The sequence below is a fragment of the Halopolyspora algeriensis genome (genome assembly GCF_003337235.1).
In the GTDB taxonomy this organism is placed as follows: domain Bacteria; phylum Actinomycetota; class Actinomycetes; order Mycobacteriales; family Pseudonocardiaceae; genus Haloactinomyces; species Haloactinomyces algeriensis.
The window spans coordinates 226,937-331,851 of sequence record NZ_QPJC01000004.1 but is presented as its reverse complement, the minus strand read 5'-3'; the positions used below and the strand labels follow the sequence as shown (position 1 = coordinate 331,851).

The following is a 104,915-nucleotide window of genomic DNA, read 5'->3' as shown; positions in this document are numbered from 1 at the left end:
CAGCGCCGATGGTACTGCACCCCCGCGGGTGTGGGAGAGTAGGACACCGCCGACCCCCACCTCTTCGAGAGAGTGTGTGCCCCCAACCCCCACCCCGGGGATTGGGGGCACACCCATCACCACCCCCACCACCACGGCTGATCACCTCCCACGGCGACACGCCCACGAACCATTGCGGACTAAGCTGGGGGTAGTCCGTTTTCACCGTCGCAGGAGGTCTGGTGTCCGGTTTCGAGGACAAGTACGGCGATGATCGCCGCGGGTCCGGTAGCAGCCGAGGAGGCCCGGAAGGACACCGCTCCCGCAACCGCAATGCCGGAGAGCCGGGTGTGGGGCGTGATCACGGTGGTGATCGACGCTCTGGTGGCCGCTATCCGAAGCGGCGAAACGAGCGAAAGCCGTCCGGTGGTTCTCAGGGTGAAGGCCAACGCGGGCAGACCCGTGGCGGGCGAGGGCCACGGCCCGATGGCGACGACTCCCGCCGCACCCCGTCCCGGCGTACGCAGGGAGGGGAGAACCGAAGCAGCGGGCGGACAGGCGGCCGCAAGGGTGGCGGTGACCGCACCGACCGCCGCGGCTACTCCGACGGAAAAGAACACCGGGAACGTCCTCGTGGAGAGGATCGCCGCTCCGGTGGCGCTTCTTCGGACAGGTCCACGCAGCGAGGATCCACTCGTGGAGGGCGACGAGACGAGCAGCGGGATCGCAAGCGGCCGGACACGGGCCCGGGCAAGGCCCGGCACCACGGCAAGCGCGACGATGAACGCTCGACGAAGCAGGCGAAGGCGCGGGATCGGCGCGAGAAGAACGAGTCCGCCGAGACACCGCCACGGCCCCAGGAGCCGGAACTTCCCGAAGACGTGCAGCCCTCGGAGTTGCACGGGGATGTCCGCAGGGAACTCCGCGGTCTCCCCAAGGCACTGGCGGATCAGGTGGCCGGCCACCTGGTTGCCGCGGGCACGCTGATGGAGTCGGACCCGCAGCAAGCGCTGACACACGCCCGCTTCGCACGTCGCCGTGCCGCCCGAGTGGCAGCGGTGCGGGAGGCCAACGGACTCACGGCTTACCACGCCGGGGAGTGGAGCGAGGCATTGACCGAGCTGCGCGCTGCTCGTCGGATGTCCGGTGGTGCCGGACACATGGCGATCATGGCCGACTGTGAGCGTGCGCTGGGACGTTCGCAGCGAGCAGTGGAACTGAGCCGCAGCCCGGAAGCCGCGGAACTCGATGCCTGGCAGGCGGCCGAGCTGCGCATCGTCGTGGCCGGAGCGCGCCGCGATCTCGGACAGATCGATGCTTCCGTGGTCGGTTTGCAGACCCCGGACCTCGATCCGCAGCGCCAGGATCCGTGGAGTGCCCGACTGTTCTACGCCTATGCCGACAATTTGCTCGCGGCCGGCCGGGTGGAAGAGGCGTTCACGTGGTTCGTGCACGCGGCACACGCGGACGACGAGGGCGAGACCGACGCCCCGGAGCGGCTCGACGAATTGGTCGTGCGACTCGGTGGGCCCGATGCGGCCGAGGAACTCGTCGCGGAAGCCGAGTCCCGGGCCTCTGCGGGCACGGCTGTCCAGGGCTCCGAGGAGCCGTGGAACACGCAGAGCGGTGTGCTCGACGACGACTCCGCCCGAGGTGAGGACCACGACGGTGGTGATGAGGGGGGCTTCAGGGCATCGTGACGGCCCCACTCGTCGATCATCATGACGCCGTGCTGCTGGATCTGGATGGCACGGTCTACCGGGGCAGTCGGCTGGTGCGCGGGGCGAAAGAAGCGATCGACGAAGTGCACCGGCGCAAGGTCGCCCTGCGCTACGTGACGAACAATGCCTCCAAACCTCCTCGGGCGGTCGTCGAGCATCTCGGCGGTCTCGGGTTGTGTACGGACACCACCGAGATCAGTACGAGCGCCCAGGCCGCGGCCGAGGTCCTGGCCGAGCGCCTGCCTTCCGAGGCGCGCGTGCTGGTGGTGGGGACGGATGCTCTGGCGGCCGAGATCGAAGCGGTCGACCTGCGACCGGTCCGGCGCAGTGCGGACGCGCCGGCTGCGGTGGTCCAGGGACATTCGCCCGATACGGGGTGGATCGATCTCGCCGAAGCGTGCCTGGCGATCGACGGCGGAGCCGTGTGGGTGGCCTGCAACAGTGACGCGACATTACCGGCCGAACGGGGCGAGCTCCCCGGAAACGGTGCGATGGTGGCCGCACTGCAGACGGCGACCGGCCGAACTCCGCACGTGGCGGGCAAGCCACAGCCGCCGCTGCTGCGCCGTGCGGTCGACTCCGCGCGGGCGAGCCGGCCGCTGATGGTGGGCGACCGGCTGGAGACCGACATCGCAGGCGGGGTACGAGCGGCCATACCGTCGCTGATGGTGCTGTCCGGAGTCGGTACTCCGGAGGAGGTGTTGAGTGCCCCCGCCGAGCTCCGCCCGGACTACGTCTCGGAGGATGTGACCGCACTGCACCGCCCTCCTGCGGATTCGCTGATCACCGAGCAGTCCTCGTTCGCGGTCCGCGTGGAGGATTCGACGCTGGTGTTGGCGGCCCGTGGCGAGGGTGTCGGGGACCTTCCCGACAGCCTGTCCGCGCTTCGGGCCCTGTGCGCGGCGTGGTGGCCCATCGGCTCGGGACCGGTGCGGGTTCGGGGGGACGATGATCAGGCCGAAACGGCGCTGACCCGGCTGGGATTGGCATGAGAGAGACCGATCGGCGCGCAGCGCACCGTGGACTGCGCGATGGTGGTGTTCGGCGACGGAGTGGCATGTCCGATAGCGTGGACCGTGTCGTCGCGCATCGTTCGATCGGCGTGGCCGATGGAAGTGAGAGACAATGACCTCGCCAGGTCAGCACAGTAGTAATGCACCGGTACCGGATTCGGGGGGATCTGCCGGGGTGGGCGGCTCGCAGGAGCGCAATCCCACCGAGCAGGCCATCGAGCAGGCACTCGCTCGGCTCGACAACCTGGCCGACATTCCCGTCTCCGAGCACGTCGAGCGGTTCGACGCCGTGCACACCGCACTGACGGAGGCGTTGAGCACGGCCGAGAACATGCTGTCCGGTCCGAGCAGCAACGGGAGTTGACGCGGTGCCACGGAAGGCGCGGCTGGACGCGGAACTCGTTCGCCGGGGACTCGCACGCTCACGGGAGCAGGCATCGGAATTGATCGCCGCAGGTCGGGTGAGTGTGCGTGGCATGGTCGCCGCCAAGCCGGCAACCGCGGTGGAGACCGACGTGGCGGTCGTTGTTGCCGATGATGTCGAGGATCCCGGCTGGTCGTCTCGCGGCGCCCACAAACTGCTGGGGGCGTTGGAGGCCTTCGAGCCCGGTGGACTCGCCATCGCCGGCCGCCGTTGCCTCGACGCCGGTGCTTCCACCGGTGGATTCACCGACGTGCTGGTGCGGCGCGGAGCACGAGAGGTCGTGGCCGTGGATGTCGGCTACGGTCAGCTCGACTGGAAGCTGCAGACCGATGAGCGGGTGCGGATATACGACCGCACCAACGTGCGTGCCCTGTCGGCCGAGGACATCGGTGGGCCCGTCGATCTCGTCGTGGCCGACCTGTCCTTCATCTCGCTGCGGCTCGTCCTGCCCGCGTTGCTGGCGTGTACGAACGACAGTGCCGATCTCGTCGTCATGGTCAAGCCGCAGTTCGAGGTCGGTAAGCAACGACTCGGTTCCGGTGGTGTCGTCCGTGACGCGGGACTGCGCGCCGAAGCCGTGCTCGAGGTGGCCAACGCCGCCGCCGACGGTGGTCTCGGACTGCGCGGCGTGGTCGCCAGCCCCCTGCCGGGACCGTCCGGCAATGTCGAATACTTCCTGTGGCTGCACGGTCGCGAGCACGGTGACCTGCCCGATCCCGAAGCCGTGGTCATGGACGCCGTTCGTCGGGGCCCGCAGGCGCCTGCCGGGAACGGTGCTGGACGTGGCGGAGATCGGCAACGCCAAGGGGGTGCCGGGTGACCCGAGAGGTACTGCTGGTGATACACACGGGCAGGCAGTACAACCTGGGTACGGCCGAGAAGGTCGCCGGGCAGCTCATCGGTGCCGGAATGCGCGTGCGGGTGCTGGCAGAAGAAGCCCCCGAGCTCAGTCCCGAGTGCTATACGCAGGTGGTGGCGCCGGGACCACAGGCCGCCGACGGTACCGAACTCGTCCTCGTGCTGGGCGGTGACGGAACTCTGCTGCGTGCCGCGGAACTGGCCCGGATGGCCGGAGTGCCGGTGTTCGGAGTCAATCTCGGCCGCGTGGGTTTTCTGGCCGGAGCGGACTTCGAGGCGCTCGACGACGCGGTCGAGGCGGTGATCGAGGGGCGCTACCACGTCGAGGAGCGCATGACCATCGACGTCACCGCCCGGCTGGACAACGAAGTGCTGGCCACCACGTGGGCGCTCAACGAAGCCAGCGTGGAAAAGAGCAGTCGGGAACGCATCCTGGATGTGGTCGTGGAGGTCGACGGCCATCCCGTGTCCGCGTTCGGCTGCGACGGGGTCCTGTGTTCCACTCCCACCGGTTCCACCGCGTACGCGTTTTCCGCCGGGGGACCGGTGGTCTGGCCGAGGGTGCAGGCTCTGCTGGTCGTTCCGAGCAACGCGCACGCGTTGTTCGCTCGTCCCCTGGTGGTTGCGCAGGATTCCCTGCTGGCTCTGGAAGTCGATCAGAACGGGCACGAGGCGGTCCTGTGCTGCGACGGGCAGCGGCACTTCGCTCTTCCCCCGGGAGCTCGGGTGGAGGTCGTGGCGGGGACGAGCCCGCTCAGGCTCGTGCGGCTGCACGACACGTCGTTCACCGACCGGCTGGTGCGCAAGTTCGAGTTGCCGGTGCAGGGATGGCGCGGACCGGTCACCGGTTGAACGCTCCCTTGGGGTTGAGCGTTCTGACCGGCCTGGCGGGAAGCCACCGGTTGAGTCCGGCCGCTAGGGTGCGGACTGTGTTGGCGGAGATGCACATCCAGGGCTTGGGCGTGATCGATGACGCCACGCTCGACCTGCACCCCGGCCTGACCGTGGTGACCGGTGAGACCGGTGCCGGGAAGACGATGGTGGTCACGGGACTTCACCTGCTCGGAGGGGGCAGGGCGGACAGTTCACGGGTCCGTTCGGGCGCAGCGCGTGCGGTGGTGGAAGGACGGTTCGAGACAGCGGAGGACTCGCCTGCGGCCGAGGTGGCCGCGGACGCGGGAGCCGACCTGGACGACGACAACGGACTGATTGCCGTACGCAGTGTCAGCGCGGATGGGCGTTCGCGCGCGCACCTGGGCGGGCGTTCGGTGCCCAACGCGGTGCTGTCCGAACTGGCGGAGCAGGCGCTGGCCGTGCATGGTCAGAACGATCAGCTTCGCCTGCTGCGCTCCGCCGAGCAGCGGGCGGTCCTGGATCGTTTCGCCGGTTCCGATGTCGCCGGCCCGCTGGCGGAGTACCGCCGGGTTCGTGCCGAGTGGGCGGATACGGTTCGAGAGCTGACCGAGCGTACGGAGCGTTCCCGCGAGCTGGCCAGGGAAGCCGACCTGCTGCGGCACGGGTTGTCGGAAATCGCAGCGGTCGCGCCCGAGCGAGGCGAGGACGCCGCTCTGGTCGAGGAGGCGCGCAGGCTGGCCGATGCCGATCAACTGCGCGACACCGCCACGGGAGCCCAGACCGCCGTGAGCGGCCTCGCGGAGGCGGATCCCGACTCGGTCAGCGCGCTCGGGCTGGTCGGTGAGGCACGCCGCCTCCTCGGCGGTACCGAGGACCCCGTGCTGCGGGATCTCGAGTCGCGGCTGGCGGAGTCGGCTGCCGTACTCGCCGATGTCGGTGCCGAGCTGAGCGGTTACTTGGACCGATTGGATGCCGATCCGGCACGCCTGGAGCAGGTACTGGCTCGGCAGGCCGAGTTGAAGCAGCTCACGAAGAAGTACGCGGCCGATGTCGACGGGGTGCTGGCCTGGGCCGCCGACGCCGAGGAGCAGCTTGCCGGAATGGACACCTCGGAGGAGGCTCTGGCGGCCCTGGCCGCACGGCGTGACGAGCTGGCGGCCGAACTCGCCGGGCATGCTCAGGACGTCTCCGATGCTCGCCTGCGGGCAGCCACCGAGCTGGCCGCGGCGGTGACCGAGGAACTCGCCGGGTTGGCGATGGCTCAGGCCGAACTCGACGTCGTGGTTCACCCCAGGGAGACCGACGAGTCCGATCCTGCGGCATTGACCGTGCGGGGGCGGAGGTTGCACGCCGGTCCCGAGGGGGTGGACGAGGTCGAGTTGCGGCTGATCGCGCATTCCGGCGCGCCACCGCTGCCGATCCACAAGGGTGCTTCCGGGGGTGAGCTGTCCCGGGTGATGCTCGGCCTGGAGGTGGTGCTCGCCGACGCCGACACGGTGCCGACCCTGGTCTTCGACGAGGTCGACGCCGGAGTCGGCGGCCGGGCCGCGGTGGAGATCGGCCGACGTCTTGCCCGGTTGGCCCGGACGCACCAGGTGATCGTCGTGACACACCTTCCGCAGGTGGCTGCGTATGCCGATCGTCACCTGGTGGTCGACAAGGGATCCGGTGAGGGCGGACTGACCCGCAGCGACGTGCGCATGGTCGCCGATGAGGAACGAGTGGTGGAACTGGCCCGGATGCTGGCGGGACTCGAATCCACCGAAACCGGGCGGGCCCACGCGGAGGAACTGCTCGAAACGGCCCTTGCCCACAAGGCCGAGCGGCAGGTGTCGGGCCGGACCGATCAGGACGGTAAGCGATCCGGTGGCGCAGCGGCAGGCCGGCGGAGACGTTCCTGATCGCGGACACCCTCTGCGGTGCCTGTGCAAGGGTGCGAACGGAGCAATGTTCTCGGCGTGGCGGAGCAGCATTCGGTGATCGCTTTGTCACCATCGGTGTATGAAGATCAGTGGTCTGCTCGGTAGTCGGGATGCGAGTCTGCCCGGCGTGGTCGGCACTGCCCGGGTCCAGCGGCGGTCCGGCGATCTGCTGCACAGACTCGGCGCCGGCGACATCGCCGTGCTCGATCAGGCGGACCTGGATCGCCGGACCGCGGAATCTCTGGTCGCCGCCGGTGTCGCCGGGGTCGTCAATGCCGCCCCCTCGATCTCGGGGCGGTTCCCGAATCTGGGCCCCGAAGTTCTGGTTTCGGCGGGCATCTCCTTGATCGACGGAGTCGGCGTGCAGGCTCTGCGCGAGATCAAGGACGGCGCCAGGATCCGCTTGTACGGCGGCAGCGTGTTCGTCGGGGACCGGGAAGTAGCAGGCGGGACCGAGCAGGACGCCGACTCGGTGGCCGACCTGATGATCGAGGCGAAGGCCGGCATGTCGGCGCAACTGGAGGCGTTCTCGGCGAACACGATCGAGTTCCTGCGCCGGGAGCGCATGCTCGTACTCGACGGGGTCGGGGTGCCCGAGCCCGCGGTGTCGATGGAGGGCAGGCACGTCCTCGTCGTGACAGCGGGCTACGGACACACCGATGATCTCGAGCGGCTCAAGCGCTACATCCGGGAGTATCGCCCGGTTCTGGTCGGAGTGGAGGCCGGGGCCGAGTCGATGTTCAAGGCCGGATACAGCCCCGATGTGATCGTCGGTGACCCCCGGGGCATCGGCACCGAGACACTCAAGAGCGGAACGGAAGTGGTCGTTCCCGCCCATGTCGACGGCCATGCGCCGGGGTTGGAGCGGATTCAGGACCTCGGTATCGGTGCGGTGACGTTTCCCGCCTCCGGCAACCCGGAGGATCTCGCCTTGTTGCTTGCCGACACGCACGGGGCCGAGTTGGTCGTCACGGTCGGTTTTCAGGCCACATTGCGCGAGTTTCTCGACCGGGGACGCTCGGGATCGAACCCCTCCACCTTCCTCACCCGGCTACGCCTCGGGGGGAAACTCGTCGACGGTAGCGCCGTTGTGGCCCTGCAGCGCCGCAGCGTGCCCACCGGTGCGGTGTTCGCCCTGATCGCGGCGGTGATCGCGGTGGCCGTCGTGGCACTGGCGGTCTCCGGTCTGGGGGCGTCGTATTTCGATGTGGTCGCCGATACCGGCCGTGTTGTTCTCGACTACCTCGGAGGGGTGCTCCCATGATCTCGTTGCGCTACCACACCGTGTCGATCGCGGCGGTGTTCTTGGCACTGGCAACAGGTGTGCTGCTCGGGTCCACCTCGGTGAGCGAACACCTGCTGTCCCGGCTCGGCAATGAACGGGATTCGTTGCGAAACCGGGTGGAGAACCTGCATGCCGAGCGCAATGCCCTCCGGAGCAAGGTCGAGAACGCTCACCGTTTCGGCACAGCGATCGGGCCACTGGTGGTGCAGGGACAGCTCGATCGGCACAGCGTCGTGCTCGTCACGACTCCGGAGGTGAGTGCGCAGGACCGGGAAGCCATGGCCGGAATGCTCGGAGCGGCCGGTGCGGATGTGACCGGGACGGTGCGGCTCACCGAACGCTTCACCGACCCCGAACGGGCCGGGCAGTTGCGGGATGTGCTCACGCGCCTGTTGCCTGCCGGTGTGCAACTTCCGGTCGCTTCGGCCCCGGGAACACTGGCGGGTGGTTTTCTCGGGCCCGTGACACTGCTGGATCCGCGGACCGGCGAGGCCAGGGTTTCCGCTGCCGAACGAGCGGCGGCGTTCGGAGGACTGAGCGAAGGCGGGTTCGTCCGGGTGTCCGAAGAGCTACGGCCCGCCGAACTGGCGGTGGTGTTGACGGGTGACCGGGCACACGGCGACAACGGCACGTCCCCGGCGGCGATGATCGCCAGGTTCACGGCTCAGATGGATCGTTCGGGAGCGGGTGCGGTCCTGGCCGGGTGGAGCGGTTCGGCTGCGGGAAGCGGTGCGGTGCAAGCAGCACGCTCGGATTCGGGGATCTCCTCGGCCGTGTCGACTGTGGACAACGCTGACGTCGCAGCGGGGCGGGTGGCCACCGTGCTGGCCCTCCGCGAACAGCTCGAGGATCGAACCGGTCATTACGGGGTCGGCGGGAACGCGCAGGGCCCTGTCCCGCGTCCGCAGGGGTGACCGCCGTGCGGTGCGGTCCCGTCGCGCCCGCCGCGTGCCCGGCCGGGGATCCGCCGGATGACTGCCGGGAGAGAGCCACGTGTCGCCGTCGGTGTTTCCTCCTCGCAGGGGTGCCGGAAGTCGGTCGGCACGACATGACCGAATGGCGGATTGACCTGTGAAGGACTCCCATCCTCATCGAGGACGCCAACCTGCGTTCGTGCGGAGGCGTGGGATAGACTGGAGTCCCGTGGGAGCGGCGGCGCCGTGAGAGTGCGGCAGCCGTCCTGCCAGCGCACAATCATCAGCCCGGCGACGGCGTTGACCACGGGGAGCCTTTTTGGTGCCGCAAGCACGCACGATCAAGCACGTGTTCGTTACAGGGGGCGTGGCCTCCTCACTCGGTAAGGGTCTCACTGCTTCCAGTCTGGGGGAACTGTTGACCTCCCGCGGCCTGCGGGTGACGATGCAGAAGCTCGACCCCTACCTCAATGTGGACCCGGGGACGATGAACCCGTTCCAGCACGGTGAGGTGTTCGTCACCGAGGACGGAGCCGAAACCGACCTGGATATCGGCCATTACGAGCGGTTTCTGGATCGTGCCCTGACTCGCAATGCCAACATCACCACCGGCCAGGTGTACTCCGCGGTGATTGCCAAAGAGCGCCGGGGCGAGTATCTCGGCGACACCGTCCAGGTGATCCCCCACATCACCGACCAGATCAAGGGCCGGGTCCGGGCCATGGCCGAGCCGGACGAGGACGGGCGGACCCCGGACGTCGTGATCACCGAGGTCGGCGGCACCATCGGCGACATCGAGTCGCTGCCGTTCCTGGAAGCGTGCCGGCAGCTCCGGCACGATGTCGGGCGCGACAACTGCTTCTTCCTGCACGTGTCCCTGGTGCCGTACCTGGCCCCCTCCGGGGAGCTGAAGACGAAGCCCACCCAGCACTCGGTCAAGGAACTGCGCAACATCGGCATCCAGCCGGATGCCCTGGTCTGCCGGGCCGATCGGGACCTTCCCGAGGAACTCAAGAGCAAGATCGCGTTGATGTGCGACGTCGATTCCGATGGTGTGGTGGCCTGCCCGGACGCCCCGTCGATCTACGACATCCCGCGTGTGCTGCACTCGGAGGGGCTTGACGCCTACCTCGTGCGGCGGCTGGGTTTGCCGTTTCGCGACGTGGACTGGTCGGTATGGGGGGACCTGCTCGATCGTGTACATCAGCCCACCGAGCAGGTGCGGATCGCGCTGGTCGGCAAGTACGTCGATCTGCCCGACGCCTACCTGTCGGTGACCGAGGCTCTCCGGGCCGGTGGGTTCGCGCACCACGCGAAGGTGGAACTCAAATGGGTGCCCTCGGATTTGTGTGAAACCGAGGCGGGAGCAGCGCACGCGCTTTCCGGCATGGACGGAGTGCTGATTCCCGGAGGCTTCGGGGTGCGCGGCATCGAGGGCAAGGTGGGCGCCACCCACTACGCCCGGACCCACGGAATCCCGTTGCTGGGGCTGTGTCTCGGCCTGCAGTGCATGGTGATCGAAGCAGCACGCAATCTGGCGAGTCTGGAGCGGGCGAATTCCACCGAGTTCGAGGAGCCCTGCCAGCATCCGGTGATCAGCACCATGGCCGACCAGCACGCTGTCGTCTCCGGTGACCGGGACATGGGAGGCACCATGCGGCTCGGTTCGTACCCGGCCCACCTGCGCGAGGGTTCGATCGTGGCGGAGGCGTACGGGACCACGGAGGTGGCCGAGCGCCATCGCCACCGCTACGAGGTGAACAACGAGTACCGGGAACGCCTGACCAAGGCGGGCCTCGTGTTTTCCGGCACCTCCCCGGACGAGCGCCTGGTCGAATTCCTCGAACTGGCACGGGAGGACCATCCGTTCTTCGTCGGCACCCAGGCTCATCCGGAACTCACCAGCAGGCCGACCCGGCCGCACCCGCTGTTCGCGGCCTTCGTCCGGGCAGCGCTGGATTACCGGGCGGCCGAACGGTTGCCCGTCGAGCTCCCCGCCGGAATGCACGCCTCGGCCGCGAGCGTGTGATCACCGACAGCGTTTCGATCACGTCCTAGAGTGGGCGCTGTGCAGATGAGCGGAAACGCCGACGGCGGCGGCGAGGTGGCCCGTACCCACGGGCGGCACGAGTTCGCGACGGTGTCCAGCACCGATGTTCATGTGGGCAGAATCTTCGCGGTGCGAGCCGATGAGGTCCGCATGCCGGGGGACACCACCTCGCGGCGCGAGGTGGTGGAACACCCGGGAGCGGTGGCCGTGGTCGCGATCGACGACGCGGGACGGGTGGTGCTGGTTCACCAGTACCGGTACCCGCTCGGCCGCAGGCTGTGGGAGCTTCCGGCGGGCCTGCTGGATGTGGCCGGTGAGGATCCGCTGTCCACCGCGCAACGCGAACTCGCCGAGGAAGCCGGCATCGCCGCCGAGCAGTGGTCGGTGCTGGTCGACGTCGCCTCATCGCCGGGGTTCACCGACGAGTCCGTGCGAGTGTTCCTGGCGCGGGGCCTGTTCGACGCCGAGCGGCCCTGCGCGGGGGCGAACGAGGAAGCCGATCTCGTGCTCGATCGGACTCCGTTGAGCGAGGCCGTGAACATGGTGTTCTCCGGTGAGATCGTCAACGCTCCCGCCGTGTCCGGTCTGCTGGCAGCCCAGAGCGTCAGTGGGGGATTCGCGCAGCCCCGCGCACCGCAGGCGCCGTGGCGGGACCGGCCCCGGCGGTTTTCCGCTCGCTTCGGCGACCGGGCGGGGGGAGAGCCGGCGGGGTAGCCGCCCGCAGCGTCCGACAGGCGATCATCGTGGCCGTGTCCGACCTTTCCGGGCGGCTCTGCGGGGAAAGCGGCGAAGGAGGCCGAGGTGCGGGACTTCGAGGATCTTCCCGAGAGGTTGCGTGTTGTGGTCACCGGTTACCTCGACCACCTTGCGGTGGAGCGTGGAACCGCCCGCAGCACCCTGGATTCCTACGCGCGTGACCTGCGCCGCTATGCCGACTGTCTGCGGGAGGCGGGGATTTCCGACCTGAAGGAGGCCAGCGCGGACGAGGTCGCCTCGTTCCTGGCGGACCTGCGGGAAGGTGGCCGCGGACGCCCTCCGCTGGCGCGGTCCTCGGCGGCCCGGGCACTGGTGGCCGCACGCGGCCTCCATCGGTTCGCGTACCTCGAGGGGTTGGTCGAGGTGGACGTCGCGCGGGAGGTGTCCCCGCCCAGCCCGCCGCAGCAGCTGCCCAAAGCGCTCCCGGTGAGCGAGGTGCTTCAGCTGCTGGACGGCTGCGGTGGGCACGGAGTTCGCGATCTCCGGGACCGGGCACTGCTGGAACTGCTGTACTCCTCCGGGGCACGGATCTCCGAGGCCGTGGGTCTCGACCTCGACGATGTTCACACCGAGGAACGTACGGTGCTGCTGGACGGCAAGGGAGGGCGGCAGCGCCTGGTTCCCGCGGGGCAGCCCGCGCTGGAGGCCTTGGATGCGTACCTGGTGCGTGCGCGGCCGGTACTGGCAGCACGGGGGCGCGGCAGTCCGGCCGTGTTCCTGAACTCCCGCGGCGCGCGATTGTCCCGGCAGAGTGCCTGGAACGCGCTGAAAGCGGCCGCACAGCGAGCGGGCATCACCACGGACGTCTCGCCGCACGTGCTGCGTCATTCCTTTGCCACCCACTTGCTGGAAGGAGGCGCCGATGTCCGGGTCGTCCAGGAACTTCTCGGTCACGCTTCGGTCACCACCACGCAGGTGTACACCTTGGTCACGGTGAACACGTTGCGCGAGGTGTACGCGACGGCGCATCCGCGCGCACACGGATAGCGGCATCCCGGCGGGGATCACGCGGTGACCGCCCCGAGCACCGCCGTGGGCGCCTGCCGTGGCGGGAACCACCGGCAGCACATTTCCGACACGTCGGCGATGCGCGTTGCCGCTGGTATTGCCTGCCACTTAGGCTGCGCGCGACTGCATCAGGCCCCACCGCCACCAGCAGACAAGGAGTCGGATCGTCATGTCGACACCGCAGCCCTCCGCCGACGGGCGGTCCCGGGGCGCGGTCGACCTGAGTATCGCCCCGGACAAGCCCGGCGCGCCGAACGAGGACGTCGACACCTCCCAGGACGTCTCGTACGACGACGTCGGCCCCACTGGCAGGCCGCGCAGGCACATTCCCGAGCCGCCGATGCTGGACAAGCACGGGCCCGCGATGGTGTTGGCCATGTGCAACCAGAAGGGCGGTGTCGGGAAGACCACCTCGACGATCAATCTCGGTGCCGCGCTGGCGGAGTACGGCCGACGGGTGCTGCTGGTGGATTTCGATCCGCAGGGTGCGCTCTCGGTCGGCCTCGGCGTGCAGCCGCACCAGCTCGACCAGACGATCTACAACGTCATCATGGAGCGGTCGGTCACTCTCGACGATGTGGTGCGCCGGACCACGGTCGAGGGGATGGATCTGCTGCCGAGCAACATCGACCTGTCGGCTGCCGAGGTGCAACTCGTCGCGGAAGTCGGCCGGGAGCAGACACTGGGACGTGTGCTGCACCCGGCGATGTCGGAGTACGACTACGTTCTGGTGGACTGCCAACCGTCGCTGGGATTGCTCACGGTCAACGCGCTGGCCGCGGCCGACAGTGTGATCATTCCGCTGGAGTGCGAGTTCTTCAGCCTGCGTGGGGTGGCGCTGCTGATCGACACCATCGAGAAGGTCCGGGAACGGCTGAACCCGAAACTGGAGATCAGCGGGATTCTCGCGACCATGTTCGACCCGCGTACACTGCATTCCCGGGAAGTCATGGCCAGGGTGGTCGAGGCGTTCGGCGACATCGTGTTCGACAGTGTCATCAACCGCACCGTCCGCTTCCCGGAGACCACCGTCGCCGGGGAACCCATTACGCGCTGGGCGCCGAGATCGGCCGGCTCCCGGGCCTACCGCGCGCTCGCCCGTGAGGTGATCGCCCGCTGACCGAAGTGCGTGCGGCGCGTGCCGCTTCGCGTGAGCGATCGATCCGCGCAGGGCCACCGGCGAGCAGCTGCTCGAGCAGAGCCCGATTCGCAGGAGAGGTGACGTGAGCGAGGCGGAAGCCGCGGAGGTGACGCCTGTCCCGGGCGGGGAACTCGATCCGGTTCCTGCCGACCGGGAATTGTCGTCCTCGAGGCGTTTCACGGTGCGGCTGGACAATTTCGAAGGCCCTTTCGATCTGCTGCTGCAGCTCATCTCGCAGCACCAGCTCGATGTGACCGAGGTGGCGCTGCACCGGGTGACCGACGAGTTCATCGCCTACACCAAGGAACTGGGTGAGCGCTCGGAGCTCGACGAGATCACCGAGTTTCTCGTGGTCGCGGCGACCCTGCTCGACCTCAAGGCCGCACGGTTGTTGCCCGCCGCCGAAGTCGAGGACGAGGAGGATCTCGCACTTCTGGAAGCGCGAGACCTGCTGTTCGCGCGGTTGCTGCAGTATCGTGCGTACAAGCAGGTGGCGGCGCTGTTCCGCGAGCTGGAAGCCGGTGCGTTGCGCCGATATCCCAGGTCGGTGTCTCCGGAGGACCGCTTTGTCGGGTTGCTGCCGGAGGTTGTCCTGGGAGTGGACCCGGCGGGATTCGCCGAGATCGCCGCGGCCGTGTTCCGGCCGAAGCCGCCGCCGACGGTGTCGCTGGAGCACTTGCACCAGCACCGGATCTCGGTGCGGGAGCACGCGGCGGTGCTGCGCGTGTTCCTCGCGGAGAGGGGAAGTGCGCGTTTCGCCGAACTGGTCGACGACTGCGAGCACACGCTCGAGATCGTGGCGAGATTCCTGGCCTTGCTGGAGTTGTACCGGCAGACCGTGGTGCTGTTCGAACAGGAGGACCCACTGGGGGAGCTGGTCGTGCAGTGGGTCGGTGGCGACCTGCAGCAGGCACGTGCCGATGCCGAGGCGGACCGGGCCGGTGTCGAGGAAGAGGAGTACGGGTGAGCGAGCACGGTGCGACCGAGGGGGAGGTCATGTCGCAGGACCCGGATGCGGCGGACGAGGGTTCGGAGTCCGGGACGGGGCACTCCGACCCCTCCGGGGCGGCGAGCCCGGCGTCCGAGCGGACGGCTCCGGATCTCGGCTCGGACGAGGCGTTGGAAGCGGCGCTGGAGGCGCTGCTGCTGGTGGTGGACGTCCCCGCCGGGGAACAACTGCTCGCGGACGCGCTGGAGCAGCCGGTCGAGCGGGTCGGGGCAGCACTGCGCCGGCTGTCCGAGAGCTACACCGGGGCCGGGCGGGGCATCGATCTGCGGCAGGCCGGCCAGGGATGGCGCTTCTACACCCGGGAGACTTATGCGCCCTACGTCGAGCGCTACCTGCTCGACGGGCAGCGCGCCAAGCTGAGCCGGGCGGCGCTGGAGACGCTCGCGGTGATCGCCTACCGCCAGCCGGTCACCCGTTCCCGGGTCGCGGCGGTACGCGGTGTCAACGTCGACGGAGTCATCCGTACCCTGTTGGCACGCGGCCTCGTCGAGGAGGCCGGAAACGACCCGGAAACCGGCGGCGTCCTGTACTGCACGACCGAGCTCTTCCTGGAACGGCTCGGGTTGTCGTCGCTGCAGGACCTGCCGCCGCTGGCTCCTCTGTTGCCCGAAGTGGATGCGATCGATGATGTCTGAGTACCGTGACCCGACCGGCTCGCCCGCCACGGGCGAAGGCGTGCGCCTGCAGAAGCTGCTTTCCCAGGCCGGGGTGGCCTCGCGGCGCGCGGCCGAGCAGATGATCGCCGAGGGGCGGGTCGAGGTCGATGGTGACATGGTCACCGAGATGGGCAAGCGGGTCGATCCGGAAACTTCCGTGGTTCACGTGGACGGCACCCGGGTGGTGACCAACCGTGCGGCGACGCACCTGATGCTGAACAAGCCACCGGGCATTCTGTGCACGATGTCCGACGACCAGGGTCGGCCGTGCATCGGTGACTACCTGAGTGAACGCCAGGGGCGTCTGTTCCATGTCGGCAGGCTCGACGTCAACACCGAGGGGCTGCTGCTGATCACCAATGACGGCGAGCTCGCGAACCGGCTGATGCACCCGTCGTACCGCGTGCCCAAGACGTATCTGGCGGAAGTGCCGGGCCCCATCCCGAAGGATTTGGGGTACAAGCTCAGGTCGGGATTCGACCTGGACGACGGGCGGGCCGCAATCGACGAGTTCCGGTTGGTCGATGTCAACGGCAACCGTGCGCTGGTCGAGGTGGTGTTGCACGAGGGCCGCAAGCGCATCGTGCGCAGGCTGCTGGATCGCGCGGGGCACCCGGTGCAGCGGCTCGTGCGCACCGCCGTCGGTGACGTGCGGCTGACCAACGAGCGGCAGGGAGCCATCCGCCCGCTCAACCGTAAGGAACTGGGATCTCTCTATCGCGCCGTCGGTTTGTAAGCATCAGGCCCGCACCGGGGCGCGGTGTTGGATGAACCGCTGGGCGACCGGCTCGACCGCTCGCGCGACAATCGGACCGATCATGGCCATGAGCAGTACGTAGGCCGTGGACAGTGCGGCGAGGTCTCCGGTGACGTCACCGGAGGAGACCACCAGGCCGGCGATGACGATCGAGAACTCGCCCCGGGCCACCAGGGCCGCGCCCGCACGGGCACGACCCATCCTGCGCACGTTCTGCATGCCTGCCGCGAACCATCCGGTGGCGACCTTGGTTGCGGTGCTGACCAGCGCGAGCAGCAGTGCTGCCACCAGCACCGGCGGGATGGCCGAGGGATCGGTGTTGAAGCCGAAGACCACGAAGAAGATCGCCGCGAACAGGTCGCGCAGCGGTTCGAGCATGCGGCTCGCGGTCGTGGCCGTTGACCCCGAAATCGCGATGCCCAGCAGGAATGCGCCGACGGCGGCGGAGACCTGCAGTTGCGAGGCGATCCCGGCGACCAGCAGGGCCGCTCCGAGCACCCGCAGCAGGAACACCTCGGGGTCGGAGCTGTATACGACCGCCGAGACGTACTTGCCGAAGCGAAGCGCCAGGATCAGTACCAGGGTGACCGTGAGCAGGGAGATCCCCACGGCGCCGAGGCCACCGAGGAGGCTCACCCCGGTCAGCAGCGCGGTCAGGACCGGCAGGTAGACGGCCATCGCGAGGTCCTCGAAGACCAGCATCGACAGCACCACCGGCGTTTCCCGGTTACCGAGCCGCCCCAGGTCCCGCAGAACCTTCGCGACGATCCCCGAGGAGGAGATGTAGGTCACGCCCGCCATGGCGAGCGTGCCGACCGGCCCCCAGCCCAGCATCCAGCCCGCGAGCGCACCGGGAGTGGCGTTGAGCACGATGTCGATCAGCCCCGCCGCCCAGGAGCGGCGCAGTCCGGTGACCAGTTCACCGGCGGAGTATTCCAGGCCGAGCAGGAACAACAGCAGGACAACGCCGATCTCCGAGGCGACCTGGGTGAAGGGCTCGATTCCCTCCAGGGGAATCAGACCACCTTGGCCGAAGGCGAGGCCGCCGAGCAGGTAGAGCGGGATGGGGGAGATTCCGATCTTCCAGGAAAGCCTGCCGAGTATGCCCAGACCGAAGAAGACGGCACCCAGTTCCAGGAGAGGAAGCGCCGTGTCGTGCACCCGCTCAGCCCTTTTCGAGGATCTCGTTGGCCGACCGCAGGCCTTCCACGGTGCCGACCATGACGAGGAGGTCCCCGGCGGTGAACTCGAAGTCGGGCCGGGGGGACGGGTGCGCGGTGCCTTCCCGGACGATGGCGACGATGGAGACCGAGGTGCGGGTGCGCATCTCCGTGTCACCGAGTGCGCGACCGTCGTACGGCGATCCCTGTGTGATGGGCAATTGCCAGGTGGTGATTCCGGTGACTTCGCGCTGCTGTTCGGTGAGCTGGGCGACGAGTTGCGGCGCACCGAGCAGGTTGGCCAGCGCGCTCGTCTCCTCGGTGGTGAGCTCCACCGAAGCCGCGACTTTGTCCGGGTCCTGTGGACCGGACACGATCAGTTCGAGCCTGCCGTCGCGATAGCTGATCACCCCCACTCGGTGGCCGGAGTTGGTGATGAAGTCCTGCTGTGTACCGAGCCCGGGCAGCGGTGTCACTGTGACGTCCACGCCTCGATCCTAATGTTGAGCACACAATCCGCGGTCCGGCCTTACCTGCCGGAGGGGTTTTCGGGGCCGGACCTTGCCGTTCTTCGGCAACGGTCTCTTGTGCAGTGGTGGTTCGGCGGTCCCAGAGCCGCGGTCCGGTTCCGGTGGGATGCGCTTGGGACCGGCATGTCGGTGGCAGGCAGAATGGACGGTTGGTCCGGTGTTGCTGCCGGTCGTTCGTGCAGTGAAGGAGGTCATCCGAGGTGGCACAGTCCGTGCTCCGCGGCACCGTGGCGCTCGACGGTCCATCGGGAACCGGAAAATCCACGGTGGCCCGCCGGTTGGCGTCCGAGCTGGGGGCCGCCTACCTGGATACCGGCGCGATGTACCGGGCGGTCACGCTCGCCGCTCTTCGTGACCGAGTGGCGGTGTCCGACGTCGAGGCCGTTGCGCTCGCCGCTCGCTCGGTGGACCTGGAGATGGGAACCGATCCCGGGCATCCGTCGGTGTCGCTGGCGGGGGAGAATGTGGAGCACGAGATACGCGGCCCGGCCGTGACCGGTTCCGTCTCGGCGGTTTCGGCCGTCCCCGTGGTGCGGGAGCTGCTCGTGGCCGAGCAGCGGCGGTTGATCCGGCAGTCCGCAGAGCAACCGGGCGGCATCGTCGTGGAGGGCCGTGACATCGGCACCGTCGTCGCGCCGGAGGCGGGTCTGAAGGTCTATCTCACGGCCTCGTCCCACGCTCGTGCGCAGCGGCGTACCGCGCAGGATGCCGCCTTCGGGCACGGTACCGACCTCGAACGGACCCACGCGGACGTGCGCAGGCGCGACAACCTGGACTCCAGCCGGGAGAGCTCGCCGTTGCGGATGGCCGGTGACGCTGTGGAGCTGGACACCACGGAGCTGGACGTGCCGGGCGTGCTGGCGCAGTTGCACAAGCTCATCGAGCAGCGTGGCCTGTTGGACCGGGAGAAACGGACGATCCTGTGAACGTCGAGGGCAGTCACAGCAGGGATGCGGCGGTCGCCGGGACATCGGCGGCTGCGGACGGTATGCTGCCGGAAGGTGCCTCGCCGGGACTGCACCGGCTGGGGCGGTGGATCGGGGCCACCTTCGTCCGGTGGCCCTACCGCGTGACCATCCACCACGGTGAACGAGTGCCGAGGTCGGGTGCCATCGTGCTGGTTGCCAACCACAGCTCGCTGGTGGACGGGCCGTTGCTGTTCGGCATGCTGCGGCGCAGCGCCGTGTTTCTGGTCAAGTACGAGATGTTCCGCGGCCCGCTGGGCTGGTTTCTGCGCAGGATCGGTCAGCTTCCGGTGCGTCGGGGTGAGGCCGATCGCACACCCTTGATGGCCGCGATGCGCGTGCTGCGTGCCGGCGGCCTGGTCGGTGTGTTCCCGGAGGGAACCCGCAGCGACGGGGCCGTGGCCAATGCCCAGCACGGTGCCGCCTGGCTGGCCCGCACCGCCGGCGCGCAGGTGTTGCCGGTCGTCTGCCGGGGGACACGGCGCCCGGAGGGGCGCAAGCGCAGGTTCCGGCCGAAGGTGGACGTACTGTTCGGTGAACCGGTGACCTTGCCGACCGGCAAGGGGCGTGCCGGTCTGAACGCCGCCACCGAGCAGGTTCGTACCGAACTGGTTGAGCTGCTCGGCGAGCTGGACCGGCTGGTCGGCGAAGGGCGCGACGATCGCCATGAGCGCGACGACGATGTGAGAGGGAACCAAGCGTGACCGAAGATCCGCTGGCCGACGCCGGCGACGGGAGTGAGCTGGACGGGACCTGGTTCGACGAGTCCGAGTGGTCGGCGTTCGACGAGGCCGAGGATGCCGTCGAAGACGGCTCGGACGGCGACAGAACGCCGCAGCCGGTGCTGGCGGTGGTCGGTCGCCCCAACGTGGGCAAGTCGACACTGGTGAACCGGCTGCTGGGGCGCCGCGAGGCCGTTGTCCAGGACACTCCGGGGGTCACCCGGGACCGGGTGGCCTATGACGCCTTGTGGAACGGTCGGCGCTTCACGGTCGTGGACACCGGTGGCTGGGATCCGGGGGCGCAGGGACTGCAGGCGGCGGTGACGGCGCAGGCCGAGATGGCGATGTCCACCGCCGACGTGGTCCTGCTGGTCGTGGACGCCCAGGTCGGGGCGACCGAGACGGAAGAGGCGGTGGCAAGGGTGCTGCGCCGCTCCGATCGCCCGGTGCTGATGGCGGCGAACAAGGTCGACGACCAGCGGACCCAGGCAGAGGCGGCGGCACTGTGGTCGCTGGGACTGGGGGAGCCGTACCCGGTGAGTGGCTTGCACGGCCGGGGTTCCGGCGACCTGCTCGACAGGGTCCTGGAAGTGCTGCCGACCAGTCCCCGCGATCAGTTCTCGACCACGGGCGGTCCGCGCAGGGTCGCCCTCGTCGGCAAACCCAACGTCGGCAAGTCCAGCCTGCTCAACCGCCTCGTCGGAGAGAAACGCGCCGTGGTCGACGAGGCGGCGGGAACCACGGTCGACCCGGTCGACTCGATGGTCGAACTCGACGGCGAGGTGTGGCGCTTCGTCGATACCGCCGGGTTGCGCAAGCGGGTCAAGTACGCCGGCGGTACCGAGTACTACGCCTCGCTGCGCACCAAGGCCGCGATCGAGGCCGCCGAGGTCGCGATCGTGCTGGTGGACGCCTCCGAACCGCTGACCGAGCAGGATCTGCGGGTCATCGGCATGGTGATCGAGGCCGGGCGGGCCCTGGTGATCGCCTACAACAAGTGGGATCTCGTCGACGACGAGCGCAGGCGCAAGCTGAACAAGGAGATCGACCGGCAGCTGGTGCGTGCTCGCTGGGCGCAGCGTGTCAACGTCTCGGCCGCCACGGGGCGTGCGGTGACCAAGCTGGCGCCCGCGTTGCGCGACGCCCTGGAATCGTGGGACAGGCGAGTGCCCACCGGGCAGCTCAACGCCTGGCTGTCCGACCTGGTCGCCGCGCAACCACCACCCGTGCGCGGTGGTAAACAGCCCAAGATCCTGTTCGCCACCCAGGCGCATCCACGTCCGCCGACGCTGGTGCTGTTCAGCACGGGATTCCTGGAAGCGGGCTACCGCCGGTTCGTGGAACGCAAGTTCCGCGAGACGTTCGGGTTCGAGGGCAGTCCGGTCCGCGTCTCGGTCCGGGTGCGTGCGGGCAAGGACCCGAAGGGATCCCGCCGCTAGGACGACGTCGCGCAGTGTTGCCGGCGCAAGAGGCACTCCCGCCGGGCCTGCTCGATCTCGTAAGCTGTGCGCACGCTCGGCACGACCTGGTGGCCCCGTGTGCGAAACGGAGTGTGCGAGACGATGCGGCACCTGCGGCTTCCCTGCGGTGAGAACCTGCCCGTATTGGGGCAGGGCACCTGGGGCATGGGTGAGCGCGGAGCGAACCGTGCGGCGGAGGTGGCGGCTCTGCGGCACGGCCTCGACCTGGGGCTCTGCCTGCTGGACACGGCCGAGATGTACGGCAGTGGCGGTGCGGAGGAAGTCATCGGGGAGGCGATTTCCGGTAGGCGCGACGAGGCGTTTCTGATCAGCAAGGTGCTTCCGCACAACGCGAGCAGGCGCGGAACCGTCGAGGCATGCGAGCGCAGCCTGCGCCGCCTGGGCACCGACCGGTTGGATCTCTACCTGCTGCACTGGCGCGGTGGCACCCCGCTGGAGGAGACGCTGGAGGCCTTCGGAGAGCTGCAGGCCGACGGCAAGATCCGCCATTTCGGCGTGAGCAACTTCGATCCCGATGACATGCGGGAGCTGTTCTCCTCCGAGGCCGGGCGCCGGGCCCGGACCGACCAGGTGCTGTACAACCTGACCCGGCGCGGAATCGAATTCGACCTGCTGCCCTGGTGCCGTGAGCAAGGCCTGCCGGTGATGGCGTACTCGCCGATCGAGCAGGGCCGGCTGCTCGGCGACCCGGTCCTGCACGAGATCGCCGAGGAGCACGGCGCGACCCCTGCCCAGGTGGCCCTCGCGTGGGTTCTGCACCAGGACGGTGTGTGTGCCATTCCGAAGGCCTCCTCCACCGGGCACGTCGAGCAGAACCGAGCCGCACTGGACCTCTCACTGTCGGCGCAGGACCTGTCCCGCCTCGACGCCGAGTTCCCGGCGCCCCGGCGAGCCACTCCGTTGGAGATCCTGTGACCCGACCACTGCGGTGATCGGGCGAGCCTGCGGGTGGCCCGCCGACCGGGAGGGCCGTCAGGCCGGTTCGCGGCCCCCGTGTGCGTCACCGAGTGCCCGATGCAGGAAATCGAGCTGAAGCAGCAGCAGGTTTTCCGCCGTGGTTTCCTCCGTTGGTACGTGACTGACCCCCGGCAGTGGAAGCAGCGTGTGCGGCCGGGACGCCGCCGTGAGCGCGGCCGACAGGCGCAGGGAATGCGCGGGGACCACGTTGTCGTCGACAGTGCCGTGCACGATCAGCATCGGGCGCTCCAGCTGTGCTGCCGTGCCGATCAGCGAGTTCGATTCGTACACCTCGGGTACGTCGGCCGGGTCGCCGAGGTAGCGCTCGGTGTAGTGGGTGTCGTAGAGCCGCCAATCGCACACGGCGGCACCGGCGATCGCCGCGTGGAAGACATCCGGCCTCCGCAGCACGGCCAGGGCGGCCAGATACCCACCGAACGACCATCCCCGGATGGCCACCCGCCCGAGGTCCAGCTCGCTGCGTTCGGCAGCGATCGCATGCAGCGCCTCGACCTGATCGTCCAGAGGCGGCCCCGCCAGATCACCCGCGATCGCGCGGTCCCATTCCGGCGTGCGCCCGGCCATGCCGCGGCCGTCGGTGATCACCACGGCGAAGCCCTGATCGGCGAACCACTGGGACGTGAGGTAACCGTACTGCCGGGCCAGCACGCGCTGGGCTTGCGGGCCACCGTACGGGTCGAGCAGCACGGGCAGCCGGCCGTGCTCGGGGCGGTACCCGCTGGGCAGGAGCAACGCGCTGCGCAACTCGCGTTCCCCTGCCCACAGCAGTTCCACGTTGAGCCCGAGGGTGGGGGTGTCGGCTCGGGAGCCGATCTCGGCGATCCGTCGGGTGCCCTCGAGGACCCGCATCCGGGTGCCCGGTTCCTCGAGGCCGGACGAGGACAGCACCATGGTGGCACCGGAGCGGGTGGCGGTGTGCACGCCGGCGCCGGTGGAGAGGCGTTCGATTCCGTGCGGCCCTGCTCGATACACGTGAACCTGTGCCGGATCCCGTTCCGAGGCCGACAGCAGGATGTCCTCGTCACCGATGTCCAGGATGGCGCGGACCTGCACGTCGTCACCGGTCCGGTCCCGGTCGCCGACCACGAGCCGGTAGGCGCCCTCGCGGGCGTCGACCCGGACGAGCTGCCCGTCCGGTGTCCACGCGGGCCATCCCGGCCTGATCTCCACCCAGTGCGGGTCGGTGTCCCGGTGCAGTTCCCGCGTTTGCCCGCTGCCGGGATCGAGTGCGAGAACGAGCTGGGTGTGCTGGTCCCGGGTCTGTACGGCCAGCAACGGCGCCCCGTGCGGTGACCAGTGGACGGTCACCAGGTAGGGGAAGGCCTCCCGATCCCACGAGACATCGGTGCGGTGCGCATCGAGTCCGATCAGAGCCAGCGTGACCTCGGCGTTGGCGGTTCCGGCAGCCGGATAGGGCATGGTGGTCGGTGGTTGTGCCGGATGAGTGGGGTCGGCGAGGTACCACTGCTGTACCGGTGTCTCGTCCACGCGCGCGGCCAGCAGCATCGTTCCATCGGGTGACCACCAGTAACCGCGGCTGCGTCCCATCTCCTCGGCCGCGATGAATTCGGCGACGCCCCATTGAACCCGCTCGTGCTCGGGCTCGGCGAGTGCTCGATCACCGGAACCGTCCACGCCGATCACCCGGAGCTGTCCGCGGGATGTGTAGGCGATGTGCCTGCCGCCGGGGTCGGGCCTCGGATCGGCCACAGGGGACTGTGCCGGAAGTTCCCGCACGGTCCCGGTGGTGAGGTCGGCCAGGAAGAGCTGCCCCGAGAGGGTGAATGCGGCCGTGCGGACCGCTCGGTCGGTGGCATACCCGGTGATGCCCGCGGCGCGCTCGCGGGCACGTTCCCGGCGGGCCTGCTCCTCGGCGGAGACGGTTTCCTCACCCTGCAGGGTGAGCGGGTCGGCGAGGCACTGCTCCGCACCGGAACGGGTGTCCAGCATCCACAGCGCGTTCCTGCGATCGGTCCCACCGGCGGAGCGGAGGAACAGCACGGTTCCCCCGTCGGGAGCGACGGTGGCGTTCCTGGGAGCACCGAGCGTGAATCCCTGTGTTCGGGCGCTGTGGCGGGGAAAGGATCGCTCTGGCGGTGTGGCGGGTGAGGACATGCCTGCAGCCTGCCAAACCACGCGTCGACCCGGGCCGGGTGGTGTGCGTTCCGCCGGTGCCGCAGCCGGATCCGCCCTACACTGGGAGCCACTTGCCCGCCGCCGGCGGGAAGTACCGCTGTTCACCGGCTGCCCGCCATCGTCGGTGCCCCGGACCCGTGGCAGCAGGGAGGGATGGGCGTGTGCCGAGGGCGCATCCTGAGCGTGCTGATCGCTCTTCCTCTGGTGCTGGCGATGGGGCCGGTGTTCGCGATGGAGTGGGGCGGCGGCCACCGAGCCCCCCGTGATGGTGCGGGTGCTCGCACGCTGTCGACCAATGCGACCCACGGCAACGCCGCTGCAGTGCCCGGAACCGACCCGCACGTCCTCCACGACCGGGACAGCGGTTACTACTACGCGTACTCCACCACGGGCGCCGATCCCGGCTACCGCTTCGCCGTCCACCGCTCGCCGGACCTGACGACCTGGGAGCGACTTCCGGGCGGTGCACTGGCCGTCGACGACGGGGACCGGTGGGGTCGTGACCGGTTCCGGGCGCCGGAGGTCTACCACAACACCGAGACCGGTCTGTACTACTTGTTCTACTCCGCGCGGGCGGAAGGCGATACCGCCGGAGGTCGGGGGGAACCGGCTGCCGAGCCGCTCGGCCGGATCGGTGTCGCGGTCGCCGAATCACCGCGGGGACCGTTCCGTCCCGTCGCCGACGAGCCGCTCGATTACCATCCGTACGTTCCGGATCGGAACGGTGCCGACCGCACCGGGCGCCTCGGACACAACCGCCCGACGGAGACCTCCGCCGGGCGGCGGACGGTGCCGTCGGGCACCCGCCTCTCGATGGCCGACCCCCATGTCCTGTTCGACAGCGGCCGTACGTACCTCTACTTTTCCGGCAGCCCGCACCGTGTCCGAGGGCGGGATCACGGCACGGATCGGGGCAGCGATCCCTCGGCCGTGTACGCGGTCGAGTTGACCACGGGATGGTGGCACGACCCCACCGGGCGGACGATGCCCACGATCCGTCCTGGCTACGTCGATGCCAACCGGGCGCCCGAGAGCTCCGCCGAGGTGCGTCGGGACGGGTTCACCCCGGTGCTCGGACACCGGGCGAACGCGGGGCACCGGGAAAGTTCCTCCCGCGGCGGGGATGCCGTACCGGGTGGCGCCTCTCCGGACCCACACCGGCCGGCCGGTCCCACGGTGGTCGTACACCACCGGACCGACAACGGCAGGCGTGTTCCCGTCTATTACCTGCTCTACTCGAGCACGCACGGCAGGGGCGGCAACCGGATCGACTACGCCGTGTCGGACAGCCCGCTCGGGCCGTGGAATCCGAGTGCGGGTACCCCGATCCCGAAGCAGGACGGCAGCAAAGGCCTGTCCGCGATCGGTCAGGGCAGTGTCGTGGCGGCACCGGACGGTTCGCAGCTCTACTCCGTCCATCATGGCCGCACGGAGCCCGACGCGCCCCGAACCCTGATCACCGCCCGAGTGCGCTTCCTGCCCGGCGACACCGATGCGCGGGGAAACCCCTCCCTGCGGATCGACCCCACGATCGGCGACGAGCCCGTTCCACCGGGGGTGGCACCGTATTCGCTGACCACCGACGCCCGGCTCATCGACCTGGGAGGGCAGCGGGCGGGCACGCTGCGCTGGACAGTGACCGGCACGACCGGAGCGGCGATGGACCTGTCCCGGCCGGTGAACCGCGTCAGGGCCACACTGGATCCTTCCGGCCCGGTCACGGTGGCGCTGCGCGGCGACAGGGCGACGTTGACCGGCCACCAGACCGGTGTCGCGGCATTGCACGTGCAGTACCAGCGCAGGCGATCCCGTGGTGCCTACGTCGACATCGCCAACATCAGAACCGGGGGCGGCAGGCGGGTGAGTCGCGAACCCGTGGCGGCCACGGTGGCGGTGGCCGGATGCACGTCCACGATCACGGGGTCCCATCCCGGGCCGCTGCACGTTTCCGCCGGCGTGGCGTGCCTGCGTGACGCTGTCGTCACAGGACCGGTGCGGGTGGCCCCGGAAGCCTCGCTGGTGGCTGTGCGCTCCGCGATCGCAGGGCCGATCGAGGCACACCGCCCCGGGGCGGTGTGGCTGGCGGGGGGAACCGTGTCCGGGCCCGTGCGGATCGACCGTGCGACCGGCATCGTCCGCCTGGACGGCACGACGGTCTCGGGCCGGGTCTCGGTCACCGGCTCGTCCGGAGGCGTCACGGTCGTGCGTTCGGCACTGCACGGCTCGGTGTCCGTGCACGGCAATGCGGGGACACGACCGATCGTCGTGGCGGGCAACAGGATCGCCGGCGCGCTGGCATGCACCGGCAATGTTCCGCTCCCCGCGGGAGACAGGAGGCTCAACTCCGTTCGGGGAGCCACATCGGAGCAGTGCACGTCCCTGCAGGAGCGGTACACGCGGTAGCCGGAGCTTTCCGTGCTCATCGGGACAACCGCGACCACGGAAAGCTCCGGCCCGGCCGGCTGCGGATTCCCGCCTCAGCCGATGAGCATGCCGGCGATGGTCGCACTCATGAGGTTGGCCAGCGTGCCCGCGAGCACCGCCCGAAGAGCGTACTTCGCGATGAGCGGTCGGCGAGACGGCACGAGCCCGCCGAGCCCGCCGAGCAGGATCCCCAGCGAGCTGAAGTTGGCGAATCCGGTGAGCGCGAAGGTGATGATCGTGGCCGTCTTGGGGCTGAACTGGTCGGCAACCGGGCCGAATTCGGCGAACGCGACGAACTCGTTGAGCGCCAGCTTCTGCCCGAGGAAGCTGCCTGCTTCGATGGCCTCGTTCCACGGAACCCCGATGGCGACCATGATCGGAGAGAAGATGTAGCCGAGAATCTTCTGGAAGGTGATGTCCTCCAGCCCGACCAGGCCCCCGAGCCCGCCGATGATCAGGTTGAGCAGCGCGATCAGCGAGATGAAGGCGAACAGCATGGCGCCGACGTTCAGCGCGAGTTTGAGGCCGTCGGAGGCTCCGACAGCTGCCGCATCGATGACATTGCGCGGTTTCTCCGAGGTTACGTCCTCCTCGGCAGAAGGCTGATCCGCACGCCGGTCTTCGGTCGGCGCCTCCTCGCCGGACGAGCGCTCGGCGTCCGCGTCACCGGTGTCCGGACGGTCGGCAGAGCCCACGCCCTCGGCGGTGCTGTCTTCGCTCCTCCGCGGGGTCGTCGAGGCCGTGACCGCCTCGTCGCTGAACGTCTGCTCGGTTTCCGGAACGATGATCTTCGCCATGAGCAGCCCGGCAGGGGCGGCCATGAAGCTCGCCGCGATCAGGTAGTCCAGCCGTGCCCCCAGCAGGGAGTAGCCGACCAGGACCGTTCCGGCGACCGTGGACAGGCCACCGGCCATGATCGCGAAGAACTCCGAGCGCGTCATCGTGGTCAGGTAGGGGCGGATGACCAGGGGAGCCTCGGTCTGGCCGACGAAGATGTTCGCCGTCGCGTTGAGGGATTCGGCCCTGGTGGTGGCCAGCACTTTCTGCAGACCACCACCGATGATGCGCACGACCCACTGCAGGATGTTCCAGTGGTACAGCACGGCGGTCAGAGAAGCCACGAACACGATGAGCGGCAACACCTGGAAAGCGAACAGGGTGCCCTCTTCGGGCAGGATCGGGCCGACCATGAACTCGATGCCCTCGTTGGCCGAGTCGATCACCTTGCCCACACCGTTGGCGAGTGCCTGCAGGACCCGCTGGCCGACCGGCCACTGCAGTACGAGGATCGCGAAGATCACCTGGAGGAGCAGCGCGCCGAGCACCGTGCGGGGTTTGACCGAGCGCGGACTGGTCGAGAACGCGAACGCGATCAGCAGCAGCAGGAGCATGCCACCGATTCCCCATAACACCTGCACGAGCACCACCCTTTCCACAGAGCCGACGGGCACGGGCCGACTCTTGCTCACGAGCACGATCGCAAGCGCTGTTGCTTGCTTGATCGCGAATGCTCGCACTCGAATGGTGTCCGCGGACAGGTGATCGCGCCATTTCGTTGTTTTCCCGCGACGGGTTTCCGCTGAGTGGAAGGCGAGGGCTCCCGCGGGAAGGTGCCACGACCGCCGTCCGGGTCAGTGCCCCGTCTTGTCGGTTGCTCCCGCTTCCTCGTCGATCCACGACAGGTATCCGTCGTGGCCGCCGACGATCGGAGTGGCGATGATTTCCGGGACGTCGTAGGTGTGGTTGGCCTTGATGTGTTCGATCAGGGCGTCCAGGCGAGCCGCCGTCGTCTTGATCTGGAGCTGCCACTCCGGGTCGTCCTGGACGGCGTCGTCCCACCGGTAGAAGCTGCGGATGGGCACCACCTGCACGCACGCTCCGCCGCGCGCCTCGACGATGCCGCGGGCCAGCGTCGCCGCGGCCTGTTCCGAATCCGTGGTCGTCACGACCTGAACGTAGTCCGCCATGCCGTCACGGTATCGGCATCGCCGTCCGCCCGGTCCCGCACGGGGAGGCCGGTGGCGCGCACGGTCGTGTCACTCGGCGTTCGCGGCCCGCGCCGCGTGAACTCGAACAGCCGCCGGTTCGGACCCCGAAGAAAGGTGGCCGGTGACCGAATTCGCCCGGTTCCGCCAGAGGGATAGAAGATGCCTATGTCTTGTATCGGAAATTGGTCTACATTCTTTCGATCAGTCCGATGAACAGGCCGGATTGCTATTTCGATGTGTTCCACACCTCAGGTGGAAGCGCCCGAAGAGCACGGTCGGGGGTTGCACATCCGATGTGCGCCACTAGCATCCGGGAGCCAACAGAATGGTTCCGCAATCACGAGATTTCGGGTGAGTGCGTCCGGCTGTGCTCCGATGAATTCGGGTGTGCCGGAAATACGTGCGAGACCGCTTTCTCCGTCAGGAGGTCGAGCGTGGCCGAGGCCGCCATGAACCGCGAACAGTTACCGATTCCCGATGCCGTCCAGCCTTCCCCCACCTCGCTGGACGTGCGCGATCAAGCTCCGGCTTACGAGCCGCCGCAGCCGTTGCGGGCGCCGGAGGGTGCCCCGAACGTGGTGGTGGTCCTGCTCGACGACATGGGATTCGGCGCGCCCAGCGCGTTCGGCGGGCCGTGCGAGATGCCCACCGCGGACAGGCTCGCCCAGGGCGGGCTGCGTTACACCCGGTTCCACGTGACCGCTGTCTGCTCGCCGACCCGGCAGTCATTGCTGACCGGCCGCAATCACCACTCGGTCGGGATGGGTGTGACCACCGAGATGGCGAGCGCCTCACCCGGCTACAGTGGGGTCCGTCCGCTCAGCGCCGCCACGATCGGTCAGGTACTTCAGGGCAACGGGTACAACACGGCGGCGTTCGGGAAGTGGCACCAGACCCCCGCACGCGATGTCAGTGCCGCGGGACCGTTCGACCGGTGGCCCACGGGAGAAGGCTTCGAGAAGTTCTACGGTTTTCTCTGCGCCGAGATGAACCACTGGTATCCGGTGCTGTTCGACGGCACGACACCCGTGGAACCCTCCCGTACGCCCGAGGAGGGCTACCACTTGTCCGCCGACCAGGTGGACCAGGCCATCGACTGGGTGCGCAACCAGCACTCGCTCAAACCGGACAACCCCTTTTTCACCTACCTCTCGTTCGGTGCCACTCACGCGCCGTACCACGTGCCCGAGGAGTACCGGGACAAGTACCGGGGCTGCTTCGACCACGGGTGGGACCGTCAGCGCGAGATCACCCTCCAGCGCCAGAAGGATCTCGGTGTGGTCCCGCAGGACGCGGAACTGGCGCCCTGGGCCGAGGGTGTGCCGCACTGGGACGAACTCTCCGACGCCGAAAAGCGGTCGGCGGCCTCGCTGATGGAGCTGTACGCGGGCTTCGCCGAGCACACCGATGTTCAGCTCGGGCGGTTCGTCGACGCGCTGGAGGAGATCGGAGAGCTGGACAACACGCTGTTCGTCTACATCCTCGGGGACAACGGCGCGTCGGCCGAGGGGGGTCTCGGCGGCACTCTCAACGAGCACCGCATCGCCAGCGGTATCACCGACAGCGCCGAGTTCATCAACGAGCACGCCGAGTCCCTCGGTGACGCGACGACGCACGCGCACTACCCGGTCGGCTGGGCACTGGCGATGAACACGCCGTACCAGTGGACCAAGCAGGTCGCCTCCCACTTCGGGGGAACGCGGGACGGGATGATCGTGCACTGGCCGGCCGGTATCGCCGAGCGTGGCGGGATCCGCAATCAGTTCCACCACGTGATCGACGTGCTGCCGACGGTGCTGGAAGCAGCCGGGCTGCCACAGCCTTCGGCCGTCAACGGGGTTACCCAGCAGCCGGTCGAGGGCACCAGCATGCTCTACAGCTTCAACGAGGCGGCCGCCGCCGACCGGCACCGCCTGCAGTACTTCGAGATGGTGGGAAACCGGGGCATCTACCTCGACGGATGGATGGCGGTGACCCGCCACGGCACCCCGTGGGAGATGGTCCAGGAGGGTGAGCGCCACTACTTCGACGACGACCGCTGGGAGCTCTACGACACCAACACGGACTGGACGCAGGCCCGCGACATCTCCGCCGAGCATCCCGGCAAGCTGCGTGAACTGCAGCAGCTGTTCCTCGTCGAAGCCGCCAAGCACCAGGTGTTCCCGCTGGACGATCGGATGACCGAGCGGGAGAACCCGACCGAGGCGGGGCGGCTGGACCTCATGGGCGATCGCCGGTCGATCACCTTCCACGCCGGTGCCCAGCGTCTGACCGAGGAGACCGCCCCCAACGTCAAGAACCGCTCGCACTCGATCACCGCCGTGTTCGAGGTGCCCGACGGCGGGGCCGACGGTGTCCTGGTCGCTCAGGGGGGCCGGTTCGGCGGCTGGTCGCTGTACCTGCACGAGGGACGGCCGTGCTATGCCTACAACTACTTCGGTCTGGAGGTCTACAAGGTCCGGGGCGATGTGCTGCCCGCCGGACGGCACGAGGTGCGGCTGGACTTCGACTACGACGGCGGCGGTGTCGGCAAGGGCGGAGATGCCTCGCTGCACGTCGACGGATCCCTCCTCGGCAAAGGCCGTGTCGAGGGCACGATTCCGTACTACTTCGCCTTCGACGAGACCTTCGACATCGGCGTGGACCGGGCCTCGCCGGTCACCGAGGACTACGCGCCGGTGGACAACCGGTTCACCGGGCGCTTGGAGTCGGTGCGCATCGACCTGAGCGGCGAGAGGCACAGCGACCGGGAGGCCGACGAGGGACGCGAGCGATTCCGGACAGCACATGAGTGACATACCCACGGGCGGTGGTGGCTGCTGCGCCCCCTCGACCGGACGAGGGGGCGGGCAAGCCTCCGCCACGAAACACCCGATTTCCGGAAACCCCGGCAGCACCGAGGGAATGGTGTTGCTGGGCGGGGATGAGTTCCTGATGGGCAGCGAGGATTCGCGTGCCTACCCCGACGACGGGGAGGGCCCGGTTCGCCCGGTCGCTGTCGATGCCTTCTGGATCAGTGCCACAGCGGTGTCCAATGCCGACTTCGCGGCGTTCGTGGCCTCGACCGGTTACCGCACCGAGGCCGAGCGGTTCGGATGGTCGTTCGTCTTCGGTGGGCTGCTGCCCGACGACTTCCCGCCCACGCAGGGCGTCGCGGCGGCACCGTGGTGGCGGGTCGTCGAAGGATCCGACTGGGCGCACCCGGAAGGGGCACAGTCGGATGTGCGGAACCGCCAGGACCATCCAGTGGTGCACGTCACCTGGGCCGACGCTCAGGCCTACTGCGAGTGGGCGGGGCTGCGCCTGCCGACCGAAGCGGAGTGGGAATACGCTGCGCGGGCAGGGCTGCAGGGGTGTGCCTTCCCCTGGGGCGACGAGCTGGAGCCGGACGGCGACCACCGGATGAACGTGTGGCAGGGAACGTTTCCGCAGCACAACTCGTGCGCCGACGGTTGGTACGGCACGTGCCCGGTAACGGAGTTCCCGGCGAATGCCTACGGGCTGTACAACATGACCGGCAATGTCTGGGAGTGGTGCCACGACCGGTTCCACGGCACTTCCCCCGCGCTCGAGCACCGGACGGATCCGGGCGGATCCGATGACGAGCTGCGGCGGGTTGCTCGGGGCGGTTCCTACCTGTGCCACGAGTCGTACTGTCGGCGTTACCGCGTCAGTGCGCGGCAGGGGATCACACCGGATACCTCGATCGGCAACACGGGATTCCGCTGCGCCCGCGACGAATGAGATCCGAGCGGACGGGCCGACCAGGAGAGGGGCAGGCGATATGGAACGCCGGGAGCTGGAGTACTTCCTGGCCATCGCCGAGCACGGGAGTTTCACCGGTGCGGCCCAGGCACTGCGGGTGGCACAGCCGTCGCTCTCGCACGCGATCGCCACGCTCGAGCAGAAGCTGGGTGGGCGCGTCTTCCACCGGCTGGCGCACGGTGTGGCTCTCACACCGGCGGGCGAGGCGCTGCGGGAGCCCGCGCGTCAGGTGCTGCGGGACCTGAGCACGGCGACCGACTCGGTGCGCCGGGTCCTGGACATCACCGCAGGCCAACTGGACATCGTCTCGCAGACGACGTTGGCGGTGGACCCGTTGGCCTCTCTGGTCGGGGAGTTCCTGCGGGCGCATCCGAAGGTGTCGGTCCGTGTCTCCGACCCGGAACTCGGATCGGATGTGACCAGTGCGGTGCGCGCGGGTGAGTGCGAGCTCGGCATGGTCGATTCTCCGGCTCCTGTCCGCGAGATGGAGAGCATCGTCCTGCGAGGGCGCGAGATCCATGCCGTGCTCCCACCCGAGTGGTCGTCCTCCGAGCGTGCCCGGTTGAGCATCGCCGAGCTGGCTGCCCTGGACTTCGTGACCACTCCGGAGTCGACGGCGACCCGGGAGGTCATCGAGGACGTGGTGGGCACGCTCGACGTGCGTCCCCGGATCGCCGTCGAGACGGCGCATCAGGCCATGGTCGTTCCTCTGGTGCTCACCGGGGCGGGCGCCACCCTCCTGCCGAGGTCGATGGCCCGGGATGCCGCACAGCAGGGAGCGGTCGTGATGCCCCTGCGGCCCCGCGTGCTGCGTCGCGGTGCCCTGTTCTGGCGCTCCGGGCCGCTCTCGCCTGCGGCGGAGGAGTTCGTCGCCCTGGCGCGCCGATTCGCATCCGAGTCCGACGGTCCGGAACCGGAGACGTGAATCGGACCGGCCGCCCTCTGTTGCGCCGATTCGGAATCGACCTGCGCGGATTCGCGCCGGTGTGTTGACCATTCGAGTTTCGGGATGCAATCGTGCTCTTGAGCATAATTTCATTTTGTTCGAACGGGCCGCGGACGATGTCGCGGCAGTGTCTCCGTGTTTGCCGACCGGTCCGCGGAACCGATCTGCCGGCGCGCCGAAAATCGCTCTCACGAACGCTTTCGAAAAGCACGGAGCCACGCTCAACACTTCCGGAAAAACGCCCTGATCATCGTGGTCAGGGTGACGAGAACTGGTATGTACAGATGTACGCAGGATATGTTAACTTCTGCCAACAGCAATGATTTGCCATTTTGACGGAGGAGGTCGCCCCGGTCTCGAGTCCGCGTGGATGGATGCCTTCCCGTGCTCGTCGAACCTCTCTGATCCCCTCGGGTCGGGTTCGGCGATCACGCCGGTCGACTGTATCGGTGTTTTTGGCACAGCGTGACCCAGGGGAGGACGACGGGTGACCGAGTTTGCACGTATCGGAACCCCGGTCGCCCCGCGAGGAAGTCGACGATCTGTCGAAATTGCGAGTGGCGCTGCCTCGAACGGATCAAGAGTTTCCTCTGTCACAATACGATTACGGTGAGTGCGGTATGAAATTCGTGGTGAGCCGGATACGGCTTTGCTGCGTGTATCGGGTCATCGTGACCCCGGGTCGTCGACAGCGTCCGCTTTGTCCGCACGTCTCCAACCTCAAAAGATAGTGGTTTCTATGCGAACATCAAGAAGGAAGCAGACCACGATCGGAGCCGTCTTCGTCGTCTCCGTCATGGTCTCGGCACTGATCGTCCTCTGGGGTGGGGTCGCGCCGACGAACTTCAGTGTCGTCACCACTCGACTTTTCGACTACGTCGTATCACACTTGAGCTGGTTCTTCCTGCTCGCGGCGAACCTGTTCCTGGTCTTCGTCGTCTACCTGGGGATGAGCAGGTACGGCAGGATCAAGCTCGGAAAGAAAAACGACAGACCCGATTTCGGCCGTCTGTCCTGGTTCGCCATGATGTTTCAGGCGGGCATGGGGCCTTCCATCATCTTCTGGGGCCTGGCCGAGCCGCTGTCGCACTACGTCAACGTGCCGTTCGGCCTCGCCGGGCCCGGCTCCGAAGAGGCCGCCGGGGTGGCTGTTCAGTACTCCTTCTTCCACTGGGCGCTGCACCCCTGGGCGATCTACGCCACCGCCGGTCTGGCCGTGGCCTACTTCACCCACCGCAAGGGTGAAAAGGCACTGCTCAGCACCATTTTCCGCCCCCTGATCGGCGACCGCGTCGACGGCCCCGTGGGAAAGACGATCGACATCCTGGCGGTGCTGGCGGTGGTGTTCGGCATCGCCGTGGCCCTGGGGCAGGCCGGACTGCAGATCACGGCCGGACTCGGTCAGACGTTCGGGCTTCCCACGGTGGTACTGGTGCAGCTCGTGGTCCTCGGACTCACCACGGCGGCGTTCATGGTCTCGGCGACGACGCGGATCGAGCACGGCATCAAGTGGCTCGCCAACATCAGCATGCTCATCGCCCCGCTGTTGCTCGTGTTCTACTTCGTCGTCGGACCGACCATCACACAGCTCAACGTCTTCACCGAAGGAGTCGGCAACTACCTGAGCAACCTCGTCCCGATGAGTTTCCGGCTGGACGCGTTCAGCCCGAACACGGAGTGGTTGGGGAGCTGGACCGTGTTCTACTGGTCCTGGTGGATCGCCTGGGCCCCGTACGTGGGAATGTTCATGGCCCGCATCTCCCGCGGACGCAGCATTCGCGAGTTCGTCGTGGCCACCGTTGTCGTCCCCAGCGTGGTCAGCATGATCTGGATCGCCGTGTTCGGCGGAGCGGCGCTGCAACTGGCCCGCGGCGGACAGGCCTCCGATATCGCCAAGACCGTGGAGCAAAGCCCGGCTGCGGGGATGTTCGTCTTCATTCAGGAGTATCCGCTGCCCATCCTCCTGTCGATCATCACGCTGGTGGTGCTGTGGGTGTTCTTCGTCGCCGGCGCGGACGCCGGTACCGTTGTGCTGGGCGAACTGTCCACCGGTGGCTCTCCGAACCCCACAACCTGGGTCCGGCTCCTCTGGGGACTCCTGCTGGCCGGCGTCGCGGCGGTCCTGCTGGTTTCCGGCGGACTCGGCGCGCTTCAGAAGGCCTCGGTGCTCATCGGGACACCGTTCGTGATCATCCTGGTCGCCATCTGCGTGGCCTTCTCCAAGACCCTCGCGAAGGAGAACGGCTCCCACTCGGAGGAGTCCTCGTCCCTGTCGGAGGAGCACTCGTGCAGCCGACCCACCGAATCCGAAGGCCGGGTGCGAGAAGCATTGGAACGATGAGTGCGCTTGTGTCGTGCTCTCGGCGGTGCGGTCGTGGCGTGGTACCTCGGTGCGGTGCTCACCGACGGCGTCGGATGCGCCTCTCCGAGATCGCCAGGCCCAGTGGCCGGCACCACGCGCCGCGGCGCGGAGGTGGCGTCAGCTCAACCGCCGGGACACGAGCGTGCTCCACCGGCCGGCGGCGTCCTCGATCCGTTCGAAACGGACTTCGGCGCCGGACCCGTGCAGATCCAGCACGCCGACCATGTTGCCGAAGTACGGCCCCGCCGACTTCGACCATCGCACGGGCAGTGGCGCCACTCCCGCTCGGCGGGCCAGCAGGCGGAAGCATCCTGCCAGTACCGGTGACCAGGCCATCCGGAGTGGCCCACGGAGGGTGTGGGAGACCGCGTTGTGCACCGGTGAGCAGGTCACCTGCACCACGGGCGCGTGGGCACCGCGGTACCGCGCCTCGGCGAGGTAGCTGTGATGGACATCCCCGGACAGCATGCACACCGTGGACGGTGCGGTGCGGGTATCCGGTGCGGGCGTGGCCGTGCGGGAACGCGTTCCGGCGGCCGCTGCGACGAGGCGGGACAGCCGGTCGAACGAACCCCGAAACGCCGCCCAGTGTTCGAGGTCGCCAAGTTGGCGCAGCCATTCCCCCAAGCGGGCCCACCGGCCCCGGCCGCGGCACACGGCCTCGTTCCAGGACTGCGCGTGATGGATGGCGTGCGGCAGTAGCCACGGCAGCGAGGAGGCCAGCAGCAGATGCTCGTGCGGGGTGTCGATGCCACGCTCGAGCCATTCGAAGTCCTGCTCGGAGAGCATGGCGCGCTCGTGGGCATCGAGGATGCGGCCGGCCCGGGAGTCGATCACGATCAATCGGGCGGGCCCGAGGTCACGTCGGTAACTCCATCGCATGCCCTTCACGTGGCCGCGTTCGGCCTCGGCCGTTTCGGCGAACTCGCGCAGTACCGGCATGGCATCACCGGACCGCCCCGCCTGCAGCACCTGCTGGTAAAGCTCGTCGCGCTCCAGCTCGTCGGGGCCGAGATTGCCGATGTGCTGGTAGAGCCAGTAGGAGATCAGCGCACCGGCAAGGCGCTCGGACCACCAGGGCAGGCGCGCCATGTGCGCGCGCCATGCGCGCGAGATGTTCCAGTCGTCCCGGACGTCGTGATCGTCGAAGATCATCATCGTGGGCACTGTGGACAACATCCACCGCAAGTGCGGTTCGTTCCAGGAGTGCCGATAAAGATAGGTGTATTCCTCGAAGTCGGCGACCTCGTCGGCCGGTGGGCGGCCGGGACCACGAGGACGGCCGAGCGCGCGCCGTGCACTCACCTGCCGCTGTACTTCGGGAGTGAGCTCGTCGGCATAGACCTGGTCGCCGAGCAACAGCAACGCGTCCGGCCACGTGCTCTCGGCCCGACCGGCCATACGCCGCCCGTAGGCGGCGAGCGCGTCGATGCCGAGAGTCGCATACTTCTTCGGATCCTCGGTCCCGCCGAAGTGGCACGAACCGAACAGCAGGCGCAGCGCGGTGTCATTGCGGTGCGGAATCGTCCTGATCGTGCTGGGTGGGAAATCGTGTCCGCCGGGTGGCCACACCGCCGTGCCGTCGAGGTGGACCTCGTAGGCCGTGCTCGAGCCGGGAGGCAGGCCGCGCACGGCGACGAGCGCGTAGTGATGACCGGCGACGTGGAAGGTGCGTGCGGAATGTCCGAGTACTTCCACGGTGCACGCAACATCGGTTTCCACCCACACCGTTGCGCACGTGTCGTCGACATGGCGAAGCAATGGTCCCAGCAGCAGTTCGGCCACAGACCATGCATACCCGACGGGCCGCGGTGACGACATCACCACCTCGACGACATGGTGATCGACCTCGTGGACGCCCCCGGCCGCGTCATCCGGGGGCGTCGGGTGTGAGTGACGGCTGCACGGGTAGTCCGAGGAGGACCCGGCGTGTCCACCCGTGAGGGCGGACCACCGGAGCGGCACGAGCGCTACGATGATCACGTCGAGGAGAACGACGGTGACCGATTCGGACGAACGACGTATCGCGAAGGCCCTGCAGGGCCTGGAGTTTCCTGCCGCGGAGTCGGATCCGGGACCCTACGCCGAGGACCGCGGAGTTGCCGAGCGGGCCCTGCGGACGCTGGGATCGCTGCCGGAGGACGGCCACGGCAGCAGCGAGGAGGTCGAGCGAGCCGTGCCGCAGCGTCCCGGCGAGGAACTGCCGAACTGATCCGGTCGGTGACTGTTCCCGCTGTCGTTTCCGAAACCGCCCGCGATGAAGAATGGAGGACCTCGTGCCCGAGCTGCTGGACCGAGACACGATCGACAACCGGTTGACCGAACTCCCCGAGTGGGAGTACAGCGACGGCGTGGTGCGCAAGACGTGGCGACTGAAGGGCTTCCTGGCGACGATGACCTTCGCCAACGCGATTGCGCACCTGGCCAACGAGGCCAACCACCACCCTGATCTGAGTGTGCACGACTACAACCACCTCACGGTGCGCATCACCACGCACTCCGCGGGTGGAGTGACCGAGAACGACCTGGGTCTGGCCGACCGGATCGAGGCTCTTCGCGCGACGCCCTGAGCCCGGTCGGCGCAGGCAGCACCCGGTTCACCAGCGGGTGCGCAGCAGGTGATTGATCAACAGAGCCAGCAGGGCCTGCGCGGCCAGCCACCACTTGACCTGGCGCTGGGGGAGCAGGGCACAGGGCAGGACGAGCCACAGCGAGAACGGCAGCCAGATTCGCTCCACCTCGGCCTTGCTCATCCCGGACAGGTCGGCGATGGCCACGGCCAGCACCGTTGCCGAGGTCAGCAGGCGGGCTCCGATCGCCAGACTGCGGGGCGCTGCGGCGAGCCGCCGCAGCCCGGCCAGCACAGCGGGACCCGTGGCCAGCACGAGGCAGGCGAGATTGGCCCAGACGAAGTAGCTGTACGGGCGATCGGACGCGATGCCCTGGTAGTAGCGAACCGTCAGCAGCTCGTAGCCCTCCCACCACCGGAAACCGGCAGCGGTGAACAGGCCTGCCACCGTGAGCACACCGAGCACGGCGGCCAGGCTCGGTCGCAGCCTGCGGGTCAGTGCGAGCACGGCCAGCGGAAGCAGCCCGGCCAGGACGAGACCGTACGACAGGTACAGCGTGAGGCCCAGCAGCAGACCACCGGCCAGCGCCGCGAGATCTCCGAGGATCCCGCGGCGGGTCGTGCCGCAGGCCAGCAGTGCCACGCCCGAAGCCAGGACACCGGCGAACAGCCCGTCGGTGGAGACCCCCACCCAGACCACCCCGGGCATCAGGACCGTGAACGGCAGCACCTTGCGAGCCACGTGCTCCTCACCGAGTGCGCGCAGAGTCGCACCGATGCCGACACCGACCGTCGCCCCGACGAGCACGCACAGTGCGGCACCGGCGACGACGCCGCCCAGGCCGATGCGGTCCATCCAGACGTAGACCAGCAGCGCGCCCGGGGGGTGACCGGCGACGTGCACCGCCCACGACCCCGGCCCCAGCAGGATGTTGTCGGTGAAGTTCGACAGCATCACCGGCACGCTGTCGACGCGGTCGATCTCGGCCAGGTAGTTCTTGTTGCCCGCGAGCTTGTCCAGAACGCCGTGCCGCCACCCGTCGATGAGGGTCATGGCGACCGTCCACGCCAACGTGGTCAGGTAGGTGACCACCAGCAGCGGCGCCCAGCGCAGACGTGCGGCCACGGCCGGGCCGCCCAGGACGACGGTGAGCGCGAGCAGGATCGCCGGGATCGTGCCGGGGCCGGTGTGGGGAGCCCAGCTCGCGAACAGCGGAGGGAAGTCGAGGAACAGGTTGACGCCCCGGTCGAGCAGCCGTTGTCCGACGACTCCGGCCTGCCACACCAACCAGGCCCCGGCGAGCACCACGGCCAGGTCGGCGAGCAATGGGCGGACATGCCGCCACCGAGGACGCTCCGAGCGGTGCTCCGGCGCTTGGCTCAGCTCCGTGCTCACCTTCCTCACGGTACGGTGCTGCTGCGCGCCGGCAATTCCCGGAGACGGTGGTGCGGCGTCAGCGGCGGGTCGGGAACTCGTGCAGTTCGGTGTGTCCGCGTACCTGCGGATCGAAAGAGACCTCGGAGAAGCAGCCCGCTCCGGTCCTCGTGTTCCGGGACCGGGGCGGGCCGCGGATCTCACCGGGTCACGGCCGCTCGCTCTCCTGTCCGGAGGACGGTTCCGCCAACGGCTCCACCGGACCGATGTCGGGGTGGCGTCCGTGTCGGAGCCGGGCGTGCTGCAAGCCCGGCCCGGGACCGATCCGGGCGGCCAGCAGGTCGGCCACGAACCCCGTTGTCAGGGCGTAGACGGTCTTGTGCACCAGGTCGACCGCCAGTTCGTCCCGGGGCCATGTCCACGGCGGGGCGCCGACACCGCTGGCGTTTTCCAGGGTCTGGTCATTGGTCAGGCGGACCACGGCGAACATCACCGAGGCCCATGGTCCGCGCAGTCCCGAGTCCGCCATCACGCCCCGGAGCATGCCCAGCAGCGCCCCCTGGCCGAGATGCATCAGCAGGTTCAGCTTCTTCGGTGGCGTGGGCGAGCCGAGCAACCGCGCCATGGTGCGGCCCGGCACGTGCGAGTCCGGCCGGCCCGTCCAGCGCTGTTCGCATTTCTCGCCCAGTGTCATCACGGCGACGCCGATACTTCCGGCCGCAAGACCGTGCACGGCACCGCGCCGGAACACGGCCATCGCCCGCGTGCGCATCCGCGCCGAGCGGTGGTGATTTCCTCTGTCATTCATGTTTCGGGTATCCGCTCGAAAGAGTGATCGCATGCATGGTCGTCCTCGGGACCTCTCCGGCGCGGCCGTCCGGCCGTACCTCAGGGCGGGGTGTCCTCGTCGGGCAGTTGAGCGTCCATGGCCACGCGCCAGTGCCGCCAGACCTCACGTTGAGCTTGCTGGGCCGATTCCCACGCATGCACCGCGTCCTGCTGCGCGGACAGCACCGTGGCAAGTCCGGCCAGAGCTTCGACCGCCTCGTAGCCGGACCGGGCGAGAGCGTGCGCCTCGGTCCGCTCGAGTTGGTGGATGGCAGGGGTGCTTTCGGGGCCGGACTCCGCCTGGGAGGTGCCCGCCCTGCGCCACGCCGCGGCCACGTCGGTCAGTGCCCGGCTGAGCTGCTGCCAGGAATCCTCACCGCTTGCCTTGGTCTCGTTCATGTCCCGGTTGTCTCCTCACTGCCGTGTGCAGTCACCACCCCCGAGGAGTACCCAGCAGGGAGCGCGCCAACCGGCCACGAGCTCCCAGGCGATACACACTGCCCGGCCGCGCCGGTTCGGACCGCTTCGCACCGGGTAGCCGTCCGGCGGTACGGGAAGTGTTTTCGGGTGAGGACCGGAGCGATCCGGCATTGCCGATGCCGCGCCCCGGATCTGCAGGCGTGTCCCGCTCTGTTCGCCCGGACTGCTCCACGAGATGTCGAGGAGTCACGACCATGCGCGCCACCATGACCTTCATCGGCACCGCCACCGTTCTCCTGCGGCTCGGCAGTGTGACCCTGCTGACCGACCCGAACTTCCTGCACCGCGGCGAGCGTGCCTATCTGGGTTACGGCCTGTTTGCGAAGCGCTGCACGGAACCGGCGTGGGGCATCGAGCAGTTACCGGAACTCGATGCGGTGGTGCTGTCGCACATGCACGGAGATCACTTCGATCGCCGTGCACGGCGGGGGCTTGCGCGCGAGACCCCGGTGCTGACCACGCCGCACGCGGCACGCCGGTTGTCGAAGTGGGGGTTCTCCGAGGCGCAGGGCCTGCATCCCTGGCAGGCGGAGACGCTCCAGCGGGGGAGTGAGCACGTCCGCGTCACCGCCGTACCCGCACAGCACGGTCCCGCAGGGTTCCACCGTCTCCTGCCCCCGGTGATGGGAAGCATCGTGGACTACGTGCGGGACGGGAGCACCGAGCTGCGGCTGTACATCACCGGAGATACGCTGTTTCGCTCCGCGCTGTGGGAGATCCCGCAGCGCTTCCCGGACATCGATGCCATGATCGTGCACCTCGGCGGCACCAGGATCCTGGGGGTGCTGGTCACCATGGACGGCCGCCAGGGAGCCGGGCTGGTTCGGGCCATGCGGCCGAGTACGGCGCTGCCCGTCCATTTCGACGATTACACCGTTTTCCGTTCCTCCCCGGAGGAGTTCCGCCGCGAGTGTGAGCGGTACTCGGCCCGCAGCCGGATCCGCACGATCTCCCGCGGTGAGGAGGTCGAGCTCCCGCAGCGGGAGAACCGCAGCGGTGCCCGGAGCGGGTGAGCTCTACCGGCTGATCACCGACCTGGATGTGCCGGCCCGGGTCGCCGAGCGCACCTGGAATCGCCGTCCGGACCGATACGTCTCGGTCAGCGCCGAGATCACCGGAGAGGCCGACCGGGATGCGGCCGACCAGCGCAACATCGAACGCACGGTGCACGCACTGAAGTCGGTGGCCGAAAGCCGCTGACGCGCGTGCCGAACGCCTCTCCGCCGTGTGAAGGCCGGCACGTTCGGAAATCCGGTAAGATTTTTCGCGTTCGGGCACTCCGGCAAATTTTTTTGCGTTCGCCCGTTCGGCAGAACATTTCACGTTCGGCCATTCGGTGCAGTCGCCGCCGGGCATCGCGGTGTCCGGAATGTGGAAAGAGGCGTCTGGTTGTAGCGTATATTACGCGAGTCTGTTCTCGGGCTCCTGTAGTCTGTACAGTGCCGCGAACTGACCAAGTGTGCAACGGCGCATCCTTCTAGTCAGTACCGGAAAGGTACTTGCGGGCTCCGACGAGTGATTTCGACCCTCGTGCAGCCTGTTCATTGAGACGGGAGGGGCACATGCCGATTTCCCAGTATGCGAGAAATTCGGCGCAGCGTGGCGTCGAACCCCAGGGGCTGTACGACCCCGCCCATGACCACGACGCCTGTGGCGTGGCCTTCGTCGCCGACATGGCCGGTCGGCGCGACCGCGCGATCGTCGAGAAAGCACTGACCGCACTGCGCAACCTGGAGCATCGCGGCGCGCAGGGAGCCGACCCGGACACCGGCGACGGAGTCGGCATTCTGACTCAGATTCCGGATGGATTCCTGCGTGACGTGGTTCCGTTCGAAATTCCCGCGCCGGGAACCTACGCGGTGGGCAACGGATTCCTGCCCGTCGAGGAGTCCGCGTGCGGCAGCGCGGTGGCCGCGATCGAGCGAATCGCCGGCGAAGAGGGGCTGCGCGTGCTCGGCTGGCGGGAATTGCCGACCGACCCGGCCTGTGCGGGGCAGACCGCACGTGAGGTCATGCCACGATTCCGGCAGCTGTTCCTCGCCGAGGCCGAGGCCGAAGCCGAGGCCGGTGCGCCCGGGCAGGACCCGGTGATGCGGCTCGAGCGCCGCGCCTTCTGCGTGCGCAAGCGCGCCGAGCACGAGGCCGACGTGTACTTCCCGAGCCTGTCGGCGCGCACGCTGGTCTACAAGGGGATGCTGACCGAGTCGCAGCTCGACGCGTTCTTCCTCGACCTCACCGACGAGCGGTTCACCAGCGCGATCGCGCTGGTGCATTCGCGGTTTTCCACCAATACCTTCCCGTCCTGGCCGCTGGCGCACCCGTACCGCTACATCGCGCACAACGGCGAGATCAACACGATGCGCGGCAACCGCAACTGGATGCGCACGCGCGAGAGCATGCTCGACACCGACCTCATTCCCGGTGACCTGCAGCGGCTCTACCCCATCGCGACCCCGGAGGCCAGCGACTCCGCCACCTTCGACGAGGTGCTGGAGCTGCTGCATCTCGGCGGGCGCAGCCTGCCGCACTCGGTGCTGATGATGGTCCCCGAGGCGTGGGAGAACCACACCGAGATGGATCCGCAGCGCCGTGCCTTCTACGAGTTCCACAACAACCTGATGGAGCCGTGGGACGGGCCCGCCCTGGTGACCTTCACCGACGGCACGCGCATCGGCGCTGTGCTGGACCGCAACGGGCTGCGCCCCGGCCGGTACTGGATCACCGATGACGGCATGGTCGTGCTGGCCAGTGAAACCGGGGTGCTCGACATCGACCCCGCGCGGGTGGCGCGCAAGGGCAGGCTGCAGCCGGGCCGAATGTTCCTGCTGGACACCGACGAAGGTCGGATCGTCGACGACGAGGAGATCAAGGGCGAGCTCGCCGCCGAGCACCCGTACCGGCAGTGGCTCGACGAGGGGCTGCTCCACCTCGGTGACCTCCCGCAGCGGGAACGGGAGGTGCCCTCGCACTCCTCGCTGGTGCAGCACCAGCAACTGTTCGGCTACACCGAGGAGGAGCTCGGCGTCCTGCTCAAGCCGATGGCGTCCACGGGTGCCGAGCCGATCGGCTCGATGGGCAACGACGTGCCGCTGGCGGCGCTGTCCGAGCGCCCCCGCCAGCTGTTCGACTACTTCACGCAGCTGTTCGCCCAGGTGACCAACCCGCCGCTGGACGCGATCCGCGAGGAACTGGTGACCTCGCTGTCCACGCACGTCGGCCCCGAGCACAACCTGCTGGACGTCGATCCGGCGGCGTGTCACCAGCTCGTCCTGCCGTTCCCGGTACTGGACAACGACGAGCTCGCCAAGATCGTGCACATCGACGACGACGGTGACCGGCCCGATCTGCGCTCGGTGACCGTGCACATGGTCTACCGCGCCTGTGAGGGAGGTGCCGGCCTGCGGGCACGGCTGGACGAGATCTGCCGCGAGGTCTCCGAGGCCGTGGCAGGCGGGGCCCGGATCATCGTGCTGTCGGATCGGGGAGCCGATGCCGAGTACGCCGCCATCCCGTCGCTGCTGCTGACCGGGGCCGTGCACCACCACCTGGTGCGGGAGAAGAGCCGCACCCAGGTGGGGCTGGTCGTGGAGGCCGGTGACGTGCGGGAGGTCCACCACGTCGCACTGCTGGTCGGCTACGGCGCGGCCGCGGTCAACCCGTACCTGGCGATGGCCAGTGTCGAGGACATGGTCCGGGACGGGAGGCTGCCCGGACTGACCGCCAAGCAGGCCACCGGCAACCTCATCAAGGCCCTCGGCAAGGGACTGCGCAAAACCATGTCGAAGATGGGCGTGTCCACCGTCGCCTCCTACACCGGCGCCCAGATCTTCGAGGCGATCGGTCTCGGGGAAGAGGTCGTCGAGCGCTGCTTCGCGGGCACGACCTCCCGCCTCGGCGGGGCGGACTTCGACGTCCTGGCCGCCGAGATCGACGAGCGGCACCGCAGGACCTTCCCGGCCGACGGGATCAAGCCCAGCCACCGGGAGCTGAACGTCGGCGGCGAGTACCAGTGGCGTCGCGAGGGCGATCCGCACCTGTTCAACCCGCACACGGTGTTCAAGCTCCAGCACTCCACCCGCAGCGGGCAGTACGAGGTGTTCAAGGACTACACCCGCCGGGTCGACGAGCAGTCCGAGAACCTGATGACCCTGCGCGGGCTGCTCGGCTTCCGCGAAGGCACGCGGGAACCGGTGCCGATCGAGGAGGTCGAGCCCGTCTCCGAGATCGTCAAGCGGTTCGCCACCGGCGGCATCTCCTACGGCTCGATCTCCCAGGAGATGCACGAGGTCCTGGCCGTGGCCATGAACCGGCTCGGCGGCAAGTCCAACACCGGTGAGGGCGGCGAGGACGCCGACCGGTTCACCGTGGACGCGGACGGCGACTGGCGGCGCTCGGCGATCAAGCAGGCCGCCAGCGGGCGATTCGGCGTGACCAGCGAGTACCTGGTCAACTCCGACGACATCCAGATCAAGATGGCCCAGGGTGCCAAGCCCGGCGAGGGAGGCCAGCTTCCCGGCCACAAGGTCTACCCGTGGATCGCCGGGACGCGGCACTCCACCCCGGGGGTCGGCCTGATCTCGCCGCCGCCGCACCACGACATCTACTCCATCGAGGACATCGCCCAGCTCATCTACGACCTGAAGAACGCCAACCCGCGGGCGCGGGTGCACGTGAAGCTGGTCTCCGAGGTCGGTGTCGGCACGGTCGCGGCAGGGGTGAGCAAGGCGCACGCCGATGTCGTGCTGATCTCCGGCCATGACGGTGGCACGGGCGCCTCCCCGCTGTCGTCGATCAAGCACGCGGGGGCGCCGTGGGAGCTGGGACTGGCCGAGACGCAGCAGACGCTGCTGGCCAACGGCCTGCGGGACCGGATCGTGGTGCAGACCGACGGTCAGCTCAAGACCGGCCGCGACGTCATGATCGCCGCGCTGCTCGGTGCCGAGGAATTCGGCTTCGCCACCGCACCACTGGTGGTCTCGGGCTGCGTGATGATGCGCGTGTGCCACCTGGACACCTGCCCGGTCGGCGTGGCCACCCAGAACCCCGACCTGCGGGCGAAGTTCGACGGCCGTGCCGACTACATCGTGAACTTCTTCGAGTTCATCGCCCAGGAGGTTCGCGAGTACCTGGCCGCGCTCGGTTTCCGGTCCATCGCCGAGGCCGTCGGGCACGCCGATCTGCTCGACACCGATTCGGCCGCACGGCACTGGAAGACCCGGGGGCTCGACCTCTCGCCGATCCTGCACGTGCCGGAGCTGCCTGCGGACGCCTCGCTGCACTGCACCGGCCGTCAGGACCACGGGCTGGAAAAGGCGCTGGACAACACCTTGATCCAGCTCTGCGAGGGTGCGTTGTCCGATGCCACGCCGGTGCGGATGGAGATGCCGGTGCGCAACGTCAACCGCACCGTGGGCACCATGCTCGGCTCCGAGCTGACTCGCCGGTGGGGCGGTGCGGGACTGGCCGACGACACCATCGACGTGACCTTCACCGGCTCGGCGGGCCAGTCGTTCGGTGCTTTCATTCCCCGGGGCATCACGCTGCGGCTGCTCGGTGACGCCAACGACTACGTCGGCAAGGGGCTGTCCGGAGGGAGGATCGTGGTGCGCCCCGATCAGGCGGCTTCCTTCGCCGCCGAGGACAACGTGATCGCGGGCAACGTCCTGCTCTACGGCGCCACCGGCGGCGAGCTGTTCGTGCGCGGTGTCGTGGGAGAGCGGTTCGCGGTACGCAACTCCGGTGCGGTCGCCGTCGTCGAGGGCGTGGGCGATCACGGCTGCGAGTACATGACCGGTGGCCGGGTGGTCGTCCTGGGCGGTACCGGGCGGAACTTCGCCGCGGGCATGTCCGGCGGTATCGCCTACGTCCTGGACCTGCGCGAGGATCGGGTCAACCGGGAGATGGTCGATCTCGACCCGCTGGACGACACCGACGAGCGGTTCCTCGCCGAGCAGGTGCGCCGCCACCACGAGGAGACCGGATCGGCCGTGGCCGCTGAGCTGCTGGCCGACTGGGATGCCGCTCTGCGGCGTTTCGGCAAGATCATGCCGACCGACTTCAAGCGCGTGCTCACCGCGAAGGCCGATGCCGAGCGCGACGGGCGCGACGTCAACGAGGCGATCATGGAGGCCGCTCATGGCTGACCCGAAGGGCTTTCTGACCACGCCGCGCCAGACGCCGCAGCGCCGGCCGGTGGACATCCGCATCAAGGACTGGCGCGAGGTCTATCAGGAGTTCGCTCATCAGGACCTGCAGAAGCAGGCCGGCCGCTGCATGGACTGCGGGATCCCGTTCTGCCACCAGGGCTGCCCGCTGGGCAACCTCATCCCGGAATGGAACGACCTGGTGTGGCGGGAGGACTGGCGGTCGGCGATCGAACGGCTGCACGCCACGAACAACTTCCCGGAGTTCACCGGCACGCTGTGTCCCGCGCCGTGCGAGGCCGCGTGCGTGCTGGGCATCAACTCGGATGCGGTGACCATCAAGCAGGTCGAGATCGAGATCATCGACCGGGCCTGGGACGAGGGGTGGGTGCAGCCCCAGCCCCCCGCCATGCTCACCGGCAAGCGGGTCGCCGTGGTCGGTTCGGGACCGGCCGGACTGGCTGCTGCCCAGCAGTTGACCCGGGCGGGTCACGAAGTCGTGGTCTACGAGCGTGCCGACCGCATCGGCGGGCTGCTGCGCTACGGCATCCCCGAGTTCAAAATGGAAAAGCATCGCCTCGACCGGAGGCTGGGGCAGATGCGCTCGGAAGGGACGAAGTTCCGCTCCGGCGTCAACGCCGGGGTCGACCTCACGGCCGAGCAGCTGCGATCGGACCACGATGCCGTGGTGCTCGCGGGCGGGTCGACCAGGGCGCGGGACCTGCCGATCCCCGGCCGCGACCTGGATGGTGTGCACCAGGCCATGGAGTACCTGCCGCCGGCCAACCGCGTACAGGAAGGGGATCTCACCGAGTCGCCGATCAGCGCCGCGGGCAAGCACGTGGTGGTCATCGGCGGCGGTGACACCGGGGCGGACTGCCTGGGGACCGCGCACCGTCAGGGCGCGGCCTCGGTGACCCAGCTGGAGATCATGCCCACCCCGCCGTCGGAGCGGCCCGACAGCCAGCCGTGGCCGACCTACCCGATGCTCTATCGCGTCTCCTCGGCGCACGAGGAGGGCGGCGAGCGGCTCTTCTCGGTCAACAGCCAGGAATTCGTGGGTGACGAGCAGGGCGAGGTGCGTGCGCTGCGGCTGGTGGAGGTCCGCCGGGAGGGCGGCACGTTCGTCCCCGTCGAGGGCACCGAGCAGGAGATTCCCTGTGATCTGGCGCTGTTGGCGATGGGTTTCGTCGGCCCCGAACGCGAGGGCTTGATCGACGACCTCGGCGTCGAGCTCGACGGCCGGGGCAACGTGGTGCGCGACGGTTCCTTCATGACCACGGTGGACGGAGTGTTCACGGCCGGGGACATGGGCCGGGGCCAGTCGTTGATCGTGTGGGCCATTTCCGAGGGCCGTTCGGCGGCTGCCGGAGTGGATCACTACCTGACCGGCCGCGACATGCTGCCGTCGCCGATCGAGCCCACCGACCGGCCCCTGAGCTGAGGCCTTTCGAATCGACCGGCGGGTGAAAATGGGCGGACTGCGCCGGGCCCGAGTGTGCTCGGGTCCGGCGCTTCGTCGTGGTTGCGACCGCATCGGCGACGGGCTCGGCGGGTTCTTGTCGAGTCCGGTGCAGCCGGTGGTGAAGAATTGAGCACATGCGCATTTCGGCCAAGGTGGATTACGCGGTACGCGCGCTCGTGGAGATCGCACGCGCGGATTCGGGGCATCCGGTGAGTGCGGAGGATGTGGCTGCCGCGCAGCGGATTCCTCGCAACTTCCTGCAGGCGGTGTTGTCGGACCTGCGGCGTGCCGGTGTGGTCGCCAGCAGGCGTGGGCAGTCCGGGGGATGGGTGCTGGCCCGCCCGGCCGAGTCGATCTCGATGGCGGACGTGATCCGGGCCACCGATGGCCCCCTGGTCAGCGTGCACGGCCTGCGGCCGGAGTCGGTCTCGTACGACCCGTCGGTGTCGGTTCTGCAGGAAGTCTGGATCGCGGTACGCAGTAGCCTGCGTGAGGTGCTCGAAGACGTGACCGTCGCGCAACTCGTCGCCGGGGAGCTGCCCGCCGAGATCGCCGCACGCACCAGCGAGACCGGAGTGTGGGAGTCCCGCTGAGCCGCTCCTGAACAACCCGCTCCGTGTCGTCCCGCAATCCGGGAAGGCTGTTTGCGACGCGGCGTCAAAGTGTACTGTCCCTATAGACTTTGTTCGCAATTACGTCGGTGCGGCTCGAGGGAGCGGCGCGACGAGAGGGTCTGGAGACAGCTCCATGGTTGCTTTGGTGCTCGTCGCCCTGGCCGGTTTCCTGGCGCAGCTGGTGGACGGCTCCCTGGGGATGGGCTTCGGTGTGACAGCCACGACCGGCCTGCTGGCCGTGGGTACCGTCCCGGCGATGGCCTCGGCGTCGGTGCATCTCGCCAAGATCGGCACCGCCGTGGTGTCGGGGATCTCGCACTGGCGCCTCGACAACGTCGACTGGCCGGTGGTCGGCTGGCTGGCCGTTCCGGGGGCGATCGGTGGGTTCGCCGGAGCGACGATACTGGCCTCGGTGGCCATCGCGGCCGGGAAGACGTGGATGGCCGCGCTGCTGCTGGCGCTCGGGATGTATGTGCTGCTGCGGTTCTCCGTGCGGCAGCAACCGGTGCGCAGCAGCACGCTCACGCCCGCGGGGCGACGGTGGCTGGCGCCGCTGGGGATGGTCGCGGGGTTCGTCGACGCCACCGGAGGCGGTGGCTGGGGACCGGTCACCACCTCGACACTGCTGACCACCGGCCGGATGATCCCGCGCCGCACCGTCGGATCGGTGAACACCAGCGAGCTGGTGGTCTCCCTGGGAGCCAGCGCCGGGTTCCTGACCACGCTCGGCGGCGGTGCACTGTCGGGCACCGTGATCGCGGGATTGCTGGTCGGTGGCATGCTCGCCGCCCCTTTGGCGGCGTGGCTGGTTCGCATCCTGCCGAGCAGGCTTCTCGGCATCGGCGCGGGCGGGCTCATCGTCCTCACCAACATGGGGATCCTGCTGGAGGTGGTGGGGCTGTCCGGGCCGGTCCGTGCCGGCCTGTTCATGGGGGGTGCCCTGGCCTGGGTCGTGACGCTGGGGTGGATGGTGCGCAATGCCGTCATCCGGCACCGGAACGCGCCCGCGCGGTCCGCGGAGGCGTTCTCGGAGCAGGAGGAGCTTCCCCGAGCGGCCTAGTCTTCCTTCGGCGCACCTCGTGGTCGGCGCGCACCTCCTCGCGAGCGAGCGCTCCGGGGCGGCGCGCCGGAAAAAGGAGTTCCTCTTCGGGTTTCACCGTCGCCGCCGTCGGGCACCACATGGAGAGAACCTTTGTGCGGAGTCGACTCCCAGCCTTCGTCTACTGGGACACGCTGAGCTGAAGAGGAGAAACTCGCGATGACGACAGCACGCGAGATCATGACCCCGGGCGCGGAATGCGTGCGTAGTGACCAGACGGCTGCGGACGCGGCGCGCCTGATGGCCGAGCACAGTGTGGGTGCCCTGCCGATCGCCGGTGACGACAACAAGATCAAGGGTGTGGTGACCGACCGCGACCTGGTGATCAAGGTGATGGGGCAGGGTCGCGACGCCGGAACTTTCCCGGCCGGTGACCTCAACCAGAACGAGGCGGTCACCGTCGGTGCCGACGACTCCGTCGATGAAGTACTGGCGACCATGTCGCAGCACCAGGTGAAGCGGCTTCCCGTCATCGACCAGGACCGGTTGGTCGGCATGGTGGCGATGGCCGATGTCGCCCGCGCCCTGCCCGATCCCCAGGTCGGCGACCTGGAGAAGGCTCTGTCGGTCGACTGAGCGCGGCTGTGGCAGTGGGCATGGCCTGCGGCGAGCCGGCCGGGGGCGCCCACTGCCGCACGAGCTCGGGTGACAGCGCTGCACTCGCAGCTCGTATGGCCGATTGCGCCGGTGAGCCGACGGGTATTCCGAGGGTGTCCGACGCGCAGAGCGGGGCGCCCGTCATCGTCAGGAGGACGGTATGTCCGCCGAAGACCTTCCCCTTCCCGACTACGATCACCTGCCCATCGGATCCCTGCAGCACCGGATCCGGTCGCTGAACGCAGGAGAACTGCAGCGGGTGATCGACTACGAAGCCGAGCACAACGATCGAACGCACGTGATGGAAATCCTGCGTCACCGGATGGACGAGCTCAACAACGGAGCCACGCCCTCACCCGGTCGTCAGAACGACGATGCGGTGGAGACGCAGGGAACACCCGGCGACTCCCCGATCACGCCGAATCGTGCCTCGGAGCCGATCCACCCGCCGCGGCACGGGACGGTCGCCTCTCCCGGCCAGCACAACAAGCGCGGTAGGCCCTGACGGTGCGATGAGCCCTGCCAGGGGATCCTGCCGGGGTGCGTCGGCGGCCCCGTGGGGACTCGTGCGCCGCGTCTCCGCGGGGCGACCGCCATGATCGGTGACAACACAACTCGTGGGCCCCACCTCGAAAGCGGGTGGGGCCCGTGTTGTAGGCTGATCGCACACACCACGGAAGGTGTGGCCGGGACGTGGCGCAGTTTGGTAGCGCACCTGACTGGGGGTCAGGGGGTCGTGGGTTCAAATCCCGCCGTCCCGACCAGGCAAAAGGGGCCGTCGGTACACCACCGGCGGCCCCTTTGACATCCACGGTTGACATCAGTCGCCGCCCAGGAACTGGTTCATGCGGGTGGACATCTCCCGCTTGGTGTCATCGAGCACGTGGGCGTAGATGTTCATGGTCACGCCGATGGAGCTGTGGCCGAGCTGTTCCATGACCTCCCGGTCGGTGGCGCCCTGCATCTTGAGGAACGTCGCGCAGGTGTGTCGGAGATCGTGCACCCGGACATGCTCGAGCCCTGCCTGCTTGAGCAGGGTGCCGAAAGCGCGGTTGACGCTGCGGGGATCGATGACCCGATCGGTACGGGTCACGAAGATCAGATCTGCCGGTTGGTGCGGGTGGGGATTGCGCTGGGCGGGCAGCGACCGTTCGGCGACGGTCTCCCGGTGCTGCTTGAGCGCGTGTACGCAGATCTCGGGCAGGTGCAGGGTTCGCCGTGACCGTGCTGTCTTCGGTTCGCCGAAAACGATGTCACCTTTGACGCGCTGGACCGTCCGCCGGACTCGCAGCTCCCCGGTGGCCAGGTTGACATCCGACCAGGCCAGCCCCAGAGCTTCGCCCCGGCGAAGCCCGGTGGCGAGGTAGACCAACCACAGCGCGCACAGCCAGTGCTGTTGGGCGTGTTCGATCAGCCGCCGTGCGTGCCGAGGCTCCATCGGCGCGACTTCGTGCTCCTCGCTGCTGGGAGCCGACACCAGCTTGGCGACGTTGCGGCCGATCAGCTCTTCGCGTACCGCATGTTGCAGAGCGCTGCGCAGGACCGCATGAATGTACTGCACCGTACGAGGGGACAGCTTCCTGCCCTTGCGCCCCGGTTGGGTACTGACCTTGCGCAGGAAGGTACGAACATCACCGACGCCGAGCGCGTTCAACCGCTTGGCACCCAGGTGCGGGCGTATGTAGTGCGATGCCAGAGCCTCGTAATCGGAGAACGTCTTCGTGCGCAGCTCATGCCGAGCGACTTCCCGTAACCAGTAGTCGAGATAGTCGGTGAGCTTCATGCTTGAGGTCACCGAGGGGATGCCCTTGCGGTTGTTGTCGAGCAGCTCGATGCGCTTGTCGTGCACCTCCTGCCAGGTCTTGCCGTAGACGTACTTGCGGACCCGTTCGCCGGTGGGCGTGTAGACGTAGACAGCCGCGTGGTACCGGCCGTCCTTGCGCTGGACGATGGTGCCCATCCCGTTGGCCTGCTTACGCGGCATCAGTTCTCCTCCTCGAGCAGCGAGGTGACGTAGGCATCGAGCTCCTGACGAGGGATACGGCGCGAACCGGACACCTTGACCGACCGCAGTCGACCGAGCCGGATCAGGTCATAGATCCGCGTTCGACCAACGCGCAGGGCTTCGGCAGCTTCCTCGACGCGCAGCAGAACGGGCTCCACTGTGGTCATTCGTTATCTCTCCTTTCAGTGCTATGGCGGGAAAGTTTCGAGTTCTTCGCGGGCAGCTTGGCGTCGCTCGCGGGCTTGGGCGGCTGCGGTGTTGGCGAGTTGGGCGTCTGCGCTGGTGTGCCAGCCGATTCCGGCGAAGATGAGTTGTCCGAGGGTGAGGATGTCGGGCTCGTCGCCGGGTTCGGTCGGCTCGGTGGGTGGCTGTTCGGGGTCGGGGCGGTTCCAGGAGCGGCGAGCGGCGCGGAGTGCACCGAGGGTGGTGGAGTAGCGCCGCGACTTGGTGGAGAAGTGGCCACCGAAGCCGAGTTGGTGCGCCCACCGGTGCAGCCGTGCCCAGCGGTGTTGGAAGGCGATGCGCTCGCTCACGTCGTCATCGAGGTAAGCCAGCCCGTCGGGGAGTTGGCCGAGGTACCAGCAGGCGGCGATGAGCCGGCCGGGGTGGGTGTGCATGTCGGCGTGGTAACCCACGGTCTCGTGGGTGAGGCGGCGGGAGACGTGGCCGGTTTCCTCGGTGGCCTTGGTGGCGTACTTGGCCAGGTATCCGGCCACCGCGCCGTCGGTGAGCGCGCCGGAATCGTCGGTGTCGCGCACGGTCAACTTGACTTGGCGGGTGTCGATGGAGCGGTGTCCCCAGGCCATGGGCCACCCGTCGGGTTGGTCCGGGTGTGCTGGGGTGCGAAAGCTGGTCGAGGCCGCGGCCTGGCGGATGGTGTGCTCGAACGTGGCCGGATGGATCCGCGGATCCGGGGCCACGATGGCGGCCGGGTCGGCCGGATCGACGCCGTCGAGGCGGATCAGGGCGTGGAAGTGCACCACGCCGCGCGCTTGGAACTCGGCGACCTTGGCATACGAGACGCGCAGCTTGACACCGTAGTCCTTGCCCAGTCTGCCGACTGCCCGGCGGAGATTGATGGTGGTGCGGCGCCAGAGTTCCCCGGCGTAGGCGTTGAACACGACTTGGCTGAAGTGGTCGTAGCAGTCCAGGCAGAACGGCTGTCCGGCCCACTGGTCGCCGGATTCGTGGCGGCGCAGGCAGGAGAACGTGATCCCGTGCGGGCAGATGTGCGGCTCGCGGCGGGGGTGGCAGGGCTTGCCGGTTTTGTGGGCGGTGTGCACCTCGCCGAACGAGGGAGCGGCCAGGGTGACGAACACGGTCGGATGCTCGGCCACGGTGTCGGGCACGCCTTTGCCGCCGAGCAGGCCGGAGCGCACCAGGTGGAAGGTGTCACCGCGGTAGGTTTCGGCGCAGGAGGGACACACCGAGGCGCGCCGGTTGCCGCAGGCGGTGTAGAGCACCCCGTCGGGAAACCGGGCGGTGTCGAGATCGGCCAGGATTTCGCCGGTGGAGGCGTCGGCGGTGCGCGAGCGTCCGGCGAGTTGGATGGGGTAGCGACATCCGGCGGCCGGAGTGATGTGGGAAAGCCACCGGTCGTAGTCGGCTTGGGCGGCGCGGTGGAGCAGGCCGGCCCAGTCGTCCGGCTCGGCAACAGCACCCGCCCCCGGGGCCGCGTGGGCGCCGGGGGTGAGTGTTGCGGTCGAGACGGTCACTGGTTCTCGATCTCCTCACTCGGTGAGTTGGGTTCCGGTCAGATACAGCCCGCACGAGTCGCACACGAAGCGGTAGTGGTCCGTGCGTTCGTCCCAGGGCGGTAGAGCGTCGAGACGGACAAGTTGGCCGGGTGGGCAGCGGTAGCGGTGCTGCATCGCGATCTGGGCGTCAGAGGCAACACAGCGCCCGGTCATCAGGAGCGCCCCGTCTCGTGATGGCCGGGAAAGGCCGGGTTGGCCGCGAGGTCGGCGGTACTGGCCCAGACAAAGCCGGGCACGGGTTCGCCGGTGCGCCGTTCCACGGGCATGAGTCCGTCGGTGTGGAAATGCTCGGGCGGGAAGGTGGCGTACTGGCCGGTGGTGTCGACGCCCAGGCGAAAGGCATCGAGACCGCCGATGTCGTCGTATTCGACCAGCAGCCAAATCTCATCGAGGGTCAGGGCGAGGGGGTAGGTGACGTACATGGGACACACTCCTCGTGCGAGCAGAAAGGGAAGGGACAGGAGTGGGGAACCCGAAATGGGTTCCCCGTGGTGGTCAGGCGGCGTGTTGGGTGCGCAGGTGTTGGGAGTGTTCGACCAGGCCGTAAATGTGGGCGTCGGTGAGGTAGGCGTATTTCATCCGCCGGGGAATGCCACCTTCGGCCAGCAGCAGGCCGACACCGAGGTTCTCCGGTGCGATCGCGGTGGCCGAGTAGCCCTGTTGAGCCCAGCCGCGGCCGAGGATGGTGTCCGAGCTGGCCTCGGTGGTGCACCGGAAGGCACACCGGTAGGCGAAGATGTCGCGCAGCGAGGTCGGCACGATGTCGGCCGAGGGCCGCTGCGTGGCCGCGACCACGATGACCCCGGCAGCACGCCCGCGGGCCACCAGATCCCGCAGCAGACGCACGAACTGCTCTTGCTGGTCCTTGCTGCCCAGTGTCGCCGAAAACAGGGCGATCTCATCGATGACGGCCACGATCACATCGACCGGATCCACCGAGGTGATCTTGCGGCGTCGCACCTGGTCCAGCTCGTCGTAACGACGATCCATTTCCTTTTGGAGCTGTTCCAACCGGTCGATGGCCTCGGTGATGTCCGGGCCGACGAACACGTCGGCGATGGAGCGCCACAGGCCGAGTTCGACCTGTTTGCCGTCGAACAGCCACAGTTGGCAGTCGGTGCACATGGAGGCGTGCCCGATGATGTTTTGCAGTCCGCTGGACTTGCCCGAGCCGGGCTCACCGCCGAACAGGATGTTGCGGTAGACGAGTTCGATGTCCACGCGGCGGCCGTGTTCGTCGATGCCGAGGTGCACGGGATCGTAGATGGACAGCCCCGAAACCGGCACCGAGTCCGCCGAGCGGGTTTTAGTCCACATAGTCACTCAGGTCCTCTCCGTTGACGACCACCGCACCGGCCGCAGCTGGCTTGGCCGCGGTGGTGGTTTTTGTGCTGGTCGAAGCCGAATCAGACGGTTCGGAAGCCTGGGACTCGGAGGCCGAGGAAGCGGCCTTGATCGGAGTCACCGATTCGGAATCACTCGGTGCAGAGCGGGTGCCCATGAAGCCGGCCAGCGGCGAGGACACCGGTTTCTTCGCCTCAAGGGGATCGCGGCGGATGATGTCCACGGCCACGAACGTGGTGACCTTCTTGGGCCGGTGCAGCCGAGCGCTGCGGGCGAAGCAGGCCGGAGCCACGTATTCCAGGGAGTTTTCGATATCGGTGGCCGCCGTCCCGGCGGGCAGCCACAACCAGATCCGTTCCCCGGTGGTGGTGGGACGCGCCCACAGCATGAATGGATAGGTCCCGTCCCGGTTCATCGTGCGCACCTTGGTGCGCTTCAAACACGCCCGTAGCCGGTGCCGATCGGCCACGCACCACACGCGAGCCACCAGGAACCGCCGCGTGTGCGGCACGGCCAGCAGCACGGCCGGAACACCGACCAGCACCGCCACGGTCAGCACCGCGCTGCCGAAGCCATCCAGCCAGACGAACACGGCAAGCAGCACGGCGGCGCCGGTCAGTTCGGCGCGCCAGCGCACCAGTAGCCCGAGGATGGAAAATCCGATCCACTGCTTGGGCTGGGGCAGGATCTCCACGAAGTCCGGAGTCGCCGAGCGGCGACGGGTACGGCTAGACTTGGCCATGACTCTTCAGCCCTCCTTGGCAGAGTCGAATAACACGAAGTACAGGAACGGGACCGGATGTGGAACCGCCAAGAACCAAAGCCGGTCCCGTTTCCTCCGATCACTTACAGGCGTGGTGGCGAGATGGTCGAGGCATCCACGCCAGCACGAGCGAGCTCGTATTTGGCCATCGTCAACGAGGCCAATCCGTCCAAAACATGACGGGCCCGATCAATCTCGGCCAACGCGGCGTAATCATGCTTGCCGATTTCGTTGGCACGCTTGATCCTGTTCAGTTGAAACACACTCCACGAGTGCTTTTCGGCACACAGTTTCTGCCATTGGTTCCACAATTCGGATGCTGTGGCGTCATCAGAATGCGTCATCGTCGCTCCCGGTCGTTACCCGTGATGCGGGTCAGGAAGACTGCCCGGAGGAAGCCGACTTGGCAGAACCGGCAGCAGCGGCGTTCGGAGTGATCGCGGTGGCACGGAAAGCCACACCGTTGCGCCCGTTCTGTGCCCACGGAATCGCCTGAAGCTCAGTCGGGGTGACAGGTTGACCCTTCGTGACCTGGGGCGGGTTCGCTCCCGCGACAGTCACGTTGATCACCTCGGCCCCGCCGTCATCCACGGCAACCAGCTGCACAGCAAACAACGGCTCCTTGGTGTTGCGGTCGGTCCGCTGAATCCCGTTCTGATCGGTCTTCGGCGTAGCCTCACGACCCACGGTGAACGACACCTGCGACGTATCGATGATCAGACGCATAACAAAGCCCTCCTCGACTTGATCTCTCGGTTGAAACTCCGATCTGACGAAGTGAGACCAAGATGCCCGGCGAGCAGAGGACGACAGCACTACAAGGCGGGACGTCTAGGGACGTCCGTGGTATGGTATAGACGTCCCTAGAGGTACTTCGAAGGTGGCACCATGGCGAATGAACGTCTCCGCGATGCGATCCAGTCCCAAGGGATCACGCCAGCCGAGCTGGCCGAGGAACTCAAGGTGGACCCCAAGACCGTTGAGCGGTGGATCACCAAGGAGCGCACACCGTATCCGAAGTACCGGCATGCCATCGCCGCCAAGCTGGGGGAACGTGAGCGCTACCTCTGGCCGTCTGCCGTGTCGGACGACAAGGCAGAGGAGGTCAGTCAGTCGGAGATCGTGCAGGTGTGCCCGCACCGCAACGCGGTACCGAACGATCTATGGGACCGTCTCTTGGAGCGCGCCACGACCTATGTGGACATCCTCGTCTATGTGGGGATGTTCATGACGGAAAAGCCGAACCTGCTCAACACGCTCAAGGCCAAAGCCGAGAATGGGGCACGGATACGGTTGCTCTTCGGCGACCGGGACAGCGATGCCGTGATCCAGCGCAGTTTGGACGAGGGGATCGGCCGTGACACGATCTCGGCCAAGGTCGACCACGCGTTGGCTCACTTCAAGCCGCTGAAGGATGTCCCCGGTATCGAGGTCCGGACGCACGGCACCGTGCTGTACAACTCGATCTACCGGTTCGACGACGAGATGATCGTCAACCCGCACGTGTTCGGGAAACTCGCCGCACACGCCCCGGCGATGCACCTGCGCAGGCTCTCAGCCGGGGACTTGTTCACCACGTATGCGGACAGCTTCGATGCCGTCTGGGAGACCGCCACGCCGCACCCGTGGTAAGCAGGAGGTATGCCGAAGACGGACTACTACGACGATCCGCGGGCGCCGAGAGCCAACAGCCTGGTCGTCGCTGTCGCTGCGATCGTGCGGAACGAGTCCGGCGATGTCCTGATGATCGAGCGCACCGATAACGGGCTCTGGGCAGTGCCCGGAGGAGCACAGGACATCGGCGAAACCACGCGAGAAGCCGCCATGCGCGAGATCCGCGAGGAGACCGGCATCGAAGTCGAGGTGACCGGCATCGTCGGCATCTACTCCGATCCGCGCCACGTCATCGCCTATGACGACGGCGAAGTCCGCCAGGAGTTCTCCATTGTCTTCCACGCCCAGCCGACCGGCGGAGAACTGCGAACGAGCTCGGAATCCCGCCGAGTGCACTGGGTAGAGCCTGAGCACATCGAGACTTTGAGCATTGACTCGTCGATGCGCCTACGCATCCAGCACGCATTGGAAAACCGAGCCCGGCCGTACCTGAGCTAGCCAGCCGCGACAGCCGAAAGCCGGCGTTCCGTGCGATCGACCACCGCGAGCAGTTCCGGCGATGCTTGCGTGATGAACCGAGTAACCAGGTGATCCGGGCCGTAACGCTGCTGAATCTCAGCGATCCGGTCTCGAGCGTCGATGACTTCACCGTCCGGGGTCGTCGTCAAGTCGCAGTACCACAGCGCATCCCGCAGCGAGCCTCGCTCATCCTCGAACTCGGACAGCTCGGCAGAGAGTTCCCGTAGGTCAGCTTCGAGTGCGGCGTAGGAGTGGTGAGCAACCAGATGCACGAGCCGAGCGGGTGCGTCGATCAGGTGAAGGAAGTTCGCCCCGTCCAGGGGATGAAAGCCAGTGTGCGCGATGTCCGGCGCATAGCCCACGTCATGCAGGATCGCCGCCGACTCCAACAGGTCCGCATCACTACCTGCCATAGGTTGCAAGCTGCGCGCCTGACGAGCCACGCCCTGCACGTGCTCCCAGCGACGCGGTAGCACGCTAGCGAGCTTGTGTTCTGCGACTCCGTAGGCCCAGGCGAATAGCGTCACAACACTAGGATACCCGGAAAGGACCATAAAAAAAATAGATCATATCGACATTAATCAAAATGGATGACTCGACGGCTTGAATCGAACTGCAAACTCTATCCATTTCGAGCGGTAAGGTTCTTCAAATAAGTCCTTACTGTCGATGAGTCTTTTGTAGATGATGCTATCATCGTTGATGCTATTAAGGTCAGAACTATCCACATTTGGTAGTATACTTATCATCTCGTCTAATATGGATTCAGGGTCGGGTATTCCAGAAATTACTCCAGCTGCATACTCTGAAGACCACTGTGTTACCTGAACTCGGCCATTTTCGCTAAAAAACATGCTTCTGGCTAGTCCTTCTCGGTATCCAACTGGCCACTGCATTAGGTCGCTAGACTCGCTGCACTTCTCGACTCCCTCCTCTTGTACATTGAATGTACCTGTCTTTGCGCGTTGTCCAACGGCCTTCCCTAGCCGCTGAAGTGTATCCGTCTCAAGGTTTGCGAGACTGGCAGCTACCAAACGCTCGGCAAGATCCTCTCGGTAAAATTTAGCGCCTTCACTGAGATCGCGTATCAAAGAATTCGGCATTCCGCGAATCAAGTATTCTAAGCGACGGAGACTCCATCGAACCCAAAGCAAGGCTCCCATGAGGGAAGCTTCATATACTTCGTCTTCTACTATTGGATCTCTAACACGACCATGCCCGGTTCCACGCGAATTTCGAAATTCATTTACTGCAATCGCAATATTTTTAGCACCTTGTGCTAATTTCTGAAGGGATGGGTCGTCGGTAAGGTCAATTCCAGGTTGACGTTTAAGGGTTTTGTGGGCCTTTCCTAATGCCGTAGGGAAGTCATCGGATTCACTGGTGATGTCTCCAAGTTCCGAGACAACAACGCGAGCAACACACTCCACAAGATCTTTAGCGCACCCGAGCACGTGAGGACGATCCGAGCGCAATAGCGCGTCCTTGAGGCGATCGCGATGCTTAGTAATCGACGTCCACGCAGGCTCGTCAATTCCCTCAGGTCGCGCAAGACTCACATCATCCATAGAACTCATGATGCCCCGGCATGGTCACGGGGCTGTAACAGCGATAGGGTAAGGCCAACACTGTGAGAACTTTCTGTACGTCTTCAAGCCGCCCCGCGAGGCGGGGCGGACGCGGCCAAGAGCCGGGCGACCTGGCGCGCCGCCTCGCAGGCTCGGCTCTGCGCCGGGCGGTCGCGCCCGGCTTGGCACGCGCGAGAGCACGCTGCGAGGGCGGAAGAAGGCGGAACACAGTTGCGCACAACGCGGCCGGCCGGCCGCGTTCGCCTTGGTCGGGCCGCCATCCCGCTGTTGCCGCAGGATCAAAGCCGGGAACATCGGCATCAACCCCGCCTGCGGCGCACCGCTCACGCCGGTGGCCGGCTGTCGAGCATGCGCGCGGCCTGGCGGCCGATGCCGGTGGCGTGAGCGGTGGTTGCCGGGTTGACGCCGATAACCCCGGCAGTGGGGCGGCAAGGACAGCGGGATGGCGGCGAGTGCGTGTTGCGTGTAATTAATCGTCGCCGGGACCGCCAAGTAACGATTGAATCCGCTCTTTCAATGAAACCATCTGGGGAGACTCAAAATATCGACTCGCCGGGTCTTTATTCGCGTCCGATATAAAATTCAACAATTCGGCAGTCAACAAATGAACTCCCACATCCGCAAGGACGCTAATCTCATAAATATCGGGCTCATAGTTGGGCTCATGCTTTAATTGTCCATATCTACGCCAAAAGATGTCCGCCCATTTTTCGGCGTATCTGATCCATGACTTGAACGGATGTCCCACATGCTCAGCCAGGGCGAGCGACTTAGGAGCAACCCTAGCCCACTGACAATTCCTACGACTTGCGTTCACCCAGTACTCTATCCCCGCGGCAACTTCCATCAATTTCAATTCAGGCGAGTATCCTCCAAATCGGTACTGGTTAACGATTGGTTTTACCGCCCGCGAATGTTCATCAGTTAATTTTACCCAATTCGCCAATCCTGATACGCCGCCAAGCATATCGAGTGAAAATTGAGGAACATGAGTCATCGACCGCGGTGACTGAACCGCCGCAGGAGTGTGCATCAACGGAGTCGTCCAAAATGGGCTAGCGCGGGGCTCGGTCCTGCAATCCAAAAAAGCTGATCCTGCGGCAGCAGAAACAAATCCACCGTATGCCATACTGAGTAAATTCTGCACCGCAAGGACAGGATTCAAGAGATCGGAAAATGGAACTGGAAAGTTGGAACGACAGCCCACGACTACAGGCGAGTAGATAGTGCGCCTACTAGATGGACCAGTCACCTTCCATTTCGAGGACAGGTATAGCGATCGATTAGAGTCGATTTCAGAATCTTGTTCTATTATTGGCTCCAGCTCAATGCTAAACCTTCTCAAACGCCCGCTTTCATCGCGTTTAAGTGCTTCCCATGAAGGTTCAAATTGAGCCCAACGTTCCACCTCAAAAAATTCTCCCTCGATGCCCGTTGCACAGATGCTGGACAAATTCTCTAAGTCGACTCGACTTATCAGAGTCCGAGCAGAATATTTCCGTACAGAGGCTCGATAGCCGCCGACATTAACCGTAGATCTGGAACCAAAAAGGTTAAGCACAAGAACTGAAGAGCTAGCCGTGCTGCCTAACAGTGCATCTGGGCGATCGACACGATCCTCCCTCTGTCTAGCAAAAGAGAGTATTGGGTTTTCATCTAAGGTTTCCAGTCTTATTCGTCCATCCTCTTTCAGGTGAATATAACCGCGCTGATCATCGGCTTCCAGCCTTTGACCATTTGCATCGATAGGCCAGAAGAACCCAATATTTCCGTCCAAGACTTCTTGGTGATGATTTCTGGCCATTTCAAGCCCCCTGAATGATTTTTCGCAGCATGGTATCTCAGTGTACTTTGCTTTTGTTGTCGTGGCCCATCAAGTACGTCGCTCGAACAGCGATAGCACAACCAAGTTCGCCTGTTGATGCGCTAACTGACATCCACACCTGACATCAACCGCACCGAACAGCGGTGAATGCGACCAGGGAGAACCGGTCAGCGAGCCATCCGCTCTCAACCGAGAACACCAGGTGACGGCGTTCGTCCATACAGCTGGGGGTCAGGGGGTCGTGGGTTCAAATCCCGCCGTCCCGACCAGCGGCCAAGCCCGCTGACTTGAGGTGAAAGACCAGGTCAGCGGGCTTGTTTCGTTTCGGACGAGATCGCGAGTCACGCTCACACCGCCCTCAGGTGGGGACCACGTGGGGACCGATCCCCCTTCAGGAATGCGGACAGGGCGGCTCCGGCATCGTTGATCGATTGCTGGTTCGGGTGAATGTAGCGCTGGGTCGTGGTGATGGTGCCGTGCCCGGCCACCTTGCGCAGCACGTGCACCGGAACACCGGCATCGGCCATCCACGTCAGTCCGGTGTGGCGCAAATCGTGCCGCCGCAGGTGCTCGTACCCGAGCTTGGTCACCACCTCGTCCCAGCACGTGGCATCGCGCAGTACCGCCGTACTGATGCGCCCTCCACGCGGGCCGGTGAACAGTCGTGCCTCCGGATCACGTCCCACGGCAGCGAGCCGACGTGAGACCAGCTCATAGTCTTACTGAACTGTGAGGAACTACTTAGCGGTGGGCCACGACGACACAGACAGCTCCAGTGCTTGCTTGCTCAAGTCACAAGGATTTACCTCACCAACTTTGGGAGTCCGAGCGTACGAGTAAACGACTTGGTTTTTCTTGCTCGCCAAGTAAATATCGCAGCTTCCGCCTGTCATCGGGTCGGTCTTGTTCGCTCTGACCGCAGGATGTCCAGCTACCGTGATTTTCTCGAAGTCAGTATAGGAATGAGATTTCTTGTAATAGGTCTTGATTGAACGGCCATCAATCGCTGTAAAGCCGATCTTCTTGCCACCGCCATCCGGACTCTCCCACATGCACCCATCCGGGACTGCCGGGTTCAGACTGTTCGAGTTCTTTTCGCCGCCAGGCTTGACACCGAGCTTCGTAGCAGCCTCAGAAGATAGAAGGCCACAGACGTCGAGAGCTGCAGCATTCTTCGGGTTAATGATTTCCGGACCGGTGGATGTCTTCGGCATCGTAGGAGGTTGACCGCCCGGTTCCATGCTGGAACTTCCAGCGCACCCGGCAAGCACAAGACTTGAGGCCAAGCCAACTCCCATGATCATGATTCGCCGCAGGTTGCTCGTCATGCTCTCCACCGTTTCTCATGAACGTCGTTCGATGTGCTGCGCGTCAGCGGTCGCGTTGTCCTCGGCACGGCCGTACTCTTCCAGCGTCGCGTTGTACGCATCGATTTTCTCCTGGAGTTTCCTAGCAATGTGGCTTGCCGAACTGCGAAGTGACCCCTCCCCACCAGTCATACGATCTTGGAACATTTGCCGCGCCTTCTGGGTATGCGCGTCCTGGGCTGTTAGCTCCCCAGGGGAGATCCCGCCTGCGTCCTGCTCGAGCTTCGTTGCTTGGTCACGAGCTTTCTCAAGCTCCTTAATGGCCTTGCGCAGTGCGTCGGTATCGACGCCGAACTGTCTCTCGCCTGACATGCCTTCTGCTTCCCTCTAGCGCGAGTCATGATCCAAATCGTGGCACATCCTGCCTGATCGACAAGTTCGCCGTCACAGCAACCAAAGAATCCAGATTGTGACCATCGACACGTGCAGGTGGTTGTGCCACGGGCCTGCTTGTCGTCTGTGAGAACTTTCTGTACGCCTTCAAGCCGCCCCGCGAGGCGGGGCTGGATACGGCCAAGTGCCGGGCGACCTGGCGCGTCGCCTCGGCAGGCTCGATTCTGCACCGGGCGGTCGCCGCGGCTTGACTCGCGCGAGAGCACGCCGCGAGGTCGGAAGAAGGCGGAACAGAGTTGCGCACAACGCGGCCGACCGGCCGGGTTCGCCCTGGTACGGCCTCCATCCCGCTGTTGTCGCGGGATCAAAGCCGGGAACATCGGCGTCAACCCCGCCTGCGGCGCACCGCTCACGCGGGTGGCCGGCTGCCGAGCATGCGCGCGGCCTGGCGGCCGATGCCGGGAACTCGGCCAGTTCGGCGGAGAGCCCGCGCCTCTCCGCTTCGAGGGCGGCCTGAGAGTGGTGAGCGACCAGGTGCACGAGCCGGGTAGGTGCCGTCGTGCAGGAAGTTCGCCCCGTCGAGCGGGTGGAAGCCAGTGTGTGCCAGATCCGAGGCATAGCCGACGTCGTGCAGGGCCAGCTCGTGATTCGTCCGCACGACTGGAGCGCCGTGTCCGATGAGGGTCCCCTTGCGGACCCTGTGGTCGCAATCGGCGGGAGTGGGTGGTCGCTCACGTTCGGCCGCCTTGTTTCGCTGTCGCACAAAAAAGCTTTGCGTGTCGTCCTCTGTACGGTCGAACCTGGCACGATGGCTGCGCAGGACCAGATCGAGCCCAGGCGCACGACGTATGGCGATATCTTCGCCGAACCCGAGTTCCGGATCATCGTGGTGGGCCAACTGCTCATGCTGCTGGCCGAGACGCTGCGGACCCTCGCGCTATCCGTACTGGTCTTCAACGCGACCAACTCGGCTCTGCTGAGCGCCGTGACTTTCGGCGCCGGGTTCATCCCGCAAGCGATCGGCGGCAGCACGCTGACCGCCCTGGCCGATCGGCTACGACCAACGCCGGCTGCTCGTGGCCTACGACCTGCTGCAAACCGCGGTCACCGGGATTCTTGCCGCGGTATGGCTTCCCATCTGGGCGGTGTTGGTGCTGGTGGCCATGGCCGGGACCCTCGCCCCACTTCGGTCGGCCTCGACCGGAGCCCTGCTGCCGGAGATTCTGACCGGAGACCGCTACGTGCTCGGGCGATCGATCGTCCAGACGATCTCCTCGACCATGCAAATCGCCGGCTACGCGGTAGGAGGCCTGTTGCTGGCCTTCCTGACCCCGCAGGTCGCCTTGCTGCTCGCCGCCGGCAGTTACCTGGTAGCCGCAGCGATCTGGCGGCTGAGTCTGCGAGAGCGTGCCGTCCGCACACCCGACCTCCCGCTGCGGGCCACGGTCATCGAGACGTGGCGCAACAATATCCACCTGCTGCGCAGCGACCGAAACAGACGCGACCTGCTGCTGGCGCTGTGGCTGCCGATCGCCGCCCTGGCCGGAGCCGAGGCCACACTGGTCGCCTATGCCGCACGCGCCGAACTTCCGGAAGGCAGCGCCGGCTACCTCCTCGCGGCGCTGCCGGTCGGCATGGTTCTCGGAGATGTGGCCATCGCCCGGATGTTCCGCCCCGCCATGCGCGCACGCCTCGCCCTCCCACTCGCGCTGCTCGCCGGCGCACCACTGCTTGCCTTCGCCACACGCCCCGGACTGGCCACCGGGATCGCCCTGCTCATCGCCGAAGGAACATGTGTCGCCTACTCGCTGCCGCTACAGGCGGCTTTCGCCGAACTCGTTCCTGAGCATCTGCGCGGACGAGGCTTCGGCCTGTTCAGCAGCGGACTCATGACGGCCCAGGGACTCGGAACCGCAGCCGTCGGCGCCCTCGCCTCCGCCATCGGACCAGCATTGGCCATCACCGCAGCAGGCGGTCTGACAGCAACGACCGTCATCCTGCTACGACGATCATTCACCGCCGCACGGCTGCTTCACCCAGGCCACTGAGTTCTGCACCGACGAGCACACTCCCGTGTGCACCGTCTTTGCAGGTCCGGGTACGGCGCGCCTCGTCCGGGTTCCTTACTTCGATCGTGTCCACTCACCGAACGGGTGGCAACCCGACACGGTGGTGAGTACGGCCACCAACACCGCTGACCGGAACATGGCCAGGTTGCCGCCACCGACCCCGGTAAGCACAGGTATCCCAGGGCGTCGAGTCAGTAGTAGACGCCCACGACGATCACGAGTCCCACTGCGTCTCAATGAGGGATCGGCGGATTCGTGCGGTCACTGAGACGGCGGTAGGCCCAGCAAGTCCCAGCGGTTGCCTGCGACGTCAACGAAGACGGCAACCTGACCGTACGTACGGCTCCTGACGTGGCTCAGTGACAAACTCGGCCCCAGCTGCGCGCATCCTGGCCGCAGGAGGCCTGAAAGTCGTCGACACGCAAGAACAGCCCCACCCGAGCCGCGAACTGATTGAGGTGCCCTGATATGAGGTAATGCTGCCGATGGCTTCGGGTTGCTGGTGGCGATAATCGACCAATGAGCGCCATCGAACGCCCTATGCCGCCCCTCAACGTCGACGAGCGCACCACGCTCGAAAGCTGGCTCGACTTTCACCGCACTACCCTCGCCATGAAGTGCGAGGGCCTGCACGACGAGCAGGCTGCCGTCGCGTCCGTGCCACCGTCCGACTTCACTGTGACCGGCCTCGTCCAGCATATGGCGGAGGTGGAGCGAAATTGGTTCCGCCGAGTGTTCGCCGGAGAACATGCTCCGCCCATCTACGATCCCCAGGCCGACCCGCGTGGCCCCGACGGCGGCTTCGAACTGGCTGCGGGCGCCACACTGCACGACGCCCTCGCCACCTGGCACACGGAGATCGCCCGCGCCCGCGAGCTCTGCGCCGACCGTGCTCTGGCCGATACTGGTCGCTTCATGGAGCAGGACGTCAGCCTCCGCTGGATCTACGTCCACATGATCGAGGAGTACGCACGCCACAACGGACACGTCGACCTGCTCCGGGAACGCATCGACGGCACCACCGGCGTGTAGCGCCGAATCAGGCAGCGGTGGCACTGTCCCACGGCACGCAGCTGTTCATCGGCGGCCCCCTTCGACATCCACGGTTGACATCAGTCGCCTCCCAGGAACTGGTTCGTGCGGGAGGACATCTCCCGCTTGGTGTCATCCGGCACGTGGGCATGGACGTTCTGCGAAAACCAGCTCCCTTGCGGCTCGGGTTGGTTTCGCAGAACACCAGGTCCACTCGGGCAGGTGGTCTGCCAGGATCCGAGGGGCATCACGGTGTCCGGAACCCGCGAAAGGTCACTGGTTTGCGGGTCACGAAACCGAGTCGTTCGTAGAGTGCGATGGCGTCGGTGTTGGATTCGGCCACGTGCAGGAACGGCCGCTCGTTCCGAGACTTGATACGTGCGATCAGTGCACGCACCAGACGGGCGGCGTGGCCTCGCCCGCGCGCCTCGGGAACGGTGCAGACGGCGCTGATCTCAGCCCAGCCGGGTGGACGGAGCCGCTCGCCCGCCATTGCGACCAAAGTGCCGTTCTCGCGGATGCCCAGATACGTGCCAAGTTCGTGCGTGCGGGACCAGAACGGCCCTGGGCTGGTCCGCGCAATGAGGCCGAGCATCTCCGGAACGTCGCCGACACCCAGCTCGACCACAGCCGGGTCGCGCTCGACAGCGGTGGGATCGGGTTGGCTGTCGACAGGGCAGATCATTTGGAGACCTTCGAGGGAGAAGACCGGTTCCCAGTCTGCCGGGGGAGTCGCCGGGCAGCTGAACATGTCGGCGAGTTCACCGCGACCAAGCAAGCGAGCCAGGTCTGCCCACTCCGCCGGGCCCGGATCGGTGGATACTGCGCAGAAGGTAGCGACTTCCGGCAGGTAAGTGGCCGCCCGGCCAAGCCGACGGGCCAGGTGCGCATGGTGCCCGCAGAGCGACTCACCGACCGGGTCGTCGAGTACCACAGCGTCGCGGTCGACCATCGTGATGTACCTCCTCTGTGCGGGCAGGGGATTCGCGGCACGCTCCGCCGCCTGGACCATCTCACTGGCCGACGCGAGCCCGAACAAACCAGTGGTCGAGCAACGTGGCCCACTCGGTTAGCGCCCCGCGTGAGCTGCGAAAAAGCCAACCGATCACTACTGGAGGCAGGGGGCGTGGGTGCACATCCCGCTGTCCCGACCGGACAAAAGGGGCCGTCGGTGCTTCACCGGCGGCCCCCTTCGACGTCCACGGTTGACATCAGTCGCCGCCCAGGAACTGGTTCATGCGGGTGGACATCTCCCGCTTGGTGTCACCCGGCACGTGGGCGTGGATGCTCATGGTCACGCCGATGGAGCTGTGGCCGTGCTGTTTCATCCGACCGGATCGTGTCCGGCCGTGATCGGGATTGCGTACGTCATGACCCGTGCCCGTTCGGATCCGTCCGCCCGGTATGTGACGCGCCGGAAAACAGGTTGCGGACCAAGACCGGGTCGCACGATGCTCGGCGGCTGTGGACATGCACGCCAACCAACTGACCGTGTCGGTGGAGACGGTGCGCGAACTGGTGGATCGGCAGTTCTCCGAATGGCGCGACCTGCCTGTCGGGCCTGTCGCATCGCAGGGCACGGTCAACGCGCTCTTTCGCATCGGCGACGAGCTCGTGGCCCGGTTTCCGCTCGAACCTGCGGATGGCGAGGCGACGCGGCGATCGATGGAGTCCGAGGCGCGAGCATCTCGCGAGCTGCTGGGGCGCACCCGGTTTCCCACACCCGAACCGGTCGCGCTGGGCGACCCCGGGGGGAGACTATCCGCTGCCGTGGTCGGTGCAGACCTGGCTGCCCGGGGCCGTGGCCACCGACGAAGACCCCGGCGAGTCTGTCGCGTTCGCGCTCGACCTGGCCGAGTTCATTCGTGGCGTGCGCGCCATCGACACGGGTGGCCGGACGTTCGGCGGCAACGGTCGGGGAGGTGACCTGCGTTCCCACGACGCGTGGATGGAGACGTGCTTCCAGCGCAGCGAGCGGCTCTTGGACGTTCCGCGACTTCGCAGGATGTGGGAAGCCTTGCGGGAGCTCCCGCGCGATGCGGCGGGCGACGCGATGACCCACGGTGATCTGATTCCCGGCAACGTGCTCGTCACCGACGGACGCCTGGCCGGAGTCATCGACGTCGGTGGCCTGGGGCCTGCTGACCCTGCGTTGGATCTCGTGGGCGCCTGGCACCTGCTCGAAGCCGGCCCGCGGCGGATGCTTCGCGACGAACTCGACTGCGACGAGCTCGAGTGGGAACGCGGCAAGGCGTGGGCGTTCGAGCAGGCGATGGGGGCGGTCTGGTACTACGTGGACAGCAACCCGGCGATGAGCCGCATGGGCCGCCGCACCCTGGAACGGATCACGGCGGACACGTCGACAGTCTGAGTCCGGGGTCGGACGCGACAGCAGCTTTCTGAACAATGGTGGTCCTCGATGGGCCGGGACCTTCGGGTGGAGGCGTGCATGTCGGCATCGTCCGGTGCGGGCAGTCCGGAAATGGTGTGGGAACTGCAGGAGAAAGCGGCCAGGGCGCTTCCGGCGGAGCACGTCGAGCATGTGGGTGGATGGTGGCTGCGCCATTCCACCAGTTGCGCTTGGTGGGCGGGAACGGTGCTGCCACACGTGGACGCCGAGCCGGAGGAACTGGCACGCAGGGTCGTCGGTGCGGAGAGGTTCTACGCCGGGCACGGCACGGCCGCGCGGTTTCAGATCAGCCCGCGAGCCTGCCCCGAATCCCTCGACACGCACTTGGCCGAACGTGGTTACCGCCGGGAAAGCCCGATGTCGATGCAGGTGGCCGCGACCACGCAGGTGCTGGAACAGGCGCCGAGGGACTCGCTGCGGGTGCGGCTGGACGAGGAACCGACACGCGCGTGGTTCGAGGTCTGGAACGCGGTGCACGGGCATGCCGACGGCGACCGCCGCACCGAGTGGAACATGCTCGATCGTGTCCAGCAGCCGAGTGCCTACGTCGGCGCGATGCTCGGCGGCGATGTCGTCGCGGTGGGCCGCGCGGTCGCCGACGAGGGCTGGGCGGGCGTGTTCGGCATGGCCACGCTGCCGCACGCGAGGGGACAGCGCGCCGGCCGTAGCGCGCTCGCTGCGCTGGCGGAATGGGCGGCTGCACACGACGCCGACCGGCTGTATCTCCAGGTGGAGTGCGACAACATTCCGGCACTCCGGCTGTACGAAGGGGCGGGTTTCGGCGAGGTGTTCCGGTACCACTACCGCATCGCGGGTTGAACCTCGGAACCTGTCCGTGGTCGAGCGTGCCGGTGACGGATCTCGGCCAGGTACTGAGCCTCCACAGGGCTTGCCCAGTCGTGGATCGTGTTGCGTCACTGTTCCGGAAACTCGTTCACTCGCAGAGTGTCCCAGGTGATCGATGCCTCACCGCGTAGCTCTGGCGAGACCGATCGACTCGTGCACAGAAACCTCGCCGGTGGGTTCCGGTCTGCGGTGTGCACAGCTGTCAGGATTCGACCGATTTCCTGTGCCGTGCCGACAGGTCGAGCAACGCACTCGGCTACAGCCTGCTGACCGAGAGCGATTGTGCATTCCTCGCGCGGCGTCCACTCAGGATCAACGCTTAGCGCGCGATCCGATATGGATGTTCCCCAATCCTGTCCTGGGCTACTGTGTCGCGATGGGCGATGACGGATTCGGGCCGCTTTTGGCCGAGCAGATCGCGTACTACCGCGCCAGTGCGCCGGAGTATCTCCAAGGCATGCTCGACCTACCGGGCAGCTCGGAGATCGAGGAGGCCCTGGAGGTCTTCCGGCCTACCGGCGATGTACTCGAGCTCGCGTGCGGCCCGGCAACGTGGACGCGCCGGCTGCTGCATCACGCGGCGACGGTGACCGCCGTCGACGCCGCTCCGGAAATGCTGCGCATCGCCCGGGAGCGGGTCGGCGATGACCGCGTTCGGTTCCTCCTCGCCGATCTGTTCGCGTGGCGGCCGGACCGCCGGTATGACGTCGTCTTCTTCGGCTTCTGGCTCTCGCATGTCCCGCTTGAGCGCTTCGCCGACTTCTGGGCGCTCGTCGATGACTGCCTGGCGCCTGAAGGTCGGGTGTTCTTCGCCGACGATGCCTACCGCACATCCGAGGAACTCGTCGAAGGTGCGGAGTCGTCGACCATTCGCCGGCGGTTGCGTGACGGCACGGCGCATCGGGCGGTCAAGGTGCCTCACTCGACGCATGAACTCGAGGCCCGCCTTGCCCACCTCGGTTGGGACATCACCGTGTCCCCCACGGCGGGACCGTTCTTCTGGGGCGCCGGCGGCCGGGCATAGCCCAGTTCGGTGCGTTTCAGTGAGGAGGAGTCCTTCCGGATATGCTCGGCACCGAGCTGTGAGGGCTTTCTGTGCATTGACCTTCGACTGAGCATGCGTGAAGCTCATCGCCGCAAGCCATTCAGACAGCGCAACCACGAGTTGCCTCCCGATTCCGTGGCAGCGCGGAAAACGAGCCGACAGTGCCGGCTCCTGGGGAACTGTGGCTTCAGCGGTTGAGCATCCAGATCGCGGCGTTCAAACAGGCTGCGAAGATCGTCCACCCCAGGTAGGGCAGCAGCAACCCGGCTGCGATGCGATGCCGGCGCGCGAACAGCACGACCGTGACGATCAACACCACCACGAGCAGCAGGATCTCGATCAGGGCCAGGCCGTAGCGGCGCGCGCCGAAGAACAGCGGTGTCCAGGCGGCGTTGAGCACGAGTTGACCGGCGTAGAAACCGAGCGCGAGTCGGGCGGGGGCGATGCCGCCGGCGTTGCGCCACAGCAACCATCCGGACACGGCGATCATCGTATACAGCACCGACCAGACGGGGCCGAACAGCCATGCGGGAGGGGCCCATGCCGGCAGTTGCAGGGCGGAGTATGTGCGGCCCGCCGAGCCGACCGCCACCGAGCCGACGGCGGCGGCCGCGATGACGAGACCGGCGAAGACGCCGGCTCCCGCGGCGCTGCGGCGCCTGGACATGATCCTGGTCCTGGTCACTGTGATCTCCGTGAACGGAGGAGGCTCTCCCCGCAAGCAGGATACGACGGTGTTCCCACCGGCGCCCGGTGTCGCCGCTGCGCTGGGGCGGGGGGCTCGCCGGGTCGAGCAGGTTCAGCTCGCTCGCTATGACTGCGTCGAAGTCCTTGTCCACGGATCAACGAGGCTCTCGGGCAAGCGGGAGCACTGTGCTCGGTGCACAACGCATTCCGCGTAATGGTGGGCTCACGACCTAGTGTCCGCACACCGCTGTCCCTGCTAAACATGTGTGCATCGCATCACACCAGCGGCCTGGGGCGGATGCATCATCGATCGACGACGGAGAGCGCACATGCACGCACTGATGCAGGATCGCCCACCCACCCTGCCGCGCTCGTTCCACCATGCCGAGCGCCATTTCGGTCCAATGACAATCGTTCCGGCCACAGTGGAGGGTGCAGGACCGAACTGCTCGGACGAAGGTGACTGAGGCCGTCGTGAGCACCAAGCCGGGCGAGGCTCGGTTCGTCGGCGCGATTCCCGAGGCCGGCACCGGCAAGTGCCTCGGGAGAATCTTGCGCGATCGGCTCCTGGGCTGACAACCACGCTTCTTATCACATGTGCGCACGCTCCCCGCGGCACATCACCACCGACATCTCGAGGAGTGATGGGCGCTCATCGCCATTCGAACGACCATCCGACGTTCAGGCCCGTCGAGAGGACTTCACCATGGAACAACGTCGTTCACCTCACGTCGAGGGATCCGCAGGTCAGGACATCGGACGCCGCCGGTTTCTCGGGTATCTGCTTGCCGGCCCGACCCTGGTGGCTGCGGCGCAACTGGGAGCGGGAGCGGAATCCGCGGAAGCCGCCGTCCCGTCGCCGCCGGAGCCGGCCGAGGTCTACGACCTCAACGATCTGCTGACCCTGGCCGCGACACCGACATCCAACCTGATCGCGGTGGTCGTGCACCCCGATGGCACGGTCTCGTTCGACATGCCGCGCGCGGAATCCGGCCAGGGCATCACCACCATGGCGGCCATGCTGATCGCCGAGGAGCTGGATCTTCCGCTGGAGAAGATCAACGTGACTCTCGCCGACGCGCGACCCGAGTTGGTGTGGAACCAGCTCACCGGCGGATCCAACACCACCATCTCGATGTACACACCGATCCGGGTTGCCGCCGCGATCGCGAAGGGGCAGCTGCTGCAGGCGGCGGCGATGAAGCTCGACGAGACCGTGACCCGGTTGACTCCGCACCTCGGCTTCATCCAGGCGCCCGATGGCAGGAAGCTGAGCTACGGTGAGCTGGCGCAGGCCGCGGCGGGTCGGGAGACCAAGCAGGTCGAGACCGACCTGAAGCCGGAGTCGGAGTTCTCGGTCATCGGGACGCCGCGCAACCGGATCGACGCGCTCGAGGCGGTGACCGGGCGCAAGAAGTACGCCATGGACCTCGACGTCGAGGGTGCGTTGCCCACGATGGTGTGCCGCCCGCCGACCATCAAGGGCACCGTCCGGTCGGTGAACAACGCGGCCGAGGTGCGCCAGATGCCGGGCATCACGGATGTGGTGGCGATCTCGACCGGTGTGGCCGTGCGGGGCAGGACGTTCGGGCAGTGCATCAGCGCCATCCGGGCGCTGGACGTGTCCTGGGGGCCGGGCACCGTGGACGACATGTCCGATGAGGACGTGCTGGCTGACATCAGGAAGGCCGAGATTCCGCTGGCGGTGCCCGATGTGGACCCGCTGGCCGAGACGGTCGAGGGTGAGTTCACCTTCCACTTCCGCAACAACGCCGCTCTCGAGCCGCAAACCGCAGTGGCCGACGTGCGCTCCGACAGTGCCGAGGTGTGGGCGCCACTGCAGTCTCCGATCCTGTGTCAGGAGCTTCTCGCCAAGCAGCTCGGTCTTTCCGTCAACGCGGTCACGGTGCACGTGGAGCAGGCAGGCGGTGCGTTCGGGCGGCGCTTTTTCAGCGACCCCGTGATCGAGGCCGCCGAGGCGTCGCAGAAGATGGGCAAACGAGTCAAGCTGATGTGGCACCGCGTCGACGAGTGCAGGCAGGGTCGCACCCATCCGATGTGCACCTCGCGGATCAGGGCGAGTCTGCTGGACGACAACGTGCTGACGTTCGAGCAGCGGCACACCAGTGTCGCCACCGACTACACCATGGGGTTCGGTGAGGTCATCACGTCGATGGCCGGAAAAATCCCTCCGCTGGGTCAGGGCAACGAGCTCGGCTATTCGAACACGATCTTTGCGACGACCGTGAACGTGCCGTACAAGTTCGGGGCCGTCACGCAGCTGCTCAACGAGATCTACGAGTACGACACCTTCCCCAGCGGCAGTAATCGCAACCTGGTCAACCCCGATGTGCGCACCGCGCAGGAACTGATCGTCGATCGGATCGCGGCGAAGATGGGCAAAGACCCCTACCGGTTCCGCAAGGAGTTCGCCGACGACGAGCGGGTGCTCGCGGTGCTGGACAAGGTCGCCGAGGTCGGTGAGTGGGGTCGGGAGATGCCGGCGAACACCGCGCAGGGCATCACCGTGCACAAGGAGTACAAGGGTGCGATCGCCACGCTCGTGGAGATCGACTGCCGCCCGGAAACGGTCAACCGCAAGATCCGCAACGCGGTGACGGGTCCCCGGGTGACCAAGGCGGTGGTCGCGGTGGACCCGGGTTTCGCGGTCAATCCGCGCGGGTTGGAAGCGCAGATGCAGGGCGGTCTCATGGACGGCATCGCGCAGGCGTTGACCTCGAGTCTGCACCTGCGCGACGGCGTATTCCTGGAAGGCAGTTGGGACAACTACTTCTACACCCGGCAGTGGAACACACCGTTCGACGTGCAGATCGTCGTCATGCCCCCGACGACGGGTGAGCCGGGTGGCGCAGGTGAGCTCGGAGTGCCGTCGGCGATGGCTTCGGTCGCGTGTGCCTACGCCCGCGCCACCGGCACGATGCCGACCAGCTTCCCCATCAACCACGGCACGCTGAGCTTCGACCCGAAGCCGACCGTGCCGCCGTTGCCGCCGTCGCCCACCGACGGTCTGCAACACACCTACTGAGAAGAGTGTGCGGATCGGCTTGCATGGCGGTACCGGTTGCTTACGTAGCTGCAAGCGGCTAACACCGCTTACCCGGTGTGTCCGCAGTGGACGGCACCTCGATTCGCGCTGGTAACAAGCAAAAGATACCGGTTCTTGTGAAACGCACCCATCCAAGGAGATCCCGTGCCCGAACACACTTTCAAGCTCAACGGCAAGCAGGTCACCGTGGACGTCGAGGACGACGTCCGGCTGTTGTGGGTGATCCGCGACATCCTCGAGGTTTACGGCCCGAAGTACGGCTGCGGCATCAACGTGTGCAAGGCGTGCACGTGCCACATCAACGGCAAGGCGTTCAACCCGTGCTCGGTGCGGGTCGCCGACATCGAGCCCGACGACGAGATCACCACGATCGAAGGGTTGCCCGGCACGGTGGGCAAGGATCTGCACCCGATGCAGGAGGCATGGCTCGAACACGACGTCGCGCAGTGCGGCTACTGCCAGCCGGGTCAGATCATGGCCGCCGTCGCCAAGGTCCGCCAGGCCAGGGCGGAAGGACACGAGGTCGGTGACGCGGACCTGGACGAGATCCGCAACATCTGCCGCTGCGGCACCTACAACCGCATCCGGGAAGCCGTGCGGACCGGAGCCGAACACATGTGACCGCACCCTCCTCGCGTAGCCTGCTCGTCGTGACTGTTCCCGGCGGTCAGCGTGTCGAGCCGGCCATGTCCGGTGATGTGGTAGCGCTGCACCGGCTGCGTCGGCAGCTCGAGGACTGGCTGCACGACAAGGGCGTCCGGCAGTGGCCGCGTGGTGAGGTGAGTCAGGACGAGATCGCTGCCCAGGTCAGCCGCCAGGAATGGCACCTCGCGCGGCACTCCGAGGTCGGTGTGGCGGCGGCCATGCGGATGTTGTGGTCGGACCCCGACTTCTGGGGTGAGGACAGCACTCCTGCGGTGTACGTCCACGGCCTCATGGTCGACCGCGCCATGGCCGGCCTGGGCATGGGCGCACTCATGCTGGACCGGGCGGCGGAGGTTGGTCGCGATCGAAGTGTCGGTGTCTTCCGGCTCGACTGTGCCGAGTCCAACAGTGCGCTGCGGTCCTACTGCAGGAAGCAGGGATTCCACGAGAGCGGCCGATGCGACTTCGACGACCTGTTCAGCGTGACGCTGTTCGAGAAAGAGATCTGACCGCCGCAGCCGAACCACCGGCCATGTCCCGGCGGATCGTCAGTGGAGCGGTGGCTGCGCGGACGTGCCGCCCGTGGTTTCGGTCTCGGCCAGGTGTTGGAACATCACGTGAAGTCCGACGAGCCCGTGCTCGGGGTGGTCGAAAGCCTCCGGGACGGTGGTCAGTATCCGGAAACCCAGTTTCTGCCACAGGTGGACAGCGGCACTGTTGGTCTCGACGACCGCGTTGAACTGAATGCTGCGGTAGCCGGCCGAGCGGGCCCAGTCGAGGACCTCGTTGCCCAATGCCCGGCCTGCGCCATGACCGTGGTGGTGCGGGTCGACCATGAAGCTGGCGGTGGCGACGTGGGATCCCCGTCCGGGGCGGTTCGGACCCATCGTGGCTGTGCCCACGACGATGTTCTCGTCAACGGCGACCACGGTGCGGCCCGGAGGTTGTGCCATCCACAATGCCCGAGCTTCTTCGAGCGTCGGGTTCTCGGGGTAGGCGAAGGTCTGTCCAGCGGCGACAATATCGCAGAAGAAAGGATAAATGTGCGGCCAGTCTTGGTCGGCGGCTTCCCGGATCAGCACGATCCGGAGAGTAGACGAAGCACCCGATCCGGGCCAACGAGTTTTCCCGCTGGCGCAGTCGTCCGCCCTCTTGCCGCACAGAGCTGCGGGTCCTTCTCGGCGCGAACTCGCAAACTCGGGCAAACACCGCCACGAGCGTGACCGTATCCGCAGAAGTCGACAACGATGAGTTCAATGGTCGCGTGGGAGAGTGCGGGAATGAACGACGTTGTCTACGACCGCATCGGTGTCGGCTACACGCGGGGAAGGCGCCCGGACCCTCGGTGGCAAGCAGCGCTCGACGAGGTACTCGGCGAAGCCGGCACGATCGTGAATGTCGGGGCAGGCACGGGATCCTACGAGCCCGCCGGCCGGTACGTTCTGGCCGTTGAGCCGTCCGCGACGATGATCGCTCAGCGGCCTTCGGGGGCGGCACCCGCCCTGTGCGGCCACGCCGAGGAACTGCCCATCGCCGACGGGCAGTTCGACGTCGCGATGGCGCTCGTGACGCTGCATCACTGGCAGAACTGGGCGAAGGGACTGCGCGAACTGCAGAGGGTGGCGAGGCGCGTCGTGGTGCTGCACTTCGATCCGGTCGTCCACAGTGGGTTCTGGTTGGTCACCGACTACCTCCCGGAGCTGGCCGATGTCTGGCGCGATGTCCCGCGGCCCCAGGAGGTGGCTGCGGCCTTGGGCCCAGCCACCTCGATTCGTGAACTTCCCGTTCCGCGGGACTGCGTCGACGGCTTCCTGCCGGCCTACTGGCGGCGGCCCGAGGCCTACCTCGACCCCGGCGTCCGCCGGTCGATGTCCGGCCTACAGCTGCTCGACTCGGACGTCTTGGCCCGTGGTGTCGCCGCGTTGCGCTCGGACCTGAATGACGGCACCTGGCAGCGCCGAAACGCCGCGCTGCTCGACGAGGACCAGCTCGACGTCGGATGGCGCCTGATCTTCACCGAGTAGCCGGTGGTGTCCCGCTGGAGGAGGAACATTCGCGTGCGTCCCCTCAGCTCCGCTCGTGGTCACCGGTGGCGCCGTCGATGAGTTCGCGCAGGATGTCCATATGGCCGACGTGCCTGGCGGTCTCTTCGACCATGTGGATGAGTACCCACCGCATGGACACGGTGTCACCGGACCACGCGGTGCCGACATCATCGAGGTCGAGTTCATCGATCACCTCGTCGGCCGCGGCTCGGGCTCTGCCGTAGAAAGCCACGATGTCGGCCGTGGTCTCCGTCGTTGTCACGCGCAGGTCGGCGTTCTCGTCGGCATCGTCGAACGGCAGCGGTTCCGCCTCACGCCCGAATGTTTCGCAGAACCAGCCGTACTCGACGGCGGCCAGATGCTTCACCAATCCCAGCAGATTGGTGGCCGACACGGTCATCGGGCGCCGCAACTGGGCGTCATCGAGGCCCTCCAGCTTCCACAGCACCACATCACGATGCCGATCGAGGCTGACGTGCAGGCTCTCCTTCTCGCCGCCTGTGGGCGGAACTCGTCGGCTCATACGCGGAACGTAGCAGTCGAGTCCGACAGTACCGGACTTCCGAATACGAAGGCCGAAGCCGATAATTCCGGTAGTGGGGCGGCACGGACAGCTGGATGTCCACCGCACTTGCTTAGCGCGTTTGTCTGGTCCCGGTTGATGTTTGGCAGTTTCATCCCGGGACATGGTTGGTGGATGGCCTATTACTCCGATTGTAGGTAATGATCATGTTGTTGGCCGTCGCCGATGCGGGCGCGATGTTGATGGCGTCGGCGTCAGACGCTCCAGACGATCGGATTTGCGAGCCGGTGGACGAGGTCGATGATGAGCCGCTTGACCAGGCAGGCGGTCTGTGTCAGTGCAGAGTCATTCTGCAAGGCTCCTTCAGAGCAATCGAAGAGCAGCCCCGAACAGCGCTGTGCCCGCGCCCACGAAACGCATAGTGACCACAAACCGGTGCAGCTTGGGATCAAGCAGTTCGGCGAAGCCCATAGCCATGAGGCCGCTGAACGTCATAGTTCCCTCAGGGAACGCCTCGGCTTCCGAGAGCGCCGAGATGGCGAGACTCATCACCATCAGCAGCCCGAAGCCGATAACCATGCCCTGTGCTGCCCTGCTACGGCGCGGTGGACCAAACAGCTCGCCCTTGACCGTCCAATGCCGAGAGGTAGAGCTGGGCTCCTGCCAAGCGTTTCGCTGTTCCTCCACTTCGCGAAGTTAACAGACCATGAGCGCCGGTAGCCATAGCCTTGTGTATTGGTCGAGAACTGGCCAGTTGTATTGTCCGGAACGTTGGAGACAGGTCGACACGGAATTTGATGGCCCTGATGCGAGGAGGGCCTCTGGAGTGGATTCCGAGGTCACCTCGTCTGATCAGCAGTGAGACCGAGGAATTCCTGGCGCAGGCGGCAACTATCTCCGGCATGGTAGCGACGTTCCCGCCCACACAAGTCGATTCGGCCGGATCAGCGAGCTCCGTCCTCGTCCGGATCCTCGACCGACGAGATCCGCACCCTCCCGTCGTCATCGACACTCCAGCCCGGGTTGTAGGCGATTTCCCAGTGGAAGCCGAAGGGATCCGCCAGGTAGCCGTGGAATCCGCCGAATTCGGCTTGCTGGGCGGGCTTGACGACGGTGCCGCCTGCCGCCACGGCACGATCGAGAAGCTCCACGACCTCCCCTTCCGTATCCACGTTGCAGGCCAGCGTCACCGGCGCCGCCGAGGGAGCACCGAAGTTCCCGCCCCCGACATCGGCAGCCAGCTCGGTGTACAGGCCGAGCGCGAGTCCATGACCGACCTGGAAGAACAGGACTTCGCCCGGTGCGTCGAGCAACGGTTCCCAGCCCAGGCCGTCGACGTAGAAACGACGCGCCGCATCGAGCTCCGGTACACCGAGGGTGATGATGTCAACGTGTTGGCGCATGAGCACATGCTGTCACTGCGAGAGCGCTGTGGCTCATCCCTCCCGGTTCAGTGGTCGCCAACCGCCGTGCTGCTCCACCACCAGCCGGTGCGCCTCCCGCATGGCTTCCTCGGCGACCCACGCCAGCGCCTCCTCACATCGCACCAGCGGTTCGTTGTCGGGGCCGCGAGCCAGCTCGTGTCCCCGCAGCAGCCAGGCTTCCACGTTCGGTTGTTGCTGCTGGCGGCGCCGCAGGTGCTCGTAGTCGTAGAGACGTCGGGCCACCCACAGCCGCAGCGAACGGTCCCCCCACCACGATTCGACACGCAGCGGGTTGGCCGACAAGCCCGGTAGCTCCACCCCGGTCAGCGCGTCCCGGCTCGTCGACCCCGTATCCACACTCGGTCCGCGGGACCAGCGGACGTAGAGATCGCGCCCGCCGTCGTCGTGGCGCACGATCTCGGCGAGCCGGTCGAGGTCGCCCACCACGGGAAGGTCGTTCGAGGCCGTCATGGCATCGGACTACCCATACCGGGTGGGTTCCACCGTGCCACCCGGGATGTGACCGGAAACGGGAAACGCTCGGTGCGCCGACCGCCGCGTCCCGGTCGTGCCCCGGCCTCCGGAATCACCGCCCGGTGAGCAGACCGTGTTCGCGAACCACCGGAATGGACAGCGTGCGGTACACGTCGTGCTCGAACAGGACCACGACGCTGTCCCCTTCCGCGGTCTGCACCACGCCGTCGCCCCACTCCGGATGCCGCACCCGGTCACCGGGATGCAACTCGTGCGCGGGCCGCTGCCCGGGATGGCCGCGATCGCAGTTGTCGCAGCGCCCGCAGGCCTCGTCCCGCATGTCGCCCAGCAGCTCCAGCAGTGTCCTGCGCCGGCAGCCTCCCGTCTCGGCGTAGCGGCGCACCATGTCCACCCGGCTGCGTTGCAGGGCCTGCCACCGCTGGATCGACTCCTCGGCAGCCTCGGCGAGTTCCTCGGCGCTTCTGCGATCCCCGGACGCGGCCAGCCGGTTGCGGGCGAGTTCGGTCACCGCACCCACCCGGACCAGCGCATCGAGCGCGCGCGCAAGCTTGCGCGAGGACACCCCGATCCGCCGCGCCAGCTCGGAACGCGACGATGCACCCTCTGAACGCAGCAGGCGCAGCACCTCGGCCAGCTGATCGGGGTCGATCCGGCCCCCCGAGGCGAACAGTACGGGCAGGGACAGGTCCTCGGCGCGGTAGAAGAACACTCCCCGCGCCGGCTCGCGATCCCGCCCTGCACGGCTGACCTGCTGATAGTAGGAGTCGACCGAGGGCGGCGCGTCAGCATGCAGCACGAACCGGACATCGGGCTTGTCGATGCCCATCCCGAACGCGCTCGTCGCCACGACGACCCGTACCTCGTCGCGGGTGAACGCGTCCTGCACCGCGTCGCGCTCGGCCCGCCGCATCGAACCGTGGTACGCGGCGGCCTCGACTCCCTCACCGGCCAGGGACCGCGCGAACTCCTCGGCGTGCTTGCGGGTGGTGACGTAGACGATGCCGCTGCCGCGCGAGGAGACGACCTCCCGCGTGAGCAGCTCCCACTTCCTGGCCTCGTCGTGCAGGACCCGCACCGACAGGTGCAGGCTCGGCAGATCGACTCCTCGTGCGACCACGAGCGGTTCCCGCATGCCGAGCCCGTCGATGATCTCCTGGCGCACCGGCCCCGAGGCCGTGGCCGTCAGCGCCAGCATGCGAGGGCTGCCGAGCTCTTCGGCGGCGCCGCGCAGCGCGAGGTAGTCGGGGCGGAAATCGTGCCCCCACTCGCTGACGCAGTGCGCCTCGTCGACCACGATCAGCGAGATCCCGGCCGGGCGCAGTTCGGCCAGTACCGCATCCTTGGCCAGTTGTTCGGGGGCGACCAGCAGGAACTGCAGCGTCCCGTCGCGCAGCTGCCGGAAGGCCCGGTTGCGGGAACCATCGGAGGTGGTGGAGTTGACCGCGGTGGCGCTCAGGCCGGCCTGCCGCAGTGTCGCCACCTGGTCGCGCTGCAGGGACAGGGTCGGGGAAACGACCAGGGTGGGGCCGGGCAGGAGCTCCCCGGCCACCTCGTAGACCAGCGTCTTGCCCGCGGCCGGGGCGAGCATCACCAGCGTGTCGCGCTCGAGCAGGGAGCGAAGCGCTTCCTCCTGCTCGCCGCGGAGCTCGACCCCCTCCAGCCTGCGGGCGGTGCTCCTGGCTTCCGCTGTGCTCGCACGATTCCGGTGCTCTTGCCTGTCACTGCACACACGAATTGCCTACCCGCGGGATTCGAGCCCACACCTGCGATCTCATGCAGGCAGGGCGCTTCGCCCGGTCACCGGCCGGGCTGTTTACTGCCGGGGGGAGGTGGGCAAACCCTGTGCAAGCAGCAGAAATGGAGGTGAGTGCTGTGCCTGCCCGTGACGAATTACCGTCGACCTTGCAACGGTCCCCGAAGGAAGCCCAGGAAACGTGGATCAAAACCCACGACAGTGCCGTCCAGGAATACGGGGAGGGCCAGCGAGCCCACCGGACCGCCTTCGCGGCGTTGAAGCACAGCTTCGAGAAGGTGGGCGATCGCTGGAAGCCCAAGCCCGAGCGCGGGCCCTCGGACGAGCAAGCACGCCGGGGAGCGGGCAAGCGCGAGAAACCGACCAGCGGCGGCGTGGATGCCCAGGCCAGCAAACAGCACCTCTACGAGCGGGCTCAGGAGCTGGACGTGCCGGGGCGGTCCTCGATGAGCAAGGAGCAACTGGTCGAGGCGCTGCAGAAGAAGAGCGGTCAGCAAACCCGCCAGGCCAGGCAACGATGAGCGGCGGTCGGCGCCTGCGAGGGGAGTGAGGTGCCATGTCCGAGGAGTCCGGAACGCACAGCGTGCATCCCGAAGAACCGGCTGAAGGCAGCCCCCGCGAGCAGGAGGAGGCCGAGGGTAAGACGACGGAGGAGCGAACCGGCGAGGGGCGATCCGCCGAGCCGGACGACCCCGGGCAGTCCCCGCCGCCGGCCACCGAGCAGGACATCATCGAAGACGAGCAGTGACGCGCCGACGGGGTGCACGGCGGTCACGCGCCTCGGTCATCCGGAGGCCGATCCCGCAAGCCGGAATCGCACCCCGGGCGGACACAATCACCGGGCGCGGTCGGGATTGGTCCGGCCACCGGCGGGAACCCTGGAGGAGAAGCGGAACGCCCGACTGGACGAGGAGGTCCTCATGGCGGCCGACCGCAACGACACCGGAGGCGGAATGCGCACCGGGCCCGAATCGTCGAGGTCGTTGAACTACGCCCAGGAGATCACCTCGCCCGATCAGCGTCCCGAGCGCGACGGGCGCAGCCTGGTGACGACCAACCACGACGTGATCCGCCAGTGGGCCGAGGAGCGCAACGCACAGCCGGCCACGGTGCCCGGCAGCGAGCACGACGACCACCCGGGAGTGCTCCGGTTCGATTTCCCCGGCTACGGCGGGGAGGGCCTGCAGGAGGTGAGCTGGGAGGACTGGTTCGCCGCGTTCGACGAGCGCAAGCTGAACTTCCTGTATCAGGAGACGAAGAAGGATGGCCAGCAGAGCAATTTCTTCCAGCTGGAAAACCCGGAGCGCGAGGACGCCTGATCGACGTCCTCGCGCTCGCCGCGTCACCCGGTACTGCCTGTGTCGCGTAGTTCCTTCTTGAGGATCTTGCCGGTCGAACCCTTGGGCAACTCGTCGAGGACGTGCACCTCGCGCGGGTATTTGTAGGCCGCCATGCGTTCCCGGCAATAGGCGACGACGTCCTCCGGTGCCACCTCCGCACCGGATTCGAGTACCACCATCGCCACGATCTCCTCGCCGAGCTTGTCGTCCGGCTTTCCGATCACGGCGGCCTCGGCGACGGCGGGATGCTCGTAGAGCAACTCCTCGACTTCGCGCGGATACACGTTGTAGCCGCCGCGGATGATCAGATCCTTCTTGCGGTCGACGATGAACAGGTACCCGTCGGAGTCGGCGTAGGCCAGGTCGCCGGTGTGGAACCAGCCGTTGCGGAAGGCCTCCGCGGTCGCTTCGGGCCGTTTGTAGTAGCCCTTCATCATGTTGTGCCCGCGGATGACGATCTCGCCGACGTTCTCCTCGCCGGGCGGGAGCCGTTTGCCGTCGTCGTCGACGACCTGGACCTCGACTCCCCAGATCGGCCTGCCGATCGACAGCACCTTGCGCTGCTCGGCGCTGACGTTGAACGTCGTCGTGCTCGCGCTTTCGGACAGCCCGTAACCTTCGAGGACGACCACTCCGGGGAACTTCTCCTCGAACGCCTTGATGACCTCGCCCGGGATCGCGGCGCCGCCGCTGACGCCGACGCGCAGCGAGCTCAGATCCCGGCCGCTGGTGTCGGCCTGCAGCAGGCCGAAGTACATCGTGGGGACCCCGGAGAAAATGGTGCAGCGGTGCTTTTCGATGGCGTCGACGACCGGGTCGATCTCGAAACGGGGCACCAGCACCAGCGTGCCGCCGAAGCGGATCGCGGTGTTGAGGACGCTGGACAGGCCGAAGACGTGGAACAGCGGCAGCACCGCGAGGCCGATGTCGTCGTCGCGGAAGCCGAACAGCTCGCCCGCCGTCGTGCAGTTCATGAAAAGCTGGAAGTGCGTGAGTTCGGCACCCTTGGGGCTGCCGGTGGTCCCGCTGGTGTAGAGCAGCACCGCGGTGTCGTCGGCGTTCGTCGGGGCGATGTCGCGGGTGTCTTCGGCGAAGTACAACTCGTCGAAGTGCTTGGTTCCCTCGGGACGCTGATCGTTGCCCGGCAGGGTGACGACGTAGGTCGCCACGTCGCCCGCTTCCCGGGCGCCCTGCGACGCCTCCTCGGCGAACATCTCGAAGGTGATGAGAATCCTGGCGTCGGAGTCCTGCAGGTGGTAGGTGATTTCCGACGCACGCAGCAGCGGGTTGAGCGGGACCATGACCAGACCGGCCTTCAGTGCGCCGAAGTAGGCGAACAGGAACTGCGGTAGGTTCGGCAGTTGCACCGCCACCTTGTCCCCCGGCTCGAGCCCGAGGCCGAGCAGGCTGGTTGCGACGCGACCGGAGATCTCGTCGACCTGCGCGTAGGACAGCGTCGTCTCGTTGGCAATGGCGCAGGCCTTGTCGGGGTTGGCCTGCGCCGACTCGCGCAGCATCGTGGCTAGGTTGAAGCTCAAGGCTGCTCCTGACAGGCGTGGTGATGTGTGTCATAGAACATACCGCCTGGTCGGTATGCCATCAAGGCTTTCGGGAAAGCCGTGGAACGGTCCGGAGATCGTGGCGCGTTCACCGGTGTTCCGAGGCGGCAGTACCCTCCCGACTCGGACTCGGACTCGGACTCGGACTCGGGCTCGTCGGCTCGCGGCCCGAGGAGCCCCGGATCCGGGAGCGGTCGGGATTTCCCGCTTCGCCGGCTTCACCGCCCGGTACCGTCGCGCCGTCACCGCTTCATTTTCTCGCGTTTCTTGCCTCGGGCGGGGCGATGTCGGATTTCGCGCGGTACTCGGCGGTCCACTGCCGACCATGAGCGTGATGTGCGAAAAAACGATTCGATTACCCGTGTCACGAGAAATGTCCACAACCGACAGCTCGCGCTGCGAGGTGAATTCTTCGGCTCTAACCTGAGCAGCAGGATCGCCGCCGGGGCCGGTCGGATCTTGTCCTCCCCGCGGAACCATCCGGCGAGGACAGTGCGATGATCGACGACCGTAAGGAGCGGCACATGGGCATTGCGCCGACGGCGTCCGGCTACGGCGAGATCCACATTCTGTGGGTCTCGCCGGGTGCGAGTTGCGACGGCGACGCGGAATCGCTCTCCCACGTCTCGCCGCCGAGTGTCGAAGACGTGATTTCGGAAGCGAATTCGGGACTTCCGAAGATCCGTCTGCACAGCACAATGCCGGTCCACGAGGCCGACGGCGATTCCACGAACGCCTTTCATCGGGCTGCCCGAGGTGAGCTGGGACCGTTTCTCCTCGTGGTGGAAGGACCGATTCCCGGTGGGAGAATCGGCGACGAGGGATCGCGAACCTCGATGGGCACTGATCCCGGGGAGCCGAGCACGTCCACCGAGTGGATCGACCGACTCGCGCCCCGGGCGTGGGCGGTGGTGGCGGCAGGGGCCTGCGCCACCCACGGGGACACGCACACGATGGCGGACAATTCCACCGGGTGCCGAAGGCTCGCGGATCGCCTCGGCGGGGACTTCCGTTCGGCGGGCGACTTGCCGATCGTGACCGTTCCGGGAAACCCGATCGGACCCGACGATCTCGGGAAGACCCTGCTGTGGGTGGTGCACCGGGCAGCGGGGCAAGCAGTCCCGCTCTCCCCGGACGACCGACGTCGCCCGGCCCGGCTGCTCGGCAGGGCGGTGGGCGAGCAGCACCCGAACGGCGCTCTGGCGGCAGCGGCCGACTTCGAGCGGATGCGCGCGGTGGCCGATGCGATCCTCTACGAGGGCTACCTGCTGTACCCGTACCGCAAGTCCTCCCCCAAGAACCGCGTGCGCTGGCAGTTCGGGGTTCTCGCTCCGCGGAGCTGGGTCGAGTCGCACGGCCCGGTCGCCCCGACCGTGGCGGGCTCGGCCGAGTCGTGGCGCCAGCAGACCGAGTGCCTGCTCGAGGCGTCGCACGACGCCCGCGACGTCACGGTGCACGTCCGCGTCCGCTTCCTGCAGCTGCAGGCGAAGAGCGTCGAGCGGCGAGAGGTCGACGGCCGGTACGAGCCGGTGGAGTCGCTGGAGGTCGACGGGACGACCCATCTCGCTTTCGACGAGGCGGTGCCGCGGGAATCGGACATCGCGGTCGACCTGGCCGACCTGCTCGATGCCGACCGGGCGTTCGCCGTGTGGGTACCGGGGGGCGAGGAAGTGGAGCAGCTCGGTGACGGTTCCGGCCGGGTGATCCGGCGGCGCCGGCCGGTCTCGGCGATGACGACACTGCGCGCGCAGCGGATCGACACGCCCGTCACGACGTACCGGCTGCGGGTGTCCACCGAGAACACCGGGCCGGCGATCACACCGGACACGTCGCGCAACGAGGCGCTGCGCCATTCGCTCATCGCCACGCACACCTTTCTCGGCGGGTGCGGGCTCGAGTTCCACTCGCTGATCGAGCCTGCCGAATGGGCGGCGCCGTATGCCCGGGCCTGTCACAACATCCACACCTTCCCGGTGCTCGCCGGGGACAGCGGTACCCGCGATCTGATGCTGTCGTCGCCGATCCTGCTCTACGACCACCCCCGGATCGCCCCGGAGAGCCCGGGCGATCTGCACGACGCCGCCGAGATCGACGAGATCCTGTCGCTGCGGACGCTCACGTTGACCGACGAGGAGAAGCGCGAAGCACGGGCCACCGATCCGCGCGCCGCGGAGATCCTGGACCGGGTCGAGGGCATGCCGCAGGAAGTGATGGCACGGCTGCACGGTGCGGTCCGTTCGCTGCGCCCTGATCCGACAGCAGAAAAAACGACAGAAGGAGGGGTCTGATGGCCCTGATGGACGCCATCGAGCTCCTGAAGCACGACCACCGCATGGTCGAGCAGCTGTTCCGCGACTACCAGGCGGCCGCCTCCGACCAGCAGCGGCGCGGTGTGGTCGAACTCGTCGTCCGCGAACTGTCCAAACACGCCGCGCTGGAAGAGCTGATGGTCTACCCGCTGGCCAAGAAGGTCCTGCCGGACGGGGCGCAGGAGATCGACGAGCACCTCGCCGAGCACATGGGCGTCAAGAAGACCCTCGCCACCCTCGACGGGCTCTCCGCAGGCGACCAGCGCACGGACGAGCTGCTCGCGGAGCTGCAGACCGAGATCGAGCAACACGTGGCCGAGGAGGAGGGCGAGATGCTGCCGAGGCTGCGCGATGCGGTCGACCAGCAGGCCCTCGACGAGCTGGGGGAGGCGCTCGATACGGCCAAGCGGACGGCACCGACCCGACCGCACCCACACGCACCGAACGAACCGCCGGGGCTGGCGATGGCCGGTCCGGTCGCGGCGATCTACGACCGGTTCCGGGACCGGCTGCAAGGGAGGCCGACGACATGACGATCGAAAGCGGCACGCGCACGTGGCAGCAGGAATCGAGCAGGGCGGAAGCCAGGAAGGGCTTCGACGAGGTCACCATCCTCTGGATCTCCGAGGGGATGAGCTGTGACGGCGACACGGTGTCGATGACGGCATCCGGACAGCCGGCGATCGAGGACCTCGTGCAGGGACTCATCCCGGGCCTGCCGAAGGTCAACCTGCACAACAAGGTGCTCTCGCCCAGCGAGGGAGGCGAGGACTTCCTCCGGCCGTTCCGCGCCGCGGCCCGCGGCGAGCTGAAGCCGTTCATCCTCGTGATCGAGGGATCGATCCCCAACCAGAACATCATCGAAGGCGAGGGGTACTGGACGTCGTTCGGCAATGATCTCGACACCGGTGAGCCGCTCACGCTCAATTGGTGGATCGACCACCTCGCGCCCCATGCCTGGGCCGTCGTCGCCGCGGGTACCTGCGCGACCTACGGCGGGATCCACGCCATGGCGGGCAACCCCACCGGCTGCATGGGGCTCGCCGACTACCTGGGCTGGGACTTCAAGTCCGAGGGGGCGCTGCCGATCGTGAACGTGCCCGGCTGTCCGATCCAGCCGGAGAACTTCATGGAGACCCTGACCTGGGTGCTCTACCACGCGGCCGGAGCGGCGCCGCCGCCTCCGCTGGACGAGAAGCTGCGCCCGCAGTGGTTGTTCGGCAAGACCGTGCACGAGGGCTGCGACCGGGCCGCTTACTACGAGCAGGCCGATTTCGCCAAGGACTACAACTCGCCGAAGTGTCAGGTGAAGGTGGGCTGCTGGGGTCCGATCGTCAACTGCAACGTGCCCAAGCGCGGCTGGATGTCCGCCGTCGGTGGCTGTCCGAACGTCGGCGGTATCTGCATCGCCTGCACCATGCCGGGCTTTCCGGACATGTTCATGCCGTTCATGGACGAGCCCACGGGCGGCAGCCTGTCCTCGGCGCTCATCAGACCTTACGGGGCCTTCATCCGGCGCATGCGCGCCATCAGCAACATCCCGGCGAACCAGGAACCCAAGTGGCATCACAACGGGCCCGTGCTGACCAGCGGCTACGACCCGCGCTGGCGCCCCTGAGGCCTGCTTGCAGGGCCGAAGTACCGACCCTGGCCCACGGCCGAATCCCACCACGACAGCAGGAGGACACCCACGATGACGGCCACCGAGCCCAGGAGCAGCGCCAGGCAGGAGCAAGGACAGCTCGTCGAGATGGCCTGGGATCCGATCACCCGGATCATCGGCAATCTCGGTATCTACACCACGATCGACTTCCAGAACCGTCAGGTCGCCACGTGCCACAGCACGTCGTCGCTGTTCCGGGGCTATTCGGTGTTCATGAAGGGCAAGGATCCGCGGGACGCGGGCTTCATCACCACCCGGATCTGCGGCATCTGCGGTGACAACCACACCACCTGCTCGCACTACGCCCAGCAGATGGCCTACGGGGCCAAGCCGCCGCCGCTGGCCGAGGCGATCGTGAACCTCGGTGAGGCCGCCGAGTACATGTTCGACCACACGATCTTCCAGGACAACATGGTCTTCGTCGACTTCTGCGAGCAGATGGTCAAAGAGACCAACCCCAGCGTGCTGCAGCGGGCGGAGACGACCGAGGCGCCCAACGGCCACATCCACGGCTACCGCACGATCGCCGAGATCATGCGGGCGTTCAACCCGTTCGAGGGTGAGGTTTACAAGCAGGCGTTGCAGGTCAGCCGGGTCACCCGCGAGATGTTCTGCCTCATGGAGGGGCGCCACGTCCACCCGTCGACGATGTATCCAGGCGGGGTGGGCACCATGCCCGAGCCCACCACGTTCACCGACTACCTCTCGCGGCTGGTCGGCATCCTCGACTTCGTCAAGAAAGCCGTCGCCATGAACGACGACGTCTTCGACTTCTTCTACGAGGCGCTGCCCGGCTACGAGGAGGTCGGCAGGCGCCGGGTGCTGCTCGGCTGCTGGGGTTCGTGGCAGAACCCGGACTTCTGCGACTACCGCTACGAGAACATGAACGAGTGGGGCAAGGCGATGCACGTCACCCCGGGCATCATCGTCGACGGCCGGCTCGTCACCAACAACCTGGTCGACATCAACCTCGGCATGCGGATCCTGCTCGGCAGCTCCTTCTACGACGACTGGGTCAACGAGGAGCCGTTCGTCACCCACGATCCGCTGGGCAACCCCGTCGACATGCGCCACCCGTGGAACCAGACCACCGTGCCGGTCCCGCAGAAGCGCGACTTCGACGGCAACTACAGCTGGGTGATGAGCCCGCGCTGGTTCGACGGCACCGATCACCTCGCGCTCGACACCGGCGGCGGCCCGTTCGCCCGGTTGTGGTCCACGGCGCTGTCCGGGCTGGTCAAGGACAATCCGTACGTCACCTCCACCGGATCGAGCGTGCAGATCTCGTTGCCGAAGAGCGACCAGTTGCCGGAGATGACGCTGGAGTGGAAGATCCCGCACGACAAGGAGGGCAAGCCGCTGTCGAACGCCCTCGAGCGTGACCGGGCCCGGCCCTACTTCGTCGCGTACTCCGCGGCCATGGCGTTCTTCTTCCTCGAGCGGGCGATGGAGCACGTCCGGGCCGGCGAGACCAAGGTCTTCACCGACTTCGAGGTGCCCGACGAGGCGGTCGGCTGCGGTTTTCACGAAGCGGTCCGCGGGGTGCTGTCGCACCACATGGTGATCAAGGACGGCAAGATCGCCAACTACCACCCGTATCCGCCGACGCCGTGGAACGCCAGCCCGCGCGACAGCTACGGCACCCCGGGCCCCTACGAGGACGCCGTGCAGGACACGCCGATCTTCGAGGAGAACGGCCCGGAGAACTTCAAGGGCGTCGACATCATGCGGACCGTGCGCAGCTTCGATCCCTGCCTGCCCTGCGGGGTGCACATGTACCTCGGTGAGGGCAACGAGCTGAAGCGGATGCACTCGCCGATGTTCGGAGCCACCAATGACTGAGTCGGATCGGCTCGACGACGCGGCGATCGGCCAGCGGCTGGCCCGGCTCGACGAGCTGCTCGAACGGGTCGAGCAGGTCCCGGGCCCGACGGTGGAGGCGGCGATCGAGGCCGTGCAGACGCTGACCGAGGTCTACGGCGAGGCTCTGGCCCGGGTGCTGAGTCTCGCCGGGCAGTCGCTGGCCGAGGAGCTCGCCGACGACGAGCTGTTGGGGCACCTGCTGGTCCTGCACGATCTCCATCCCGACCCGGTCGAGCGTCGGGTTTCCCGCGCCATCGAGGGTCTCCGCCCGGCCGTGCAGGAACGTGGCGGGGACGTCGAGCCTGCCGGGATCGACGGCGGCGTGGCGGACGTGCGGCTGAGCATCAAGGGGTGTTCCTCGTCCGGGGTCGAGGACGCGGTCCGCGAGGCCGTGCTGGCCGTCGCGCCGGAGCTGTCGGGCGTGAAGTTCGTGCCTGCGGCCGACGATCGCGACGATGCTTTCATCCCCCTCGATGCCTTGTTGCAGCGGCCCGCGAGCGCCGGGGGATCGGCATGACGACCGGAGCCTTCGAGCGCGTCGTCCGCCGGGCCGGTGCCCGCCGGGCGGAGGCGGCGGAGCACTGCGATCTGTGCAGTGCTCCGGTCTCGGCCGGGCACCGGCACCTGTTCGACACGCAGCGCGGGGAGCTGATGTGCGCCTGCCGGCCCTGCTCGCTGCTGTTCGACCGGGAGGCGGCCAGCGAGGGGCACTACCGGCGGGTTCCCGAGCGGCGTCTCCGGCTGGACCCGGTGCCGACGGAAGCCCTGGGGGTTCCGGTGGGCCTGGCGTTCTTCGTGATGCGCGCGGACGGCACCGTGGCCGCGTATTACCCGAGCCCGGCGGGGCCCACCGAGTGGGAGGTCGACCAGCAAGCATGGCGAGACACGGTTGATCGCTGCCCCGAGCTGGCCGGCCTGGAGACCGATGTGGAGGCGCTGCTGATCAATACCGCGCGTGATCAGCAGCAGTATTGGATCGCTCCCATCGACGACTGCTTCCGGCTGGTCGGCGTGGTGCGCCGGGAGTGGAAAGGGCTCTCCGGCGGCAGCACCGTATGGCCGGAGATCGAGCGTTTCTTCGCGGAATTGCAGGAACGACGCTAGAACAGTGGTAGAGGAGGAACGATGGGCGGCATCCGGGTCGGAAAACCCGACATCAGACTCGACGTGTCCACGCATGTCCCGGGAATCCACGAGGGAAACAAGGGTCCCTACTACAAACAGCCGGGTCACCACGAGGACGGAACCTCGGACGCGCGGCGCTCGACCGGGATTCTGTGGAAGAAGCACAACGCGATCATGAAGATCATGCCGAACATCTCGCCGGGCTGAGTGCAGCGACGAGCCGGAATGAGAAGAAAGGGGTGTGGACATGGCCAAGCGAGTGTTGATCGCACAGGGCGTGCTCGTCGGGGCGGCCGTGCTCGGAATGTTCGTGAAGGAAGTTCCCGGACTGATCCGCGAAATCAGGATGTGGCGGATGGCTTCGTTCCGGAGCGGTTCCGCGAATCAGAAACCGCGGTCGGCATAGCCATGGAGAGCATGCGGGCGAACGAACCGATGGTGGACGGGATGACGTTGCGCAGAGGCAGCCGTGTCCGGCTGCGGCCGTCACAGCGCGCCGACATCGTCGACCTGGCACTGGCCGGGCGGATCGCCGAGGTCGATCGCGTCGAGGAGGACGCCGACGGCCGGGTCCACGTCGTCGTCATGCTGGACGGCGATCCGGGGCGCGACCTCGGGTCGATGAGTCAGCTCGGGCATCGCTTCTTCTTCACGCCCGAGGAGCTGGAACCGCTGGCGGAGGCCGGTGATCGGCCGCCGGACCCGCAGGTGCTGGTGGCAGGCATCGGAGATGCCTTCCGCGTTGACGGATCCTTCGGGTCGGAAGTGGTCGACCGGCTGCGCGGGAACCGTCTCCCGCCGGGGGTGCATACCGCGGACTTCGGCATCCGCCTGGCGGATCTGGCACAGGCCCTGCAGGAAGGCTACGGTGCCGCGGTGCTGCTGTGTGCGACTTCGCGGGGGCGGGAGCCGGGCACCCTTTCGGTGACCGATCCCAGCAAGGCCGGTGAGGACGGGAACGCCGGTTCGGGAGCCGAAGGTCCGCTCGGTGCTGTCGGCCTCGCCCGCCGGTGCGGGGTGCGGTGCCGGATCCTCCTCGTGGAGTGCGAACCGGCGGATCCGGCCACCGACGGGCACAGCGCGACGGCCGGGGTGCTGAGCCCTCCGGTTTCCGCGGTCCTCGACGAGGCCGTTCCCCTCGTCGAGGGACTGCTGAACGACCTCCTGATCCCCCGGGAACCGGTATGAGGAAGTGCGTGGGCGGCGCGTGTCGCGGTGTCGGTGGCGGAATCCTGCCGCCCCGGCCCACTGCGCCGATCCGGCACCTCGAGTAGCGACACGTACCCGCATTCGTCGCAGTCGATCACGACTCGATGCCCGCGGTGGGGCTGGTGGCCGTCCGGGTTGTCTCCACCATCTCGGCGAGCAGCTCGCGCACCTTCTCCACCGCAGGGTCGACCGCTGCCGCGACCGGTTCGGACAGTCCCATGCGTTCCGAGCAGTCGGCGGGTTCGCAGCCGAGGACGAGAGCCCTCCCGGGGAGACCACCGAGCGTTTTGCACAGGGACAGCACGGCTTCCGGATTCATCCCGTGCGCGTCCATCGTCACCCCGCCCGTTCCCGGCGTGAGGGGTTCGAGGGTGTCGAGGTCGGGTTCGAGCACGTACAGCGTGCCCGGCTCGTCCCCGCGGGGAAGCGCGTCGATCAGCAGCACGGCGTCGTATCCGTCGAGCAGTTCGTAGGCCAGATGCACGCCGCGGATCCCGAAGTCGGCGACGTGGACACCCTCGGGCACCTGTTCCGCCGCCAGCCGCCCGACGACGTCCACACCGAAACCGTCGTCGCCGAGGAACACATTGCCGACTCCCGCGGCGAGAACGCGCGCACTCATGCTCGGCCCGTCCTGGAGCCGGGCAGGATGTTCACGAGCACCTTGCCACCTCCCGATCGCGGTCTGTCGGCACATTTCCGCCCTGCGGCGACATCGTGTACCGGCAGTGTGTGTCCGATCACTTCGAGTCGCAACAACGGGCAGGAAGGCGAAGCGTCCTCGCCCGCGGCCCGCCGGATCGGTCGATTGGACCGGAAAGGGCATGGGTACACGCACGGTGGAAAGGATCGCCCGATCGAGAGCGCGCAGGGTGACCACACCGTGCCGCGGGGAGGTGACGCATCCGGTGGAGGCCCCCGAGGAACTGCTGCAGACGTTGACCCGTGTGAGCAGCGCCTTGCGCGACGGGGAGGTGCCCTTCGCGCTCACCGGCGGCTGTGCGATCTACGCGCGCGGGGGACCCGCCTCCGAACACGACGTCGATGTTCTGGTGCGGCCGCAGGACGTCGAAGTGGCGCAACAGGCGATGGAGAACCGGGGGATGAGCACGGTGGAACCTCCGGAGGACTGGTTGGTCAAGGCCTTCGACGGTGATCGACTCGTCGACATCATCCACCGCCCGAACGAATACCCGGTCACCGACGCGGTCCTGAAGGAGGCGGAGGAGCTGCGGGTCGGCCCCGCCAGCGTGCCGGTGATGCCCGCCACGCACCTCCTCGTCGACAAGCTGCTGGTGCTCGGACCGCACCGGTGCGATATGAGCCAACTCCTTCCCACGGCACGAGCGCTGCGGGAGCAGATCGACTGGGACGCTGTCCGGCGGGACACCGAGCACTCCCCGTATGCCGAAGCCTTCCTGCTGCTGGTGGAGCGATTGGGAATCACCGAGATCCGAATTCAGGAGGCAGCGGAGGACCCCGAGAGAGGAAAGGAACCGAATTGATCCGGATCGCAGCCGTGGGGGACGTGCATGTCGACCGGGACACGCAGGGCCGGTTCCGCCCGGCGATGGAGCGCGTCGACGAACACGCGGACGTGCTCCTGCTCGCGGGCGACTTGAGCAATCACGGCACCCTCGCCGAGGCGCGGGCGGTGGTCGAGGAATTCCGTGACCTTCCCGTTCCCGTGATCGGGGTGCTCGGCAACCATGATCACCACGACGACCGTCCCGAGGAATTCGCCGACGTGCTCCGCGAAGGCGGCCTGCAGATTCTCGAAGGGAACACAACCGTGGTGTCCGTAGGACAGGAACGGCTGGGGGTGGCAGGCGTCAAGGGGTTCGGCGGAGGATTCGCCGGGCGGTGCGGCAGCTCGTTCGGCGAACGCGAGATGAAGGCGTTCATCGATCATTCGAGGCAACTGGCGGACTCCCTGGAACATGCCCTGCACGCCCTCGACGCGGATCAACGGGTGGCCCTGACGCACTACTCCCCGGTCCCGGACACGGTGCGGGGTGAGCCCCCCGAAATCCACCCCTTCCTCGGCACCCACATGCTGGCCGGGGCCATCGATGCGGCCGCGGTCGACCTCGCCGTGCACGGGCACGCCCATTACGGCACCGAACGAGGGACGACCCCCGGCGGCGTTCCCGTGCGCAATGTCGCCCAACCGGTTCTGGGAGAGCCGTTCGCGAAGTACCGGCTCGGCACGGCGGATTCGATCGATACGACAGAACCGGTCGACGCCTCCCCGTGAGGGGATGAATCCCCTGGTGAGGGGTTTATCGCCGCCCGCGGTGTGGAACACGAAGGTCAGCGGTACACGAGATTAGGAGCGGATATGGTCGATCAGTCCCAGAGCCCGGTCAAGGACAAGAACTACAACCTCGTCACGGTATTGCAGAACCTGCTGCAGCAGTCCTGGCACCTGCAGACGTATCTGGAAGATGCGCAGAATCAGAACGACACGGAGCTGGCCGAATGGCTCAGCCAGCTTCAGCAGGAAAACCTGCGCGCCGGGGAACGGGGCAAGAAACTCCTGCACGCCCGCTTGCAGCAGGAAAACGGCTGAGGTGAACCGCGGGCATCGCGGAGGGCCGGACGAAGCCGGTGTCAGTGCCCACGGCTTCCGGTTCCGCGAGCGGGCACCGAGGTGAACCGGGAGGATTCCATGCATCACGACGCATTCATCGGACAGGTACAGCAACGGGCCCAGCTCGCCAGTAGAGGAGAGGCCGAGGCCGCGACCCGTGCCGCCATGGAGACGCTGGGGGAGCGGGTGCCGGAACAACTCGCCGACCACGTGGCCGCGCAGCTGCCGCAGGAGATCGGGGAGAACTTCCGCAGAACCGAGGTGCTCGGTGGCGCGGGTACCGGAGAGCGCTTCGACCTCAACGAATTCGTGCAGAGGATGAGCAACCGCGCGGGGATGGACGAGCCGAAGGCCACGTACGCCGCTCGCGTGGTGTTCGAAGTGATGCGCGAAGCCACCCAGGGTGGGGTGATGGACAAGGTCCGGGATGCCCTGCCCGAACAGCTGCGCAGCCTGATCGACGCGGGTAGTAGCGGCGAACTGCAGACGTGAGAGGTTTCCTCGGCGCAGCGGTGTGACAATGAGCCGGTGGGCGAGGAAGAACGGCGTGAACTCCGCGACGCGGCGGAACTGATCGAGCGGTTGGCCGCGACCTCGACGCGCGGGCGATGGCAGCTGCGAGGACTGCTGGCCACGCGTCCCGAGGTCGTGGCCGAGCGCGAGGACGGCAGCACCGAGCACGTCGCGGAAGCCCGCGCGGCCAGTGGTCACTGGATCACTGCGATGTCGCCGGCCGTGGGACCGCCCCTTGCCGGCTGGCTGCGGTCGGCGGCCCGCACCGAGAGCACGGTCGATCCGGATGCGCTGTCCGTGGCCCGTGCGCTCCTCGATCGCTGAACACTCGCCGGTGCCCGGTGCCGTCGCGCACAGTGTGGCGGTACGCTCCCACTCCCGATCGCCGCCATGATGATGCGGAGTGGACATGACGTATCCGCCCGAGCCCTGGTCGCTGTGCGGCCGGTTGTCGGTGTCCCTGTGGCGCCTGCCGAAACGCGAGCTGCCCGCCGTTGGCCAAGGCCTGACACCGGTTCTGGCCGGTGGTGCCGGGATCGTCGGGACGGCGTGGGTCGTCTACGGCCCCGGCAGCGTGCTCGAGTACAACGAGTTGCTCGTCGCCGTCCTCGTCCGGCGAAAGGCCCGCCTGCGCGCCTGCATCACTCGGATCTGGGTGGACAGCGAAGCCTCCCGCCAGGGCGGCCGCGCCTTGTGGGGCATTCCCAAGGAATCGGCCGGTTTCGACATCTCCACCACGACACCGTGGCAGGCACGGGCACGCGGGATCGCCTCGGCGACCTTGCACGAACGGGCGACGCTGCCCGGCACCTGGCCGCTGCGCTACCACATCGCGCAACCGGTGGCGGCCGGCATCCGGGAAAGCAAGGTCCGCGTGCGCACGCGGATAGCCCTGAGCACCGCCTCGTGGACGCCGGAGCGGCACGGCCCGCTGGGGTGGCTGCACGGTCACCGGCCCTTTGCCAGTGTCACGATGCACGACTTCGAGATGCGTTTCGGGGGGAACTCGACCACCGTTGCCCACTCCTGAGTGATGAGCCGCTGACCACCGGGGAAGCGGTTTGTCGGGAAGGCGTGGCGGGTATTCCGCGCAGAAGAAGCAGCAAGCGGAAAAACTCGGCTGGGAGGTCTCGACATGCGTGCACTCGTCTATCACGGCCCTTACGAGGTTGCGGTGGAAGAAGTGGACGATCCTCGTATGGAGGCACCCACCGATGCCCTGGTGCGGATCACCACCACCGCGATCTGTGGTTCGGATCTGCACATGTACGAGGGGCGTACGGATGCGGAACCCGGCATCGTTTTCGGCCACGAGAACATGGGCATCGTCGAGGACGTCGGCTCCGGAGTGACGAGTGTTCGAGCGGGAGACCGCGTCGTGCTGCCGTTCAACGTCGCCTGCGGATTCTGCAAGAACTGCCGCGCGGGCAAGACGGCTTTCTGCCTGACCGTGAATCCCGGGTTCGCCGGCGGCGCGTACGGCTACGTGTCGATGGGCCCCTACCGGGGCGGTCAGGCCGAGTACCTGCGAGTGCCCTACGCCGACTTCAACTGCGTGCCGCTGCCTGCCGGTACCGAGCACGAGGAGGACTTCGCGCTGCTGGCCGACATCTTCCCGACCGGGTATCACGCCACCGAGCTCGCCGGCGTGCGTCCCGGGGAAACGGTCGCGGTCTACGGCGCCGGGCCGGTCGGACTGATGGCCGCCTACTCCGCACTGCTCAAGGGAGCCAGTCGGGTGTTCGTCGTCGACAGGGTCGACAACCGGCTCCAGCTGGCCGAGCAGATCGGGGCCACTCCGATCAACTTCACCGCGGGAGACCCGTCCGAACAGATCAAGGACGCCCTCTCCGAGGACGGCGTGGACCGGGGGATCGATGCCGTCGGTTACCAGGCCACCGCCGCCGAAGGCGAGGAGCAGCCGGCCATTGTGCTCAATCACCTGATCAGCACGGTCCGGCCCACCGGGTCCATCGGTACCGTCGGGCTGTATCTGCCCTCGGACCCGGGAGCTCCGAACGAGCACGCCGCTCAGGGGCTGCTCCTGCTCAACATCGGCAGGTTCTTTGAACGGGGTCTGCGCATGGGCACCGGGCAGGCCGATGCCAAGGCCTACGCACATCAGCTCCGGGACCTGATCGTCGCCGGCCGCGCCAAGCCGAGCTTCGTGGTTTCCAAGCAGGTGCCCCTGAGCGAGGCTCCCGATGCCTACGCCAGGTTCGACAACCGCGAACCCGGCTACTCCAAGGTGTTGCTGCAACCGGGCAAGACGGCGTAGCACCGCACGGCAGCACCGCACAGCCCGTCGGCCGCGGCATCGGAGAGCGGCCGTGGCCGGCGGGTTCTCCGCTCGGAACCTCCGGTGTGGATGCTGCCGTTTCCGGCTGCTCGACACCCGAGCACCGGAGGCACTCCCGGTTGTCTGCGTCGTCGGCTGTCTGCGCCGGACAGCAGAACACCGGCCCGGCCGAATAGCGCTGTCCGGCCGGGCCGGTGGTGTCCCCACGTCAGGTGAGTTTGTCCTTGACGGTGTTCTTGGCCTTGCGGAGCATGGTGTCCGTTTCCCACGTCGTGGCGTAGAGGTGTTCGGGAGGCTTCGGGCCACTGGCCGGTCCCCCCAGCGGCTCGGGGTTGGCCACGAAGCTGAATTCGTGGTCACCGTCGGGCGCGGTGCCGTGGGCCCACTGCCCTTCCTGCGAGGCGTCCCCGTCGGAGAGGTGCCACAGGGTGCTCGCGTGCTCGCGATGCTCCTCGTCGAACAGGTCGTTGGGTACCACGGTGCCCTCGAGACCATCGGCCTTGAGCTGTTCGATCGCGGCCAGCCACTGGTTCTGGTGCATGGTGTCGCGGGCGAGGTTGAACTTGAGCATGTTCTTCACACCCGGATCGTCGGTCATGTGGTACAGGCGCGCGGTCTGCAGCCGCCCCTGCGATTCGGCGGTGACATTGGCGCGGAAATCCGCGAGCAGGTTGCCGCTGGCAACGACGTAGCGTCCGTTCCACGGATAACCGTTGGAGTCGGAGGGTGTGGCTCCACCTCCACTGACGATCGCCTGCTGCGGGTCCATCCCACCGATGATCGCGCCCAGGACAGGATCGTTCTGTGCCGCTTCGGCGGTCTTGTCCGAGGGAGCGCCGTCGAGCAGCCGCGCGACCATGGTCGCGAGCATCTCGACATGGCCCATCTCCTCGGTGGCGATGTCCATGATCATGTCCTTGTACTTGCCTTCCATGCGGCAGTTCCAGCCCTGGAACAGATACCGCATGGTCACCGTCATCTCGCCCCACGCACCGCCGATGAGTTCCTGAAGCTTGCGGGCGTAGACGGGATCCGGTTGCTCGGGCTTGGCCTCGAACTGCATGCGCTTGGTGTGGTAGAACACGTGTACTCCTTGATCATCGGCGGGTGAGTTGTTCGTAGACAGCGGCGGTGGCCCATCCGTAGGCGAGGTGCGGTATCAGGTCCATCGCCCAGGAACTCGCGGGCCATTGCCGGGGATCGGTGACGCCGAGTGCGCTCATGGGAACGACACTGCCCGCGTTCGCGGCGACAGCGGCTACCAGGGACATCAGCGCCAGCGGGGCCCGCGGCATGCGCGAGCGCACGGCCCCGTAGAACATGCCGGCTCCGATCCCTGTCGTGAGTCCCAGCAGGGCCCCGAGTCCGGACCGCCGATTGCTCGCGGGTTCCGTGTCCGTGCCGGAGGCGGACAGCGCTTTGCCGGTGAGCTCTTCGGCTCGTCGGACCGTCTGTTCCGGTGTCGTGCTCGCCGGGCGGCCACGCAACGCCATGTCGAGATAGGTCGCGGTATTGAGCGCGGTGGTCCCGGCAGCTCCGGCTGCCATGCCGTGCAGCAAAGAATGTCTCATGGATTCGTTCCCTTGCGTGGTCGCCGAGCTGCTGCTCGACATCACCAACAGTGATGTGCGCGGGAAGTCGGACGAAGTGCCCGCCTTGCTTCCTCGACCACTGCGACTTCCCTCGCCGGGCAGCGGCCAAACTCGGGATGCGCCGGTGAAACACGATGTGGGGAAGGAGCGATCGGTCCGAACAGGATTCACGCAGACAGGTCCACGATCATTCACCTGTGTCCGGTGCCCGGAACGTCGGCGCGGCGCCGGCCGGTGTACGGATGCGGTGGTCACCCTGCGGTGTCGTTGTCCGGCGCCGTCCGCAGCGTGGCGATCTGCCGCTCGACCTCGGCGGGCAGGGCACGACGTCGGGCGAGCGCCCGGGGCAGGCGCCGCAGCGTGCCGCCGAGCGCCCGGAGCGCTGTGCTGCTTCGTGGTGATTCGCGAAGCAGCGCTCGCGTTTCCGCGAAGGCCTCTCGCCACGGCCGCCGCATCCAGGCGATCAGGGCGAGATTGCGCCGCTCGACACTGTGGCGCTGTCGGCTGCCGGGACGCTGTCCCGAAGGGTGATGGTGCGTGATCACCGTGTCCACATAAGCCAGTGACCATCCCGCGGCGGCCAGGTCGTAGGACAGCAGCCTTTCCTCCGCGACGAAGAACAGCAGCGGGTGGAAGCCGCCGACCCCGAGAAACGCCTCGCGGCGCACGACGGCCGCGCAGGCCATGAAGCCGAGAACGGCAGGCCCGGGCAGGGGGCGGTCGCTGCGCAGCGGGCTGTGGGCCATCAGCTCCGTGATCGGGTCGGGCCGGTTTTCGGGGCCGACCAAGGGACGGGCGGCGATCAGGGCCAATCGAGGATGGTCGTCCAGGATCGCCTCGGCGCGGCCCAGGGAGCCTGCCGCCCACCACGAGTCGTCGTCGCTGAAGGCGATGTAGGGGGTCCGTGCGCACAGAACACCGAGATTCCTCGCCGTGGCTCCCATGTTGCGGCGTGCGCGCAGCAGCCGTACCTCGGGAAACCGGTGCCGTACAGCGGCGGCGGTGCCGTCCGTCGACGCGTTGTCCACCACGATGACCGGTGATTCCGGACTGCGTTGCCGGTGATGCCGCAATGTGGTCATCAGTTCGGTGACGCGGTTGCGCGTGGCGATCACGATGGTGGTTCGTGTCGCCACCGGTTCGCGCACCGCGGCGTCGGGTGGGGCCTGCTGGTGCACGGCGTGGTTCACGGCGCCTCCCGATGGTCGTCCCGGCGATGGCTGTGCCGGGCACCCCCGCAGGGGTGCCCTCTCCGCTTCGGTGCCGCCCCGAACGGCCGGAGACGTCCGGCGTCGAAGTCGCCCAGCAGCGGCGAGTGCGAATACAGGTTGAGCACGGCCCGAACGCGGTCCTCGCCGATCAGCGGCGCCGAGAGGAAGCTGCGAAGGCGGGACTCGCGGGCACTGCGGACGAACCCCGGCCAGTGGGTGCGCACCTCGGTGATCGCGGCCTGCGCCACGGTGCCGGTCCGGGCCACCTCCAACCAGGGGCCGCCGCCGGCCCGGTACTGTGCGAGGTCCACCGCGTGGGCCCGTTCGTCGGTGTCGGCGGCCGGCTCGGCGTGTCCGGTGGCCGCCACCGTGACCACACTGCCCATGTCGGCGTTCTGGAGCACGGCCACGGCGGACCCGAGCATGTCGCAGACGTTGTCCTCGTTACGGCTTTCGCAGGTCAGCACCTCTGCCAGGGCGTGCAGCACGCTCGTGACGTCCTCGCCCGCCCGTTCCTGTCGCTTCCGGAACCGCGTCTTCGCTGCAGTCATGAGCTCTTCGCATCCTGTTCGCCCCGCTGGCCCGGCATGGTGCCCGGAATCCCCGCAGCCTCGCCTCTACCGGTGATACCCGATTCAGGCCGAGGTAATCGGTGCGTGGCACAGCTGCTCCACCAGTGCCGACAAGGCGGCCGCGCTCGAATCCGCACCGGTTCCGGACCTGCTGTCCGCCAGAGCCCGAGCCTCTGCGGACAGGCACCAGGACCACCATCGATCCAGCTGGGGCCGGGCGGCTTCCTCTCCACCGGCCAGGGTCTCCGCCGGCATGATCGCCGGCCAGTCCCAGGCCTGCGCCTGCGCGGTGACCTTGCCTCCCCCGGAGACCGGGTCGACCGCGAGGGCGGGAATCCCCTGCCGCAGCGCGAAAACCAGCCCGTGCATCCGGGAGGTCACCACCACGTCGGTCCGCGCGATCAACGCGGAGAACTGGTCCGGAGTGGAGCACAGCCACCAGTCCCGGGTGTCGAGCCGGGTGTCCAGTGGCAGGGGAGCGCAGTCGAGCCGTGCGAGCCACGCGCCGAGGCATTCGTGCACGTGGCCGTGCAGGCGCCGGTCGGAGTACTCCGGTTGTTCGGGAGCCAGGATCACCCCGACCACCGGCGCCCGGGAGGCGGCATTGCCGAGGGCGATGTCCCGGGACGGCGTCGCGCCCGGCTCATCCCGGGCGAACACGGTGTGGAAACCGGTTACCGCCGGATCGCCGCGGTCCACGATCGAAACATCGATCGCCAGGCGCCGGCACCGTGCATAGCGCTGATGGAGTTGACGCACCTGCTCGCCGTGCGCGGGCCCGCAGACGAAGACCACATCGGTGTAGTCCTGAGCGGACGCCTCGTCCAGGCTCAACGCATCCGGTGCGAAACCCGGGCTCCACGCGGTGTCGTACGGCACGTGCGCCGCGGCCAGTTCGGCCGCCACGCGTTCCATGGCCGCCACGTCTCCGGCTGTCGCCTCACCGTGCAGGAAACTCGGCCAGCCGGTGATCAGTACGCGCACAGCTCACCTCCCGTCCTGGTGTTCGTCTCGAGTCACCCGGTTCCCGATGCCTCGACGCCTGTGGTTTGTCACATCTCCCACGTGGGTAAACGGGCGAGGCAGTTGGCAACGGCGAGGGGAATTCGATGGTGCGCAGCGGTTTTCAGCGTGCTGTCGTGACAGGAGGGGCGGGCTTTCTGGGCTCTCACCTCTGCGAGCAACTCGTGTCACGCGGCACCGAAGTCCTGTGCTTGGACAATTTCGTCACCGGCAGCAGTCGCAACGTCCGAGAGTGTGCCACGGATTCTCGGTTCCGGCTGGTGGAATGCGATGTCACCCGGCCGCTGCCCGTGACCGGCGATGTGGACCTCGTCGTGCACCTGGCCTCGCCTGCTTCCCCGAAGGACTACCAGCGGCTGCCGATCGAGACGATGCTGGTCGGCGGGCAGGGCTGCATGCAGGCGCTGGAACTGGCCACCGAGAAGGAGGCGCGGTTCCTGCTGGCTTCCACCAGCGAGGTCTACGGCGATCCGCTGGAACACCCGCAGCGGGAGAGCTACTGGGGCAATGTCAATCCGATCGGCCCCCGCTCGGTCTACGACGAGGCGAAACGATACGCCGAAGCACTGACCTGCGCCTATCGCCGTGAGCGGGGGACACGCGCCGGCATCGCCCGGATCTTCAACTCCTACGGCCCACGCATGCAGCCGGACGACGGCCGGATGGTGCCCACGTTCGTCTGCCAAGCTCTTCGCGGCAAGCCGCTGACGGTGGCCGGTTCGGGCAGGCAGACCCGGTCGGTGTGCTATGCCTCCGATACCGTGCGCGGCCTGCTGGCACTCGCCGATTCCGGGTGCGAGGGGCCGCTCAACATCGGCAACCCGCAGGAGTACTCGGTGCTGTATCTCGCGGAGACGATCCGCGATCTGGCGGGCGGCACGGCCCCGATCGAATTCGTCGCCGGGGCCGCCGATGATCCCCGGCGGCGCTGCCCGGACATCACCGCCGCCGAAGAGCAACTCGGATGGCAGCCGGAAATCGGCATGCACGAGGGCCTGCTGCACACCCTCCACTGGTTCGCCGAGCTCCTGGGGGTCGACACCGCTTCGGACCGTGTTCGACTGCCCTCGAGCAGGGCATGAACGCCCTGGTGGGCCCCTCGTTCGGTCCGCATGGTTTGAAGACGTCGCTTCGCAGGGTAGCGGTATGGAAGCAGTTCCGTACCGAAGCGGCCCAACACGGCCTCCTCGGGAACGCAGCATCGGCTCTACGGGAGGCGCCTCGTGCACATCCTCGGTATCAACGCGGTATTCCACGATCCGGCCGCCGCTGTCGTCACCGACGGCGAAGTGGTCGCCGCGGCCGAAGAGGAACGATTCAGTCGGCGCAAGCACGGCAAGAGCCCGGTCCCCTTCTCGGCCTGGGAACTCCCCGACAAGGCCGCCCGCTGGTGCCTGCAGCAGGCCGGGATACGGCCCGAGGACCTGGACGCGGTCGCCTACTCCTACGACCCCGAACTCGTCGACCACGACCTGGAGGGGCTCGATCCCGGTTGGGAGGAACTGCGCACCAAGTACGCCTCTCGCGCGCCGCAGTTTCTGAAGACGGCATTGCCGGGGCTGGACCCGGACAGGGTGCGATTCGTTCCGCACCACGTCGCCCACGCCGCCTCGGCCGGTCTTGCCGCCCCGTTCGGTGACTCGGCCGTGCTCACCGCGGACGGGCGTGGCGAGTGCACCTCGGCGCTGGCGGGCGAGTACCGCGACGGCCGGCTGCACGTGCTGGCGAGCCAGCGGCTCCCGCACTCGCTCGGGCTGATGTACGAGGAACTGACCGAGCACCTCGGTTTCCACCGTTCCAGCGACGAGTACAAGGTGATGGCGCTGGCGTCCTATGCGAAGCCGAGCTTCCTGCCGGACTTCACCGAGCTGATACGCAGCGATGCCGGCGGTTTCGAGCTCGCCGCGATCGA

General features: G+C 67.2%; 102 protein-coding genes, 1 tRNA gene, 4 pseudogenes and 1 riboswitch (1 of these 108 cut by a window edge). Of the genes and pseudogenes, 66 read left to right on the top strand and 41 right to left on the bottom strand.

All coding sequences use genetic code 11. The features are described 5' to 3' along the window. Positions 1–221: 221 nt before the first annotated feature. The 15 genes from DFQ14_RS22280 to DFQ14_RS09555 all read left to right on the top strand — a co-directional run bounded on the left by DFQ14_RS22280 (position 222) and on the right by DFQ14_RS09555 (position 16,327). Complete coding sequence (locus tag DFQ14_RS22280; RefSeq protein ID WP_179951528.1) at positions 222–1,679, top strand: hypothetical protein; 1,458 nt, start codon at positions 222–224, stop codon at positions 1,677–1,679. Between the two features lie 29 nt (positions 1,680–1,708). Then, a complete protein-coding gene (locus tag DFQ14_RS09620; RefSeq protein WP_338072595.1) occupies positions 1,709–2,692 on the top strand; it encodes an HAD-IIA family hydrolase in 984 nt (327 codons plus the stop codon). A 196-nt stretch (positions 2,693–2,888) separates the two neighbouring features. After that, entirely contained in the window at positions 2,889–3,077 is a 189-nt protein-coding gene (locus tag DFQ14_RS09615) for a hypothetical protein (RefSeq protein ID WP_114452827.1), read from the top strand. Between the two features lie 4 nt (positions 3,078–3,081). After that, on the top strand, positions 3,082–3,957 hold the full coding sequence (locus tag DFQ14_RS09610) for a TlyA family RNA methyltransferase (RefSeq protein WP_114452826.1): 876 nt from the start codon (positions 3,082–3,084) through the stop codon (positions 3,955–3,957). Then, complete coding sequence (locus DFQ14_RS09605; RefSeq protein ID WP_114452825.1) at positions 3,954–4,847, top strand: NAD kinase; 894 nt, start codon at positions 3,954–3,956, stop codon at positions 4,845–4,847. The genes DFQ14_RS09610 and DFQ14_RS09605 overlap by 4 nt, the downstream gene beginning before the upstream one ends. Positions 4,848–4,924: 77 nt before the next feature. Further along, positions 4,925–6,751, top strand: a complete 1,827-nt coding sequence (gene recN, locus DFQ14_RS09600; RefSeq protein ID WP_114452824.1) for a DNA repair protein RecN — start codon at positions 4,925–4,927, stop codon at positions 6,749–6,751. A 100-nt stretch (positions 6,752–6,851) separates the two neighbouring features. Continuing rightward, on the top strand, positions 6,852–8,036 hold the full coding sequence (gene steA / locus DFQ14_RS09595) for a putative cytokinetic ring protein SteA (RefSeq protein WP_114452823.1): 1,185 nt from the start codon (positions 6,852–6,854) through the stop codon (positions 8,034–8,036). Beyond that, positions 8,033–8,971 (top strand): copper transporter, encoded by a 939-nt coding sequence (locus DFQ14_RS09590; RefSeq protein ID WP_114452822.1) that lies wholly within the window; start codon positions 8,033–8,035, stop codon positions 8,969–8,971. Before steA ends, DFQ14_RS09590 begins: the two co-directional genes overlap by 4 nt. Before the next feature lie 322 nt (positions 8,972–9,293). Then, the gene (locus DFQ14_RS09585; protein ID WP_420810146.1) at positions 9,294–11,000 is read left to right on the top strand and encodes a CTP synthase; all 1,707 of its coding nucleotides are present in this window, start codon (positions 9,294–9,296) and stop codon (positions 10,998–11,000) included. A 45-nt stretch (positions 11,001–11,045) separates the two neighbouring features. Continuing rightward, entirely contained in the window at positions 11,046–11,735 is a 690-nt protein-coding gene (locus DFQ14_RS09580; RefSeq protein WP_114452884.1) for an NUDIX domain-containing protein, read from the top strand. A gap of 87 nt (positions 11,736–11,822) precedes the next feature. Then, positions 11,823–12,764: a site-specific tyrosine recombinase XerD gene (gene xerD / locus DFQ14_RS09575; RefSeq protein ID WP_114452820.1), complete on the top strand. Its 942-nt coding sequence runs from the start codon at positions 11,823–11,825 to the stop codon at positions 12,762–12,764. A gap of 190 nt (positions 12,765–12,954) precedes the next feature. Beyond that, positions 12,955–13,905: a ParA family protein gene (locus DFQ14_RS09570; RefSeq protein WP_114452819.1), complete on the top strand. Its 951-nt coding sequence runs from the start codon at positions 12,955–12,957 to the stop codon at positions 13,903–13,905. A gap of 178 nt (positions 13,906–14,083) precedes the next feature. Beyond that, positions 14,084–14,893 (top strand): segregation and condensation protein A, encoded by an 810-nt coding sequence (locus DFQ14_RS09565; RefSeq protein WP_246195551.1) that lies wholly within the window; start codon positions 14,084–14,086, stop codon positions 14,891–14,893. Positions 14,894–14,922: 29 nt separating this feature from the next. Further along, positions 14,923–15,570, top strand: coding sequence for an SMC-Scp complex subunit ScpB (scpB, locus tag DFQ14_RS09560; RefSeq protein ID WP_114452881.1), 648 nt, complete (start codon positions 14,923–14,925; stop codon positions 15,568–15,570). Beyond that, entirely contained in the window at positions 15,563–16,327 is a 765-nt protein-coding gene (locus tag DFQ14_RS09555) for a pseudouridine synthase (RefSeq protein ID WP_114452882.1), read from the top strand. The genes scpB and DFQ14_RS09555 overlap by 8 nt, the downstream gene beginning before the upstream one ends. Positions 16,328–16,330: 3 nt before the next feature. Here the strand turns inward: DFQ14_RS09555 and DFQ14_RS09550 are convergent, their stop codons facing one another. Then, positions 16,331–17,509, bottom strand: a complete 1,179-nt coding sequence (locus DFQ14_RS09550; RefSeq protein WP_114452818.1) for a cation:proton antiporter — start codon at positions 17,507–17,509, stop codon at positions 16,331–16,333. Between the two features lie 4 nt (positions 17,510–17,513). Continuing rightward, a complete protein-coding gene (locus DFQ14_RS09545) occupies positions 17,514–17,996 on the bottom strand; it encodes a cation:proton antiporter regulatory subunit (protein WP_114452817.1) in 483 nt (160 codons plus the stop codon). Positions 17,997–18,238: 242 nt separating this feature from the next. Between DFQ14_RS09545 and cmk the strand changes: the two genes are divergently transcribed. The 4 genes from cmk to DFQ14_RS09525 all read left to right on the top strand — a co-directional run bounded on the left by cmk (position 18,239) and on the right by DFQ14_RS09525 (position 22,121). Continuing rightward, entirely contained in the window at positions 18,239–18,964 is a 726-nt protein-coding gene (gene cmk / locus DFQ14_RS09540; RefSeq protein ID WP_114452816.1) for a (d)CMP kinase, read from the top strand. A gap of 62 nt (positions 18,965–19,026) precedes the next feature. Further along, on the top strand, positions 19,027–19,707 hold the full coding sequence (locus DFQ14_RS09535; RefSeq protein WP_114452880.1) for a lysophospholipid acyltransferase family protein: 681 nt from the start codon (positions 19,027–19,029) through the stop codon (positions 19,705–19,707). Continuing rightward, positions 19,704–21,164, top strand: coding sequence for a ribosome biogenesis GTPase Der (der, locus tag DFQ14_RS09530; RefSeq protein WP_114452815.1), 1,461 nt, complete (start codon positions 19,704–19,706; stop codon positions 21,162–21,164). Before DFQ14_RS09535 ends, der begins: the two co-directional genes overlap by 4 nt. A gap of 123 nt (positions 21,165–21,287) precedes the next feature. After that, a complete protein-coding gene (locus DFQ14_RS09525; protein WP_114452814.1) occupies positions 21,288–22,121 on the top strand; it encodes an aldo/keto reductase in 834 nt (277 codons plus the stop codon). A gap of 57 nt (positions 22,122–22,178) precedes the next feature. Here DFQ14_RS09525 and DFQ14_RS09520 read toward each other — a convergent pair whose 3' ends face one another. Continuing rightward, a complete protein-coding gene (locus DFQ14_RS09520; protein ID WP_114452813.1) occupies positions 22,179–24,299 on the bottom strand; it encodes a S9 family peptidase in 2,121 nt (706 codons plus the stop codon). Between the two features lie 174 nt (positions 24,300–24,473). Between DFQ14_RS09520 and DFQ14_RS09515 the strand changes: the two genes are divergently transcribed. Next, positions 24,474–26,723 carry a family 43 glycosylhydrolase gene (locus tag DFQ14_RS09515; protein ID WP_114452812.1) on the top strand — a complete coding sequence of 750 codons (2,250 nt, stop codon included), beginning with the start codon at positions 24,474–24,476 and terminating at the stop codon, positions 26,721–26,723. Between the two features lie 74 nt (positions 26,724–26,797). Here the strand turns inward: DFQ14_RS09515 and DFQ14_RS09510 are convergent, their stop codons facing one another. Then, the gene (locus tag DFQ14_RS09510) at positions 26,798–28,135 is read right to left on the bottom strand and encodes a NupC/NupG family nucleoside CNT transporter (protein ID WP_179951529.1); all 1,338 of its coding nucleotides are present in this window, start codon (positions 28,133–28,135) and stop codon (positions 26,798–26,800) included. A gap of 240 nt (positions 28,136–28,375) precedes the next feature. Then, the gene (gene cutA / locus DFQ14_RS09505) at positions 28,376–28,711 is read right to left on the bottom strand and encodes a divalent-cation tolerance protein CutA (protein WP_114452811.1); all 336 of its coding nucleotides are present in this window, start codon (positions 28,709–28,711) and stop codon (positions 28,376–28,378) included. Between the two features lie 470 nt (positions 28,712–29,181). On the opposite strand from cutA, the gene DFQ14_RS09500 reads away from it, so the two are divergent. The 4 genes from DFQ14_RS09500 to DFQ14_RS09485 all read left to right on the top strand — a co-directional run bounded on the left by DFQ14_RS09500 (position 29,182) and on the right by DFQ14_RS09485 (position 35,784). Beyond that, positions 29,182–31,527 carry an arylsulfatase gene (locus DFQ14_RS09500; RefSeq protein WP_114452878.1) on the top strand — a complete coding sequence of 782 codons (2,346 nt, stop codon included), beginning with the start codon at positions 29,182–29,184 and terminating at the stop codon, positions 31,525–31,527. Next, positions 31,520–32,476 carry a formylglycine-generating enzyme family protein gene (locus DFQ14_RS09495; RefSeq protein ID WP_170206311.1) on the top strand — a complete coding sequence of 319 codons (957 nt, stop codon included), beginning with the start codon at positions 31,520–31,522 and terminating at the stop codon, positions 32,474–32,476. Before DFQ14_RS09500 ends, DFQ14_RS09495 begins: the two co-directional genes overlap by 8 nt. Before the next feature lie 40 nt (positions 32,477–32,516). Next, positions 32,517–33,422 (top strand): LysR family transcriptional regulator, encoded by a 906-nt coding sequence (locus tag DFQ14_RS09490; protein WP_114452809.1) that lies wholly within the window; start codon positions 32,517–32,519, stop codon positions 33,420–33,422. A gap of 760 nt (positions 33,423–34,182) precedes the next feature. Further along, the gene (locus DFQ14_RS09485; RefSeq protein WP_114452808.1) at positions 34,183–35,784 is read left to right on the top strand and encodes a BCCT family transporter; all 1,602 of its coding nucleotides are present in this window, start codon (positions 34,183–34,185) and stop codon (positions 35,782–35,784) included. Positions 35,785–35,922: 138 nt separating this feature from the next. On the opposite strand, the gene DFQ14_RS09480 is transcribed toward DFQ14_RS09485, so the two are convergent. Then, positions 35,923–37,590: an alkaline phosphatase D family protein gene (locus DFQ14_RS09480; protein WP_158546684.1), complete on the bottom strand. Its 1,668-nt coding sequence runs from the start codon at positions 37,588–37,590 to the stop codon at positions 35,923–35,925. Between the two features lie 214 nt (positions 37,591–37,804). Between DFQ14_RS09480 and DFQ14_RS09475 the strand changes: the two genes are divergently transcribed. Both DFQ14_RS09475 and DFQ14_RS09470 read left to right on the top strand, forming a co-directional pair. Continuing rightward, the gene (locus DFQ14_RS09475; protein WP_114452806.1) at positions 37,805–38,017 is read left to right on the top strand and encodes a DUF2795 domain-containing protein; all 213 of its coding nucleotides are present in this window, start codon (positions 37,805–37,807) and stop codon (positions 38,015–38,017) included. Between the two features lie 64 nt (positions 38,018–38,081). Then, positions 38,082–38,375, top strand: coding sequence for a 4a-hydroxytetrahydrobiopterin dehydratase (locus DFQ14_RS09470; protein ID WP_114452877.1), 294 nt, complete (start codon positions 38,082–38,084; stop codon positions 38,373–38,375). A gap of 27 nt (positions 38,376–38,402) precedes the next feature. Here the strand turns inward: DFQ14_RS09470 and DFQ14_RS09465 are convergent, their stop codons facing one another. The 3 genes from DFQ14_RS09465 to DFQ14_RS09455 form a co-directional block, all read right to left on the bottom strand. Beyond that, positions 38,403–39,770: a hypothetical protein gene (locus DFQ14_RS09465; RefSeq protein WP_246195453.1), complete on the bottom strand. Its 1,368-nt coding sequence runs from the start codon at positions 39,768–39,770 to the stop codon at positions 38,403–38,405. Between the two features lie 187 nt (positions 39,771–39,957). Next, a complete protein-coding gene (locus DFQ14_RS09460; RefSeq protein ID WP_114452805.1) occupies positions 39,958–40,521 on the bottom strand; it encodes a hypothetical protein in 564 nt (187 codons plus the stop codon). Between the two features lie 116 nt (positions 40,522–40,637). Further along, positions 40,638–40,976, bottom strand: a complete 339-nt coding sequence (locus DFQ14_RS09455; RefSeq protein ID WP_114452804.1) for a hypothetical protein — start codon at positions 40,974–40,976, stop codon at positions 40,638–40,640. Positions 40,977–41,251: 275 nt separating this feature from the next. On the opposite strand from DFQ14_RS09455, the gene DFQ14_RS09450 reads away from it, so the two are divergent. The 9 genes from DFQ14_RS09450 (at position 41,252) to DFQ14_RS09410 (ending at position 51,739) form a co-directional block, all read left to right on the top strand. Further along, on the top strand, positions 41,252–42,070 hold the full coding sequence (locus tag DFQ14_RS09450) for an MBL fold metallo-hydrolase (protein WP_114452803.1): 819 nt from the start codon (positions 41,252–41,254) through the stop codon (positions 42,068–42,070). Beyond that, positions 42,054–42,257 (top strand): hypothetical protein, encoded by a 204-nt coding sequence (locus DFQ14_RS09445; protein WP_114452802.1) that lies wholly within the window; start codon positions 42,054–42,056, stop codon positions 42,255–42,257. Before DFQ14_RS09450 ends, DFQ14_RS09445 begins: the two co-directional genes overlap by 17 nt. A 362-nt stretch (positions 42,258–42,619) precedes the next feature. Next, positions 42,620–47,200, top strand: coding sequence for a glutamate synthase large subunit (gltB, locus tag DFQ14_RS09440; RefSeq protein WP_114452801.1), 4,581 nt, complete (start codon positions 42,620–42,622; stop codon positions 47,198–47,200). Continuing rightward, the gene (locus tag DFQ14_RS09435; protein ID WP_114452800.1) at positions 47,193–48,644 is read left to right on the top strand and encodes a glutamate synthase subunit beta; all 1,452 of its coding nucleotides are present in this window, start codon (positions 47,193–47,195) and stop codon (positions 48,642–48,644) included. The genes gltB and DFQ14_RS09435 overlap by 8 nt, the downstream gene beginning before the upstream one ends. Before the next feature lie 155 nt (positions 48,645–48,799). After that, on the top strand, positions 48,800–49,258 hold the full coding sequence (locus tag DFQ14_RS09430) for an RrF2 family transcriptional regulator (RefSeq protein ID WP_114452799.1): 459 nt from the start codon (positions 48,800–48,802) through the stop codon (positions 49,256–49,258). A gap of 154 nt (positions 49,259–49,412) precedes the next feature. After that, entirely contained in the window at positions 49,413–50,339 is a 927-nt protein-coding gene (locus tag DFQ14_RS09425) for a sulfite exporter TauE/SafE family protein (RefSeq protein WP_114452798.1), read from the top strand. 198 nt (positions 50,340–50,537) lie between these two features. After that, the gene (locus DFQ14_RS09420; protein ID WP_114452797.1) at positions 50,538–50,954 is read left to right on the top strand and encodes a CBS domain-containing protein; all 417 of its coding nucleotides are present in this window, start codon (positions 50,538–50,540) and stop codon (positions 50,952–50,954) included. Between the two features lie 181 nt (positions 50,955–51,135). Then, positions 51,136–51,480, top strand: coding sequence for a DUF8129 domain-containing protein (locus DFQ14_RS09415; protein WP_114452796.1), 345 nt, complete (start codon positions 51,136–51,138; stop codon positions 51,478–51,480). A gap of 182 nt (positions 51,481–51,662) precedes the next feature. Continuing rightward, positions 51,663–51,739 (top strand) — tRNA-Pro (locus DFQ14_RS09410). Positions 51,740–51,795: 56 nt separating this feature from the next. Here DFQ14_RS09410 and DFQ14_RS09405 read toward each other — a convergent pair. The 8 genes from DFQ14_RS09405 to DFQ14_RS09365 form a co-directional block, all read right to left on the bottom strand. Further along, complete coding sequence (locus DFQ14_RS09405; RefSeq protein ID WP_114452795.1) at positions 51,796–52,959, bottom strand: tyrosine-type recombinase/integrase; 1,164 nt, start codon at positions 52,957–52,959, stop codon at positions 51,796–51,798. Next, a complete protein-coding gene (locus DFQ14_RS09400) occupies positions 52,959–53,147 on the bottom strand; it encodes a helix-turn-helix domain-containing protein (RefSeq protein ID WP_114452794.1) in 189 nt (62 codons plus the stop codon). The genes DFQ14_RS09405 and DFQ14_RS09400 overlap by 1 nt, the downstream gene beginning before the upstream one ends. Before the next feature lie 21 nt (positions 53,148–53,168). After that, positions 53,169–54,695, bottom strand: coding sequence for a replication initiator (locus tag DFQ14_RS09395; RefSeq protein WP_114452793.1), 1,527 nt, complete (start codon positions 54,693–54,695; stop codon positions 53,169–53,171). Positions 54,696–54,889: 194 nt separating this feature from the next. Beyond that, positions 54,890–55,159 carry a hypothetical protein gene (locus DFQ14_RS09385; RefSeq protein WP_114452791.1) on the bottom strand — a complete coding sequence of 90 codons (270 nt, stop codon included), beginning with the start codon at positions 55,157–55,159 and terminating at the stop codon, positions 54,890–54,892. Between the two features lie 73 nt (positions 55,160–55,232). Beyond that, a complete protein-coding gene (locus DFQ14_RS09380) occupies positions 55,233–56,054 on the bottom strand; it encodes an FtsK/SpoIIIE domain-containing protein (RefSeq protein ID WP_114452790.1) in 822 nt (273 codons plus the stop codon). Then, complete coding sequence (locus DFQ14_RS09375) at positions 56,044–56,823, bottom strand: hypothetical protein (RefSeq protein WP_114452789.1); 780 nt, start codon at positions 56,821–56,823, stop codon at positions 56,044–56,046. Before DFQ14_RS09375 ends, DFQ14_RS09380 begins: the two co-directional genes overlap by 11 nt. A gap of 104 nt (positions 56,824–56,927) precedes the next feature. After that, complete coding sequence (locus DFQ14_RS09370; protein WP_114452788.1) at positions 56,928–57,188, bottom strand: hypothetical protein; 261 nt, start codon at positions 57,186–57,188, stop codon at positions 56,928–56,930. 31 nt (positions 57,189–57,219) lie between these two features. After that, positions 57,220–57,570, bottom strand: a complete 351-nt coding sequence (locus DFQ14_RS09365) for a hypothetical protein (RefSeq protein WP_114452787.1) — start codon at positions 57,568–57,570, stop codon at positions 57,220–57,222. A gap of 162 nt (positions 57,571–57,732) precedes the next feature. On the opposite strand from DFQ14_RS09365, the gene DFQ14_RS09360 reads away from it, so the two are divergent. Next, on the top strand, positions 57,733–58,476 hold the full coding sequence (locus DFQ14_RS09360; protein WP_114452786.1) for a helix-turn-helix domain-containing protein: 744 nt from the start codon (positions 57,733–57,735) through the stop codon (positions 58,474–58,476). A 9-nt stretch (positions 58,477–58,485) separates the two neighbouring features. After that, positions 58,486–58,956, top strand: coding sequence for an NUDIX hydrolase (locus DFQ14_RS09355; RefSeq protein WP_114452785.1), 471 nt, complete (start codon positions 58,486–58,488; stop codon positions 58,954–58,956). On the opposite strand, the gene DFQ14_RS09350 is transcribed toward DFQ14_RS09355, so the two are convergent. From DFQ14_RS09350 to DFQ14_RS22275, 7 genes and pseudogenes are all read right to left on the bottom strand, one after another. Further along, the gene (locus DFQ14_RS09350) at positions 58,953–59,504 is read right to left on the bottom strand and encodes an HD domain-containing protein (protein WP_246195452.1); all 552 of its coding nucleotides are present in this window, start codon (positions 59,502–59,504) and stop codon (positions 58,953–58,955) included. The genes DFQ14_RS09355 and DFQ14_RS09350 overlap by 4 nt on opposite strands. A gap of 54 nt (positions 59,505–59,558) precedes the next feature. Next, positions 59,559–60,545 (bottom strand): abortive infection family protein, encoded by a 987-nt coding sequence (locus tag DFQ14_RS09345; RefSeq protein WP_158546683.1) that lies wholly within the window; start codon positions 60,543–60,545, stop codon positions 59,559–59,561. A gap of 490 nt (positions 60,546–61,035) precedes the next feature. Continuing rightward, entirely contained in the window at positions 61,036–62,370 is a 1,335-nt protein-coding gene (locus DFQ14_RS21645) for an ApeA N-terminal domain 1-containing protein (protein ID WP_141921308.1), read from the bottom strand. A 368-nt stretch (positions 62,371–62,738) separates the two neighbouring features. Further along, positions 62,739–63,101 (bottom strand): annotated as a pseudogene (locus DFQ14_RS09340) (tyrosine-type recombinase/integrase); the annotation flags it as partial. A gap of 27 nt (positions 63,102–63,128) precedes the next feature. After that, the gene (locus DFQ14_RS09335) at positions 63,129–63,719 is read right to left on the bottom strand and encodes a DUF3558 domain-containing protein (RefSeq protein ID WP_141921307.1); all 591 of its coding nucleotides are present in this window, start codon (positions 63,717–63,719) and stop codon (positions 63,129–63,131) included. A 15-nt stretch (positions 63,720–63,734) separates the two neighbouring features. Beyond that, complete coding sequence (locus DFQ14_RS09330; RefSeq protein WP_114452781.1) at positions 63,735–64,070, bottom strand: hypothetical protein; 336 nt, start codon at positions 64,068–64,070, stop codon at positions 63,735–63,737. Between the two features lie 480 nt (positions 64,071–64,550). After that, positions 64,551–64,770 (bottom strand): annotated as a pseudogene (locus tag DFQ14_RS22275) (phosphohydrolase); the annotation flags it as partial. A gap of 370 nt (positions 64,771–65,140) precedes the next feature. Between DFQ14_RS22275 and DFQ14_RS09320 the strand changes: the two are divergent. Then, positions 65,141–66,139 (top strand): MFS transporter, encoded by a 999-nt coding sequence (locus DFQ14_RS09320; RefSeq protein ID WP_257233621.1) that lies wholly within the window; start codon positions 65,141–65,143, stop codon positions 66,137–66,139. Positions 66,140–66,165: 26 nt separating this feature from the next. After that, positions 66,166–66,228: riboswitch (guanidine-III (ykkC-III) riboswitch) on the bottom strand. A 193-nt stretch (positions 66,229–66,421) separates the two neighbouring features. Here DFQ14_RS09320 and DFQ14_RS22270 read toward each other — a convergent pair. Further along, positions 66,422–66,615: pseudogene (locus DFQ14_RS22270) on the bottom strand (VOC family protein); the annotation flags it as partial. A 64-nt stretch (positions 66,616–66,679) separates the two neighbouring features. Between DFQ14_RS22270 and DFQ14_RS09310 the strand changes: the two are divergent. After that, complete coding sequence (locus tag DFQ14_RS09310) at positions 66,680–67,192, top strand: DinB family protein (RefSeq protein WP_114452779.1); 513 nt, start codon at positions 66,680–66,682, stop codon at positions 67,190–67,192. Between the two features lie 247 nt (positions 67,193–67,439). On the opposite strand, the gene DFQ14_RS09305 is transcribed toward DFQ14_RS09310, so the two are convergent. Next, positions 67,440–68,144: a GNAT family N-acetyltransferase gene (locus DFQ14_RS09305; RefSeq protein ID WP_114452875.1), complete on the bottom strand. Its 705-nt coding sequence runs from the start codon at positions 68,142–68,144 to the stop codon at positions 67,440–67,442. A gap of 259 nt (positions 68,145–68,403) precedes the next feature. After that, positions 68,404–68,520 (bottom strand): integrase, encoded by a 117-nt coding sequence (locus DFQ14_RS22635; protein ID WP_420810145.1) that lies wholly within the window; start codon positions 68,518–68,520, stop codon positions 68,404–68,406. Positions 68,521–68,662: 142 nt separating this feature from the next. Here DFQ14_RS22635 and DFQ14_RS09300 point away from each other — a divergent pair. The 3 genes and pseudogenes from DFQ14_RS09300 (at position 68,663) to DFQ14_RS09290 (ending at position 71,472) form a co-directional block, all read left to right on the top strand. Next, a pseudogene (locus DFQ14_RS09300) lies at positions 68,663–69,563 on the top strand (aminoglycoside phosphotransferase family protein). Between the two features lie 78 nt (positions 69,564–69,641). Continuing rightward, positions 69,642–70,421, top strand: coding sequence for a GNAT family N-acetyltransferase (locus DFQ14_RS09295; protein ID WP_114452778.1), 780 nt, complete (start codon positions 69,642–69,644; stop codon positions 70,419–70,421). 403 nt (positions 70,422–70,824) lie between these two features. After that, the gene (locus DFQ14_RS09290) at positions 70,825–71,472 is read left to right on the top strand and encodes a class I SAM-dependent methyltransferase (protein WP_114452874.1); all 648 of its coding nucleotides are present in this window, start codon (positions 70,825–70,827) and stop codon (positions 71,470–71,472) included. Positions 71,473–71,680: 208 nt separating this feature from the next. Here the strand turns inward: DFQ14_RS09290 and DFQ14_RS09285 are convergent, their stop codons facing one another. Continuing rightward, positions 71,681–72,160 carry a TspO/MBR family protein gene (locus DFQ14_RS09285; protein ID WP_114452873.1) on the bottom strand — a complete coding sequence of 160 codons (480 nt, stop codon included), beginning with the start codon at positions 72,158–72,160 and terminating at the stop codon, positions 71,681–71,683. Between the two features lie 726 nt (positions 72,161–72,886). Here DFQ14_RS09285 and DFQ14_RS09280 point away from each other — a divergent pair. The 3 genes from DFQ14_RS09280 to DFQ14_RS09270 all read left to right on the top strand — a co-directional run bounded on the left by DFQ14_RS09280 (position 72,887) and on the right by DFQ14_RS09270 (position 76,401). Continuing rightward, on the top strand, positions 72,887–75,226 hold the full coding sequence (locus tag DFQ14_RS09280; RefSeq protein ID WP_114452777.1) for a molybdopterin cofactor-binding domain-containing protein: 2,340 nt from the start codon (positions 72,887–72,889) through the stop codon (positions 75,224–75,226). A gap of 165 nt (positions 75,227–75,391) precedes the next feature. Beyond that, positions 75,392–75,868, top strand: coding sequence for a (2Fe-2S)-binding protein (locus DFQ14_RS09275; protein WP_114452776.1), 477 nt, complete (start codon positions 75,392–75,394; stop codon positions 75,866–75,868). Positions 75,869–75,897: 29 nt separating this feature from the next. Further along, positions 75,898–76,401, top strand: a complete 504-nt coding sequence (locus tag DFQ14_RS09270; RefSeq protein WP_246195450.1) for a GNAT family N-acetyltransferase — start codon at positions 75,898–75,900, stop codon at positions 76,399–76,401. A 39-nt stretch (positions 76,402–76,440) separates the two neighbouring features. Here DFQ14_RS09270 and DFQ14_RS09265 read toward each other — a convergent pair whose 3' ends face one another. Beyond that, on the bottom strand, positions 76,441–76,974 hold the full coding sequence (locus DFQ14_RS09265; protein WP_114452775.1) for a GNAT family N-acetyltransferase: 534 nt from the start codon (positions 76,972–76,974) through the stop codon (positions 76,441–76,443). A 198-nt stretch (positions 76,975–77,172) separates the two neighbouring features. Between DFQ14_RS09265 and DFQ14_RS09260 the strand changes: the two genes are divergently transcribed. Then, positions 77,173–77,916: a class I SAM-dependent methyltransferase gene (locus tag DFQ14_RS09260; protein WP_114452871.1), complete on the top strand. Its 744-nt coding sequence runs from the start codon at positions 77,173–77,175 to the stop codon at positions 77,914–77,916. A gap of 43 nt (positions 77,917–77,959) precedes the next feature. Here DFQ14_RS09260 and DFQ14_RS09255 read toward each other — a convergent pair whose 3' ends face one another. From DFQ14_RS09255 to DFQ14_RS09235, 5 genes are all read right to left on the bottom strand, one after another. Then, complete coding sequence (locus tag DFQ14_RS09255; RefSeq protein WP_114452774.1) at positions 77,960–78,460, bottom strand: DinB family protein; 501 nt, start codon at positions 78,458–78,460, stop codon at positions 77,960–77,962. Positions 78,461–78,823: 363 nt separating this feature from the next. Then, positions 78,824–79,039 (bottom strand): hypothetical protein, encoded by a 216-nt coding sequence (locus tag DFQ14_RS09250; RefSeq protein ID WP_114452773.1) that lies wholly within the window; start codon positions 79,037–79,039, stop codon positions 78,824–78,826. A 365-nt stretch (positions 79,040–79,404) separates the two neighbouring features. Then, on the bottom strand, positions 79,405–79,863 hold the full coding sequence (locus tag DFQ14_RS09245) for a VOC family protein (RefSeq protein WP_114452870.1): 459 nt from the start codon (positions 79,861–79,863) through the stop codon (positions 79,405–79,407). Between the two features lie 33 nt (positions 79,864–79,896). Then, the gene (locus DFQ14_RS09240) at positions 79,897–80,355 is read right to left on the bottom strand and encodes a DUF6098 family protein (protein WP_114452771.1); all 459 of its coding nucleotides are present in this window, start codon (positions 80,353–80,355) and stop codon (positions 79,897–79,899) included. Between the two features lie 115 nt (positions 80,356–80,470). After that, complete coding sequence (locus tag DFQ14_RS09235; RefSeq protein WP_114452769.1) at positions 80,471–82,108, bottom strand: RecQ family ATP-dependent DNA helicase; 1,638 nt, start codon at positions 82,106–82,108, stop codon at positions 80,471–80,473. 143 nt (positions 82,109–82,251) lie between these two features. Between DFQ14_RS09235 and DFQ14_RS09230 the strand changes: the two genes are divergently transcribed. The 3 genes from DFQ14_RS09230 to DFQ14_RS09220 all read left to right on the top strand — a co-directional run bounded on the left by DFQ14_RS09230 (position 82,252) and on the right by DFQ14_RS09220 (position 83,451). Next, positions 82,252–82,653, top strand: coding sequence for a ChaB family protein (locus tag DFQ14_RS09230; protein ID WP_114452869.1), 402 nt, complete (start codon positions 82,252–82,254; stop codon positions 82,651–82,653). Positions 82,654–82,688: 35 nt separating this feature from the next. Next, on the top strand, positions 82,689–82,880 hold the full coding sequence (locus tag DFQ14_RS09225) for a hypothetical protein (RefSeq protein WP_114452767.1): 192 nt from the start codon (positions 82,689–82,691) through the stop codon (positions 82,878–82,880). A gap of 172 nt (positions 82,881–83,052) precedes the next feature. Next, positions 83,053–83,451 carry a hypothetical protein gene (locus DFQ14_RS09220; protein ID WP_246195448.1) on the top strand — a complete coding sequence of 133 codons (399 nt, stop codon included), beginning with the start codon at positions 83,053–83,055 and terminating at the stop codon, positions 83,449–83,451. Between the two features lie 23 nt (positions 83,452–83,474). Here the strand turns inward: DFQ14_RS09220 and DFQ14_RS09215 are convergent, their stop codons facing one another. Continuing rightward, positions 83,475–85,010 carry a long-chain-fatty-acid--CoA ligase gene (locus tag DFQ14_RS09215; protein ID WP_114452765.1) on the bottom strand — a complete coding sequence of 512 codons (1,536 nt, stop codon included), beginning with the start codon at positions 85,008–85,010 and terminating at the stop codon, positions 83,475–83,477. Positions 85,011–85,528: 518 nt separating this feature from the next. Here DFQ14_RS09215 and DFQ14_RS09210 point away from each other — a divergent pair. From DFQ14_RS09210 to DFQ14_RS09175, 8 genes are all read left to right on the top strand, one after another. Then, the gene (locus DFQ14_RS09210; RefSeq protein WP_114452763.1) at positions 85,529–87,319 is read left to right on the top strand and encodes an NADH-quinone oxidoreductase subunit B family protein; all 1,791 of its coding nucleotides are present in this window, start codon (positions 85,529–85,531) and stop codon (positions 87,317–87,319) included. An 8-nt stretch (positions 87,320–87,327) separates the two neighbouring features. Further along, the gene (locus tag DFQ14_RS09205; RefSeq protein ID WP_114452867.1) at positions 87,328–87,873 is read left to right on the top strand and encodes a hemerythrin domain-containing protein; all 546 of its coding nucleotides are present in this window, start codon (positions 87,328–87,330) and stop codon (positions 87,871–87,873) included. After that, complete coding sequence (locus DFQ14_RS09200; protein ID WP_114452761.1) at positions 87,870–88,958, top strand: NADH-quinone oxidoreductase subunit B family protein; 1,089 nt, start codon at positions 87,870–87,872, stop codon at positions 88,956–88,958. The genes DFQ14_RS09205 and DFQ14_RS09200 overlap by 4 nt, the downstream gene beginning before the upstream one ends. 75 nt (positions 88,959–89,033) lie before the next feature. Further along, positions 89,034–90,845 (top strand): nickel-dependent hydrogenase large subunit, encoded by a 1,812-nt coding sequence (locus DFQ14_RS09195; protein WP_114452759.1) that lies wholly within the window; start codon positions 89,034–89,036, stop codon positions 90,843–90,845. Then, positions 90,838–91,383, top strand: a complete 546-nt coding sequence (locus DFQ14_RS09190) for a NifU family protein (RefSeq protein ID WP_114452757.1) — start codon at positions 90,838–90,840, stop codon at positions 91,381–91,383. Before DFQ14_RS09195 ends, DFQ14_RS09190 begins: the two co-directional genes overlap by 8 nt. Then, the gene (locus DFQ14_RS09185; protein WP_114452755.1) at positions 91,380–91,970 is read left to right on the top strand and encodes a DUF5947 family protein; all 591 of its coding nucleotides are present in this window, start codon (positions 91,380–91,382) and stop codon (positions 91,968–91,970) included. Before DFQ14_RS09190 ends, DFQ14_RS09185 begins: the two co-directional genes overlap by 4 nt. A 21-nt stretch (positions 91,971–91,991) precedes the next feature. Further along, entirely contained in the window at positions 91,992–92,198 is a 207-nt protein-coding gene (locus DFQ14_RS09180; RefSeq protein ID WP_114452753.1) for a hypothetical protein, read from the top strand. Positions 92,199–92,408: 210 nt separating this feature from the next. Further along, the gene (locus tag DFQ14_RS09175) at positions 92,409–93,179 is read left to right on the top strand and encodes a hypothetical protein (protein WP_114452866.1); all 771 of its coding nucleotides are present in this window, start codon (positions 92,409–92,411) and stop codon (positions 93,177–93,179) included. Between the two features lie 115 nt (positions 93,180–93,294). Here DFQ14_RS09175 and DFQ14_RS09170 read toward each other — a convergent pair whose 3' ends face one another. Beyond that, a complete protein-coding gene (locus DFQ14_RS09170; protein WP_114452751.1) occupies positions 93,295–93,822 on the bottom strand; it encodes a hydrogenase maturation protease in 528 nt (175 codons plus the stop codon). Positions 93,823–94,024: 202 nt separating this feature from the next. On the opposite strand from DFQ14_RS09170, the gene DFQ14_RS09165 reads away from it, so the two are divergent. The 7 genes from DFQ14_RS09165 (at position 94,025) to DFQ14_RS09135 (ending at position 98,584) form a co-directional block, all read left to right on the top strand. Then, positions 94,025–94,705, top strand: a complete 681-nt coding sequence (locus tag DFQ14_RS09165; RefSeq protein ID WP_338072592.1) for a nucleotidyltransferase family protein — start codon at positions 94,025–94,027, stop codon at positions 94,703–94,705. Continuing rightward, positions 94,702–95,457: a metallophosphoesterase family protein gene (locus DFQ14_RS09160; RefSeq protein ID WP_114452750.1), complete on the top strand. Its 756-nt coding sequence runs from the start codon at positions 94,702–94,704 to the stop codon at positions 95,455–95,457. Before DFQ14_RS09165 ends, DFQ14_RS09160 begins: the two co-directional genes overlap by 4 nt. An 84-nt stretch (positions 95,458–95,541) precedes the next feature. Then, entirely contained in the window at positions 95,542–95,772 is a 231-nt protein-coding gene (locus tag DFQ14_RS09155) for a hypothetical protein (protein WP_114452748.1), read from the top strand. 99 nt (positions 95,773–95,871) lie between these two features. Beyond that, on the top strand, positions 95,872–96,285 hold the full coding sequence (locus DFQ14_RS09150; RefSeq protein ID WP_114452864.1) for a DUF2267 domain-containing protein: 414 nt from the start codon (positions 95,872–95,874) through the stop codon (positions 96,283–96,285). Positions 96,286–96,321: 36 nt separating this feature from the next. Beyond that, positions 96,322–96,630, top strand: coding sequence for a hypothetical protein (locus DFQ14_RS09145; protein ID WP_114452747.1), 309 nt, complete (start codon positions 96,322–96,324; stop codon positions 96,628–96,630). A gap of 85 nt (positions 96,631–96,715) precedes the next feature. Next, entirely contained in the window at positions 96,716–97,336 is a 621-nt protein-coding gene (locus tag DFQ14_RS09140) for an acetoacetate decarboxylase family protein (protein WP_114452745.1), read from the top strand. A 105-nt stretch (positions 97,337–97,441) separates the two neighbouring features. After that, positions 97,442–98,584 carry a glutathione-independent formaldehyde dehydrogenase gene (locus tag DFQ14_RS09135; protein ID WP_114452744.1) on the top strand — a complete coding sequence of 381 codons (1,143 nt, stop codon included), beginning with the start codon at positions 97,442–97,444 and terminating at the stop codon, positions 98,582–98,584. A 229-nt stretch (positions 98,585–98,813) separates the two neighbouring features. On the opposite strand, the gene DFQ14_RS09130 is transcribed toward DFQ14_RS09135, so the two are convergent. From DFQ14_RS09130 to DFQ14_RS09110, 5 genes are all read right to left on the bottom strand, one after another. Beyond that, positions 98,814–99,689: a manganese catalase gene (locus DFQ14_RS09130; protein WP_114452742.1), complete on the bottom strand. Its 876-nt coding sequence runs from the start codon at positions 99,687–99,689 to the stop codon at positions 98,814–98,816. A gap of 13 nt (positions 99,690–99,702) precedes the next feature. Next, entirely contained in the window at positions 99,703–100,176 is a 474-nt protein-coding gene (locus tag DFQ14_RS09125) for a hypothetical protein (protein WP_114452741.1), read from the bottom strand. Positions 100,177–100,448: 272 nt separating this feature from the next. Next, positions 100,449–101,345, bottom strand: a complete 897-nt coding sequence (locus DFQ14_RS09120; protein WP_420810148.1) for a glycosyltransferase family 2 protein — start codon at positions 101,343–101,345, stop codon at positions 100,449–100,451. 38 nt (positions 101,346–101,383) lie between these two features. After that, positions 101,384–101,959: a GAF domain-containing protein gene (locus DFQ14_RS09115; RefSeq protein ID WP_114452740.1), complete on the bottom strand. Its 576-nt coding sequence runs from the start codon at positions 101,957–101,959 to the stop codon at positions 101,384–101,386. Positions 101,960–102,043: 84 nt separating this feature from the next. Continuing rightward, positions 102,044–102,964, bottom strand: coding sequence for a polysaccharide pyruvyl transferase family protein (locus tag DFQ14_RS09110; protein WP_114452738.1), 921 nt, complete (start codon positions 102,962–102,964; stop codon positions 102,044–102,046). A gap of 125 nt (positions 102,965–103,089) precedes the next feature. On the opposite strand from DFQ14_RS09110, the gene DFQ14_RS09105 reads away from it, so the two are divergent. Then, positions 103,090–104,085: an NAD-dependent epimerase/dehydratase family protein gene (locus DFQ14_RS09105; RefSeq protein WP_114452737.1), complete on the top strand. Its 996-nt coding sequence runs from the start codon at positions 103,090–103,092 to the stop codon at positions 104,083–104,085. A 141-nt stretch (positions 104,086–104,226) separates the two neighbouring features. Continuing rightward, on the top strand, positions 104,227–104,915 hold the start of the coding sequence (locus tag DFQ14_RS09100; RefSeq protein WP_114452736.1) for a carbamoyltransferase family protein. It continues 946 nt past the right edge of the window; only the first 689 of its 1,635 coding nucleotides appear in the window; the start codon lies at positions 104,227–104,229; its stop codon lies off the right edge, out of view.

Excerpts from the sequence above, each read along its gene's own strand:
- steA (WP_114452823.1), top strand. The coding sequence starts at position 6,852 with ATGAAGATCAGTGGTCTGCTCGGTAGTCGGGATGCGAGTCTGCCCGGC.
- DFQ14_RS09590 (WP_114452822.1), top strand. The coding sequence starts at position 8,033 with ATGATCTCGTTGCGCTACCACACCGTGTCGATCGCGGCGGTGTTCTTG.
- DFQ14_RS09580 (WP_114452884.1), top strand. The coding sequence starts at position 11,046 with ATGAGCGGAAACGCCGACGGCGGCGGCGAGGTGGCCCGTACCCACGGG.
- DFQ14_RS09570 (WP_114452819.1), top strand. The coding sequence starts at position 12,955 with ATGTCGACACCGCAGCCCTCCGCCGACGGGCGGTCCCGGGGCGCGGTC.
- scpB (WP_114452881.1), top strand. The coding sequence starts at position 14,923 with ATGTCGCAGGACCCGGATGCGGCGGACGAGGGTTCGGAGTCCGGGACG.
- DFQ14_RS09555 (WP_114452882.1), top strand. The coding sequence starts at position 15,563 with ATGTCTGAGTACCGTGACCCGACCGGCTCGCCCGCCACGGGCGAAGGC.
- DFQ14_RS09535 (WP_114452880.1), top strand. The coding sequence starts at position 19,027 with ATGCTGCCGGAAGGTGCCTCGCCGGGACTGCACCGGCTGGGGCGGTGG.
- DFQ14_RS09525 (WP_114452814.1), top strand. The coding sequence starts at position 21,288 with ATGCGGCACCTGCGGCTTCCCTGCGGTGAGAACCTGCCCGTATTGGGG.
- DFQ14_RS09520 (WP_114452813.1), bottom strand. The coding sequence starts at position 24,299 with ATGTCCTCACCCGCCACACCGCCAGAGCGATCCTTTCCCCGCCACAGC.
- DFQ14_RS09515 (WP_114452812.1), top strand. The coding sequence starts at position 24,474 with ATGGGCGTGTGCCGAGGGCGCATCCTGAGCGTGCTGATCGCTCTTCCT.
- DFQ14_RS09510 (WP_179951529.1), bottom strand. The coding sequence starts at position 28,135 with ATGCTCCTGCTGCTGCTGATCGCGTTCGCGTTCTCGACCAGTCCGCGC.
- cutA (WP_114452811.1), bottom strand. The coding sequence starts at position 28,711 with ATGGCGGACTACGTTCAGGTCGTGACGACCACGGATTCGGAACAGGCC.
- DFQ14_RS09500 (WP_114452878.1), top strand. The coding sequence starts at position 29,182 with ATGAACCGCGAACAGTTACCGATTCCCGATGCCGTCCAGCCTTCCCCC.
- DFQ14_RS09495 (WP_170206311.1), top strand. The coding sequence starts at position 31,520 with ATGAGTGACATACCCACGGGCGGTGGTGGCTGCTGCGCCCCCTCGACC.
- DFQ14_RS09490 (WP_114452809.1), top strand. The coding sequence starts at position 32,517 with ATGGAACGCCGGGAGCTGGAGTACTTCCTGGCCATCGCCGAGCACGGG.
- DFQ14_RS09485 (WP_114452808.1), top strand. The coding sequence starts at position 34,183 with ATGCGAACATCAAGAAGGAAGCAGACCACGATCGGAGCCGTCTTCGTC.
- DFQ14_RS09460 (WP_114452805.1), bottom strand. The coding sequence starts at position 40,521 with ATGCGCACGCGGGCGATGGCCGTGTTCCGGCGCGGTGCCGTGCACGGT.
- DFQ14_RS09455 (WP_114452804.1), bottom strand. The coding sequence starts at position 40,976 with ATGAACGAGACCAAGGCAAGCGGTGAGGATTCCTGGCAGCAGCTCAGC.
- DFQ14_RS09450 (WP_114452803.1), top strand. The coding sequence starts at position 41,252 with ATGCGCGCCACCATGACCTTCATCGGCACCGCCACCGTTCTCCTGCGG.
- gltB (WP_114452801.1), top strand. The coding sequence starts at position 42,620 with ATGCCGATTTCCCAGTATGCGAGAAATTCGGCGCAGCGTGGCGTCGAA.
- DFQ14_RS09435 (WP_114452800.1), top strand. The coding sequence starts at position 47,193 with ATGGCTGACCCGAAGGGCTTTCTGACCACGCCGCGCCAGACGCCGCAG.
- DFQ14_RS09430 (WP_114452799.1), top strand. The coding sequence starts at position 48,800 with ATGCGCATTTCGGCCAAGGTGGATTACGCGGTACGCGCGCTCGTGGAG.
- DFQ14_RS09425 (WP_114452798.1), top strand. The coding sequence starts at position 49,413 with ATGGTTGCTTTGGTGCTCGTCGCCCTGGCCGGTTTCCTGGCGCAGCTG.
- DFQ14_RS09420 (WP_114452797.1), top strand. The coding sequence starts at position 50,538 with ATGACGACAGCACGCGAGATCATGACCCCGGGCGCGGAATGCGTGCGT.
- DFQ14_RS09415 (WP_114452796.1), top strand. The coding sequence starts at position 51,136 with ATGTCCGCCGAAGACCTTCCCCTTCCCGACTACGATCACCTGCCCATC.
- DFQ14_RS09405 (WP_114452795.1), bottom strand. The coding sequence starts at position 52,959 with ATGCCGCGTAAGCAGGCCAACGGGATGGGCACCATCGTCCAGCGCAAG.
- DFQ14_RS09400 (WP_114452794.1), bottom strand. The coding sequence starts at position 53,147 with ATGACCACAGTGGAGCCCGTTCTGCTGCGCGTCGAGGAAGCTGCCGAA.
- DFQ14_RS09385 (WP_114452791.1), bottom strand. The coding sequence starts at position 55,159 with ATGTACGTCACCTACCCCCTCGCCCTGACCCTCGATGAGATTTGGCTG.
- DFQ14_RS09380 (WP_114452790.1), bottom strand. The coding sequence starts at position 56,054 with ATGTGGACTAAAACCCGCTCGGCGGACTCGGTGCCGGTTTCGGGGCTG.
- DFQ14_RS09375 (WP_114452789.1), bottom strand. The coding sequence starts at position 56,823 with ATGGCCAAGTCTAGCCGTACCCGTCGCCGCTCGGCGACTCCGGACTTC.
- DFQ14_RS09370 (WP_114452788.1), bottom strand. The coding sequence starts at position 57,188 with ATGACGCATTCTGATGACGCCACAGCATCCGAATTGTGGAACCAATGG.
- DFQ14_RS09365 (WP_114452787.1), bottom strand. The coding sequence starts at position 57,570 with ATGCGTCTGATCATCGATACGTCGCAGGTGTCGTTCACCGTGGGTCGT.
- DFQ14_RS09360 (WP_114452786.1), top strand. The coding sequence starts at position 57,733 with ATGGCGAATGAACGTCTCCGCGATGCGATCCAGTCCCAAGGGATCACG.
- DFQ14_RS09355 (WP_114452785.1), top strand. The coding sequence starts at position 58,486 with ATGCCGAAGACGGACTACTACGACGATCCGCGGGCGCCGAGAGCCAAC.
- DFQ14_RS09345 (WP_158546683.1), bottom strand. The coding sequence starts at position 60,545 with ATGGATGATGTGAGTCTTGCGCGACCTGAGGGAATTGACGAGCCTGCG.
- DFQ14_RS21645 (WP_141921308.1), bottom strand. The coding sequence starts at position 62,370 with ATGGCCAGAAATCATCACCAAGAAGTCTTGGACGGAAATATTGGGTTC.
- DFQ14_RS09335 (WP_141921307.1), bottom strand. The coding sequence starts at position 63,719 with ATGACGAGCAACCTGCGGCGAATCATGATCATGGGAGTTGGCTTGGCC.
- DFQ14_RS09330 (WP_114452781.1), bottom strand. The coding sequence starts at position 64,070 with ATGTCAGGCGAGAGACAGTTCGGCGTCGATACCGACGCACTGCGCAAG.
- DFQ14_RS09310 (WP_114452779.1), top strand. The coding sequence starts at position 66,680 with ATGAGCGCCATCGAACGCCCTATGCCGCCCCTCAACGTCGACGAGCGC.
- DFQ14_RS09305 (WP_114452875.1), bottom strand. The coding sequence starts at position 68,144 with ATGGTCGACCGCGACGCTGTGGTACTCGACGACCCGGTCGGTGAGTCG.
- DFQ14_RS22635 (WP_420810145.1), bottom strand. The coding sequence starts at position 68,520 with ATGAAACAGCACGGCCACAGCTCCATCGGCGTGACCATGAGCATCCAC.
- DFQ14_RS09295 (WP_114452778.1), top strand. The coding sequence starts at position 69,642 with ATGTCGGCATCGTCCGGTGCGGGCAGTCCGGAAATGGTGTGGGAACTG.
- DFQ14_RS09290 (WP_114452874.1), top strand. The coding sequence starts at position 70,825 with ATGGGCGATGACGGATTCGGGCCGCTTTTGGCCGAGCAGATCGCGTAC.
- DFQ14_RS09285 (WP_114452873.1), bottom strand. The coding sequence starts at position 72,160 with ATGTCCAGGCGCCGCAGCGCCGCGGGAGCCGGCGTCTTCGCCGGTCTC.
- DFQ14_RS09280 (WP_114452777.1), top strand. The coding sequence starts at position 72,887 with ATGGAACAACGTCGTTCACCTCACGTCGAGGGATCCGCAGGTCAGGAC.
- DFQ14_RS09260 (WP_114452871.1), top strand. The coding sequence starts at position 77,173 with ATGAACGACGTTGTCTACGACCGCATCGGTGTCGGCTACACGCGGGGA.
- DFQ14_RS09255 (WP_114452774.1), bottom strand. The coding sequence starts at position 78,460 with ATGAGCCGACGAGTTCCGCCCACAGGCGGCGAGAAGGAGAGCCTGCAC.
- DFQ14_RS09250 (WP_114452773.1), bottom strand. The coding sequence starts at position 79,039 with ATGGTTATCGGCTTCGGGCTGCTGATGGTGATGAGTCTCGCCATCTCG.
- DFQ14_RS09245 (WP_114452870.1), bottom strand. The coding sequence starts at position 79,863 with ATGCGCCAACACGTTGACATCATCACCCTCGGTGTACCGGAGCTCGAT.
- DFQ14_RS09240 (WP_114452771.1), bottom strand. The coding sequence starts at position 80,355 with ATGACGGCCTCGAACGACCTTCCCGTGGTGGGCGACCTCGACCGGCTC.
- DFQ14_RS09225 (WP_114452767.1), top strand. The coding sequence starts at position 82,689 with ATGTCCGAGGAGTCCGGAACGCACAGCGTGCATCCCGAAGAACCGGCT.
- DFQ14_RS09220 (WP_246195448.1), top strand. The coding sequence starts at position 83,053 with ATGGCGGCCGACCGCAACGACACCGGAGGCGGAATGCGCACCGGGCCC.
- DFQ14_RS09210 (WP_114452763.1), top strand. The coding sequence starts at position 85,529 with ATGATCGACGACCGTAAGGAGCGGCACATGGGCATTGCGCCGACGGCG.
- DFQ14_RS09205 (WP_114452867.1), top strand. The coding sequence starts at position 87,328 with ATGGACGCCATCGAGCTCCTGAAGCACGACCACCGCATGGTCGAGCAG.
- DFQ14_RS09200 (WP_114452761.1), top strand. The coding sequence starts at position 87,870 with ATGACGATCGAAAGCGGCACGCGCACGTGGCAGCAGGAATCGAGCAGG.
- DFQ14_RS09195 (WP_114452759.1), top strand. The coding sequence starts at position 89,034 with ATGACGGCCACCGAGCCCAGGAGCAGCGCCAGGCAGGAGCAAGGACAG.
- DFQ14_RS09190 (WP_114452757.1), top strand. The coding sequence starts at position 90,838 with ATGACTGAGTCGGATCGGCTCGACGACGCGGCGATCGGCCAGCGGCTG.
- DFQ14_RS09185 (WP_114452755.1), top strand. The coding sequence starts at position 91,380 with ATGACGACCGGAGCCTTCGAGCGCGTCGTCCGCCGGGCCGGTGCCCGC.
- DFQ14_RS09180 (WP_114452753.1), top strand. The coding sequence starts at position 91,992 with ATGGGCGGCATCCGGGTCGGAAAACCCGACATCAGACTCGACGTGTCC.
- DFQ14_RS09175 (WP_114452866.1), top strand. The coding sequence starts at position 92,409 with ATGCGGGCGAACGAACCGATGGTGGACGGGATGACGTTGCGCAGAGGC.
- DFQ14_RS09170 (WP_114452751.1), bottom strand. The coding sequence starts at position 93,822 with ATGAGTGCGCGCGTTCTCGCCGCGGGAGTCGGCAATGTGTTCCTCGGC.
- DFQ14_RS09165 (WP_338072592.1), top strand. The coding sequence starts at position 94,025 with ATGGGTACACGCACGGTGGAAAGGATCGCCCGATCGAGAGCGCGCAGG.
- DFQ14_RS09155 (WP_114452748.1), top strand. The coding sequence starts at position 95,542 with ATGGTCGATCAGTCCCAGAGCCCGGTCAAGGACAAGAACTACAACCTC.
- DFQ14_RS09150 (WP_114452864.1), top strand. The coding sequence starts at position 95,872 with ATGCATCACGACGCATTCATCGGACAGGTACAGCAACGGGCCCAGCTC.
- DFQ14_RS09140 (WP_114452745.1), top strand. The coding sequence starts at position 96,716 with ATGACGTATCCGCCCGAGCCCTGGTCGCTGTGCGGCCGGTTGTCGGTG.
- DFQ14_RS09135 (WP_114452744.1), top strand. The coding sequence starts at position 97,442 with ATGCGTGCACTCGTCTATCACGGCCCTTACGAGGTTGCGGTGGAAGAA.
- DFQ14_RS09125 (WP_114452741.1), bottom strand. The coding sequence starts at position 100,176 with ATGAGACATTCTTTGCTGCACGGCATGGCAGCCGGAGCTGCCGGGACC.
- DFQ14_RS09115 (WP_114452740.1), bottom strand. The coding sequence starts at position 101,959 with ATGACTGCAGCGAAGACGCGGTTCCGGAAGCGACAGGAACGGGCGGGC.
- DFQ14_RS09105 (WP_114452737.1), top strand. The coding sequence starts at position 103,090 with ATGGTGCGCAGCGGTTTTCAGCGTGCTGTCGTGACAGGAGGGGCGGGC.